The following is a 114016-nucleotide window of genomic DNA, read 5'->3' on the forward strand; positions in this document are numbered from 1 at the left end:
GGTGAGGGTGAGAATTACTTCGGCAATCGGCCATCTCCAACGCTTGAGAGGCTGCAACCATTGGCCGATCCCTTCGGCAATTTCTTCGGGGGCCGTGGTCAACAGAAACAAATGGGTAGCGTAGAGCAACGTAAAAATGAGGGTGCCCAGCCGCAGCGCCACCGATAGAGAACGGCGGGAGACCTGAAAGGTTCGTCCCAATAGGGAAAACTGAACCAGGCGGTAGCGATAAGGAGTTTGCCAGGCACGGGTTTGCGCCCGCCAGGCACGGTCTGGGGATCCCTGTTCTACGGCCAAGTCGAAGTGCCCTGCACCGCTAACGGGAACAGCGGGGATCCCGGTCAGCCCATAGCCCACCACCTGCATATCCTGCCGTTGCGGTTGGGGAAAAACCCCCAATCCATCCGGCGCCAAGCTGGTGATCCCAAAGGTGAGCAGGCTCAGGGCCAGCACCAGGGAGAGTTGGCCCGACCAAACCCGGCGCGGCAGACGGGCCGCCACAGTTAGCAGCAGAAGAGCCACCACCACGGCCAAGCGCCAACCATTGCCGGCCAAAATGGGGCTGAGGAGAAAGCTGAGCAGCCAGGCCAGCTTGACTCGCGGATCCAGGCAATGTAGCCAGGTGCGAGGCTCTTCCAGATAAATCCCCAGCGGGGCATTGCGCAGAATATCCACAACAGTTGAGAAGGAAGCAGACTATACCCCTTAAAAGGGCGGGACCGAGAACTCCGTCCCCGTAGCGCGGTCGCAGCAGCGTTGCGGAGCAATAACAGCTGGCAGCAAGGGAGAGCTAGAGCCGTTCCACCAGACGGGTGGAGCCCGACTGGGCGGCGACCCATCCCCCGGGCGCGCCATCTCGCTCAATGCGCAGCCAGACGGGCACCTGTCCCTCCCCAGCCTGCACCTCCACCACCCGCAGCAGGGCTTGGCGTGGGGCTGTCCCGACAATGGCTCCCGTCAGGCTGGGTTGCTGGCGAATGTTGAGGCCATCGTTGGAGATCACCCGCACCTGTTGTACTCCTTGCCACTCCGCCAGAGGGCCAGTTAGCTCAGGCGGGGGAGTGAGTTCCGTCTGGCCGGGATTGTTGTTCGCGAAAGCGTCGCGTAGCGATATGTCAACCGGCGGCTGCTCAATTTGCACCTGGGGTTGCTCCAGCGGTGGTGCCGGCGGCGGCGTGAACAGGCCCCGCAACATTTGCCAGATGACCAATAGGGAGAGGATGCCCACACCGACCACCCCGGCCATTCGCGCCAGCGGTGCGAAGCCCACGGCGGGAAGGGCAGGACGCTTACGGGATCCCAAGCGGCTGCGGCGGTAACGTTCCACTTCCTGCATTCCGCTCACGCCAGCTCCCTCCCGCTGAAGGGAACGGTCTTGGGCGCGTTCGCGACAGCGGTGCGGAGCACTAGAACTCTCATCCGCAAGAGCAGAGACGCCCGCCTTGGGGGTGCTGCGGTAAGAGGGCAAATCCGAGAGGCGCGGGGGTTCTCGCACCCCCTGTTGCCAAGGGGCGGGTGGGCGATACAATTCCTGGGTTGGCTCAGGACCCACCACGGCAGGCAAATGAGGTGGGGGATGGGGGGCTTGTTCGCGACAGCGGTGCGGAGCACTGGGAGAAAGCATCCCTGCCGGCGGGTCTTCGCGGCTGGGCATTTCGTCCAGGTAAGCTTGTACTTGGGGGTTGTCGAAGTAGGCTTGCAACGTCACTTGGGCGGCTTCCAGACCGCGGAACTCCGGGAACACCTCCTCCTGAAACCATTTTTCTGTGAAGCGGCACAGACCCGGCAGATGGTCGGGAGAACCGGCGGAGTGTTCTTCGATAAACTGCAAGGCCTCTACTTCTTGGGTGGAGCGCAGATGGGCGAGCGCGTCTTCGGTCTGCCCCAGCAACAGACTACAGATGGCCTGCTCCAGATGCACATCCTGCCGCTGCGCCAGACGAGCCAGGTAGCCGCGAGCACGCCGCACCAGAGCCGGGCGGTTTTCCAGATAACCTGCCGCCAGCAACACCTGCACGGCCAAGTAGGCGGCCACCATCGAGGGACGCTCAGCCTCCCGCTCGAACAACTCCTGCTGTTCTTTGAGGGTGAGGTGGCGACGTACCCGTTGGATAAAGCGCAGGAAATCTTCGGTGCTGAGGCCAGAGCCATCTTGCCCCATCCCCTCGATGCCGCCCCGTTCGTCCAGCATGGCTTTGAGGAGAGCCAGTCCCTGCTGTCGCTCCCCGTTCCCATCAGCGGTGTGTCTTCCAGCTTGGGCGGGAGCACTTTGGCTGAGGAGTTGCAAAATGCGATAGGGACGCAGCTTGCCCAAATCGATACGGATCTCCGCTTGCATCTGCGGAAAGGCCTGATACTCCTCCAGCTCCGCCAAGCCCGCCTGTAGGGAACGCGCCGCCTCTTCATAGGATCCCTGTTGCCAGGCTTCTCGACCCAGTTCCAGACGAGCGATGGCCCGCGCCAAAATGGCATCGGAACGAGCAGGGTGGCCCTGCTCCAACAGGTGTTGAGCCAAGTCCAACGCAGCCTGGTACTCTCCGGCTTCGCAATACAAGCACAGCACTCCCGGTAGGTGCGCCTCCTCCACCGTCAAGGTGGGATCCGTTGGCATGAGGTGTTCGTCGTAGTTTCGTCGTGCCTCAGGGTTCAGCAGCACAGAAGCCGCCTCTTGGATCATCTGGGCGCGAGCTTCCACAGCCTGTGGCGAGAACCCCGACAGCCAGGAGCGCTCGCCCGGCTTGAGATCGATCCGCTCCCGGTATGCCTGTTCAATCTGATGCTCATCTGCCCGTGCCGACAGCATCAAAACCCGATAATAGTCGAGGGGCACCCGCACCGTCATGGTTTTTGTCCGCGCTCTCCTGTTCGTGCCAGCGGGACGGAGTCCTTGGACAACTTACCCGCATCGACTTAACTGTAGTCCTTTTCGTGGGTAAAAGGGATCCCCCCTCGGGAATCGCTGCTCCGCCCCTACCAGTTCCAGCTACCCGGCTCTCCTTTGAAAGGGCCTACGACCTTTGAGGTGATCCAACCGCCGTAGAAATCTCCGGGTTGAGGCCGGACTCGTTCTCCACCTACCCGGCACTCCTGCACACGGCCTGGATAAAAGGCAAGGTAGTCGCGGATGGGCAAAAACGCCGGGCTGGGATCCGGATAGCTCCAGGCGGCATCTACGGCTGTTTGGGATCCGACCTGAACTGTCCAGTAGCAGGCAGCCCCTTTGAACTCACAGAAAGAGGTGCGAGAGCTGGGGCGGAGATACTGCAGTCGAACGTCGGTGGGGGGAATGTAGTAGGTGGGCGGGTGGCTGGTTTCCAGGACGCGGTAGCAACGGCGGCTTTGGGCAATGAGCTCGCCATTGAAGAGAACTTCCACCAGTTCTGTGGTGGGCTCCAGACGAGGTGGGCGCGGATAGTCCCAGACAGATTCTTGTCCTGGATGGGGAGAAATCGGTTGGGGAGACATGGGTCAATATCTTCAATATCTAAAGCAGACGGGTGGCCTCCAGCAGTTTGGCGTACTGGATCAGCAGCAAAGACTGTTGCTCCGGCAGCGGCTGAATAACCCCCTGCTGCTGCAGACGGCTCAGTACCGCCAGGGCTGTCTCCCGGCTAACTTGGCTGATATCGGCCAAATCCTGGGGGGGAGGGTAGACAATGCGCATCCCCTGGGGGGTCTTCTCGCCAAAAGCTTCCGCCAGTTGCACCAGCGTATGCACCACTCGCAGCGGGGGGCTCTGCTGGTCAAGATCCGCCTGCAAGTTGGCCAGGCGCAGGCGACGGGAGAGGCTGCAGGCCAGCTGGTAACACAGTTGCGGCTCCTGCAGCATCAGTGCTTTGAAGGTTGCCGCCGGGATCCCGGCCACCCGCAGCGGGGTTAGGGCCAGCACATCTCGCGAGCGGGGAGCTTCGTCCAGTACCGCCATTTCCCCCACCCAAGCGCCCGGCCCCAGCAAGGCAAGGGTTTTGGTGCTGTCTTGCGCCCGCAAAGCCCGCCGCACCTTAGCCCAGCCGGCGAGGATCAGATAAACTACGCTGCCCCAGGCATCTTGCATGAAGAGGGCCTGTCCCGCCGGGATATCCCGCAGCTTGACCTGGGATCCCAACCATTGCAAGGACGTCGCCGAAAGTTCGGCCAACATGGGCACCGCCTTGAGCTCGGAGAGGACGGCAACAGGAGCATCGGAAGTCATGCCGGGTCGGGGTTTTACCATACCGCAAGCCCACTGTAGCCCAGTTATCAACTCAAGAGCTATCCTGCAATCCACCACCCCGCCATGTGCGCCAAGATCTAGTGAGGAGGTGGTCTTGCTGTGGAGTCTTGCCGGTATGGCCCTCAGAGCCTCTAGAGCTACCCTGCGGTTGAGGGTGGGGGGAACCCAAACTCTGCCATTTCGTCTGGGCAACAGAGGTTCTGTCTGGGAGGGGATCCCTCCGCTGTTGTTGTTAGAACTTATGGATGCCTATGGATGCTGCCCTCAGCGACATCAGTGGCCAGCGCTGGTCGGTCTTGGTGAAGAACGTGCCTGTGCGGCCCGAAAAGCTCGCTGATGTGGATCTGGTGCTGATCTGTCAGCAGGGATCCCAGCCCCATCGGGAGGCTTTTGCCGAGTTGATGCGTCGCCATCAGGCCCATGTGGACAAGGTGCTCTATCATCTTGCCCCGGACTGGCAGGACCGGCATGACTTGGCCCAGGAAGTTTGGATCCGGGCCTACCGCCACCTGAAACGCCTACAGGAGCCGGCAAAATTTCGCAGCTGGCTGGGGCGGATCGCCACCAACCTGTTTTACGACGAGCTGCGCAAGCGCAAACGACAGCAGCAGCCCCTTTCTCTGGATGCGCCGATTCAGATGCGGGATAGCGAGATGGAATGGGAGCTGCCCAGCGAGAGCCCCAGTCCCCATGAGCACCTCGCCACCTGCGAGTTCTACGAGCGATTGCACCAAGCCGTCCGCGACCTGCCGCAGGCCTTTCGCCAGACAATCCTGCTGCGGGAAATTCAGGGGATGGCTTATGAGGAAATTGCCGAGATCACAGGGGTGTCTTTGGGCACTGTTAAGTCTCGCATTGCGCGCGCCCGCGCTCGCCTACAATCCACCCTAAAACCCTACCTTAATGGTGAATGACCATGGTTCGCGGCAACCCCAACCCCGACCCCAGGGATCCCCAGCAAGAGCTGCCGGTGGTGGATGAGCGCTTTGAACAGTTGAGCGCCTACTTGGACGGGGAATTGTCGTCCCAGGAAGCGCGGCAGGTGGAAGATTGGCTGGCCAGCGATCCTCAGGCGCGGCAACTGTACAGCCAACTGGCAGCTCTGCAGGCCGGTTTGGCCAATCTCAAGGCCCCAACCTTGAACTCCACCCAGACGGAGCTGTTGATCAGCCGTGTGTTCGCTGAGCTGGATCGGAGGCCGGTGCTCGACCTGGGCTGGCGGCAACGTAAGGGCACCCCTTGGGGACGGGTGGCAGCGGCTGTAGTGGCCTTGGCAGGGGCGGGCTGGGTGGGATGGCGTTGGTCTCATCCCCAGCCTTTGGTATCGCTGGAAGATCCGCCGGTGCGCGTGGCCATCGTGCCTGCCTCTGCTCGTGTTGCCCAACGCTATCTTTTCGAGCCGGGGCAAAAGCAAGATGCCTACTCGATTTTGTTTGAGACAATCCCCAACCGTGGATCTCGCCCCGCCAACGCGACCAGGGCCGAGGTGGGCTGGGAATGACCTGAGCAGGCTTGAGAAAGACTGAGGAGTGCAGGGTGGAAAAAGCAGTTCGCTGGGCTTGTGGGCTAGGAGTCTGCCTTTGGCTATGCAGTCTGGGATCCCTGTCGGCCCAGGCAGATCCCAGCGGTAGCCATCTGGCAACGCCGTCCGCGCCAGCGGGACGGAGTCCGAAGCAGTTGCACTCCTCTCCCAGTGGACAGGAGCCTGCCCCCCAGCCCACAAACCTGCCTTCACCCGGATCCCGTCTCACCCCTGCCCCCGATCAAAACCAATCGGCCCCTCCCAAGACGGAGCTATCGCCCTTTCCGGATTTCCCCCTCCTCAAGGAGTTGGATCCGCCCCCGCCAAGCTTGGCCGACCTGGGCATCCATTGGGATCGCTTGGCCCTGCTGCCGGATCCCGAGCTGGCAGAGGAAATGGATGTGGAGTTCAGCCGCCGTCTAGCCCGCCTAAACCGGCAAATTGCCGACCAACAAGAGCGCCTCTACCGCCTCTTGCAAACCTGGGACTCCGACGAGGCCGATATCCGCCAAATTCAGGCCCAACTGAGCCAGTTGCGGACAGAACGGGATCGCCTAGCTCTGGAACACCTGTTGATGCTGCGGCAGCTGCAAGAGAACTTCGCCCTACCTCTACCCGACCGCTCGGCTGCCAGCTCTCCCTGAGGATCCCTTGGGTTCAGGCTATGATTGAGCAAGGGCAGACGCAACCACCAACGGAGCTGAGGGATGGCCAAAGTGCCCAGCAACCCAGAAATTGAGCAATTGGCCGCTGCCATTGGTAAAGAAGTTTACATCGATGTGGCCCGCTGGCATCTTTACCTGCGCGATGCCCACCTGCATACCCTTTTGGCGGAGCGACTGGCACCCCAGGTGATGGCAGGCAAGGTGGATGAGGACGCCGTCACAGAGATCTTGCAAGGGATCCCGGTGAAAGTGGGGGGTGGGCGCAAAGAATTGCCCCTGGCCGATCTCCTGCCGATGCAAAGCCTGCTTAACCTGCTGGATGTGCTGGAGGAGTTTAGCCGCAAATGGGCTCAATAGAGAAAGGTGGAGCGGTGCATCATCAGTCTAAACCTATGCGGCCTGGCCCCTGGCTCAAGCTCGGCAGCCTTATTCCGCTGCTCTGGCTGTTGTCGGCCTGTCAGGGAACCGAGTGGGGAGAACAGCTAGAGCGCGCTGTACGCCCAGTGGGCCCGCCCACAGCCCAATCTGAGCTGCCGGCATCTCCCTCGCCTCAACCTTCGCCGGGATCCATCCCACCCTCTATCTCGATCCCCACTGCTCCCGCCCCCTCTTCACCTCTGCCCAGCCAGGACAGCAGCCGCTTTACAGACTTGGAGCCCGGATCTCTGGTGGCCCGTTCGGTGGGATACCTAGATCGGTTGGGAGTTTTTGCCGATATCTCCAGCAGCGAATTTCAGCCGCAGCGCAGCGTTCGTCGCGGAGAATTTGCCCGTTGGCTGGTGTTGGCCAACAACGCCATCCACGCCGATGAGCCCAGCCGGCAAATCCGCCTGGGATCCCCCTCGGAACGCCCCCTCTTTTTGGATGTGCCGGAAGAGGATCCCAACTTTCGCTACATTCAAGCCCTGGGAGCTGCCGGCATAATTGCCGGAGATGCCAATCGAGAGTTTCGCCCCAACAGCCTGCTGTCGCGGGCGGAGTTGATCCGCATGAAGGTGCCTCTGGACTTACCTCCCGGCCAGATCAAGGGATCCCGAGCGGAGCTGGAGGAGCGCTGGGGGTTCACCGATGCGGCGCAAATTCCTCCTGAAGCCATTCCTGCTCTGGTAGCCGATCGCAGCCTAGAGAATGCCTCCACCGTGCTGCGCACCTTTGGCCCTATCCGCACCTTCAACCCCTTCGAGCCGGTCAGCCGCGGGGAAGCCGCCATCGCCCTGTCGGCTTTTGGGGAACGAACGGCCCAAGACGCCATACCCCAGCCGCCAGCCTTGCCAGACCCAACCCCTGAGCCTCAGCCTTCTCCCCCTGCCGCAGAACCGGAGCAGACGGCTTCTCCCGAGCCGGATCCCAACCCTGCCTCTCCCTCGAATGCCGTTGATGAGCCCTCTGCGCCGGCCCGCCCCCGTTCCTCGGAAGTTGCCCCAGGGGAGGGCAGGATCGTTACCCCACGCCAAACCCAACCCTGAGGTGAGAGGGATCCCATTGGCGTATACTGTCCAGGTTTTATCAGCAGATGGAACACCTCAGAGCTCCAGCAGGGATCCCTGCTACGGCTCTTACGGAGCAAAAGGAGCCATAACAATAAAAACTATCCCTAACTCCCTTCGGGAGAGGGGCTGTACAGCGCAGAGGACTTCCGCCCCCATTCCCCAGGCGGCTCTAGCTCTTGCCAGTCCCCTGAGCGCCCCTCTGCTGGGGAAAACCCTTGCCGCCCATAGCCTATAGAATGGGGGAAGCCAGCCTTGGAAAACCTGCAGGGATCCCAACTGTGTCCGCCATTGTTCCTGAAATCCGTTCTGCCGATCTGCTGCGCTACACCGTGATTGGGTCGCGGCGGCCCAGCGTGTACTTTTGGGCGGTGGCGCTGACGGGGGGAGGGCTGGGCTTTACCTTGGCCGGCCTTTCCAGCTATCTCCACCGCAATTTGCTCCCCTTTTCCGATCCCGCCAGCCTGGTGTTTATTCCCCAAGGCATTGCCATGCTCTTTTACGGGGTGCTCGGATCCCTGGCGGGGCTATACCAGTGGCTGAGTTTGTATTGGAACTTGGGAGGCGGCTACAACGAGTTCGACCGGCGCACGCAAAAGATAACGCTGGTGCGCCAGGGCTTTCCGGGCAAAAACCGTGAAGTCCGCTTGGAGTATGACTTTGCCGATGTGCAAAGCTTACGGGTGGAGCTGAGAGAGGGGCTTAACCCCCGCCGAGCCATCTACTTGCGGGTGAAAGGACGTGGCGACATCCCCCTCACCGGCGTAGGCCAGCCACCTCCCCTGACGGAGATCGAAAACCAGGCAGCCGAGATCGCCCGCTTTCTCAACGTCAGCCTAGAGGGCATTTGATTCCCTGCGGTGCCATTGCTTTGACCCCGCCCTGCTGGTCGCTTGAGCGAGACGGAATCCCATCCTTGGGCAACAGTGAAACCATTGAGGGGGATCCAGAACTGTGGAGTCGAATAGAGAGTTGTCGAGATTGTTTTCAATGTAGCGGGATCTCTTCGAGGAATGATCTACCCTTGATGCCAGCGCAGTTGTTGCCTGGGAGAAGCCTGTGATGGCCAACCTGAACCCCTTCATTCCCCTACAGGCCAAGAAGCTGGGGTCTATTCTGTTTCGCCTCTGGCTAACTCTTCTGCTCTCATTGGGCTTGGCCTTGCTCACGTTGCTGCTGACCCCCCATTCCGCTCATGCTGCCCGTGGGCCCCTGTATCGCTTGGGTCGTCCAGAAGGGGCGGTCTCGATTGTGGCTTGGGCAGGCTACATCGAACGGGGGGAAACGGATCCCGCCTATGACTGGGTGACCGGCTTTGAGAAAGAAACCGGCTGCCAAGTCAGCGTTAAGGTGGCAGCCACCTCCGATGAGATGGTGGCCCTGATGAATGAGGGCGGCTTTGATCTGGTGACGGCCTCCGGCGATGCCACCCTGCGACTGATCAAGGGGGAACGGGTGCAGCAGATTAACCCCCGCCTGATCCCCAGTTGGGAGACCATCGACCCGCGCCTGCAGGATGCTCCCTGGCATACTGTGGATGGCAAGCATTACGGCGTGCCCTACCAATGGGGATCCAATGTGTTGATGTACAACACACAAGTCTTTCCGGAACCCCCCACCAGTTGGGATGTGGTGTTTGAAGAGAAAACCTTGGCAGATGGCAAATCCAACAAAGGCCGCATCCAAGCCTACGATGGCCCCATCTACATTGCCGATGCCGCCCTCTACCTGAAAGCCCACCGCCCAGAATTGGGCATCACGGATCCCTATGAGCTAACCCGTGAACAGTTTGATGCCGCCCTAGATCTGTTGCGACAGCAGCGGCAACTGATTGGACGCTACTGGCACGATGCGGCGGTGCAGGTGGATGATTTTGTCAACGAAGGAGTGGTGGCCTCCGGCTCTTGGCCCTTCCAGGTGAACCTGTTGCAGTACGAGGAACAGCCCATCGCCAGCGTGGTACCGGAAGAGGGAGCCACCGGCTGGTCTGATACCACCATGCTCAGCGCTACCGCCAAACACCCCAACTGTGCCTACCTGTGGATGGAACATTCCTTGAACCCGAAGGTGCAAGGGGATCTGGCGGCTTGGTTTGGGTCGGTGCCGGTGGTGCCAGCCGCTTGTCAGGCCAGTGAGCTGCTGGGGCCGGAAGGTTGCCAAACCAATGGCATCGACAATTTTGAGCGCATCTCCTTCTGGAAGACGCCGGTGGCCGATTGTGGGGATGGCCGGATGGATTGTGTGCCCTACTACGAATGGGTGACCAACTACATCGCTGTGATTGGCGGGCGCTAATGGAGCAACCTTAACGAGATCCTAGACTCTTCTTAAAAATTTATTAACTGTAATATGACATAAATACAAATGAATGAACCATCTCAATGAATTTGAGATGGTTTTTGCTTTTCAGGCAAGACTTCTAGGGCCTAGAGGAGGAATTTTTACCTCTTCTGGGTTCGTCAGATGCTCTTGTTGATTGCCATAGTTGGGAGCTTTTATTCATGATGACACTATCTTCTTTTGGAACTCGGATCCCGTTGGGAAAGCTGGTGATGGGAGCTGGATTGGCGGGAGCTGTCACCTTGGGGTTGGGCAGCAGCCTTTCTCAGGCTCGTCTAGACTGTCCCCGCCCTCCTCAAATGGATGCCCGCTACTGTGATCGGGTGGGGGATCTGGTTGCCGATTTGCCGGAGGATCCCTCGGAGTGGGTAGATCCGGAAGTGCTGTTGGTGTCTTACACCTCCTCAGAAGAGCCAGCTGTCTATGCCAATACCTGGGCTGAATTCACCGCTCACTTAGAGGAAGTCACCGGTAGACGGGTGCAATTTGTCCCTGCCGATTCTCAGGCTGCTCAGTACGAGGCAATGCGCGCTGGACGTCTACACATTATGGGTACCTGCACAGGCTGTACTCCTGTAGCCGTGAATGTTGCCGGCTTTGTGCCCTTTGCCATTTTCCAACAAGAAGATGGATCCATCGGCTACGAGATGGAAGTGATCACTCATGTGAATAGCGATATTCAAGCCCTCGATGATATTGCCGGTCGTCGTGTAGCTTTTACCCATCCTTCCTCCAACTCCGGTTATATCAGTGCTCGCATTTTGATCAAACAAGAGACAGGCTTGGATGATGAGGCAGGAGACTACATCGCCGAGTTTTCTGGCAGCCACCAAAACTCCATTTTGGGTGTGTTCAACGAAGACTACGATGCCGCCCCCATTGCCAACGATGTGCTTAATCGCATGTGCCTCAACGAGCAGGTGGATTGTAGCCAGTTCCGCAGCCTCTACAAATCGGAGACCTTCCCCAGCGGCTCTTTCGGCCATGCCCACAATCTCCACCCTGAGCTGGCAGAAAGGATCCGAGAAGCCTTCTTTACTTTTGAGTTTGAGGGCACAGCCATGCGACAAGCTTTTGACCGGGTAGCTTTTGCACCGATTACTTATCAAGAAAACTGGGAGATCATCCGTCGCATTCAGGAAGAAGAGGGCGTGGAATATACGCTTTAGGCAGTCCTCAGGGATCCCCTGCCCAGAGAGGATCCCTGATTTACATAGTTCTGAATCTAGAGCTGAATCTAGAGAAATCGCACTGGCTGGTTCCGTCCATACCCCATCTCGACAAGTATGTGATAACCCACTCTTAACTTCCTATTAAACCTGTCTTAACTCTACAGGGGTCAAACAGCGCTACTATATTATTAAGTTTCGTTAGGCGACGTGAGTTTTGCAGATCTTCTTTGGGTTCTGTAGCTTATGAATTCACATCAAGTCTCTTGATTAGCTGGATCTTCTCGCCCACTTTTGTGTTTTTTAGCTGATAACGGTTTGCTTCATCTTGCATTCGGGGGTTTTTGCAATGTTGGCGTTTTGCTCTGTGGCTCGTCTGTTATCCAAAAGCCTTGCCCTGGCTGGTTTGGTTGCTGTGCTAGTGGGTTATCAATCTGCTCAAGCTCAATCTTGCCCTCGTCCGGCAGGCATGGATGAGCGCTATTGTGATGCCGATGGGGATCTGGTGGCGGATACTCCGACGGATCCCGCTCAAATTGTCAATCCTGACACTTTGCTCATCTCCTACACTTCTTCCGAGGATCCCGCCGTTTATTCAGAAACCTGGCAGGAATTTACCGACTACCTCAAGCAAGTGACCGGTAAAGATGTGCAATTTGTGCCAGTTGATTCCGAGGCCGCCCAAACCGAGGCAATGCGGGCCGGACGTTTACACATCATGGGCACCTGCACCGGCTGTACCCCCCGCGCTGTGAACCAAGCAGGCTTTGTGCCTTTCGCCGTTTTTGCCAAGGAAGATGGTAGCTTTGGCTACGAAATGGAAGTGATCACTCGCATCGATAGTGGCTTGGAAAAACTAGAAGACATCAAAGGCCGCCGCATTGCTTTCACCCAGCCCTCCTCCAATTCCGGCTACATCAGCGCCCGTATTTTGATCGAGGCGGAAACTGGCTTTAAGGACGGTGTGGACTACGAAGCCACTTTCTCTGGGGGGCACGAAAACTCCATTTTGGGTGTGTTCAACGGAGACTACGATGCGGCCCCCATTGCCAACGATGTGCTCAACCGCATGTGCATCGCCGGACAAGTGCAGTGCGATCAGTTTCGTACCCTCTACAAATCGGCTACTTTCCCCAGCGGCCCATTTGGCTATGCTCACAATTTGGATCCACAGCTGCAGGAGAAAATCCGCGAGGCCTTCTATACCTTTGACTTTGCAGGCACTAAGTTGGCAGAAGCCTTTGACCGAGCTTCCTTTGCTCCCATCACCTACAAGGAAGATTGGGAAGTGATCCGGCTGATTCAAGAAAATGCCCCTCCCCAATAGGTGGGCTGAACAGAATCGGGATCCCTTGTTCAGGGCAAGCCATAGGGGATCCCTTCTGATTTCAAAATTCTCTCAAGATTGCAAACATCTGGTTCTAGAAGGCCCGCAATTGCAAATGTCCACTTCAAGTAGGTTATCAAGATGCTACGTATCGACTCCCTCAGCAAACGTTACCCCACAGGCGATATGGCCCTGAAAGGGGTGACCTTAGAAGTTCCCGATGGGCAGGTGATGGCCTTGATTGGTCCTTCGGGTGCTGGGAAAAGTACGCTGCTCCGTTGCATCAACCGCTTGGTGGAGCCGACCAGTGGCAGCATTTGGCTCAATGGAATCGACCTCACTCGCTTGAACACCCGGGAGTTGCGGCAAGCACGACGCAAAATCGGCATGATCTTTCAGGAATATGCCCTCGTGGAGCGCCTGACCGTGATGGAAAATGTTCTTGCGGGTCAGTTGGGCTACGTCAATTTTTGGCAAAGCTGGTTCCGCAAGTTTCCCCAAGCCACCATCGACGAAGCCTTCCGCTTACTGGATCGAGTGGGATTGTCGGACTTTCCTGATAAGCGGGCAGATGCTTTGTCTGGGGGGCAACGGCAACGGGTGGGAATCGCCCGGGCTCTCCTGCAAAACCCAGAGCTGCTATTGGTGGATGAACCGACCGCCAGTTTGGACCCGAAAACCTCCCGCCAAATTATGCGCCTGATCAACGAGCTGGCTTCAGAGCGGGGCCTATCGGTGATCATCAGCATTCACGATGTGCCTCTAGCGCAAATGTTTGCCCAGCGGATCGTCGGTTTGCGGTTTGGGGAAGTGGTGTATGATGGCCCCCCCAATCGCCTCACCCCCAGCGTCTTAAACGAAATCTACGGCGAAGAAGATTGGAATGCTTCTGGCCCAGCCCAAGACTCCGAAGAAAAACGAAGCCGTCTCGGCTGGAGTAGCCACCCACTAAGGGATCCCTTGCAGAAGTCAGTAGAAGTCAATAGAAGTCAGTAGTGCGGAGCACACCCATGGCACAGGCAACGACACTGAGCGGGCGCCAATGGTCGCCACCACCTTTGATTAAAAATCCTTGGGTTCGCTGGGGACTGATTCTTGGGGCGGTCATTTACCTGATCTTTGCGCTTTCTACTCTCAATTTCGATCCAGCCCGGGTAGCCCGCGGTATGCAGCGTAGTGGCCGTCTCTTGTTGGCCTTTTTGCATCCCGATTTCACCACCCGCGGCAACTTGATTTTCACCGGGATGCTGGAAAGTGTGACCATGGCCGCCATTTCCACCGTGGCAGGATTTATTGTCGCGGTTCCGGTGGGGTTTGGGGCCGCACGCAACTTGGTGCCAATGCCGGTCTACCTGGTTTGTCGTGGCCTGATTGCCCTGTCGCGCACCTTCCAAGAGGTGATCATCGCCATTTTGTTTGTGGTCATGTTTGGCTTTGGGCCTTTTGCTGGAGTGCTCACCCTCACCTTTGGGAGTTTGGGTTTTTTCAGCAAGCTTTTGGCAGAAGACATCGAAGAAATTGATGCAGTACAGGTGGAGGCGATTCGCTCCACGGGGGCTTCTTGGCTCCAAATGGTCAGCTACGCGGTGGTGCCGCAGGTGTTGCCCCGCATGATCGGCTTGACTCTGTATCGTTTCGACATCAACATTCGGGAGGCGGCCATTCTGGGGATTGTCGGTGCCGGTGGGATTGGCTCTACCCTGAACACCTCCTTACGTCGCTACGACTATGACACGGCCTCTGCCATCATCCTTGTGATTATCGCTCTGGTGATGGTGGTGGAATTGAGTTCTGGTTGGATTCGCAAGAGGGTGCAATAATGCCTGTTCTGGAAAGCAGTGGGATCAAGACCTGGCAGTGGCGCAATCAAAAGCAAACTTTGCTTGAGTATGCCTTCTGGTTGGCTCTGCTGTTACTGATGTTTGCCTGCGCTAAGTTCATTGCAGACCGTACCACCTGGGGCTTTGTGCTGGATGCACCGCGCCAGGGAAGAGAAATGCTCTCGCGGGGGGTACCGCCCCGTTGGGACTACATGTCACAGCTTTGGCGCCCCCTTTGGGATACCCTCACCATTGCCACATTGGGTACGGCCCTTTCCTTTGTGATTTCGGTGCCGGTGGCCTTTTTGGCAGCCCGCAACACCACTCCCAATTTGCTGGTGCGCTACATCGCCCTGTTCATCATCGTCGGCACCCGTTCGGTTAACTCCCTGATTTGGGCTTTGATCCTGGTGATTGTTCTTGGGCCAGGGGTCTTGGCCGGAACCTTAGCCATTGCCCTACGCTCTGTCGGATTTATGGGCAAGCTGATCTATGAAGGCATCGAAGAGATTAACGAAGAACCAGTAGAAGCGATCCGTTCCACGGGGGCTAGCGGTGCCCAGGTACTGAGCTATGCCATTTGGCCGCAGGTGATCACCAACATCCTCGGGGTAACAGTTTACCGTTGGGATATCAATTTGCGAGAGTCTACGGTGGTTGGATTGGTCGGTGCCGGTGGAATTGGCCTACAGCTAGATGCTTCCATCAACACCCTGCGCTGGAATCAGGTGAGCATGATCCTGCTTGTGATCTTCGTTTCTGTGTTCATCAGCGAGTGGATCTCCGCCAAGGCCCGGCAAGCCCTGACTTAGCCCAGGGATCCGGATAGGCTACGGTGAAGGGCAGTTTGCAACAGCACAACTGTATGACTCATGACGGAAGAACTGTTTCGGGCGGAGGCCTATCTCACCACCTGCCAGGCTCGGGTAATTGCCCTTGTGGATAACGGGATCCAGTTGGATCGGACGGTATTCTATCCCACCGGCGGTGGACAACCCGGCGATACGGGATCCCTGATTACATCGGACGGTCGTGTCATCCCGATTGTCGATACCCAAAAGGGGGAAACGGGCATCCTCCACATCCCGGCAGAGGGATCCCCACCCCTCAGTCTGGGGGAGTCAGTCAGCGCCAGCATCGACTGGGAACGTCGCTATCGGCACATGCGCATGCATACGGCTCTACACCTGCTCTGTGCAGTGGTAGAAGGTGGCGTTACGGGGGGTCAGGTGGGTGAAAGCAAAAGCCGATTGGACTTTAACATCCCTGGAGAAAAACCCGACAAAGAAACCCTGACGGGTGCGTCTCAATGCTTTGGTACAAGGTAACCACGCCGTGAACCCCCGCTGGGTTAGCGATGAAGAACTAAAAGCCAATCCCAGCCTGGTGCGCACCATGTCGGTCAAGCCCCCCACCGGACAGGGGCAAGTGCGCTTGCTGGAAATTGAGAATGTGGACTTGCAACCCTGCGGCGGCACTCATGTACGGGCGACAGAAGAAATTGGCAAGTTGGTGGTGAGCAAGATCGAAAGCAAAGGCAAGCAAAACCGACGCATTGTGGTCAGCTTGGTGGATCCCTGAAAAACTACAGACTACCCTTGGCTGGGCTGAGTCAATGAACCCAAAGATCCATCGACTGCCACCTGAAGACTCGCCGACTCTGGAATGGGCGCTTGTGCTGTCGGGAACCCTAAGAACGGGCTTTGCTCCACCGCCTGGATGGACAAGGTAAACAAGGGGTTGGAGAGAATCCCGGCAAAGATGGTGGCCACCAGAGTCAACACCATACCGACCCGCAGAGCAGGCATACCTTCTGCCTGCCAGTTGGTCTCGGGGTAATTCCGCACCGAAAGCGACATCTCCTGCGGCTCTTTCACCACCATGGTTTTCACCACCCGCACGTAGTAGTAGATGGAGATGACGCTGGTGACCAACCCCACCAACACCAAGGTATAGGCCCCCGCCTGCCAACCGGCCCAGAACAGATACAGCTTGCCGAAGAAGCCCGCCAGAGGGGGCAATCCACCCAACGAGAGCAGACAAATGCTCAAGCACAGGGTGAGGAAGGGATCCTTCTGGTAGAGGCCGCTGTACTCGTTGATTTCGTCGGTGCCGGTCTTCAGGCTGAACAGGGTGATGCACAAAAAGGCCCCCAAGTTCATGACCAAATAGACCATCAAGTAGAAGATCAAGCTGGCATAGCCGGCCTCAGTGCCCGCCACCAAGCCAATCAAAACGAAGCCCGCCTGTCCAATGGAAGAATAGGCCAGCAGCCGTTTGAGGCGGGTTTGGGCAATGGCCACCACATTGCCCAGCACCATGGTCAAAATGGCCAGCACCGAGAGCACCGCCCGCCACTCTTCCGTCATGGCCGGAAACACGGTGGCCAGAAAGCGCACCGCCAAGGCAAAGCCTGCTGCTTTGGATCCCACTGACAAAAAGGCCACCACCGGCGTTGGGGATCCCTCGTAGACATCAGGAGTCCACTGGTGAAAGGGCACTGCCGCCAACTTAAACCCGATACCACCAATGCAGAGCACCAAAGCGATGATCCCTGCCAAGCCGGCATCCCCCATAGAGGAGGCAATGGCTTCCAGCTTCGTTTGCCCACCCGAAAGGCCGTAGAGCAGCGACATGCCGTAGAGAAAAATGGCTGTGCTGCTGGCCCCGATCAAGAGATATTTCAGGGCTGCCTCCGAAGAACGGGGATCCCGCTTGGTATAGCCGGCCATCAGGTAGCTGGCAATGCCCAGGGTTTCCAGAGATACAAACACTAGGATCAAGTCCGTCGCCCCGGAGAGGAACATGCCCCCCAAGGTGGCCGTGAGCAGCAACACATAAAACTCGCCTGTGGGCGCTCCGGACTGAGAGATGTAGCGCTCCGCCATCATCACCGTCAGTACCGCCGTCCCCACCACCAGGCCACGGAAGAGAATGCTGACGGGATCCGCTGCAAAGCTGCCCAAGAAGCTCTCCAACTGGGGCTGCTGCCATTGCAACACCAAGGTCACCAAGGCCCCGATCAAGCCAAAGATGGAGAGGGCCGGAAGACTTTTGCGCGCCGCCGAACCACCGACCAAATCCACCACCAAGACGAGCAAGAGGGTGAGGGTAACCACCACTTCTGGCCAAATGGCACCGGCATACAGGTTTCCGGTTGGGGCAAAGACATCCATAGGGGAAGACATGAAGACAGATGAAGGGGATCCACAGCCAGCATACCGCGATTTCCGGTCTCTCTCCCCGCTTCAGGCATCTCTTCTCCCAATCGTCTCCATCAGCACTCTCAATCCACGGGCTCAGTAGAGCTTGGCGCTGGAGGTGAGCACCAGCTTCAGGCGGGCGTGGATCAGGTCCAAGTCCGCCAGCCCCAAGTCGATCTCGCCATCGACGACGATGCCGGTGTGGATCAGCCGATCCAACAGTTCCAGCAGGGATCCCTCGCGGTGGGGTTGTCCGGGGTAGTAGTCCCCCTGGCGGGGCAGGAGGCTGCCCAGATCTCCGAGCTCCAGGTTCAAATCCGCTGGGTCGATCTCCAACAGGCTGCAGATTTGTCGAATTTGCTCCCGCAAGGCTTGTAGGCTGCTGCCGGCCCGCTCAATCTGCTCTGCAGAAAGGCGCTCGGCCTCCATTTGCCGCACCACCTGCGCCTCCATCAACTGCCGCAACAGCTCCACCAAGGTCAGCACCAGAGAGGCCAAACCGGCTTCCGGGCGTTTCCGGCCAGGGGTGGGCCGAGCCTGGCTCAAGTCTTCCCAGCTGGCGGGACTGATAGAAAAGCGCGGCGGGGGAGAAGGGGCAATCCAACGGTCAAAGGGCTGGCAAAGCTGTTCCAGGCTGAGCAAATGGAGACGGGGATCCCGAGCGGCCTCTTCCCTTTCCTCCGGCAGGTTGTAGCCCCAGTCGGCCAAAAACAGGAGAACTTGCTCCAGCTCCGGCACCGTCTGCACCTGGCGCAGCGTTTGCAGGCGATCCTCCACAAACCACAGCTCCTCAGCCGGCAGTTGGGCGGCAGCCAGTAGCCGCTGTAAAGTGGTGGCCTTGGGGGCGCGCACCTCCTTGCCCAGAATGCGGTGGCGTGGCAGTTGGATCCCTGCTCGGCCCAAGAGCTGCTGGATGAACCGTCCCTCTTTGGTGCTGAGGATGGCCAAGCGCGGCTCCCCGGCAGCCTGAACCTGGCGTAGCCAAGCCGCCACCCCCGGATAAAAGCGGTGTAGCCCCAGCCACCCCTGCAGATCCTCTGCAATCCAGCGATCCCGCACCCGATCCAACGCTTGGATTAACGCTTGGATTAGAGAGAGGGCAGGGATCCCTGACTGCTGCAACAACCGCTGACGCCAGCTGGGCCAGTCTTGGCGCAAGTCCTCCTCCCGGATCCCTTCCTGTAGCCCCCACAACAACAGAGGCATCTCCCAGCCGGTCTCAATCAGCGGGCGCAGACGGTCGAAGGCAGGACGCAGCGGCTCTAGCTGAGCAGGAGCCAAGCCCCACACCTGAGCACAAACGCGGCAGGAGGAAGCAAAATACTCCGCCCGCCCATCGCAGAGCACACCATCAAAATCCAGAACCAGAATGCGGGGGGACATTCGCCGGGGCCTAGCGAACTCCATACCTGAGTCCCCCTGGGGGCAAGTTGCAAAAATGGGGCCAGAGGCCAAGTTAATTTAACCAAACTGTTCCACCCGATTGGCCCAACCTAATTGGATTCCAAGATGCGAACCGACTTGATCTCCACCGGTTTCAGGGGGCGATCCTGAGGGTCGGTGGGCGCAGTTGCAATTTTATCCAACACATCCTCTCCCTCGATCAATTGCCCAAAGATCGTGTAGTTGGGCGGCAGCGGGTAGTCGGCATGCATGATGAAGAACTGGCTGCCATTGGTGTTGGGGCCGGCGTTGGCCATAGCCAAAGTGCCACGGCTGTAGGGACGTTGCACCGGCTCATCGGGAAAGCGGTAGCCCGGCCCACCCCGCCCTGTACCCGTGGGATCCCCGCCCTGGATCATGAAGCCGCGGATCACGCGGTGAAAGATGACACCATCGTAGAAGTGGTCGTTGGCCAAAAAGACGAAATTGTTGACGGCCAGGGGAGCTTCCTGAGGAAACAGCTCCAGAACCATTGTGCCGGCGGTGGTCTCCATCGTGGCCGTGTAGGACTTGGCCGGGTCGATCACCATCGGCGGGGGACTGTTGTAGGTTTTCACGGGTTTGCCCAATTGTTGTGCCAGGAGCAAATCGCGAGAAGAATGCGGGCGGGCCAAGACAGGGAGAGCACTCAGCCCCACCCAAAGCACCACCATCAGCACAGCTAACTTCACCAGGCTGGCCAACTCAGATCGCACACGCACGTTTCTTGCAGGAAAGCTCCACCCCTATCCTACCAGGATTCTGTCCTAGCCTAATTTTCCCCGGACTTGGATGGAGACTTGGCTCGCCGCACCAGCCAATAACTTACCGAGAGGGCCAACGTCGCTGCCCCCAAGCCAATGAGCTCCAACCCCCCCAGCTTCTCGAAATCAAAAATGATGATCTTGCGGGCCACCGCAATCAAAGAGGTGACGATCACCAGCTCCACCTGCACCACCTGCTTTTGCAAGTAGGCGGTAATGTTCTCCAGAATTTCCAGCGCAATTAGAATATTTAAAAAGAGGCCGAAGATCTCGATTAAAGTGGTGGAGAAAAACCCAGTTGGCTCGGTCAACAAATCTGCCACCAAGAACCGGGCCAAGTCCACCACTGCTACTACGATTAGCCCGATCATCAAAATTGACAGTAGCTTCGAGATCAGGCTTTCCAGGCGGGTGATGGCCCGCAAAAAGGGATCCTCCTCTTCTGTCTCGTGGGGATTGTGCAACAGCCACTTGAGAAACCGCATCGCCAACCCCGACAGATCCAAACCCTTATGTCCTGATCCTGAGACAACATTATCCGTCCCAACCGTCTTGCCGGGAAGCAGGCAGGGATCCCTTGGGGCGATGATTGCGACACCGCTCAGAACAGTATTTCACCTCCGACCAACAGTCGGCCCACTTTTTGCGCCAGGTGAAGGGTCGCTGACAGGTGAGACAAATCTTGCTGGGCAAATCCGATTTCTTCCGTTGGCGTGGCATGGTGCACTGCAAAACAAGGTCAACTCTGTAGTCAGTTTAACAATCCTACCGGATGCTGACCGTTACCATCACGGAAGTGTTTAGTCTGCGCCCCACCTTAGCAAAAGCTGAAGTCTGAACCTAGAGAAATCGAGTAGCCTCTTGAAATCCGGCGAGATCTCTGCCCTGTGTCTGCAGGGATCCCTGAAGGAAGTTGGGTTTGCTGAAAGGTTAGCCGCCTCCATCCTGTACTGAGTAAAGTTCTTAACACCCGCTTGTGAACTTGAGCTTGAGTTTGTATGAAATCTCAACCAAATGGGACGAATGTAGCTGTTCAGAACTCTCCTCCTCCACTGAAGCGGGTTGAGGTACGGCTCAGCAAACCCGGCAACCGAGCGACCCAAGCCTCGCTTTCGGAAGACTCAGTGGGCGTATTTTTGCGGGAAATGGCTCGCTACCCACTCCTCAATGCCGAGCAGGAAGTGAAATTGGGACGGCTGATTGCAGAGGGGGGAGCCGCCGGGGAACGGGCGAAACGGGAATTGGTTAGGGCCAACCTGCGCCTGGTGGTCTCGATTGCCAAAAAGTATTTGAATCGCGGTGTGCCGTTTCTGGATCTGATTCAAGAAGGCACCATTGGCCTGATCCGAGCCGCAGAAAAATTTGAGTACGAACGCGGCTACAAGTTTTCCACCTACGCCTACTGGTGGATTCGCCAAGGAATCACCCGCGCCGTTGCCAATCAGGGGCGCCTGGTGCGGATCCCGGTGCACATGGTAGAAAAGCTCAACCAGGTGAAGCGGATCCGGCGGGAGCTGACCGAGACCCTAAACCGTCGCCCCACCCAAGCGGAAATTGCCGAAGCTCTGGAGATTTCCCCCGACAAGCTGGACGCTCTCTTAACCCTCTTGGAAGCCGGTCGCCAAACCCTTTCGCTACATACTCCAGTTGGCAAAGAGGAGGATAGGGAGCTGATGCAGCTTATCGAGGCCGCCAACGGCCCCACTCCCGAATCGCAAATGGACTTGTACCTGCTGTCTGCCCAACTGGAAGAGATGCTGGAGCAGCTCAGCCCCCGAGAGCAAGAGATTCTCAAGCTCCGCTATGGGCTGAAAGATGGCCACCTACACACTCTCTCCGAAATTGGTCAGCTTTTCGGCCTCTCTCGGGAGCGCGTCCGACAAATTCAAGCACGAGCCATGCGCAAACTGCGCCATCCACGCCGACAGGAAATTTTGGCAGATTGGATGACCTCGTTTTAGGCAGTAGGCCACGGCTGCTCCACAGGCGAAACCCAGGATTCCGCAGCAGTTTATGTTCAGCAAAGCTCTGCAGAACCAGGACCAGAGGCGTGCCCCCACTTTTGGACAAGGGATCTGTCAACTAGCCCATCTTCTGCAACTGCAGGGGGTGAGGCTGAGGGCGGCTGCGCAGGGCAGCTTCGATCAACCCCAAAAAGAGGGGGTGGGGGCGGTTGGGGCGGGAGCGAAACTCCGGATGGAACTGGGTGGCGATGAAAAAGGGGTGGCTGGGCAGCTCGATAATCTCCACCAAGCGGTTATCCGGCGAGACTCCGCTGATGATATAACCAGAGTCCAGAAAAAGGCTGCGGTAGGCATTGTTAAACTCATAGCGATGGCGGTGCCGCTCGTAGATGATGGCCTCACCGTAGAGCTTGGCCGCTAGGGTATTGGGCATGATGCGACAGGGATAGAGGCCCAGCCGCAGGGTTCCTCCCAGATCTTCCACATCTTTCTGCTCCGGCAAGAGGCTGATCACCGGGTGGGGGGTATCGGGGTCAAACTCGTAGCTGTTGGCCCGCTCCAGGTGGGCAATGTGACATCCCCAGTCGATCACCGCGCACTGCATGCCCAGACACAGCCCTAGGAAGGGAATGCCTTGCTCGCGCACGTAGCGGATGGTAGCCACCTTGCCCTCGATGCCGCGATTGCCAAACCCCCCTGGCACCACCACTCCATCCACGCCGGAAAGCAATGCCTCTGGTCCCCGCTCTTCGATCTCCTCAGAAGAGATCCAGCGCAGCGTGACGCCGGCATTGAGGGCCAACCCAGCATGGCGCAGGGCCTCGGCCACCGAAAGATAGGCATCCGTAAGGCGCACGTATTTGCCGACAATGGCAATCTCCACCCGCTCTTGGGGGTGGTGCAGCCGCTGCACCAGGAGCTCCCACTCCCGCAGGTCGGGCTGCTGGGGATCCAGGTTGAGGATCTCCAAAACCCGCTGCGCCAACCCCTCCTGCTCCAGCACCAGAGGCACGTCGTAGATGCTGGGGGCATCCTGCGCCTGGATGACGCATTCTACCGGCACGTCACAAAACTCGGAGATCTTCTCCTTGATCCCGCGGGGCAATGGCTGTTCGCAGCGGCACACCAACACATCTGGCTGGATACCAATAGAGCGCAGCTCCTTGACCGAGTGCTGGGTAGGCTTGGTTTTCATCTCCCCTGCCGCTTTGATCAGGGGCACCAGGGTGACATGCACATAGGCGACATTGGCGCGGCCCACATCCTTGCGAAATTGGCGGATGGCCTCCAAAAAGGGCAAAGACTCGATATCTCCCACCGTGCCCCCCACCTCCACCAGCACCACGTCGGGGTTGGTCTCGCGGGCCACCCGCCGGATGCGCTCTTTAATCTCTTGGGTAACATGGGGGATCACCTGCACCGTGCTGCCCTGATAATCCCCCCGCCGCTCTTTGTGGATCACCGCCTGGTAGATGGCGCCGGTGGTAACGTTGTTGAGCTTGGACATGTTGGTGTCGGTGAAGCGCTCGTAGTGGCCCAAGTCCAGGTCGGTCTCGGCGCCGTCGTCGGTGACGAACACTTCTCCATGCTGGTAGGGACTCATGGTGCCGGGATCCACATTGATATAGGGATCCAGCTTCAAAATCGACACCGTGTAGTTGCGGGATTTGAGGAGGCGACCCAAGCTGGCCGCCACAATGCCTTTGCCGATGCTGGAGACCACTCCGCCCGTGACGAAGACAAACTTGGTCATAGCTTGGAGCCCTTGCCCTTTTTTGATTATGCCAGGGATCCCTCAGCGCAGAGAGCGGATGGGGCCGTTGTAGAGGATGGTGGTTTGAAAGGTGCGCCTGTCCACCCGCACCTGGGTTTCAATGCTGGGCTGGACAAAGCCGGGCTCTCCCCCCCGGAAGGTGAAGATCCAAGCATCTTCAAACTCTTCAAACGGCGAGTCGATGGCTGCCCCGTGCATGGAAGCTTCGGCGCGATAGCGCTGCAGGCCCCCATTGGCGATCTCGGCAGCTTGGCGGGCCAGGTTTTTGGCGCGGTTGAGATCCCGGAAGTAGCGGCTGATCTCCTCAAAACTCCCCCTGGGCAGCGGTCGCTGGGGAGCAGGGGTTGCCGGCACAGGCCGGGGATCCGGCACGATGGGCAGGGTGGGAATATCGGGACTGGGGGGCAAGGGTTCGACGGGGATGGGAGTTCCAGAGGGGAAAAGAGGGGTGATCACCTGCGCTTGGGCAGCCCTTCCAGCCAGAAGGGATCCCCACAGGAGAGCCATACCGACGGAGCTGACAGTAGAGACAAGAAAAGTGGGCTTCATGGAGCCATTCCTCGCAAAAGTTCTGGGTTGAGAGACGCTGCAGCTCTTGAATGGGATCCTATCGATTCAGTTCCTTACAACAGCAGAGTCAAAAGCCTCTCCTCTCCTTCCAACCCCGGTCACAGGCTTGGGTCGTTCACGCAACCTCGGCTGCTGTCAGCAATGTCTGCTAGATTTTTGGAGAGGATCCCTGGCCACAGTGGGAGGATCGGGGTTCAGCAGGAGCAGCCATGGAGTTCGTCACCCTCGCAGATGCAGGGCTAAGGTTGAGCCGGGTGGGCCTGGGCACTTGGGCGATGGGCGGCGGCTGGTGGGGCCCTTCCGACCGCCAGGAATCTTACACCACGATTCGCAAAGCCATTGATTTGGGCATAACCACCTTCGACACCGCTCCCATCTACGGACTGGGTGTTTCGGAGGAAGTGCTGGGGCAAGCGATCAAAGACTCAGGTTGCCGCGATCGGGTGGTTCTCGCCACCAAAGCGGGACTGGAGTGGACAAACAACAAAGTGGTGCGCAACTCCAGCCTGCCTCGATTGGCCCAAGAACTGGAGGATTCTCTGCGCCGCTTGCAAACAGATGTGATCGATCTCTACCAAATTCATTGGCCGGATCCCTTGGAACCGATCGAAGAAACGGCGGCGTTTCTGGGGCAGTTGCTGCAGCAGGGCAAGATCCGCGCCATTGGGGTCAGCAACTTTTCCCCCGAACAGATGGATCGGTTTCGCCGGGTGGCTCCTCTGCACACCGCCCAGCCCCCCTACAACCTGTTCGAGCGGCAGATTGAAGCAGAGGTCTTGCCCTACTGTCGAGAGCATGACTCTAGTCAATAATAAGCTCAACTATACTGAAAATAATGTATAATATGTTCAGTACGGATTACTACCAGTTGATCTTTCTGTTTACTTTCGAGTCTGCCAACATGGTAGCCAAAGCAAAGCAGAAAATTGGTAGTAAGACGACACGGAAACTGCGCTTTGGGTATTCTACTCAAAGCTTTGCGGGATACCGCCATTCTGGTTGGAAACAAACAGAATGCTATCGCTGCATAGTTGAACAGTGATGTTCAGCAGTGTTCAGCGTAAATGTATCAGCACGGCATTCACACTTTGGTGTACAGTCCCCTCTGCCGAGGTCTGCTGAGCGGACGGATGACGCCACAAACCACCTTCCCTTCAGGGGATATGCGCGCCGGGATCGATCCCAAGTTTGTTGAACCGCGCTACTCCCAGTACCTAAAAGCGGCAGAGGCATTGAGCCGGTTTGCTCAGGATCGCTATGGCAAGACCTTGGCTCAGTTGGCGGTGCGCTGGCTGCTGGATCAACCAGGGGTGAGTGTGGCGCTGTGGGGGGCACGCAAGCCCTATCATCTGGAGGCAATATCCGGCCTTTGGGGCTGGTCGTTGGATGCGGAAGCGATGCAGACCATCGAGGATATTTTGCAAAGGTATGTTCCCGAGTCCATTCCCCCCAGCTTTATGTCCCCGCCTGCCCGCGCTGCCTAGTTGTTGCTTTCTGTTCCCTTGCCGTTTGCGTTAGCGGTGGGGAGCACTTTGTCGCCGGGATCCCAGTCCTACGATTGAGTTTGGCAAAAAATGGGATGTAGAGCCCTGTCCTACCGCTACATAACTGGCCAGTAGGGCGAGGGGGCTGTTAACCACGGGAGAACAAAGATGGCCATCCCAGATGCATTCGCGTCAGCAGTGCGGAGCACTTTGACCCACAAAGCAGACAGGCCAAGGGATCCGGCTGACCAGAATGGGCCCACAGCGCCTTCTCAGGCGGGATCCCTGATTCTCCACGTGGGGGGCATGAGTTGTGCCGGCTGCGTTCGCACCGTTGAGCAGGCCCTGCTGAGACAGCCGGGGGTGGTTAAGGCCAGCGTTAACCTGGTTACCGAGTCGGCCCTTGTGGAATTTGCCCCTGGACTCCGGCCCGACCCAGAGCACCTGGCCCAGATTTTGACAGAGGCAGGGTTTCCCAGCCGCTACAGTTCAGAGGGTGAGGCCCTCTCCGGCGGGAGTTCCGTTCGCGTCAGCGGTGCGGAGCACTCTCAAGATCCCTCTTCCCCTCCCGGTGGGTGGGAAGAAGCCTTGGATGTGCCTGCGGATCCCCTCTCTCGGCAGCGACAGCAGACCCGACACCACATTCGCCAAGCGCTCACTGCTGCTTTTCTGCTGCTGATTTCTGCCGCCGGACACTTGGATCTCTTCGCCCGTCTGGGCTTGCCCCTCCTTAATGATGTCTGGCTGCACTGGGGCTTGGCGACCTTGACTTTTGTCGGCCCAGCTCGCGGCATTGTCCTGGATGGTTGGAGAGGGGCGCGGCGGCTGGCCCCCAACATGAACACCTTGGTTACCTTGGGATCCGGATCGGCCTACCTGGCCAGTCTGGTGGGGTTGTTGGCCCCTCAGGTGGGCTGGGAGTGCTTTTTCGACGAGCCCGTCATGATGCTCAGCTTCATCCTGTTGGGACGGGCCTTGGAACAGCACAGCCGCCTGCGGGCGGCCAGCAGCCTGCAATCGCTGGTGAGCTTGTGTCCCAGTTTGGCTCGGCGGGTTCAGCCTGCAGAGAAGGCGGGATCTCTGGCTTCCAGCCCAGAGGGGAACCTGGATCTGGGATCCCAAACCGGAGAATGGTGCCCTGTCGAACAGGTGCGAGTGGGGGATTGGCTCCAAGTGCGGGCCGGCGAACAGATCCCGGTGGATGGAGAAGTCATTGCCGGCCAGGCCACGGTCAACGAGGGGATGCTGACAGGGGAACCCTTGCCGGTGCTGAAACAAGCGGGGGATCCCGTGGTGGCGGGGACGCTGAACCAATCGGGGTTGTTGCTGTGCCGAGCGACGCGCACCGGGAAAGACACCACCTTGGCCCAGATCATCCGCCTGGTGGAAGAGGCCCAAGCTCGCAAGGCCCCCATCCAACGGATAGCCGACCAGGTGGCGGGCTACTTCACCTATGGGGTGGTGACCCTGGCCATTCTCACCTTTGGGTTCTGGTACTGGATTGGGATCCCACTCTGGGGGAGCGACGGTGCGGAGCACTTTGTCCTGGAGGGGTTCAGCCTGCACTCCCATCTGCATCTGGGCAACCATCCCCCTCACCCCACACCCCTGCTCAGCAGCCTCAAGATGGCCATTGCCGTTTTGGTGGTGGCCTGCCCCTGTGCCTTGGGGTTGGCTACGCCGATGGCCATCCTGGTGGGTACCGGGCTGGGAGCCGAGCGGGGCTTGCTCATCCGAGGGGGAGATGTTCTGGAGAAAGCCCATCGCTTGCAAACGGTGGTCTTCGACAAAACCGGCACCCTCACCCAAGGGGATCCCCACCTGACGGACTGTCTCAGCCTTGACCCCTCCCTGGATCCCAATCGCCTACTCCAACTGGCGGCCACAGTGGAAAGCGGCACTCGCCATCCGCTGGCGCAAGCCATTTTGCAAGCCGCCCGCACCCAGGGTTTGCCGTTGCTCTCCGCCGGCGAGTTTCAAACCCAGCCGGGGATAGGGGTTGCTGCCCAAGTGGAAGGGCAGGAAGTGGTGTTGGGATCCCTGGATGGGCTGGCTGCTTTGGGGATCCCGCTGTCCCAGGAGACCCAGGCTCAGGCCGAGGCGCTATTGGCAGCCGGCAAAACAGTGGTGGGCGTGGCTCTAGGGGGATCCTTGGTGGGGCTGCTGGCAGCACAGGATCCCTTGCGGCCCGATGCGCAGGCAACGCTGCAACAGCTCCGGAAAATGGGCCTGCAGGTGGTTTTGCTAACCGGCGATCGGGCGGAGGTGGCCCACCAGGTGGCTGAGGCTCTGCAAGTGCCAGGTCTCCGCGTTATTGCGGAGGTTCACCCAGCCGACAAAGCTCAAGTCATCCGCGACCTGCAGACCCAAGGCCAGAGAGTTGCCATGGTGGGAGATGGCATTAACGACGCTCCGGCTTTGGCCCAAGCCGATGTGGGCATCGCCCTGCACTCAGCCACTGATGCGGCCTTAGAAACCGCCGATATCATCCTCATGCGCAACCGCCTCTGGGATGTGGTGGAAGCTATCCGCCTCAGCCGCGCCACCTTCCGCAAGATCCAGCAGAACCTCCTCTGGGCCTTTGGCTACAACCTGGTAGGGATCCCAGTGGCAGCAGGCGTGCTCCTACCCCCCTTTGGCATTGGGCTTAGCCCGGCAATCGCTGGGGGTCTCATGGCCTTGAGTTCCCTCAGTGTAATCCTCAATTCACTCCTTTTGAGGCGAACTCTTGTATTCAGTGGATCCCCTTACAACTCGCGCTAAGAATCATCAAAACCTGCAAATCTTCTGTCACAGTTCATTGCTATTTCAGAAGTTTCACTGAATCCCCTACATATCTTTGCCAAATCTTAAGGGGAGCTTCGTCCATTTCGATCGAGTTTGCCTGACAATGTTAACTATCCTTGAATTTTTGTAACCCCGAGTGTAGAATTGAGCCAATTTAACTCAAAGGCTCTCGCACTCAGTTACTTCCTTAGCAAAAGGAAAACCGTACAATTACTGAGAAAGTTGGTCGTCGAAGAAAGCACAGGAGAGGACAGAACTATGGCCATGGTGGGTGACCTTCAGGAGTTTTCCCTATGCGATTTGTTACATCTCATAGAAAGGGGCAGGAAAACAGGCCAACTGTCCATTTGGGCTCCCAATGGTATTTACCGGATCTGGTTTTATCAAGGTCGAGTGGTTACGGCCATACCGCCCCAACCAGAGCATAGTCTTGAGAATTTGCTGGCTGACCCCAGATTGGCGTGCGAGCAGGAAGTTGCCGCCTCAACTCGCTCAGCTTGCCCTCACCCCCTAAACGAGCCTCTGGGGCGTTATTTGCAGCGACAGGGGTTGATTACCCCAGCAGCCCTGGCCAAGCTCTTCCGCCATCAACTGCAAACCGGCCTCTACAGCCTCTTCGCCCTCGAATCCGGCCAGTTCAGCTTCCTGCCCAACGTGCCCATGCCCTACCGAGAAATGACTGGCCTCAGCAAAAGCGCCACCGCTGCCGTCCTGGAAGCCCTGCAGCAGCTCAAGCTGGAGCAGCGCCCCGAAAAAGACCTGCCCGAACCCGATAGTTGCTTTTGGCGTACCAGCACCGAACTGCCTCTGTTCAAACTTTCTGCGCTGGAGTGGGGGATCCTGGAGCAGGTGTCGCCTTCTCGCAAGCTGACAGCTTTGGCTCAAGCACTGGGGGCGGACCTGCTGGAGGTGCGCTATGCCTGTGCCCGTCTGGCCAAGCTGGGGTTGATCAGTCCTTGTGAGGGGCCAGCGGCCAGTCGCTTGGAGCTGTCCAAGTCGATTGCTGAGGAGGTGAATCCCGAGCCGGTGAGGGAGAGGCTGGGGGCAAGGGTGCCTGGTCTCCAGGATGAGGGCGGCCCCGTCAAGCCTTCTCTGGTCAGTCGATTAGCCACCCTCCTCAAGGGCATGCGCGAAAAGTGAGGCAAACCGACAGAGGGAGAACAATCCTCTGGCTTTGTAAAGAAGTTGGGAGATCCTGCTAACTTTTATCTAACTTCTGTTCAAAGAGAAAGCAAAAATAGGGGTTTTACTTTACAAAGCAACATGATCTAGGCCAAGGCCGAAACAAAGCGAACCAGAAGCCTTCTGTGAGAGGATTGAGAGTACCGCCTGATCGTATTCTGATTGTACTCCATGATAGATTTTCCCGGACGGTCAGTGTAATTGCTAGCGGGCAGAGTATCGAGCTACAAAAAACACGGTCGTAGATACACGGTTGTTGACCGAGAGTCCACGTACAAGAATAGGGATGTCTAAAAAATCACTGAAGCATTGATTTTTCGCCCATTCCATCGAAGTGGAGGTTCAAAAAATTCTTATGGCTATAGTTGGAGACCTCCAAGAATTTTCCTTGCCCGATCTGCTGCAACTGATCGAGAGAGGCAGCAAAACAGGACAGCTCTGTATCTGGGCGCCCAGAGGTATCTACAGGATCTGGTTTTACCAAGGTCGGGTCATTGCTGCCCTACCACCTCAGGAAGAACACCGCCTGGAGAGCTTGCTGGCCCATTCCGGCTTGGTGAGCGAGCGGGTGGTCGAGAAGCTGGCTTCCTTTTGCGGCTCGGAAGAGCCTCTGGGGCGTTGCTTGCAGCGGCAAGGGTTGATTACCCCAGCAGCCCTGGCCAAGCTCTTCCGCCATCAACTGCAAACCGGCCTCTACAGCCTCTTCGCCCTCGAATCCGGCCAGTTCAGCTTCCTGCCCAACGTGCCCATGCCCTACCGAGAAATGACTGGCCTCAGCAAAAGCGCCACCGCTGCCGTCCTGGAGGCCCTGCAGCAGCTCAAGCTAGAGCAGCAGCCCGAAAAAGACCTGCCAGAGCCCGATAGCTGCTTTTGGCGTACCAGCACCGAACTGCCTCTGTTCAAACTTTCTGCGCTGGAGTGGGGGATCCTGGAGCAGGTGTCGCCTTCTCGCAAGCTGACGGCTTTGGCTCAAGCACTGGGGGCAGACCTGCTGGAGGTGCGCTATGCCTGTGCCCGTCTGGCCAAGCTGGGGTTGATCAGCCCCTGTGAGGGGCCAACGGTTCTGGCTCGGTCTGGTCACTTGGAGCTGTCCAAGTCGATTGCTGAGGAGGTGAATCCCGAGCCGGTGAGGGAGAGGCTGGGGGCAAGGGTGCCTGGTCTCCAGGATGAGGGCGGCCCCGTCAAGCCTTCTCTGGTCAGTCGATTGGCCACCCTCCTCAAGGGCATGCGCGAAAAGTAAAAGCATAGGGATATTTGCAGTCATGTTTTCGGTTTTCGGGTAGAAACATTAGAAATAGTGAATCAGCAGGGAGATGTAGGATGGCTAATCTGTCCTCTTTGCAGGCGATCCTCCAGAGCTATGTTGCCAACACACCGGAAGTCCAGGGAGCAGCAGTGGTCACCCCCGACGGGCTACCTTTAGCTTCCACACTGCCTGTGGGTATGGATGAAGAGAGAACCTCTGCTATGTCGGCTGCCATGCTTTCTTTGGGCGAACGGATTGGGAGAGAGCTAGGGCGCGGAGCCATAGAGAGAGTTTTTGTACAGGGGGAAAAAGGATACGGGGTTTTAACCAGTTGTGGCCCCGATGCCGTCTTGCTGACAATTGCCAGCCATGAAGTCAAGCAAGGCTTGCTCTTTTTGGAAATTAAGCGAGTCGCGGCAAGCATTGCAGAGGCAATGAAGTAAGAAAATCAAATGTGGAGGCTAAGTTTTTGATTCTGTCCTGACGTTGAGGGAAGTATGGCCATTAAACCTTCTGAGCTGCTCCAAGTCCTGATCTCACGCACGCAATTCACAGATGATGACAAGAAAGTTTTGCAGCAAAGTGCTGACTGGGGCGGCAGTATCGCGGCGGAAATGTCAGACGCCTTTTACGGCTATCTGGATCGCGATGCCGAAATGGCGGCAGTGATAGCCAAGCACAACCGGCAGCGGCTGGGCCAAACCTTTGCCGACTGGTTCAAGGAAATGTTTACGGGCATGGATAACTGGGGGCCACAATACGCTGAGCGGCGCTGGAAGATTGGCATAGTTCATGTGCGCGTTGGGATCGGCCCTCAACATGTTGTGCCTGCTATGGCCACAGTTGTGCAGGAGGTCAGTCGGCGGTTGGTGAAAGAAGGCAAGCCTGAGCAGTTGCGCACCAGCTTGAGCAAGGTCTGTATGATTGACCTCTCTTTTATTGAGCAAGCTTACCTTGAGGTGGCCTACAATGCAGTGCAACAGGAAACAGGCATGAGCGAGGCTTTATTCAAACGGTTAATTGCCAATGGTGCCAACAGTTTAATTTGAGTTGTTTGAGTTAGAGTGGGCTCTTGCTTACTCTACTTGCTTAATTTCTCTACCTTCTTGGGCTGAGGTGCTTGAGTTTCTGGGATCCCTCTGGAGCAGAGCTGGCGTTGGTATCTTTTTTAGATTATCTTAGAAGCAACCTGGAGATAGCTTTACCTCCCGTGCGGCACATCGGTGCACTCCCCCGAGTTTTATTCAGCTTTGTCGCTAGAGCTTAGTCTGAGGCCAGTTTATGGGAAATATCTTGCGAATTGTTGTAACAGGGCCGGTGGGAGCTGGAAAGTCTACCTTTATTCGCACGATTAGCGAGATTGAGGTAGTAGACACCGATTGCAAAGCAACGGACGAGGTGGCAGAGCTGAAGAAAACCACGACGGTAAGCATGGACTTCGGCCGCTTGAGAATTGGAGAGGAGGAAGAAGAGATGTGGCTGCATCTCTACGGCACTCCCGGCCAGTCTCGCTTTAACTTTATGTGGGATATTTTAATTAAGCGCGCCCACGGCTATGTTCTTCTGGTGCCTGCGCACTTGCCGGGCCAATTTCGCAACGCCCAAGCTATTCAATCTTTTATGAAAGCCAGGACAAGTGCCCCCTGCGTGATTGGGATCACCCACGTCGATCAACCCAATGCCTGGGATCCAGAAGACATTTTGTTAATTTTGGGGAATCAGGACGGTTCAGTTCCGCACACCACTTTGAATGCCCAGGAGCCATCTTCTGTTGCCAACACGTTGCTTCTGTTGGTTGAGCAAATGATGCCCCAGGTGGTTGTTTGAACAGATCTTCAGGTATCCAGCAGGCTACAGCTTTTTTTAGCAACATCGACCCCAGCCAACACAGGCGTATCTTTTGTGGGACAGGGATCCCTCCCGTGAAGCCGAAAAACGGGAGATTGGATTCGGTGGAGATTTGCCGCATAATGAAATGTCCTGAGTGATCTTTCTTGCCAGCCATTGAACCAAGAGGATCCCCGCTGTGTTGCTTCTCGATTGCTCTCCCCTGACCCTTTCCCCAGAGGAAGCGCGGGAGAAACTGCTATATCTCCTGGCCCAACTGGCTTACCGAGAAGGCTCCTTTACCCTCACTTCTGGACAGAAGAGCCCCTACTACATCAACTGCAAACCGGTTACCCTTCACCCCCAAGGAGCTTATTGGGTGGGATCCCTGCTACACCGGCTGTTGCCTCCCGAAACCGAAGCAGTGGCTGGGATGACGCTGGGAGCGGATCCCTTGGTGACGGCGGTGAGTTTGGCCTCCCTGAGGGCTGAGCCTGCCAACCTAGCCGCCCTAATCGTGCGCAAAGAGCCCAAGGGGCACGGCACGCAAGCCTGGATCGAGGGGCCGGAGTTGCCGGCAGGCAGTCGGGTGTGGATCCTGGAAGATGTGGTGACCACCGGCAGTTCTGCTTTGAAGGCTGTCGAACGGGTGCGGGCAGCCGGCTACCGGGCAGAAGGGATCCTGGCTTTGGTGGATCGGCTGGAAGGGGCAGAAGACCGCTGCCGAGAAGCAGGGATCGCCTTTCGTCGCCTATTCACCCTTCCAGAAGTGCAGGCTTGCCATCGGGCCTTGACCTCAGGAAAATCAAAGGACTAGCCTGCCCCCTTGGTGAGCATCAAAGCTTTGGAGAGCGGACATGCTGCCCCCTGCCTACTCAGCTCTGCCCAGCCGAAATCTGCCGAGCTTACCGGATCAGGCGCGGGTGGCTGTGTACGTGGTGATGAACATCGAGCACTTCACCTTTGGCAAGCTGGGCACAGCCATTCAACCCCATCTCACCAGCTCCCCTGAGATCGCCAACTATGGCTGGCGGGACTACGGCAATCGGGTGGGCATTTGGCGCTTGTTTGAGCTGTTTGCCGAGCTGGGGATCCCGGTGACGGCGGCCTTGAATGCGGAAATGGTGGATCTTTACCCCCCCATCATCGAAGGGATCCGCCAATACGGCTGGTCGGTGCTGGCCCACGGCTGGAACAACTCCACCGGCCACAGCGGCCTGGCCCGTGACGTCGAACAGGAGCTCATTGAGCGCAGTTTGTCCCTTTTGGAGAAGGTGTCGGGATCCCGCCCTTGGGGCTGGCTGACGCCGGGGTTTTCCGTTAGCGAGAACACCTTTGACCTGCTCAAGGCTGCCGGGATCCGCTACACCACCGACTGGGTAAACGACGACCAACCCTACTGGTTCCCAACTGCCGCCGGCCCCCTCTTGGGGATCCCCTACACCCTGGAGGCCAACGACATCAGCCTTTGCCTGAGCGCCCGCCTGCCGGCAGAAGCCTTTGCCCAAGCCCTCATCGACCAGTTTGATCAACTCTGGCAAGATGGGGAACGCTCCCCCCGCGTCATGGCCATCGGCCTACATCCTTTCATTGTCGGGCAGCCCCTGCGGATGGGATCCCTGAAAAAAGCCTTGCAGCACATCCAATCTCGCCCTCAGACTTGGCTCACCACCGGCGATGGTCTCTACAACTGGTACGCCCAAGCCTGCCCTGCCCCCGAGGTGGCCTGACGGGATCCCCTGACCGGAGAGGATGGCTCGTCTTGGCCTTGGATCCTGCTCATTTTTTAACTTTGTTCTAATTTTGTCTTGTCTGGAGCTGTTCATCGTGGCTCCAGAAGTGACAGCATAGGCGGTGAAGCCACCTTCAGCAAAAGGGTTTGGCCATGCGCATGGGCAGACTCAGTGGGATCCTCCTGCACCCCACCTCGCTACCGGGGCCATTTGGCATCGGCGATCTGGGGCCATCGGCTTATCGCTTTGTGGACTTTCTGGTGGAGAGCGGCCAACGCCTCTGGCAGGTTCTTCCTCTTGGGCCGACCGGCTGGGGCAACTCCCCCTACATGAGCTTTTCCTCCATTGCCGGCAACCCGCTTCTCATCAGCCCGGAGCTGTTGGTAAAAGCCGGCTGGCTAGAGCCCGACAGTTGGCAGGACCTGCCCCAATGGCCAACGATCCAAGCCGGATCCGCCGAGCGGGTGGACTACGAAACCGTGATCCCCTTCAAGCTGGGCCTGTTGCACCGCGCCTGGGCTACCTTCAAAGAAAAAGCTTCCGGCCCCGATTGGGAAGCTTTCCAAGCCTATTGCGCTGCCGAGGCCGACTGGCTGCCGGACTATGCCCTGTTCATGGCCCTCAAGGATGTGTACGGCGAGCAAGAGTGGAACCAATGGGATCCGGCCTTGGTGCGACGGGATCCGCCGGCTTTGCAAGAGGCTCGCGATCGCTATGCCGATGCCATTACCGAGCAGATGTTTTGGCAGTATCTGTTTGCCCAGCAGTGGGGATCCCTAAGGGAGTATGCTCATCGGCATCAAGTGCGGCTCATTGGGGATGTGCCCATCTATGTTGCCCCCAACAGTGCCGACGTGTGGGCCAACCGGGAGCTGTTTCACCTGGATGAACAGGGACGGCCTTTACAAGTAGCCGGTGTGCCGCCCGACTATTTCAGCCCCACCGGGCAGCGCTGGGGCAACCCCCTCTACAACTGGGAGGTGCTCAAGGCTCGCGGCTACGACTGGTGGATCCGGCGCATCCAGGCCATCCTCAAGCAGGTGGACTGTGTGCGCATCGACCACTTTCGCGGCTTCGAGAGCTACTGGGCCATTCCAGGCGATGCAGAAACGGCTGTGGAAGGGGAGTGGCAAAAAGGGCCGGGGGCAGATTTCTTTCAGACCCTGGCCGACAAGTTGGGGGAAATCCCGGTGATTGCCGAAGATCTGGGAGACATTACGCCGGAGGTGTTGCAACTGCGGGATCAATTTGGCTTGCCCGGCATGAAGGTGTTGCTCTTTGCCTTCGGCTCTGGGCCCGATAACCCCTATTTGCCCCATGCCTATGAGCGCAACTTTGTCGTTTACACCGGCACCCACGACAACAATACGGTGGTGGGCTGGTTTCATGACCCGGAGCGCTCGGAGTGGGAAAAACAAAACCTGCTGCGCTATTTGGGCTGCCAGGGATCCGGGGGCATCCATTGGGATCTGATCCGCTTGGCCCTTTCTTCCGTAGCCGACCTGGCCATCATTCCCCTGCAGGATGTGATGGGGCTGGGGGCAGAGGCGCGCATGAACTTCCCCGGCACCACCGAGAACAACTGGGCCTGGCGCTACCGCGAGGACATGCTGCGGCAGGACATGATCCAGCGCCTGGCCGAGATGAGCGTCACCTACGGGCGCATCTCTCCTCAAGAGTTGGAACAACGGCGAGCAGCCCTAGCCCAAGAACGGGCGGCAGGATCTTCTCAAGCTGCCCCCGGCCTCGTCTAATGCTGGATCCCGCCCATCAGCAGCCCTAGCTGCTCTTCGGTGGCCTCTTCAGGCGTGAGTTCTCCCACCAGGTGGCCCTCATGGATCACCAAAATGCGATCCGACAAGCTGATCACCTCATTCAAATCCGCCGACACCAGCAGCACCCCCATGCCCTGATCCCGCGCCTGCAGGATGCGCCGATGAATGGCCTCGATGGCCCCCACATCCACCCCCCGCGTCGGCTGGGCAGCCACCAGCACCTTGGATCCACAGGAAAGCTCCCGCCCCACAACGATCTTCTGGGCATTGCCGCCAGAATAGCGGCGGGCCGTCAACACGGCCGTCGGCTGGCTTTTCTTTAGAAAGGGACATTCAGGCCCTTTCTTGAGCTCCCCGGCATCTGGGATCCTCAAGTTCTGAAAACTCCACTGCCCTCCATTGCCGCAACCGGCTAGTTGAGCGCCTGCACCTGATCCAGGAAGTCTGCCACCGTCAGGGATCCCAGCTCCTGTCCATGGCGCTGGCGCACGCTCACCGTTCCTGCCGCCTGTTCCTGTTCCCCCACGATCAGCATGAAAGGGATCCGGGCCTTCTCGGCATTGCGGATTTTCTTCGGCAAACGATCGCTGTCGGCATCGATGTGGACGCGGATCCCCTGCTCTCGCAGCTGATCCCGCACCTGGGTGGCGTAGCCCAGATACTGATCGGAAACGGGCAAAATGCGCACCTGTTCCGGGGCCAGCCAGAAGGGAAAATCCCCAGCGTATTCTTCGATGAGGATCCCAATGAGTCGCTCCAGCGAGCCAAAGGGAGCACGGTGAATCATCACCGGACGCTGCCGGGATCCATCCTCAGCTACATATTGCAGATCAAAGCGCTGTGGGTTTTGGTAGTCCACCTGAACCGTGCCCAGTTGCCACTCCCGATCCAGGGCGTCGCGGAAAATAAAATCCAGCTTTGGCCCATAGAAGGCTGCTTCGCCGATCCCTTCAAAATGGGGCATCGAGAGCTTCTCTACAGCGCGACGGATGGCATTCTCGGCCCTGTCCCAGTCCTCAGGGGATCCCAGATATTTGTCCGACTTGGGATCCCGGAAGCTGAGGCGGGCGCGAAAATCCTTGAGCTTGAGCTTATCGAAAACCACCAAAATGAGATCGACAACCTTGAGAAACTCCTCCTCCAATTGATCGGGGCGAACAAACAAATGGGCATCGTCCACCGTAAAGCCACGCACTCGCGTCAGACCTCCCAATTCCCCCGATTGCTCATAGCGATAGACGGTGCCGAATTCGGCATATCGTAGGGGCAAATCGCGGTAGGATCGCAGCTCGGATTTGTAGATTTGGATGTGAAAAGGACAGTTCATCGGCTTCATGACAAAGCCCTGTTCGGCTGCGCGATCCTGCTCATTCTCCGCCATCATGGGGAACATATCTTCCCGGTACTTTTGCCAGTGGCCGGAGATCTTGAACAAGTCCACACGGGCAATATGAGGGGTAACCACCGGCAGGTAGCCCCGCTTGAGCTGCTCCTGCTTGAGAAAATCCTCCAGCACCGAGCGCAGAATGGTGCCCTTGGGTGTCCAGAGAGGCAGCCCCGGCCCCACCTCATCCGAAAACAAAAATAGGCCCAGTTCTTTGCCCAGCTTGCGGTGATCCCGCCGTTTGGCCTCCTCCAGCCGCCGCTTGTATTCCTTCAGCTCCTCTGGAGTTTCCCAGGCGGTACCGTAGATGCGTTGGAGCTGCGGCTTGGTCTCGTCCCCCCGCCAATAGGCGCCGGCCACGCTGAGCAGATCGAAAGCTTTGGGGTTGAGCTCTTGGGTGTTTTCCACGTGGGGACCGGCACAGAGATCCCACCATTCATTCCCCAAGTGGTAAATGCTGATGACCTCCCCTTCGGGAATGCTGTCTAAGATCTCCAGCTTGTAGGGTTCTCCGAGGGCTTCGATGCGGCGCCTGGCCTCTTCACGGCTCACCTCCTCGCGGATCACCGGCAAACCTTTTTTGATGATCGCCTGCATCTCTTTTTTGATGCGATCCAGATCTTCCGGCGTGAAGGGCTCGGGATGGTCAAAATCGTAGTAGAAGCCGTAGTCGGTTGTGGGGCCGATGGTCACCTGGGCCTTGGGAAACAGCTTTTGCACCGCCATAGCCAGGACATGGGAAGTGGTGTGGCGGATGCGCTCCAGTTTGGGAGACTCGTGAGTGCGCAGCAGTTTGAGGGTGCTGTTGGCCTTCTGAGGTGATTCGGCTGGCTGAGACATCGGAACCTGCTTCGACAACAAAGAAAGAACAGTGAAGAAATGGATATCCGTGTCCCTATCTTAGGCTGGGGCGAGAACGGCAGGGATCCCCAGCTAATCAATTCCCCTGTTTGCCGAGTCAACCGCGAACCTCACCTCACGACTCGGCCCGGAACAAGGGGGGAAAGTACACAGTATCCTAAAGGGGTTGACCCCCTTACCCGAGCCATGATCTCTTCGCCCACCAACTTCACGGAACGCTCTGTCACCTCTGCTTCCCCAGTTTCCGAAACCAGCCCGGCTTCTCGTTCTGAATCTTGGGCGGCCCCCGTTCTGGCGGCCATCGATGTGGGCAGCAACTCTCTCCACATGGTGGTGGTGCGCATCAATCCCCGTATCCCTAGCTTCACCATCATCTCCCGCGAAAAAGCCACCGTCCGGCTGGGGGAGTTTTGCAGCCAGACGGGCGCCCTCACGCCTGCAGCTATGGAACGGGCCCGGACGGCTCTGGAGCGGTTTTGCCGCATTGCTGAGAGCTTTCAGGTGCAGGATATTGTTGCCGTGGCTACCAGTGCTGTGCGCGAGGCCCCCAATGGGCTGGAGTTTTTGAAGCGGATTGAACGGGAGCTGGGCCTGCGGGTGGAGTTAATCTCGGGGCAGGAAGAGGCCCGCCGCATCTACCTGGGGGTGCTCTCGGCGATGGAGTTCCACAACCGGCTGCACGCGGTGGTGGATATTGGTGGCGGCTCCACCGAGCTGATTTTGGGCAATGGCCAAGAGCCGGAGTTTCTGCGCAGCGTCAAGGTAGGGGCAGTGCGTCTGACCCAGGCTTTTTTGCACCACGATCCGCCCACTTCTGGCGAACTGCAAGCCCTGCGCCAGCACATCCGCGGCATGCTGGAATCCCCCATCGAGCAGATGAAGCGGATCCTTGCCTCTTCACAACAACAGGGATCCCTGCCTTTGGTGGGCACCTCTGGCACCGTCGAGTGCCTGGCCCAGTTGGATGCCCGCCGTCGGTTGGGCGCTCTCCCCCATCGCCTGCAGGGGTATGAGTTCAGCCTGGAAGCCCTGCGCGGCTACATCAAAGAGCTGCGCTCCCTCACGGTGGCCGAACGGCAAAAGCTGCCCGGCCTGGGGGAAAGGCGGGGGGAGATCATCCTAGCCGGGGCGGTCATCTTGGAAGAAGTGATGACCCTGCTGGGGGTGGAGCGGATCCAGTTTTGCGAACGGGCTCTGCGGGAAGGGCTGATCGTGGACTGGATGATCGGCCAAGGGCTGATTGAGGATCGGCTGCGCTACCACAGCTCGGTGCGGCGGCGCAGCGTCCTCAAGTTGGCGGAAAAATACCAGGTGGAGCTGCCCTATGCCGAGCGGGTGGCCGAATTTGCCCTCAGCCTCTTCGACCAGACCCGCGGCCTGTTGCATGGCTGGGGATCCCGGGAGCGGGCTCTTCTCTGGGCGGCGGCCATGCTGCACAACTGCGGCCACTTCATCAGCCATGCCGCCCACCACAAGCACTCCTACTACCTGATCCGCCATGGAGAACTCTTGGGCTTCAACGAAGAAGAGGTGGAGGTGATCGCCAACTTGGCCCGCTACCACCGCAAGTCGCCCCCCAAGAAGAAGCACGAGAACTTCCAGCGCCTCAGCGACGAGCGGGATCGCCAAGTGGTGCTGGAACTGAGCCCCCTGCTGCGCATAGCCTGTGCTTTGGATCGCCGCCGCCTGCAGGCCATTCAAGCCCTGCACTGCCGTTTTCAGCTCCTGGGAGAAGGCCCCCGCCGCATGGAGTTGATTTTGGATCCCAGGCATCCCAAGGACGACTGTGCCCTAGAGTTGTGGAGCTTAAACGAGAAGAAAAAAGTCTTCGAGCAACAGTTCAACCTGCAGGTAATCCCCAAGCTCTCTACCCAGATCCAGCGCAGCGCCGATCCCTTTGAGGCAGCAGTTTAGCCTTCTCGGGGATCCTAGCTAAGGGGCAATGGTAATGGGCGAGGGGCTGGTTTGGGTGGTCTTTTGGCCCCCTCTTTGCAAGATCACCTCGATGATGCCGTTGTTGACCGGCTGCATGTTGAAGGGCAACTGCTGCTGGGTTTCGTATAGGCCCGGCGCCACCTCCCGCATTTCGACTTCCGGCGTTACCCCAACAATCCGAAAAGCAGCCCGCCCCCCCGGATCCCCTCGCATGGTGACTTTGAGAATTTCTCCCATGCGCAGATTGGTGCTGTTGGTGGTGACACTGAAAATCTGGGGCAGTCCCGTGGCGACGGGTGCGGAAACCGGCTGAATGGTGGAGCGGGTTCCTCTGGAGCCATCGATGGAAAAAGGAAAAATCTCCCGATGTTCCTGGCTGAGGCCGTCCTTGGTGAGCACAATCCTCAAGGTGGGATTGTTGGCCTGGTGGGTGGGGGCTACCACGTAGGTGCCTTCGTAGTGGTTGGGTCGTACCTCCCGCATCGGCTGGTTCAGGGCCAGATTCCCCAGATCAAACTGGGCGATCCCTCCAGATTCCCCCCAAATGGCAATGGTGAGAATGTCCCCTTCCACCAAGTCGCGCTGGGGATCCAAGCGAATGGCCTCAATGCGCGGATAGCGATTGCTGGCTGCAGTCAGAGGGGCTGGCTGCGGCAGAGGAGCTGGGGGCGGAAATACTGATTCCACTGGCGGAGGAGCAACATTGCCCAAGGCCAGTTGAGGTAGCCGCCGTTGAACGCGGGTACTGACGCCATTGAGGGTCAACTGAATACTGATGTCGGGGCCAAAGACGGCATCCTGAGGACCAAGGCTATAAACTGCGCGGTAGTAGCCGGGCTGCACCTCCTGCATCGGCAGACCCTGAACCACGCCGCCGATATCAACCGTAGCCCTGCCGTTGGGAGTGGCCTGCGCTTCAATGGTCAAGGTTCCCCCTGCAGGAACACTTCCTCCCTCGGGAGTGATCCGCGTTTGGAAGATTTCGGGTTGGACAGTCTCGGCCACCCGGGCTGGGGAGGGACGCAACTGGGCCACAGGGGGTGGCAAGGGCGGAAGCTGACCGCGATACACCAGGGCCTGATGCAACAACACCGCCCCTTCTGCTCGCCTCAGCACGCGATTGGGCTGAAGACGAGCTGGATCCGGCACATTCACCAGCAGCCCCGCTTCGCCTGCCATGGCCACAAAAGCCCGCCCTACCTCTGGTACATCAGCCGCATCGGTGTACAGAGCCATCCAGCGCTCAATGTCGGCCTGGGTGGGAGCAGGCAATTGCAGAGCCCGCACCAAAATGGCCAGGGCTTCCAGGTGGGTGATATCCCCTTGCGGGCGAAACTCGTTGCCCTCGTATAGGCGCATGGCCCCCGCCTGTAGCACGGCTTGGGCAGTCCAATAGTCGGGGGTGTTGGGCTCCAGATCGCGAATCTCCTGCACCTGGTTGGGATTGGGAATGTAGCCGAAAAACTCCGTCAGCCACTGGGCCAATTCCAGACGGGTCAGGGTGGCTGACAGGGGTTCTTGGGTGATCACCACATCTGTCTGACGTTCCAGAGCCGCCACGTAGGGGTCGGTCCAGGCCAGCGAGGCTTGCTGCTCCACCCCTTGGGACCAAGCCGGCAAGCTGACACCCGACCAGCCCAGCGTCCAACACAAGCTCAGAGCTAGGGGCCACGAGCACCGCATAGCTGTCACTCCTGTTCCAACAACATCCCCTCAGGGCCAGCTTATCTCAAACTTCCGCCCCATCCTCAAGCCCTCGATGCCCCTTGGGATTGCGCCCTTTGGCAGTGAGATTCTGAAAACTCGGGTGAGGAGGTTGGTCACAGGAACCCCATAGGAGATTTTACTTATCCAAGACAAGATTGGGATCCGGCTTGGCAGCAAAGGGGCTAAGCGAATGTCTTGCAACTTGTAGTTGTGCATCCAAATCTTTATCATTGTGTTATAGACTCAGAAAGTTCAGAAAGCACTTTTGCCCCTACCCTAGGGAGGAGTTTCATGGCTGGCAGCACCGGAGAGCGACCTTTTGTCGATATCATCACCAGTGTCCGCTACTGGGTCATTCACGCCCTGACCATTCCCGCTTTGTTTTTGGCAGGCTGGCTTTTTGTGAGCACCGGCCTGGCCTATGATATTTTCGGCACCCCACGCCCCAATGAGTATTTCACGGCAGAGCGCCAGGAGTTGCCGATCGTCAGCGATCGCTTCAATGCTCTGGAGGAGTTGGAGAGGCTGACTCGTTAAGGGTGGCTGTGGGCAAGTGGTTCATGCATTGTTGCAACTTGTAAATTGATTGAGCTTTTTGCGTAGGGTGATATCTATGGCCAGTAAATCTGATGAACCCGTTTTTTACCCTGTTTTTACCGTCCGTTGGCTGGCGGTGCATACCTTGGCGATCCCAACGGTTTTCTTCTTGGGAGCCATTGCTGCAATGCAGTTTATTCAACGGTGAACCCAATGGCTGATCAACCCGAAAGGAATCCCAACTCCCAACCGGTGGAGCTAAACCGCACTTCCCTTTACCTGGGTTTGCTGCTGGTGTTTGTGGTTGGGCTGTTGTTCTCCAGCTACTTTCTCAACTGAGGCCAGGATCCCACTCTGCTCTTCTTAGAGTTGAAAGGGGCTGGCAAGGGATACAGTTGGCTTTTGGCCAGCTTTTGTTCCCTTATTACCGAAAATGTAATTGCTGCTAGTTCCGTCTTTAGTTCTTTTGGAGACCAGTTGCTATGACCAGTCAAGCAAGGATCCCTTTGTGGATAGTGGCCGTGGTTGCCGGTTTGGGTGTGCTCACGGTAGTTGGGCTTTTCTTCTATGGCTCCTATGTGGGCTTGGGCTCGAGCCTGTAAGTTTGAGGTTTTTAGTCTGTTAGTCTGGTAGTAGCCCGCAATAGGTAGGGGTACAAAGCCGCATGGTTTTTATGGCCTAGCTGAATTCAGTTAGGCTTTTCGATGCTGTTGTATCTACCACTTTTTCCGGGGCTACCCATCACGTTGAAATCCTTTTTGGTGACCAATGCAGGGGAGTCTGTTCCAGTTCCCCAGTATTATCGCCAAGCACAAAAGCGGTTACGGAGATTACAGCGGTCATTATCCCGCAAGAAGCAAGGGTCAAACCGCCGTAAGAAAGCCTTAAGGCGAGTGGCGAAGGCCCATCTCAAAGTAGCCAATCAGCGCAAGGATTTCCACTACAAGACAGCCAACTGGTTGTTAGGGTGAGTGTTGAGAGGATGTCACAAGAGCTATCTCTGTGTTAAGCGAGCATGAACTTTTTTAACGATCCGGGTGGTGGTTGCCGAGAGGGTAACTTAGGCCCCGTAGAATGAATCGCAAAATTCCAGGCAGGACATTCGGACATGGATTACATTCGCACCTTTAACGACGATCCCTGCGAGGGGCATCTTTCGACGCCCATCAGCGATTCTCCTGTCACCCGTCTGTTTATCAACAATCTTCCCATCAACCGTCCTGGCCTGTCGCCGCTATTGCGGGGGCTGGAAATTGGGCTGGCCCATGGATATTTCTTGGTGGGGCCGGAAATTGTGCTGGGGCCGCTGCGGGATTACCCTGAGGCAGCTAACTTAGGCGGGCTGGTTACGGCGATGGCGATTGTGCTGCTGGGAACCGCCTGCATGTCGGCCTATGGCAGCGTTACCTTCGGAAACAAGCCGGAAACACCGGGGGCCGCTCCTCTGGCTACAGCTCGGGGTTGGGGGGATCTGACGGCAGGATTTTTCTTGGGAGGTATGGGTGGCGTGTTCGCTGCCTACTTCCTGCTGGAGAACTTTGCCGGGATCGACGCCATCTTTCGAGGGCTGGTGAATTAGTTGTCAAGTTTGTCAAGTCACTTGAGAGGAGCAAAATCATGACCGGTTCTTACGCTGCTGCTTATCTTCCTTGGATTTTTATCCCCATTGTTGGTTGGCTGCTTCCTGCAGTGGGCATGGCAGTGCTTTTTTTGTACATTGAGCGGGACTAGTCCCGGAGTGCTTTGATACTCACTAGTGCTGATTAATTTCAATTATTTCAGGCTAGAGATCAACCCCAGATATTGAGGCAGGGATCCCAAAAAAGGGATCCCTCTCTTTTGGTCAGGATGATTTCCATCCGCGCTACCAGAGTCCCGAAAGGCGAAGGCTGTCCCCTCACCTCTTTTTTTTAGGAAGGGAGCATTTCCAAAGGACTTTAGATTGGAGCAGGATCCGGCGAGCTGATCCCAAGCCAACAAGGGGAAGGGCAGCTTCCGCAACACCCTTGCAACTTCAACGAGAAGGAGGAGTCGATGGCCAGCCTTAACTTTCCAACCCTGCGTATTGGGGATCCCATTCAAGAGGGCAGTTTCCAGGTTTTCCCTCTCTTTTCTCAGGGGGAGCAGGAAGTTGCCTATCGCCTTCCAGATCTGCAAACCCAGGAAGCAACCATCACCGAGGTGAGCGAGGCCGGAGCAGTACCTCACCTGGTTGTGGAAAACCACAGTGAGTTCCTATTGCTGCTGGGAGTACCGAGCAGAGTCCCAGCGGGGCGACCAAGGCTCAGCTCTGTTCTATGATGGGAAGGTGGTTTATCTTTCAGCAGTCTCTCGGCAGTAGTGCCAGGCTTCTCACCTAAGCTGGTTCCCCCTTTGGGGGATCCCTAGAAATTGGAAGAAAAAGAAAGAAATTGGAAAGAAAAAACATCCTGAGTTAGCTCGGTCACCGCCTGTTTGGCTTCCTGGCGGCCTCGGCAATACCGCTCTAACCGCTCGCTAACGGAGATGGGATCCCCGACGGTCACGTGAACCCCCCGCCAGCCTAGGCGAGGGCGGGCTGGGTAGGATTCCCCTCGAAGGCGGGCCAGCACATCAAATAGAATGAGGGCAGTTTCTGCCAGCCGCTCAAAAGAGGGTTTGCTCAGCAAATACTCTTCCTGGACGGCTACACAGCTTTCCACCAAGCGCATGTGCTGCAGGTAGAGCGTTGCCTGGTGGGCTTTCCAGTCGAGCAACCCCCGCTGCAGGGGAGACAGGGATCCAGGATGCCGCAATTCTTCTCGGTAAATCTGGATCCAGGCGACTTCTTCAATGCGGCGGCAACGGCTGTTCCAATCCCCCTGGGGAGATAGGCCGAAGTAGGTCTCCGCAGTTTCCAGAGCTTTGTGGAGCAGCCGCCCCAGGCGAGCGTTGAAGTGGCCAGGGGCTAGCCTCTGCTCTAGCGGTGGCTCTTTATCATCTCTTTCGGAGACAAAAGGAGGTAGGTCGTAGAAGGCTTCCAGTTGTCCCAGGAGATGCTGGGCTAGGCGGCAGATCCGCTGGGTGTAGCGAAGGTTGGGGCTCCTGGAGGATCTTGGCTCTGGCTTCGGAGGCGTCAACCCACTCAGGTGCTCAAGGCGCGCCAGCAGGCGCTCCAGCTTCGTCCAGGAGGGATCCGTGTAGTAGTACCGAATGCCAATGGGCAGCAAAATGACGGTCTCTGAGCGACCAGCTTTGGCCAGGTCCTCGGCGCACCAAAAGCACAGCTGAGCCATTCCCGGTTCCAGGGGATTGATCCGTTCGCTGTGGCCGTTGGTGGCTCCTTCTGGGGCGATTGCAAAGGGAAATTGCCCATCCAGGAGCAGTTGCCGGGCCGCCTTTAGCGCCACCCGATCCACCCTCCGACCGCGGCGTATAGGGATCCCGCCCAGGCGAGACAACAGCCACCCCAGCCATTCCCCTCCCCAGAGGGGCATGCCCCGGTCGTAGAGAAAATGGGCGTGAAGGGGTTCTCGAAGGCGGATCCCTTGTCGACGGGCGGCTTCGGGCACCAGGCGAGATAGAACGTACAGGCCCACCAGCGGGTCATCCACCTCCACATGTCGGAAAGCCAGGACTAGGCGAATTTGACCCTCCTGGAACTGGTGGTAGAGCCGCGCCAAGATCTCCGCCCCTGTGGCCTCGATTTTGGCAATGCCGGAAGGAAGCCAGCGCCGCACCCTCACCCGCAAGAGCAGGGGCAGGATCCCGTGGACGAGCCGTAGCACCCAGGCGCTATAGGCGGGCGGAATAAAGTCGAGGGGAGGACGGGCAAAATGGGGCGGTGGTGACAAGAGCAAGATTTGTTCCCAAGGTAGCTCAAGAGAAGAAGTGTAGTTAAACGCAAATCAGATTCATATCCCATCGCTCAGATTATTCATCAAGTCGCTACAGAGATCACTGGATATGCAGCCATTCTCAATCAATAATCAATATCAACAATATCAATGATTGAGATCCTTCCCCTGAGACCCCACGCCGTCGGCGCAACCGCTCTCTACTCTCCTCAAGCCCCCGACCCCTCTCTCACAAGGGGAGATGAGAGTTGGGAATCGTGGCCATGTCGTGCCCTTTACATTGCTTTCTTTGTCTTCCGTTGCAGTGAAGACGCTCTCTTCTCTCTACTTTCGTCTCTTAACTCAAGGTGGCTACAGGCTGGGCCTCTGCCAAGAGCGCCTGAGTTTGCAGGTCGGTGATGGTGACCAACAAGCGCCGCGAGCTATCAATGGCAAATTCGACGCGAAGGCGATCCTCTCCCACGCGGCCAGGGGGCTGCAAACGGGCCAGACAAACCGGTAAGGACTCCGTCTCGCTGAGGCGAATGGGCAGGGATCCAAGAGGAGCTAGGGATCGGAAATCGGTTTGCCGGGTGAGCTGCCGGCTGCTCATCCGCCCCAGCTCGTCGTAAACCACTTCCGACTGGACTACCTGGGCCACTTCTCCCACCTCTAGGCGAATCTCCGTTTGTCCGTCGTTGGCCACTTGCAGGATCAAGGGCTCAGCCCGTCGGCAGGGATAGGGGCTGCCCTGTTCGAAGAGGGGGTAGTAGATGTAGCTTTTCTGCAAGGGATCCCAGAGGCGGAGGGCATAGCTGTGGTGCAGGCGATCCTCCAGCTTCACCTGGCGGCCCACCTGCAGGGCGCCCAGGGCCACAGCATCGAAGGGGCGTTCGCAGCGCACTTTCTTTTTGCCGAAGTAGGAGCGCAGCAGCTCTTGAACTGCTGGCAGTTGGGAGCTGCCTCCTACCAAGAGCACCTGCTCAATTTGGTTTTTGCCCAATCCCCTCGCCTGGGCGGTGAGGAGAACGTCGTCCAAGCATTGGCGGATTTGATCCAAAAGCTGACGAGCTTCCAGGATCTCTTCCAGCTCCTGCCGGCTTAACTTCAACTCATGGGCAGTGAGGGCTTCGTCGTCAAACCAACTGCCCACCGCTTCCATCTGAGTGGAAAGGGCGATCTTGAGCTGTTCCGCCTGCTCCAGGAGGTTGAGCCAGCCCAGAGCTCCAATTTGCTGTCGGCTTAGCCCCAGTTGCTGCAGTAGGTAGTCGGCAATCCAAATGTCGATGTCCACCCCGCCCACATAGGCATCGGCCTTGGCGATCACCTCCGCTTTGAGGACAGGGCTACCCGCTTGGGGAGCGAGGGTGCGCACCAAGCTGAGATCCAAGGTACCGCCGCCGAAATCCACCACCAGCACTAGGGATCCCGGCTGGCCAACCGCATAGCCCAGGGCTGCTGCCGTGGCTTCATCGACAATTTGAACGGGATCCCAGCCACAGGCACTGGCCACTCCCCGCAGCCAATTCAAGTAGCGCTCAAAAGAGCCGACAGGGGCGGTGAACACCAGCTGTTGCGGCTGCAGGTGTTCTTTCGGGACAGCTTCCATCACCGTCTGCAAAAAAGCTTGGGCCACCCTCTCGGCGTCGTAGCGCTCTCCATCTAGAACTCGCGGCGGAGGGACAAACTCCGCCACCAAGTCCCGCTTAAACCCCTGAAACAGCCGTTGCGGATCCACTGCCCCCCACCGACCGGCGCGCACGGTTTCCCCCACCAGGAGCTGGCCTTTTCCCTTCACGTAGACCAAGCTGGGAATAGCCGAGTGGTCTGGGCGAGAGAGGCCGGGAAGAGTGAGGAGACGGGGCACTGCTTGGGCGGGATCCCAAACTGCCACCACCGTGTTGCTGGTGCCAAAATCAATGGCTAGGGTCGCTTTGGGGGCAGGTGCCATCAGCTCAATCCTCCAGGCAGGGAACGGCTGACTTTGGCTGGGCAGAGGATGTGGTCACCGCGGCGGTAGCCGACAAAGCGAATGTAAACGGGATCCCCCTTTTGAATATCCAGCTGATCCGGTTGATGCAGTTGCGGATCAAAGGGGACGGACTCCAGGGGGTTGCCGATGGGCTCATACCCCCAGCGCTGCAGCAGAGCGTCTAAGGAGCGAAACAGAGCTGTCACGTTTTGGGCCGGCCAATCGGGCTTGCGCTGGGCAATCTGGCGGACGGTGGGGTAGCTGGTGAGCAACGGCTGCAGCAGAGAGAAGAGGACTTCTGAGGAATCGGTGGCTCCCATTTTGTCATTCCCGTTGAGGCGCAGCAGGGATCCCAAGTCCCACTGCAGGGTGGCAGCCAGCTTTTGGAGCTGCTCCAGGCGCAGGGATCTCCACTTCCCCTGGCGCACCTGATCAAGGGCGCGGCGGCTGATCCCGGCCTGGGCCTGTAAAGCCCGCCAAGAAGACAGGCCAACAACCCGCATGCGTTCCTGCAGCCAACTATCCAGCGGTCTCTCGGCCATTGGGTTTTGCCAGGGATCCCTACGATCATGCCCCAACTTGGGTCTAGCTCAGGGATCGGCAAGGCGCAGGGAACGGGCTATAGCTTCCACATCTCGGTCATAGCGCTCGCGCCGGCTGGCCGGGTACACGAACTCAAAGCCAGCTTGCAGCGAAGGGCGGACAACTGTTTTGAGATAGAAAATCCGCTGGCCAAAGTCCTCGTAGCCGGAGACCACGAAGAAATCCCGGCCAACGGTTTGGTAAGTAACCTGGCGCTGGTTTTCCCGGCTGCGGCGAAGTTCTTCCTGCAGGGCGCTGGCAGGGGTTTCTTGAAAGATGTTGTACCCACCCCAAACCCGCAGCTCAGCCCCGTCTTGACCGAGGAACACTTGGCCGTCGCCATTGTCGGATTCCCCTTGCGGGATAAAGTCTGCCGGGTAGTCGATGCGGTAGCCGAAACGGGCATTGAGATAGGGCCGGAAACCGGCTTGGGCAACGGGAAGGGCGGGGGCGGGAGCAATGACGGGGATCCCCGCTCCTAGGATCAGTCCGGCAAGCAGACAAGCTAGGCGAGCAGCAGACTTCATGGTTTTGATTGCTCTAATCTGTAGCTATCCTAAGCTCTCTCACCTCCAGCCCCTCTCCTAGGGGGACAGAATTTGGTTTGTCCAAGCTCTTTCCCAAAAGACAAAGGGAATAGGAATCCAAGTTTCACTGCCGTTGAGAATGGGTCGGTTGCGCCGCTTGTATCTGGGTGCCACTTGAAATAGTAGGTATAGCATCTTTTTCGAGAGTTTGAAATAAAATACCGATTTTTGGGCCACTATTTTGTTTTGTCGACCAAGTTTAAGTTTGCCGATCAACATCAGGGTTTTGGCCGGAGCGCAGCCGTTCAATTTCTTCTCTTGCCCGCTGGATAGCGCCGCAGTTGTCTACTGCTGCCCAGGTGGAGGCCAGAAACAGTCCGGGTAGGGAAACCTCTCCCTCGTCGTCGCTAAACAACACGCCAAGGAAGAAACACCAGCCCAGAAAAACCATCAAAGCTTTCCACCGCCGCGTGTAGAGGTAGGCTCCGAAGGCAAGCAGAATAGACAGAAGGATCACCATCCCCTCGGACTTTTGAGAAAGGGCATAGGTGCGCCGCACCTCTTCATCTCTGCGCTTTTGATCTTCTTGCTGGAGCAACTCTTGCAGATGCTTGTCCATAAGGCCGCCTCAAAATCGGACGGCCTTATCTTAAAAATCCTGGGAAGACCCTTGTTCAAAACAACTTTTCGGGATCCCACGGCAGAAGAAGAGAGGCGAGACTGGTCATCGCCCCTTCCTTCTGTAGAATGGGAAAGCCTCTCTCTAGTTGCAGGCTACAAGGCCCGGACGGACTCTGCCATGACCTCAGCTTCTTTTGCTTTTTCCCCTCGTGTTTTGGATCCCCTTGACCCGCAGGTGCGTCCGGATCCCCAGGGGCGGTTTGGGCCGTTTGGGGGCAGGTTTGTGCCGGAAACCCTGATGAGCGCCCTAACGGAGCTGGAAGAAGCCTTTGAGCATCACTGGCGGGATCCCGACTTTCGCGCCGAGTTTCACAACCTGTTGCGGGATTTTGTTGGGCGGCCCAGCCCCCTCTACTTTGCCCAGCGGCTAACCGAATACTACGGCGGCCCGCAGATCTACCTCAAACGGGAAGATCTCAACCACACCGGCGCCCACAAGATCAACAACGCCCTTGGCCAAGTGCTGCTGGCGGTGCGCATGGGCAAGCGACGGGTGATCGCCGAGACTGGCGCCGGCCAACATGGGGTGGCCACGGCAACCGTGTGCGCCCGCTTTGGCCTAGAATGCGTCATCTACATGGGGGCGCTGGATATGGAGCGGCAGGCCCCCAATGTGCAGCGGATGCGCCTTTTGGGCGCTGAGGTGCGGGGAGTGGAATCGGGCACGCGCACCCTCAAAGACGCCCTCTCCGAGGCAATCCGCGACTGGGTAACCAACGTGGAGACCACCCACTACGTCATCGGCACGGTGGCGGGGCCCCACCCTTACCCGAAGCTGGTGCGGGCCTTTCACGATGTCATTGGCCAGGAGACGCGGCAGCAGTGCCAGGAAAAATGGGGAGGGCTGCCGGATGTGTTGCTGGCCTGTGTGGGGGGTGGATCCAACGCGCTGGGGCTGTTCAACGAGTTTGTCCGGGATCCCCAGGTGCGGCTGATCGGCATCGAAGCCGCCGGAGAAGGGCTGCACACGCCCCGCCACGCTGCCACCCTCAACCGCGGTCGCATCGGGGTCTTGCACGGGGCGATGAGCTACCTGCTGCAGGATGAAGAAGGTCAGGTGCAGGAGGCCCACTCCATCAGCGCCGGCTTGGATTATCCTGGCGTGGGGCCAGAGCACAGCTACCTAAAAGAAATCGGGCGGGCCGAGTACTACGCGGTTACTGACGACGAAGCGGTGGAAGCGCTGCTGCTGCTGTCGCGCCTGGAGGGGATCATCCCCGCGCTGGAGACGGCCCATGCGCTGGCCTACCTGAAAACTTTGGCCCCACAGCAAGGACTCCGTCCCGCTAACGCGATCGGCCCTCAGCAGCGGGTGGTGGTCAACTGTTCTGGGCGCGGCGACAAGGATTTGAACACCGTTTTCAAGTATTTGCAGCAGCGGGGACGTAGCTTTTAGAGTACGGTTGTTGTGACCACCAACGGGATTCTCTTGGGTGTTCACCTGCCGAGTTCACTTCACGGTTCGATTGCTGGGTCTTCAAGGACTCCGTCCCGCTAACGCGATCGGCCTGCTCCTGGCTGCGGGGCTGGGCTTGTGGACGGGATCCCTGCCGCAGCCTTCTGAGACAACTGCCCCTGTTCCTCCGCCGGAGTCCATGGGTGCCTCGCACCGCTTACGGGATCGCACTGGCGGGACGGAGTCCGATTCAGAAGGGATCCCCTCTCCCAGCCGGCGACAACCTCTCCCTGACACCCTGCCGGCACTGGCGCGTCAGGCCATTGCCTACTACTTCGCCACCGGCCAGGTGCTGCCACCTCCAGAGGAGATCCCGCCCCACTGGCGGCGCTCTGCGGGGGTTTTTGTAACAGTGAGTACAGAGGGTCGGCCCCGTGGCTGCTGGGGCAGCTTGGATCCCAGCGGCGAGGACCTGGTCAGGGCCACCATCCGGGCGGCGGTGGGGGCAGTCACCCGCGATTGGCGCTACGTACCTCTGCAACCCGGGGAGCTGGAGTCGGCCTCCATTCAGGTAGCCATTGTGCGGCGGGTGGTGCCCATTGCGTCGGCGGGACGGAGTCCTTTTGCCGCTGTGGAGCAGGTGGATCCCACCCGCATGGGCCTATTTGTCCGCTCTGGAACCCGGGGAGCGGTGTTGCTGCCGGGAGAGGCTTTGACGACAGAATGGCAGCTTGCTACCGCTAAGAGGTTGGCCGGGATCCCTGCCGACCAGCCGGTGGAGCTGTTTCGCGTGGAGGCAGAGCTGTTGCATGAGTTTTGAGGAGGGGGCAGATCTCAACGCTTCGCACTGTTGTCGTGAGTGGCTGGCAGCCGTGCTGGGCAACACTCACGTGCGCTGGGGTTGGTTTGTAGAGGAGACCCTGGTGAAGGTGGAGCGGTTTCCTGCTCACCAGCCCTTGTCCTGGCCGGAGCAGACAGAGCTGTGGCTGGCTCCTGTGGGCTCTGCCCCCCTGCCGCCGGAATCCCCTTGGGTGCATCGATTGGAGCTGTCGCAGGTGCCGCTGCGGGATCCCTACCCAGGGCTGGGGCTGGATCGGGCCTTGGCCTTGTGGGCTGCTGGGATCCACTACGGCTGGCCCTGTTTGGTCATCGACGCGGGTACTGCCCTGACCCTCACAGGAGCTGACTCTGAAGGATCCCTGGTGGGAGGGGCCATCTTGCCCGGCCTGGGGTTGCAGGCGCAGGCGTTGGCTGATCACACAGCCCTGCTGCCCAAAGTGCAGTGGGATCCGCAGGATCCCTTGCCCCCTCGCTGGGCCAACGACACCGTGGCTGCCATCCGCAGCGGCATCCTCCACACCCTCTTGGCTGGCTTGCGCGAGTTCATTGCCGACTGGCGTCGCCGCTTTCCCCAAGGCCCCCTGCTGCTGACCGGCGGGGATGGGAAGTGGCTCCACCCTCACTTGGGCCCGCTTGACCCAGAGCTGCGCTGGGATCCCCACCTGGTGTTGCGGGGAATTGCCGGCTGCCGCCAGCTGCACCGCACTGCCCGCCACTCCCCTAGTGCAGAATAGAAAACAGTCTCTCCCAGCCGCCTGCGAGTAACGGCTTCTTGCTTGGGGATCCCATGGCCAACGGCAACTCCTTCGGTGTCCTGTTTTGCGTGACCACCTATGGCGAGTCCCACGGGGGGGCGGTGGGGGTGGTGGTGGATGGCTGCCCGCCGCGGCTGCCCTTGAGCGAGGCCGACATTCAGGCAGAGCTGGATCGGCGGCGTCCTGGCCAGAGCCCCATCACGACGCCCCGCCAGGAAGCGGATCGCTGCCAGATCCTCTCCGGGGTTTTTCAGGGCTTTACGCTGGGCACCCCCATCCACATCCTGGTGCGCAACCAGGATGCCCGCCCCCAGGACTACCAGGAGATGGCCACCACCTTCCGCCCTTCCCATGCCGATGCCACCTACCAGGCCAAGTACGGCATCCGCAACTGGCAGGGGGGCGGACGGGCCTCAGCGCGAGAAACCATTGGCCGGGTGGCTGCCGGGGCCATTGCCAAGAAGATCCTGCGCCTAGCGGCAGGGGTGGAGATCCTGGCCTACGTGCAGCGGGTAAAAGACGTGGAAGCCCAGGTGGATCCCAGCTCGGTAACTGCAGAGCAGGTGGAGGCCAACATCGTCCGCTGCCCCGATCCCCAAGCGGCGGCGGCCATGATCCAAAAAATTGAGGAGGCGGCGCGGGAAGGGGATTCGCTGGGGGGAGTGGTGGAGTGTGTGGCCCGCAACGTGCCCCGCGGACTGGGATCCCCGGTGTTCGACAAGCTGGAGGCCGACTTGGCCAAGGCGGTGATGTCCCTGCCAGCCAGCAAGGGGTTTGAGATCGGCTCTGGGTTTGCCGGCACCTACCTGACGGGCAAGCAGCACAACGACGAGTTTTACATGACCCCCGGCGGCTGGCGCACCCGCAGCAACCGCTCCGGCGGCATCCAGGGGGGCATCAGCAACGGAGAAGATATCCTCCTAAGGGTGGCCTTTAAACCCACCGCCACCATTCGCCAGGCCCAAAACACCGTCACCCTCGATGGGCAAGAGACGGTTTTGGCGGCGCGGGGACGCCACGATCCCTGTGTGCTGCCGCGGGCGGTGCCGATGGTGGAGGCGATGGTGGCCCTGGTGCTCTGCGACCACCTGCTGCGCCACCACGCCCAGTGTGGATCCCTGGCCTTGCCGGAGCTGCCCATTCCTGCTGTTCCTGTGTCCCACACCTAGCAGCAGCCGGTCGCGATACTCGGACGGAGTCCTTGGCGGATATCCTGAGTAGGAAGAGGAGAGAGCAGAGAGAAGAGAGCAAAGAGAGTGGATCCTCACTCCTCACTTCTCACTCCTTCCTTCTCACTTCTCCCTTCTCACTCCTCAAAGAGCGGGATCCCCATTCATGGCCAAGGCCAAAACCGTCTGGGAGTGCAGCCAGTGCGGCGAGCGCTATGCCAAGTTTTTGGGCCGCTGCGACCATTGCGGCGCCTGGAACACCCTGACGGAAGTGGTCGTCGCCCCAGCGGCCAAGTCCCCACGGGCCCAAGCCCTCGCTCCTAGGTCCAACCGCGCCAATGGGATCCCCCGGTCGGCCCTCCCCCTCTCCCAGGTCTCCTCAGATCGCCACCCTCGCCTCTCCTCCGGCTATGGCGAGTTTGATCGGGTGTTGGGAGGTGGCATTGTGCCGGGATCCCTGGTGTTGATTGGCGGGGATCCGGGCATTGGCAAGAGCACCCTGCTGCTGCAGAGCGCTGCCCACCTGGCCAAGAGCGGGCCCATCTTATACGTGTCGGGGGAAGAATCAGCCCAGCAGATCAAGCTACGCGCCGATCGCGTCAGTGGGACGGAGTCCAAGCGGCTGGGGGTAGAAAGCGAGCAGCTCTACCTCTTGGCCGAGACCGAGCTGGAGGCCATTGTGGCCGAGATCCAGGCCCTACAGCCGCAGGTGGCGATCATCGACAGCATTCAGGCCATCTTCTGGGGGCAGCTCAGCTCAGCGCCGGGATCCGTTTCCCAGGTGCGGGAATGCACCGGCCTGTTAATGCGGCTGGCCAAAAAACTGGGGGTGGCTCTGCTGATTGTAGGCCATGTTACCAAAGACGGATCCCTGGCCGGGCCGAAGGTGCTGGAGCATTTGGTGGACACGGTCTTGTACTTTGAGGGGGATCGCTTCCAAAGCCACCGCCTATTGCGCGCCGTCAAAAACCGCTTTGGGGCAGCCCAGGAAATGGGTGTTTTTGAGATGACCGCCTCTGGCTTGGTGGAGGTGGAGAACCCCTCGCAGCTTTTTTTGAGTAGCCGGGATCAGGCCATGCCCGGAACAGCCACCATCGTTGCCTGCGAGGGCACCCGCCCCTTGGTGGTGGAAGTGCAGGCCCTAGTCAGCCCCACCAGCTACAGCTCCCCCCGCCGCACCTCCACCGGCATTGAAATCAACCGCTTTTTGCAGATCTTGGCTGTGCTGGAAAAACGGGTGGGGATCCCGCTTTCCAAATACGATGCTTACATCGCCTCTGCCGGCGGCATTCAGGTAGCCGAGCCAGCTGCCGACTTGGGGGTAGCAGTGGCCGTGGCCGCCAGCTTCCGGGATCGCCAAGTGGATCCTTTTACAGTCCTGATTGGCGAGGTGGGACTGGGGGGGCAGGTGCGCCCGGTGGCCCAGTTGGAGCAGCGCTTGAAAGAAGCCAGCAAACTGGGGTTTCGCCACGCCATCATCCCCAACAGCCCTGTGTTGTCGGATCACGGCCTGCGCCTGAGTCGGGTGCAGCGGGTGTTGGAAGCCCTGCTGGTGGCTGTGCCCGGTTCCCAGAGCGCAGAGTGAACATCCCCTTGCCTTCCACCCGTCGCCGGCTGCTGGGCTCTGCTGCGCCTATCTCCAAAGGCCAAGCAAGGACTCCGTCCCGCTAACGCGATTGGACTCCGTCCCGCTAACGCGATTGGCATCCGCTGCTTCGGTGGCATGTCCATCATGTTCCCGAAAACTTTTGTTACCCTCGAAAAAGGCTACGCCTGCTGGGCAAACAGCTCAGCAGCCTTAGCTGAGCCCTAGTCCGTAGTTAGCAACACCAGCAAGGGATCCCGGTGAGCATGGTTTCCGCACCCTCCAGCCCAGTCCAGCCCTCGATGCCAGAGACGGCATTTCCTCCGCCACCGGATAAAGGCTACACCCGCTGCGCGAACAGCGACCTGGTCATCGAGGACGATGAGCCTGTGGACAGCATTCACTCGGAGAAGCTGCAGCGCCTGCTCACCGGTGCCCTCTACACCTCATTCCAGCCCAAGGCCAAAGACACCGGGGAACCGATCCCCTTTTTGGCCACGGCCAATGTCGGTCTGTTCTATGCCCTCAAACTGCCTCCCCTGGTGCCCGATGTGATGCTCAGCCTGGAGGTGGCTCCCCCCGCCAGCTTTGAGCGCAAGGAAGATCGCACCTACCTGGTCTGGGAGATGGGTAAGCCGCCGGATGTGGTCATTGAGATTGTCTCCAAGCGCAAAGGGGAAGAGCTGGGCCGCAAACGCAAAGACTATGCCCGCGCCGGCGTCAGCTACTACGCGGTCTACGATCGCACAGCGGGCGTAGCCTCTCCCTTGCGGCAACTAAGGGAACTGCAGGGATCCCCACTGGTTCTTTTTCAGCGGCGGGGGGGAGAGTTGGTTCCCTTCGATTCCACCTGGCTGGAGGAGATTGGCCTGGGCTTGACCCTCTGGCAGGGATCCTTCGAGGGCGTCAACACGGAATGGCTGCGCTGGTGTGACCGAGAGGGCCAAGTTTTACCCACCGGCGACGAAAAGGCCGCCCTAGAGCAGCAGCGGGCCGAGAGAGAACGCCAACGGGCTGAAAGAGAACGCCAACGGGCCGAAAGACTTTTGGAGCTGCTGCGTTCCCACGGCAAAGGACTCCGTCCCGCTAACGCGAAAGGACTCCGTCCCGCTAACGCGATCGCACCGCCGGCAGCCTGAAAAATCCCGTCCCTAACGGGGCTTCCATTGTCCATTGCCTATCCACTGCCATGTCCACTCTCCCCAGCAGCAGCGAAGTTGCCCAACGGGCCGCCCGCCTGGAAAAAGCCCAACACCTGCGGGAACAAGGGATCCCGCCTTACGCCTATTCTTTTCCTGTTACCCATCTGGCTGCCGAGTTGCAGGCGCAATTTGCCGATCTCGAGCCCGGCGCCGAGCGGGAGGATGTGCAGGTGGCGGTGGCCGGGCGGATCCGGGCGCGGCGGGTCATGGGCAAGCTGGCTTTCTTTACCCTTCAGGATCGCTCCGGCACCATCCAGCTTTACCTGGAGAAGCAACGGCTGACGGAGCATATGGGGGAGTTGGCCTTCAAGAACTTGGACAAGCTCATCGACGTGGGCGATTGGCTGGGGGCCAAGGGCTGCCTCAAGCGCACCGAAAAAGGGGAATTGTCGGTGCGGGTGGACGAGTACCAGGTGCTAACCAAGGCGCTGTTGCCGCTGCCGGACAAGTGGCACGGCCTGCGGGATGTGGAGAAACGCTACCGCCAGCGCTACGTCGATCTCATCGTCAACCCTGAGGTCAAGCAGACCTTGCTCGACCGCGCCCAGATCATCCGCTCCCTGCGGCAGACTCTGGAAGAGCGAGGTTTTGTGGAAATTGAGACGCCCGTGTTGCAGGTGATCCCCGGCGGGGCGGAGGCGCGGCCTTTTGTTACCCACCACAACGCCCTGGATCTGGATCTCTACTTGCGCATTGCCACCGAGCTGCACCTGAAGCGGCTGGTGGTGGGCGGGATCGAGCGAGTCTATGAAATTGGGCGGGTCTTTCGCAACGAAGGCATCTCCACCCGCCACAACCCGGAGTTCACCTCTCTAGAGGCCTATCAAGCCTTCGCCGACTACCACACCATGATGGAGCTGACGGAAACCCTGGTCTGCAATGCCGCCCTGGCGGTGCGGGGATCCCTGCAGCTCACCTACCAAGGGGAAGCCATCGACCTCACCCCTCCCTGGCGACGGGTGACGATGCAGGAGCTGGTGGAGGAGGCCACTGGCATTTTCATCGATGTGGAAAAGGGATGCCCTGAAGAGCTGTTGCCCGCCTTGGCCGCCCAAGGGATCCCCGATCTCTCCCCCCAGGACTCCCCCGGCCAGTTGCTGGTCAAAGCCTTTGAGCACTGCTGCGAGAGCCGCCTGCGCCAGCCCACCTTTGTTCTGGACTACCCCCTGGATGTGTGTCCTCTTACCAAGCCTCACCGCAGCAAACCGGGGTTGGCCGAGCGCTTCGAGCTGTTCATCGTTGGGCGGGAGACGGCCAACGCCTACTCCGAGCTCACCGATCCGGTGGATCAGCGGCAGCGGCTGGAGGCCCAGGCAGCCCTGAAGGCAGCCGGAGATGAGGAGGCCCACTTTCTAGATGAAGACTTCCTCACGGCCTTGGAATATGGCCTGCCCCCCACCGGCGGCCTGGGCGTGGGGATCGACCGCTTGGTGATGCTGCTGTGCGACGCTCCCAGCATTCGCGATGTCATTGCCTTTCCGCTGCTGCGGCCCGAGACGGGAGAAGTGGCGGAGGAGGCTTGAGCCGATCCCTCTAACTGTCCATTCAAATCCCATCGATTTCTAAGAGAGGTTGGAGGTGGCCGCGGCGACGGCGCGGAGCCTTTGGGAAGTGTCTCAACCTATTTTGAAATAACTAGCGATAACGTCTTCCAAAAGCCGACCTTCGTACCCTTGCATCTGGAGGGCAGCCTGGAAATCCTGGCAGGCTCTCTGCCAATCCCCAAGGGCAGTCCGGGCCAGGGCGCGGTTGAGGTGGGCCTTGAGGTGGCAGGGATCCCTATCGCTCGCGTCAGCAGTGCAGAGTGTTATGGCTTGGTCGTAATCGCGGATGGCCGCCGAAAAATCCCCCTGTTGGGCGTAGGCCCAGCCGCGGTTGTTCAAAACCCAGACCCGCTCCTGGGGATCCAGCTCCAGTTGCAGCAGTCGGGTGTAGTCTTCTATCGCTTTGTCCGTCTGTCCCTCGCCATCCCACAGGAGAGCTCGGTGGAGCAAAGCAGAGTGCTCCTGGGGGTTCAAGGCCAGGGCCTGCGTGTAGTCGGCAATGGCCAGCTCAGGGCAATTGGCCTGCCGGTGTAGATCCCCCCGTTGACGGTAGGCCAGGGCAGCATCGGCCACCCCCCAGTTCTGGTCGAGGCTCAGAGCTTGGTTGAGATCCGCCAATGCCGCCTCTTGATCCCCCAAAGCCAGATGCACCCTTGCCCGCAAAGCAAAAGCCTGAGAAGCCTGCGGTTGCTGCTGGATCAGCGCCGTGAAATCGGCCAACGCCCCAGCCAGATCCCCCCTCTCTTGGCGACACAAGCCCCGATACAACAGGGCTTCGGTGACCAGCACTTCTGGATCCCCTGGGCTGGTCAGCTCCAAGACCCGATCCCAATCGGCTATTGCCCCCTCCAGGTTGTGGCGCAGGCGGCGGACTTGGGCCCGCTTCAGGTGGGCCTCCAGATAGAGCTGCCGGGACTGTTCCCCGTCTTGGGCCTCTTCCTGGATGACTTGGTCGAAGTCGGATTCAGCCTGCGCGTAGTACCCCAGCTCCAAGGACTCCGTCCCGCTGACGCGATCCTGCTCCGCACGGTTGGTAGGGCCATCGGTGCCGCGCACCGCCAACGCCAACAACAGAGAGCCGCGGGCCAAGCGGGCCATCCTGTGTTGGGGATCCTGCTGCAGCAAGCGGTTGAGATCTTGCAAGGCCGCTTCGGTCTGACCCAACTGCTGCAGAGCTTGTCCTCGGTGCCACAGCGCTTCCCTGTGGTCAGGATCCTGCTGCAAAACCCGGCTGAGATCCTGAATGGCGGAATCCCAGTTGCCCACCTGTCCATGGGCCATGCCCCGTCCCAGCCAAGCCGTCCAGTCCTGAGGATCCTGCCGCAACACCTCGTCGTAGTCGGCAATGGCCTCTGGCCACCGGCCCAGCTGTCGGCACAACTCAGCTCGCTCTTGGCGCAGATCCCGCCGTTCCGGCTGCAAGCGCACCGCCTCGTTCAACTGCTCCAAGGCCGCCTGCAGATCTCCCGTCTGGATTTGGGCCCGCGCCAGATCTCGGCGGATATCCGCCTCGGCCACTGCCACCCCCAGCGCCAAAGCCTGGTGGTAATCCTGGATGGCCCCCAGCCCATCTCCCAGAGCAGCCCGCACTTGGCCGCGATGGAAATAAGCCAAGCCCGACTGAGGATCCCCTTGCAGAGCTTGGTCGAAATCGGCCAGCGCTCCCTGCCAATCCCCCAACCGTTGCCGTGCCATACCGCGGCGCAGATGGGCATTAACCAGCAGCTCCGGCCCGCGTGGGATCCCAGGCCTCGCCGCCCACTGCAACACCTGCGAGAAGTCCTCACAGGCTGCCGGCCAATCTTCCCGCTCAGCATGGAGTTGGCCGCGGTTGAGGTAGAGCTGAGGGTTCTGCGGATCCCGCTCCAGGGCAGCTGTATAATCCCGCAGAGCCGCCAGGGGATCCCCCAACAGCCAATGGATTCGCCCGCGGCTGCTGTAGGCACTGGCATCTTGGGGATCCAGAGCGATGGCCTGGCTCAAGTCCGACAAAGCCGCTTCGATGTTGCCCAAGTCCAGGTGGGCAATGCCCCGGTTGAGGTAGGCTTTGGCCATTTGGGGATCCAGCTCCAGGGCGCGGTTGAAGTCTGCCAGAGCGCCGCCGGGATCCCCCAGCCCCTGGCGAGCCAAGCCCCGGCAGAGATAGGCCCGCGACAGGTTGGGATCCAGACGGAGAGCCTGTTCACAATCGGCCAGCGCCGGCTCCAGGGTGTTGCTGCTCAGGTAGGCCATGGCCCGCTGCAAGTAGAGATCCGCCTGGGCTGCCGCCTCTGCCTCAGGTAGCTCAGTGGCCTCAGCAGACCGTAGGGATAGGGCCTGAGAAAAATCTTCAACGGCCCCTTGGGGATCCCCCAACGCTTGCCGGGCCAGGCCCCGGTGGTAATAGGCTTTGCCGTGGCGAGGATCCAACTGCAGCGCTTGGGTGTAGTCCTCGACGGCCCCTTGCAAATCTGACAACTGGACCCGCGCCACTCCCCGGTTGAAGTAGGCTTCCCCGTCCTGAGGGTCCCGCTTGATCACCTCGGAAAAATCGGCTGCTGCCCCCTGCGCATCTCCCAGATGGCCGCGCACCACGCCGCGGTTGAAATAGGCCCGCACATCTTCCGGGTTGAGCTCAATGGCCCGCGAATAGTCTTCGATGGCCTGCTGCTGCTGATTGAGTTGCCGGTAAGCATTGCCACGGTTGTAGTAGGCCACCGCCCATTGTGGGTTGAGGCCGAGAGCCTGGGTGTAGTCGGCAACAGCTCCCTCGTAGTCCTCCAGCCGGTAGCGGGCAATGCCGCGGTTGAAATAGGCGCGGGCGTCCCCTGCCAGTTGAATGACTTGGGTGTAATCTGCGATGGCCCCTGCCAAGTCCCCACTTTTGTAGCGGGCGCTGCCCCGCTGGCTGTAGGCGCGGCTATTTTGGGGATCCAATTGAATGGCCAACGTACAGTCGGCAATCGCCCCCTGGAAATCCCCTTGGCGAGCTTTCTCCTGTGCGCGGGCCAACAGGCGCGTCGCCAAAACCTGATCCACCGAAACATCGCCGAGCGTCGCCTCTTGGGGAAAAGGCAACAGGGGCCGCAGCGCCTCCAACACTTCAGCAGCGGACTGGAAGCGCTCTTGCCAGTGGGGGCAGATCAGGCGATCCAAAATCTCGGCCAGCTCCTCGCTGACCTGAACCAAATCCCGCCAGAGCAGTTGGCCGGTGCGGGGATCGTCCCGGATCTTATGGGGAGGACGACCGGTGAGGGCTTGGATGGCCAGCACCCCTACGGAGTACAGGTCGCTGCAGGGCTGGGGCTTGCCGTTGAGCTGTTCGGGCGCCATGTAGCCAACCGAGCCAATCACCGTCGCCAACTGAGTTTGGCCGGGGGCATGGCTGACCAACCGCCCCACTTCCTTGACTGCCCCAAAGTCGATCAACACCAACTTGCCATCGGCATCGCGGCGCATCAGGTTGGCCGGCTTGATATCCCGATGGACGATCTGGTGGGCGTGTACATGGCGCAGGATCTCCAAAATATCCCACAACAGTTTCAAAACCTCGGCCTCGCTCAGCGGCTTGCCCGGGATCAGCTCCTGGCTGAGATCATGCCCGGCAACAAACTCTTGCACCAAGTAAAAATCCTGATCCTGCTCGAAGTGGGCCAAAAGGCGGGGCACTTGGTCGAAGTGGTTGAGCCGGTTGAGAACCTTGGCTTCCCGTTCAAAGAGCTTGCGAGCCGTGGCCAGTGTATAAGGATCCGTGGAGAGGGGGCGAAGGCGCTTGACGACGCAAGGGCTATCGAAGGTGTCTTGATCCACCGCCTTGTAGGTTATGCCAAATCCCCCTTCCCCGAGGGGATGGAGAATGCGATAGCGTCCCCTGAGCACACTTCCCGCTCTGATCTTGTCTTCCATAGCCAAGCCAGTCGCCTGAGCGGCGCAGCCTTTTGCCACTACGAGCTGGCTCGATTCTGCCACAGGCGGACGCCCTTGGGCGGAGCAATCCACAGCTCCTATCCAGGGTCTTTTTCTGCTTTTTCTTTTCGCGATCTTCAATGTCTGTAACAATTCAGTCAGAGAGAAACCGCGATCTGACCTCGCCGCTCTTCAAAATCGCTGATCAGCAGTCTCACCTCGATCTGCCATTCCCCCGCCAGGGCCAGAGGCACATTTTCCACCACAAATTGGCCAGGCCCATCCGGCGCTACAGTGCGGCGTAGAGGGGGGATCCCCTGTTCTGGCAGGGAAAACCCAAGGGTCAATTCCTGGGCCGGGACTCCCTTCACCTCAGCCCGAATTTGATTTTCCCCAGGACGACAGGGCAGAATCCTCAGGTGCAGGCTGCCTTCCGGCCAGTTCAAGCGCTCTTCACAACTGGTCTGCAAGCCCGACTCCAGGGGGGATCCCATGCCCTGCCTCCCATGACTGGGAGGAGCCTGGGCCACCAGGAAGCTGGTCAAGGCCAGCACCAGCATCAGCCCCACCAACTCCAGGCGGACGATCCGGCGCAGCGACCGGCCCACCGTCTGCCCACCCTGTTGCAATGCCGGCACCAGCCGAAACTTGTTGTGGGCGCCCAACCCCACCATCATCAGCACCAGCAGCAGCTTGGCCCAGAGATACTGCCCATACGGATGATCCCAGTCCCAGCCGCGGTGGATCCCACCCATCCCCACCCCCGCCAGGATAAGCCCCGGTACCGCCCAGGTGGCCACGTCAGAAAACCGTTGGATGATGCCCACAGAGGGGTAGGGGGCAGATTCCCTGCTCAACAGGCGCTCTAACCCCCACAGCCCCCCTAACCAAAAAGCCGAGCCGGCCAGGTGCAGCCCCAACAGCGCCATCGTCCCCGCGGGATACTCGCTGGTGAGGGCATGGCCGATGGGCAAAAAGGAGCCGAGCACCAACACCGACCCCATGCCACTGGCCCAGGCGGCACCTCCCTCGCAGGCCCAGATCAGGATCCCCAGCCCTGCCAGCCGCAGCCCCGTACCCCAACCATAGGGAGAGAGCATCACACCCAGCAGCTCTCGTCCATGAAAGTGGGGGTAAAGCTGGGCCAAGTGCAAACTGAAGGCCACCAGCGTCAAACTGAGGGTAAGCCAAGCTGCCGCAAAAGCCCAGGCCTTGGCGGAGAGCTCTATTCCATCTGCCCCCGAAACCCTGGACCGTCCCCGCAACAGCCGCCACCAGCCCAGTACGCCCACGACAAATAGGCTGCCCAGGTAGATCCCCCAGCGCACGCCCACCAGCGGCCAGTACAAGGGATCCCTTCCTTGGGCGTGAGCTGTCCTCGCCGCCTGCAATTGCCCAGGATCGGCTGCCCCCACCTGGAAGGCAAACGATCCACTCACCGGATGGGAATCGGCAGAAATGGCCCGCCAACTGACGATGTAAACTCCCTCGGGGATCCCCTGCGGCAAATCCCCCTGCGGTGCCTCACCTCTGGTCACCCGATTTTCCAAGGGCAGAGCTCGTCCGTTGCTGTCTAAAACCTGGAGCTGTGTGATCTGCACCGGCTCATTGAAAACAAGCCGCACCTGGGCCGGAGCTTCCTGCAACACTGCCCCATCCTCCGGGAAGGTGGATAGCAAGCTGGCATGGGCAAAAACGGGCTGGATCCCGGCCACCCACAGCAAGGCGCAGAGGATCCCAGACCAAATCCAAGCAAAACCCCTTTTGGGATGAAACATGCTCCTAAGCAGACCGCTTAGCGGGTACCGTGACCATGCCCATGTCCATGCCCGTGGCCGTGACCCTGTCCACTGTCTCCACCTGTCAGCTTCAGCAGCGGAGCCGGCTCCGGCAAACTGTTGGGATCCTCGCCAGGCTGAGCCACCTGAATCCAGCGGTACATGCCCTGCTCGCACTCCTGAATCACTGGGATGGGGATGACCTCACCGGGGCGATTCGGCAGCTTGAGGCTGATGCTGAACTCATCCATGAACTCATCGGGCAGCGAGCCGCCGCTCCAGATCACCTCGGCAACCGTTTCGGTAATCATCTTCCCATGCGACTCATAGGGGGTCTCCAGCGGCTTTTTGACCGTCTCGATTTTCCACAGGGGATGCACCATCGGCTTCACAGAGACGAATCCCTCCGGGATCTGCACCCGCAGGCGCACGGTCGGGGATCCATCGCAGCCATGGGGCACCCGAAAGGTGAGCTTGGCAAAGCTGCCCGCCGGGGCCTCTTTGGGATGGACGGTGACATGGGCCCAGGCAGAGGAAAGGGGTAAAAAACTCATTCCCAGGGCCAGCAGAGATTTCTTGGCCAGGGTCAAGTAACTTTGCAGACTGAACATTCGCAGATGCTCCTTACAAGCCTGTAGAGAAAGAGAAAAATGCAGTGTTTGTTGGTCAAAACCTAGGGATGGTGATGGGATCCGTGGGATTCCGTTACGCTCATGCTGTGCTGTCCCCAACTGGCTAGGCCCATCGACACCAGGCCGGCGCTGGCCAAACCCATCGACACCAGCCCGAACGAGAGCGCTCCCATAGCCACCAGGCCGATAGAGAGGATGCCGTGAGTCACCACGCCGATGGCCACCACCCCATGGGCGGAAATGCCCACCGCCACCAAGCCATGTGCTCCCACGCCAACCGACAAGATTTTGCGGCGGGATCCCTTCCCTTCACATCCCTGCTCGTGAGGCAGCTGCTCCGCCGGGCTTTCCTGCAGCAAGGCTGGATCTTGAGTCTTCTCTTTGGCCACTAGCCTTTACTCCAGTTGTGCTCAGCGCGATCCAAAACGTAGGCCGCCACTGCCTCGATCTCCTCCGGCTTGAGGATCTTGGCAAAAGCCGGCATGGCCCCTTTGCCGTTTCTCACTTGGGCCTGGATCAGCTCAGGGGTGTCTACGTGGTACTCATGAAGAGCCGCCAGAGAAAGGTTTTTCGCTGCCACCAAAGTGTTGCGCCCGTTCAAGTGACAACCCACACATTTGGCCTGAAAGACCTTGGCTCCCAAGGCCAAATCAGGCTCAGCAGAAGCCATTTGCGGGCCTAAAAAGAGGGCAAATACTGCCACCAAAAGCCCGATAAAAAGGTTGATCATTCGCATTTTCATCTCAGGGACTGACCGAAAACTAGCCTTTAAGGCCCGCCCATTATCCCAAGCCCGTTGGGCCAGGTCAAAAGACAGCCTGTCGAGTTTCCCCCGGCTACTATAAGGTCAGGATCCCCCGAAGCCATGAGCGGTCTGCCCCCCGATTTCATTCAGTTGGTGCGCCAAAAGGCCGACCTCGTGGAAGTGGTGGCCGAAAAAGTGGTGCTGCGCAAGCAGGGAAAGAACTTCGTTGGGCTTTGCCCTTTCCACAACGACCACAAACCCAGTTTTCAGGTCAGCCCCAGCAAGCAGATCTACAAGTGCTTCTCCTGCGGGGCAGGGGGAGATGTGCTGCGCTTTGTCATGCAGACCGAGCATCTCTCCTTTGCTGAGGCCGTGCGCCACTTGGCGCGGCGATACCACATACCTCTGCCCACCCGCAATCCCGAGGCGCAGCCCTTGGGATCCCTTGATGAGCGGGAGCTCTCCCACCGGGAAAAGCTGCTGGAGATTTTGGCCATGGCTGCCGATTTTTATCGGCATGCCCTCCGATCCCAGGTGGGAGCTGCCGCCCGCCAGTACCTGCGCAGCCGGCACCTGAGCGAGGAAACCTTGCAAAAATTTCAAATTGGCTTTGCTCCCCCCGGCTGGCAATCTCTCTACGAATACTTGGTCAACCACAAGCGCCAACCGGTCAAACTTTTAGAAGAGGCTGGATTGCTGGTTCCCCGCCAGCAGGGATCCGGCCACTACGACCGCTTTCGCAACCGGATCATGCTGCCCATTTTCGATGTGCAGGGGCGGGTGATCGGGTTTGCCGGCAGAGCTCTGGGGGAGTCAGGACAGCCCAAGTACCTCAACTCTCCAGAAACAGAGCTTTTCAACAAAAGCCAGGTGGTCTATGGTCTCAACTTTGCCCGCGATGCCATTGCCAAAGCCGATCAAGTCTTGGTGGTGGAAGGCTATTTCGATGTCATCGCCCTGCATCAGGCGGGAGTTGCCTATGCTGTAGCGGCCATGGGCACTGCTTTGACGCCCCACCAGGTGAAGACCCTGCTGCGCTACACCCAGTCGAAGCGGCTGATCCTCAATTTTGATGCGGATCGGGCCGGTTTGAACGCCGCCAGCCGGGCCATTGAAGCCGTTGAAGAACAAGCGCGGCGCGGAGAAATTGAGCTGCGCATTCTCACCCTTCCTGAGGGCAAAGATGCCGACGAGTTTTTGCGGGAGTACAAGAGCTCGGCCCCGCCGACGCGAGCGGTTTCTGAACTGCAAACCCTGATCGAGCAAGCTCCCCTGTGGCTGGATTGGCGAATTGAACAGGTGCTGGCCGGTCGGGATCTGAGCCGGGCCACCGATTTTCAGCAGGCCCGTCAAGCCCTTGTGCAACTGCTGGCCGGTTTGGGTGGACAGTGGCGCTCTTTGTATTTGCACAAAGTGGCAGAATTGCTCAGCCGCGGCAACGGTCGCCTCAGTCGAGATTTGGAAGAAGACCTGCGCCGAGCCGTGCGGCAGTACCGCTGGGCCAAACCCCAGCAACCTTCCCTCAATAAGGGATCCAAACTCTTGCAATCTGAGTCCCATCTTTTGCAGATCTTTCTGCATTTTGGCGAGTATCGCCGCGAAATTCGGCAAACTTTGCTGGAGCGAGAGCTGCAATTTAGTTTTCGCCCCCACCGGGAGCTGTGGCAGCGGATCTTGGAGCTGATCTCGGCTCAGCCGGAGCTGGAAGAGCAAGAAGAGACGTTGCTGACGGCTTTGCGCACCCTCTGTGCCCAAGATGAGCAGCTCAACGAGCGCCTCAGCCATCTGCTTTGGCTGGACGAAAACACCCGCGTAGCCCTGATGCGTCCACGGATGGTGGTGCGGGCCGCCATTGCCAACATGGAGCTGGAAATTCGCCAGAAGCGCTACCGCTACTGGACCCAACTGTGGGATCAAGCCTTTTCCGAGGGCAACACCGCCCTGGCTGCCCAGTACCAGGCCAGCATCCAGCAGGAATACCAAGCGATTCAGGCGCTGCAGCGGCAGGTGCAACTGAGCTTGGAAGACATGTCGGAAACCCCACTGGCCGAAGATTTATAGTCATTTCGATTCAAACTAGGACACTAAACCCATAACCCCATACGTGGCCAGAAGGCTTCTCTCTATAGCCCGAGTGTCTCACCCTAAACTGAACAGACTGTAGTGGCTGATGGACGGCCTGTTGGTGCTCAAAAGGGCTTCGCTCCCCTAGCGCGAGATCAGCTCCGCTTGCAACCGCTCCCGGGCCACCTGCAAAGCCTCTGCCAATTTCTCCGGCTGTTTGCCCCCAGCTTGGGCCAAGTTGGGCCGTCCGCCGCCGCCCCCTCCGGTGAGTTTGGCAATCTCGCCGATGAAGGATCCCGCCTTCAGGCCAAGTTGCTGCACAGCAGGGCTAAAGGCAGCCACCAGGCTGACCTTGCCGGCTTCCGGCACCGATCCCAGCACCACTGCCCCTTCCCCCAGCTTGTGGAGCAGATGCTCGGCAGCGGTTTTGAGGGCCTCAGGGGTGGTGGATCCCAGTTCTGCCACCAACACCTTGAGATCTGCGACGGCAACCGCCTGGGCCAGCAGACCTTCGGCCTGTAGCAAGGCCAACTGGCTGCGCACCTCTTCCAGTTCCTTCTGGGCAGCTTTCAGCTCCGCCTGTAGGGCGGCAACCCGCTCCGGCAGTTCCTGGGGCTTGGCTTTAAATTGAGCGCTCAGCTCCCGCACCACCCTGTCCCGTTCGTTCAGGTATTCCAGCACAGCCGGCCCGGCCACGGCCTCGATGCGGCGGATCCCGGCAGCCACCCCGGTCTCGGCGATGATCTTGAACAGGCCGATCTCGGCGGTGTTGTTGACGTGGGTGCCGCCACACAGCTCCATCGACACCCCCGGAAAGTCGATCACCCGCACCTCAGCGCCGTATTTTTCCCCGAACATGGCCACAGCACCTCTGGCTTTGGCCTCGGCCAGGGGCATGATCGCCACTTGAGCAGCATGGGCCTCGGCGATCCAGGTGTTCACCAAGTTCTCGATCTGTTCCAGCTCCTCAGGGGTGACTGGCCGGGATAGGGTGAAATCAAAGCGCAGCCGGTCAAAAGCCACCAGGGATCCCGCCTGACCAATCGAGGGATCGACAATTCTTTTCAGGGCTGCCTGCAGCAGGTGGGTGGCGGTGTGGTGGGCTTGGGCGCGCCGCCGACAGGCCAGGTCGATTTGGGCTTGGACGGGATCCCCCACCCGCAGGATCCCGCGTTCCACACGGCCAAAGTGAACGAACAGATCCCCTTGCTTTTGCACATCTTCAATCCGCACCAGCAGGCCGTCCCCAGAAAGGTAGCCCCGGTCGCCAATTTGCCCGCCGGACTCGGCGTAGAAGGGCGTGCGATCCAAAACGACCTGCACTGCCTGCCCTGCCTCCACTTGGGGCACCGATTTTCCCCCGACCAGCAGGGCCTCGACCACGCCGCGGGCAGAAGATTGGCTGTACCCCAAAAACTCCGTTTGGCTGAGGAAATCCGCCAGCTCGTCCAGGGATCCCTGGGCCGTGAGATCGATGGTTTGGTGGGCGGCGCGGGCCCGCTGCCGCTGTTTCTCCATTTCTTGTTCAAAGCCCTCCAGATCCACACTGAAGCCGTGTTCTTGGGCGATTTCTTGGGTCAGCTCCAGCGGAAAACCGTAGGTATCGAAGAGCTTGAAGGCGTCGGCGCCGGAGATCTGCTTTTGGGAGCCGGTGGAGTGCTCCGCACCGCTGTCGCGACGGGAAGATTCGACGGCAGTAAACAAATCCAGCAGTAGCCGTTCCCCCCGCTCCAGGGTTTTGAGAAATTGCTCTTCCTCCCGTTGCAGCTCGGTCTTGATCAGGGTTTCTCGCTCCCGCACCTGAGGATAGGCAGCCTCGGCCAACTGAATCGCGGTCTCGATTACCGGGATGGTGAAGGGCTCGCCAATCCCCAGCAATCGCCCGTGGCGCACCATTCGCCGGATCAGCCGCCGCAGCACATAGCCCCGATCCACATTGGAAGGAAGCACCCCATCGGCAATCAAATGCATCACTGCCCGCGCGTGATCCCCGATCACCTTCAGGGAGATTTGCTGCTCCGGGTCGGCCTTGGAGTAGTTCAGCCCGGCGATCCCAGCCGCCGTCTGAATGATGGGAAAGATCAAGTCCGTCTCGTAGTTGTTGGGCACCCCCTGCAACACCTGGGCCAACCGCTCCAACCCCAGGCCGGTGTCGATGTTTTGCTTGGCCAGCGGCATCAGGTGACCTTCGCTATCCCGGTTCAGCTCCATGAACACCAGGTTGTAGATCTCCAGAAAGCGGGAGTCATCCTCCAAATCGATCCGCTCATCCCCCAGCTCCGGCTTGAAGTCGTAGTAAATCTCAGAACAAGGGCCACAGGGGCCGGTGGGGCCGGCAGCCCAGAAATTATCCGCCTCTCCCATGCGCTGGATGCGGTGGGCCGGGATCCCTACCTCATCTCGCCAGAGGGCAAAAGCCTCCTCATCTTCGCGAAAGACGCTCACCACCAGCCGTTCCGGGGGCAGGCCGAACACCTCCGTCACCAGCTCCCAGGCCCAGGCAATGGCCTCTTTTTTGAAGTAGTCGCCAAAGCTGAAGTTGCCCAGCATCTCGAAGAAGGTGTGGTGGCGCGCCGTTCGGCCCACGTTCTCGATGTCGTTGGTGCGCACACATTTCTGGGCCGTTGTAACCCGTGGGTACTCCGGATCCCGTTGCCCCAGGAAAATGGGCTTAAAGGGCAACATGCCGGCAATGGTCAGCAGCACCGTCGGATCTTCCGGCACCAAGGAGGCGCTGGGCAACACCTGGTGGCCCCGCTGAGCGTAGAAGTCCAGAAAAGTTTGCCGAATGGCGGCACCGGAAAGCGCTGGAAACATGACAGGCGAAGATGGCTGTATTCATCAATTCTAAGTTTTCCCTCTGCAGGGCAGTCCAGCCCTTGTTGTTCTCCTCTGTTCCACCAAACCCCATCCGCCGAAAACCTAAGCGATTTGTCCGATTAACCTCAGGGCGGGCAGACGCTAAGATCAGCCTATCTGAGGCAGTTGTGCAAGATTTGTTTCTTCTTGGTCTAACCTGTATGTATCTCTCACAACTCGCCTGCCGACTTCTTGGCTCCGTCTCGGTTGTCCGGATTGCCAGCCGGTAACCCCAAACTGGTATGCCCACTTGCTACTGCCTTAACCCTGCCTGTTTGCACCCGGAAAACCCGGCGGATGCCTCTACCTGTGCCTCTTGTGGCCATCCCCTGCTGCTGCGCAATCGCTACCGGGCCTTCAAGCGCATCGGCCAGGGGGGATTTGGCTCTACCTTTTTGGCGCGGGATGAGGACATGCCCTCCAAACCTTGGCGGGTGATCAAGCAGTTGCGCCCGGTCGAGGGATCCCCGCAACTGGCCAAGCTGGCGGAGGAGCTCTTCAATCGCGAGGCCCAAGTGTTGGAGCGCCTGGGCGAACATTCGCAGATCCCCAAGCTCTACGCCCACTTTCAGGAAGGCGGCAAGTTCTACTTGGTGCAGGAATTTATCCAGGGCACCACCCTCTCCCAAGAAATGCGTCGCAATGGGCCCTTTTCCGAAGAACAAACCCGGCAGGTGATGCAGGAGGTGCTGCTGATCCTCAGCTATGTCCACAGCCAAAACACGGTTCACCGAGACATTAAACCTGCCAACCTCATTCGCCGCAAAGAGGATCAGCGGCTGGTGCTGATCGACTTTGGGGCCGTAAAGGAACTGGGGCCAGCCCAGGAGCAGGCGGCAGAAGTGACAGCAATCCGCTCCCTTGGCTTTTCTCCCCCGGAGCAAGTAGCCGGCCAGGCGGTCGGTCCCTCTAGCGATCTCTATGCTTTGGCGGCTACCTGCATCAACTTGATGACGTTGGAATCTCCGGCCAAGTTTTATAACCATGAAACGGGACAGTGGGATTGGTCGGATTGCCTGCAGCTCAGCCCGGAATTCGACGCCATTCTGCACCGCATGTTGCAGCCGGCCATCAATCAGCGCTTTGCCACCGCCACCGAGGTCTTGCGGGCGTTGCAAGGGATCCCGGTGGAAGAAGCACCGATTGTGTTGCCCAACTCCCCCCTGTCTGCCAATCCCAGCACATCGGTGATCTCCGGCTACTGGGCCAAGCGCCGCTCGGGTGGTTTCGTGCCCACACCCCTCCCTCCGTCCACCGCAGGGGGAATGACAGCCAGCAGCCCGGTATCCATCCCCTCTGAGTGGGGGAGCACCACCGGTTTCACCCAACTGGGCCGAGCCAGCAGCATCACAGGCAGCGGACGGATCAAGCCGGCTACCCCACCGCGGATCCCTTCCATGGCGGGAGCGGATCTGCGGGGAAAGTCCTTTGCCAACCAAAACCTAGCCGGCTATGATTTGCGCCAGGCCGATCTGCGGGGGGCCGATTTCTCAGGGGCCAACTTGCAGGGGGCGGATCTGCGCGGGATCCTCTTCAACACCCCTCAACCCCATTGGCTACGGGTTTTGAGCCAACTGTCTGGATCGGCCAAAACATTGGGAGGGATCCTGACAGGCTTGGGGGGGCTGCTGGGCTCAGGGATCCTGGCCTTTTTGCTTGTCCGCCTGATCACGGGCAATTTGGTTTATGCGTTAGGAGCGGCTGGGATCGCCTTGGTGGTGGCCAGCTCGGTGATCTGGTCGATGGCCGGTGGGGTTCGTTTGGCTCGATACCCAGAAGAAAAGAGCAAGCGCTTTACCAACTTTTGCAAAGCGGATCTACGGGGGGCGCGGATGGACGAGAAGCTACGGAAGTTTGCCCGTCGGCAGGGAGCCATTTTGAGCTGACGCAGGGCGGATTGCGGATCTGGCGGATCTGGAATTTTGCGTTGCGATCTTTAAACTTTCTTTAATAGTTTTATAGTTGTTTCAGGTTAGGATGAGACGTCTGGGCTACTGATCGCGCCGGCGGGACGGAGTCCTTAGAAAAGCCTTCTGGCCCTCCGCATTCAACGCTTTGTCCTAGTTTGAATCGAAATGACCACAAAACCATAAAAGAGAAAAGTTCAAGAGATCAAGCCATCGAAGGGGGTGGGGAAGCCCATCTGCGAAGCGATTGATTGACCTGTTCCGTCAGAGCTCGGCAGGCTACAGTTTTGCCCTGTTGCCGATCCCCAGCTTGGTCGTAAAAGACGATGCCATCGGCCCGAGAAAGGCCCAACGCCAAGAACAACAGCTCCAAGACCCCAAAAGAAGCGGTCTCCAGCTCCGGCGCTCGATCCTTAAGCTCTGCCAGCGTGGTGTGGGCATCTTCCAGGTGGCCGAAGGCCGGGATCCACAGATGGGTCGTCGGCTGGGATCCCTCTGAGGATGAGTCGCCAGCAGTAGGATCCTCGACCACCCGCACCGTCAGCCAGCCGCCATCGGGGTAGCGCAAGGTGGTGTATTGCAGGTGATCCAGGTGTTGAGCCACCTGGGTGAGCACATCCGCCACCTGTTGCATCGCCGCCGTTGGGATCCCATTTTGCGGAGCAGTATCCACAAGGGTTGCGGCCTGTGCTGCCAGACTAACCACCATGATTGACAACAATCCTCATCCACATCCAGAATAGATATTCGCAGCGATTGGGGCTGTAGTTCAATTGGTTAGAGCACCGCCCTGTCACGGCGGAAGTTGCGGGTTCGAGCCCCGTCAGCCCCGTACTCCTAAAACACTCTAGCTTAGTCGCTCCCCTGCAGCCCTCACATTTCCAGACTGATCTGATTTCTTGATTTCTGACGGTGACTGCTGCACAATGCGGCCGGCTCAGGGTTCAAGTTTCGGCGGTGGGGTATGGAAAGCCCGCCCTAAAATGGGGCTTAGTCCAGGGGAAAAACCATGCAGTATCGCAGATTTGGGCGTACCGAGCTGTCTATGCCCGTGCTGAGCTGTGGTGGCATGCGCTATCAACACAGTTGGCAAGATACTCCTTGGTCAGGGATCCCAGCGGCAAGCCAGCAGAACCTGGAGGCGACGATTCGCCGGGCCTTGGAGGTGGGCATCAACCACATCGAAACTGCCCGCGGCTATGGCACTTCTGAAATGCAGTTGGGCCGCACTTTGCCGCTCTTTCCCCGGCAAGATCTGATTGTGCAGACGAAAATTGGCCCCAGCGCCGACCCGCAGCAGTTCCTGGCCAAGTTCGAGCAATCGATGAGCTACTTGAACCTCGATTATGTGGATCTGCTGGCCATCCACGGGTTGAATACCTGGGAAGACTTGGAGCACAGCCTGCGTCCAGGGGGGTGTCTGGAGGTGTGTCAGCGCCTGGTACGGCAGGGGCGGGTGCGTTTTGTCGGCTTCTCCACCCATGGGCCGACGGAGTTGATCGTGGAAGCCATACGGTCAGGGGGCTTCGATTACGTCAACCTGCACTGGTATTTTGTCAACCAGACCAACTGGCCTGCCATTGAGGCCGCCGCTCAGCAGGATATGGGGGTATTCATCATCAGTCCCTCGGATAAGGGGGGCAAGCTTTACGATCCGCCCGCCAAGCTGGTGCAGTTGTGCCAACCCCTCAGCCCGATGGTCTTCAACGACCTGTTCTGTCTGTCCCATCCCCAGGTTCACACCCTCAGCATTGGGGCGGCCCGACCCAGCGATTTTGATGAGCACCTGCAGGCGGTGGAGTTATTGGATCGGGCTGATGAGCTGTTGCCGCCGATCCTGGCCCGCCTAGAGCAAGCTTTGATCGAGCAGGTGGGGGAACACTACGCCAAAACTTGGCACCAGGGCCTGCCTCGCTACGACCAAACCCCCGGACAAGTGAATATCCCGTTCATTCTGCTGCTGCGCAATTTGGTCTTGGCCTATGACTTGGTGGACTATGCCAAGAGCCGTTACAACCTGTTGGGCAATGCCGGCAGTTGGCTCCCCGGCCAGCGGGCAGACAAAGTGGATGCCGAAGCCCTGCGACCTTATCTTATCCACAGCCCCCACCGCGACCGGATCCCGGCTTTGTTGCAAGAAGCCCATCGCCTGCTCTCTGGAGCTGAGGTGAAGCGCCTATCTCAGAGCTAGCTTGCTCAGGGATCCCCCCGTTTGACGGTCGAGATCCGGTGGAGAAGATGATATGGCAAGGTTTACTCTTTAACCGCAGGAAAAAAAGAGTTGTCAGCTCCCGCCAGCGGCTCCTTATCTCATTTGGGTAGCTCGTGTTAGAGTCTGAGCACTTTCGGCTATCTAAGCATGCGTTGAGACGGCTGCAGCAGCGACAAGAGATCGCAAGCCAGTGGATCGAGAGAGTTCTGAGCTGCCCTGACTACGTACAAGTGGATCCCAAAGATCCTCAGCTCAAGCAAGCCTATGGTCGAATTCCGGAGTACGGCAATCGCCTCCTGAAGATTGTTTACGATGAATCAACGGATCCTTGGACAGTGGTGACTATCTTTTTTGATCGAACAATGGGGAAAAAGCTGCCATGAGACCTTTCATCGAGTTTGATCCTGATGTGGATGCCGGATATATTCGTTTGACAACAGCTCAAGTCCAAAGCTCAGAGGAGATTGCCCCTGGGGTTGTTTTGGATTTCGACAAGGAAAATCAACTGGTTGGAGTTGAGGTTCTCTCTGTTCATCGACAAATGGATAGCGACATTAAAATGCTTCCGCAAGAGATTCAAGACTACATCGTTTTATTGAGAAACTCCGTGTTGCAAGAACAGTTACTGAGTTAGATGAGAGTCTGGCAACACTAGCCCCACCGCATCTGTAGACGCAAGAGGAGTACCATTGCGATGGCCAGCCTTTTACTGTGGCCTGTTTGGCATGGTTGTAGGTGATTGAGATAACAGTCGCCGACCTTTCGGATTGCCAACGGATGTGCCGTCACTTTTATCCCGTCACTTTTATCGGATAGGCCGCACTCTCTTGGATCTGGACGCTGCCAAAACCGTTCGGGATCAACCCACCTGGTTTGAGGCTCCATCTTAAGGTCAGGGGCAGGAACCTGTTTGCCAGCAGCCTCAATCCCCTTGGACAGAATGCTCTCAGCCACCCAACCCCATCGCTTCAATTTGATGAATGTAGTCGGGGGGAAGCCCATGCTCTCGTGCCCCCTTCAAGATTCCTTGAAGATATCCCTCGCTTGGGATCAATGAATCATCAATGAATGAATCTCCCGCCACGTAAGTCATTGCTTCGATCACTTCACCCTCATCGCTTCGAACCTGAACCTGCTGGCGACGGTAATGACCTCCCGGAATTCCTTCATACCGATCCATCCTCTCCAGCCTGTCCGAGCTGCACAGATAGGCAACTCCCCACACAACCCCAGAGGGATCCCGGACAATGTTGGCCTTGCCGGTTCCATCGTTGCCGCGCTTGTTGAACGTCAGGCGGTATCCCTGCAAACGAGCACGCCTAGCTTCCTTGAAATCAACAGCACGGTGTCCCATCTGCTGGGCATCTAGGTTACTTCCGTATGCAAAATACCACTGCTCACTCATCTCTAGTTCCCTTGGTGTCGGGTGAACCCGCCTACCCAGAGTTACACTGAGATATTGAGCACATTAGCATCACGGGATCCCGCCCTTCCATGAGCTACTTGGTTATCGACACCGAGGGCAACCCCAACCTGGGAGAGATCGCCCTTATCGACAGCAGCGGCGAGCTTATTTACCATGCCTACACCCAAGAATACTCGCCCCACCACCCCCAGCCCAAACCTTTGGCCCAAATCGTTGCTGACCTGCGGCGCTTGGCACAAGGCAAGACTCTTGTTTTCCACCATGCAGATCACGACCTAAAAATCCTTAAACAAGCCTTTGACCAAGTTAACCAAGATTGGCTTCCTAACCCCATCTTCTGTACTTGGTCAGCCGCCAAGCAATGTTTTCCCAACCTCGCCGGTTACAGCCTAGAGTATCTCAGCAAACATCTCGGGATCCAACTGGAGAGCGGTTACTTCAACTCCAAACTGGCCCACGACGCCAGCTACGATGCCCTCTTTACCTACCACCTCTATCGCCACCTCACCCACGCTCAGCTCAAAGCCCAGAATGTTCCCAATCCTTTCGCCAACAGCAGAGTTGACAATCCCTTTCAGCATTATCCCGACGAGACCACCATCTATCAGCCTCAGTACCAGCAGCTCACTGCCACCCTACAGGACATCCAACGGGATCCCAACCACCAGAGCCGAGGGGTTGTCTTACTGGGTGAACCTGGATCCGGCAAGACCCACCTGATCATGCGGGTGGCCCAAAACCTCCTGCGCCACAACCGTCTCCTGTTTATCCCTCAGCCCACCCATCCCGACAACATCTACCACCACATCTACAGCCACACCCTGGAATCCCTGCGCGAACGGGTAGATGCCCATCACCACACCCAGCTCGACTACTTGATTGCCAAGAGCTTTGTGGAAATCTTGAAAACCTTCCCCCAAACCTCAAAAACTGAAGAGCTTCTCTCCCTTCTCACGGCGGATCCCCTCAACCTCTTTCATTGCCTGGGAGCAGAAGGCACCGAGCGTCGTCGTCAACAATGGCAAGCCATTGAAAAACTGGTTCTGCGCTGGTGGGCAGAGCAAAACTTCCTTACCGGTTCCACCGAAAACATTCTCAAGGGCATCATCAAATACTGCAGCTACAGGGATCCCAACCGCCGTCACCAGATCATCCGCTGGCTCAGCGGTACCGACCTGGATCCTGAAGAAACCAACTTGATTGGGTTGCCCCCTTGGAGTGCAGATCTGGATCGCAACACCTTTGCCCTAGAAGGAATGAAAGTCATCGGTAGGCTCTCGCTGCTTGACCGACCTCTCATTATTGTCTTTGACCAATTGGAGGCTCTGGGCCGAGAGGAAAATCGAGATATCCTTCTCAACTTTGGCGATGCCCTGAAAGAGCTTTTTACCCGTATCCCCAACAGTCTGTTTGTCCTTAATTTGTTTCCTGATCGTTGGCAACATTTCCAAACCCAATTTGACCGGGCTACCGTCGATCGCCTCTCCCAAACCGTCCTCTCCCTAGATCTCCCCTCTCTTCCCCAGCTTCAAGCCCTTCTCCAGAGCCGCCTGCCCTCAGGGATCCACCTCCAAGCTCTCTTTACCGCCGATGACCTAAGCGATATCCTCAGCCAACCCTCCATCCGCGCCATTCTCAACCGAGCCTCAGCCTACTACCGCCACTACATCAACGGGATCCCTCTCCCCCCACGGGTACAAGCTCTGCCCACTGCCAGCGACCTGCCCGCCCGCGTCCAGCGCCTCGAGACTGAGCTGCAAACCCTCAAACAACTGCTCATCCCCCTTCTTCCTGCCCAGAGTCTCCTTGCTGTAGCTCCGCCTCTCCAGCCACCCAGCCTCTCTGAGGATCCTGCCGAAGTCTTGGAACCCTACCTCCGTGATACCGAGGCCCAGCTTCGTGCCAGCTACCCCCAAGAGGCGATCATCGACAGCACAGCCGATATCGGCAAATTGCGCACCATCGGCAATGCCCTACAAGGGATCCATCCCCTCCCCATGAGCACCCTGAGACTGGGCCAATGCAAACTTCCAGATCACCTCTATTTCTCCGACCAGAAGCGGGTGATCGCCTTTATCCAAGTGGGTCCCAGCAGCATGTATGGACAGCTCAATAACTTCAACCAATTGGTGATTGCTCACCCCGAGCTTCAGTTTCTTTTGCTACGGGATGCCCGCCTTAAGCCTCCTTCCAAAAAGGCTACCGCCACCCAAGCGGCCTTGGCCGCCCTCAACAACAGCCCCAATGGCAAGTATGCTCTGCTCACCCAAGACGACCGCATCCATCTGGAGCTTATGCACAGGATGATCACCGACATCCAAAACCGCGACCTGGAAATCGACCTGACCCAAGCCGTTCGGTATTATCTTGACCACAGGGATCCCCCCCTTATTGCCTGGATCCTGGGCCGTGATTAAGCGCTCCAGATCCGTCGAAACCCCATGTTGTTCAAGGTCGGCTCCGCATCGGGATCCAGCACCGTAAAACCGGGATCCCATATTGTCCGGCCAAGCTTGTGACCTGATTCTTAAGGCTGCCGATCAACGGAGCCAAGGGCAAGGGATTGACAGCGGAGCCAAAGTACCTCAAAGTTTCCGGCATAGTGGGCTTTGTCCGGCCCAAGCCCTCCCCTGATTACTCAGTATCGGAGCGGCGGGATTTGAACCCACGACCCCCACTACCCCAAAGTGGTGCGCTACCAAGCTGCGCTACGCCCCGACGCACTTACGGGTAGAAGCCCATGAAGTGCCTAGCTAGTCTAGCATCGGATCGCGGCCAGAGTTAACCCCAAGCTGCGGGATCCCGTGGAAAACATGCTAGCTTAGTTAAACCGTTAAGAAATCGCACGCCTGAACCACCGGGTGTCCTTACAGCCCTTTCGCGGTTTGCTGCAACAGCTCCTGAGTTCCTTGCCAATGGGGGTAGAGCGCTCTGTGCAGGTAACCGGCGGGAAGGCCGTAACTGGGATCCGTTCGGGCGGAGGCTAACCCGTAGGAGAGGAAAAACTCATGAGCGTAGTCAGTTTGCCTCAACTGTTGGAGGCAGGGGTTCACTTCGGCCACAAGGCCAGCCGCTGGAACCCGAAAATGCGGCCCTACATTTTTACCGAGCGGAACGGCATCCACATCATCGATTTGGTGCAGACGGCCCGCTATCTGAACGAAGCCTACGAGTATGTGCGGGATGCTGCTGACAGGGGTTGGCGCTTCCTGTTTGTGGGCACCAAACGGCAAGCTGCCGGGATCATTGCTCAAGAGGCTCGTCGCTGTGGCAGCTACTACGTCAACCAGCGCTGGTTGGGGGGCATGCTCACCAACTGGGCCACCATCAAAACCCGCATCGACCGCCTCAAAGAAATTGAGGAGATGGAGAGCAGCGGTCTTCTGGATCGCCTGCCCAAACAAGAGGCCAGCCGTCTGCGGCGAGAGTTGGCCAGGCTGGAAAAGTACTTGGGCGGCATTAAAACGATGCGCAAGCTCCCCGATGCGGTGATCATCGTCGATCAGCGGCGGGAGGCCAACGCCGTTCAAGAATGTATCAGGCTTAACATCCCGATCATCTCACTCCTGGACACCAACTGCGACCCCGATCTCAGCGATATCTTTATCCCCTCTAACGACGATGCCATCCGAGCGATTAAGCTGATTGTAGGCAAGCTGGCGGATGCCATCTACGAAGGGCGGCATGGGCAGCTCGACACCGTTGAAGAGGATGAGTACGACTACGAAGGGGCCATGGATCTGGACGACGACATGCTGGAGGATATGGAGGACGAAGAAGAAGGAGAAGCCGAGGAAGGCTAGACCGAGGGCAGGGATCCCGTGCAATCCGGGCACTTCCCTGCCTGTTCCCTATCCAGAGGCGTGTATTCTTGAAATCTAGGTTTACAATTCTACCGAAGCCCGCTCATTCTCACTCATATCCCGCCACATTCTTCCCGTTCTTTCATTCGAGGAGCCCTCATGAGCATTGATGCCAAACTGGTCAAAGAGCTGCGCGAAAAGACGGGCGCAGGCATGATGGACTGCAAAAAAGCCCTGGAAGATTCCGGTGGCGATATGGAGAAAGCCATCACCTGGCTGCGACAGAAAGGGTTGGCAGGGGCAGCCAAAAAGGCCAGTCGCGTCGCGGCAGAGGGGGCAGTTGACAGCTACATCCACTTCGGCAATCGAATTGGGGTGTTGGTGGAAGTGAACTGCGAGACGGACTTCGTGGCCCGCAACGAAGATTTCAAGAAATTGGTGCAAGACATCGCCAAGCAGATTGCCGCCTGCCAAAACGTAGAATACGTCAGCGTTGACCAGATCCCTGCTGAAGTGGTGGAGCGGGAAAAAGCCATTGAAATGGGCAAAGAAGATCTGGCCAATAAGCCGGAGAACATACGCGAGAAGATCGTGCAAGGTCGCATCGAAAAGCGCCTGAAAGAGTTATCCCTGTTGGATCAACCCTTTATTAAAGATTCCTCGATCACGGTGGAGGAATTGGTGAAGCAGCACATTGCCAAACTGGGGGAAAACATTCGGGTGCGGCGGTTTGTGCGCTTTGTCCTGGGAGAGGGGATCGAGAAAGAAGAAGTGGATTTTGCTGCTGAGGTTGCCGCTCAAGCCGGTCTCAAGCCGGCAGAGGCCCCCAAAGTGGAAGAGACTCCACCCGCTCCTCCTGAAGAACCTGCCCCAGAACCGGCCCCTGCTGCCGAGAGCAAGCCGGCCAAAAAAGGCTCCGCCAAGAAAAAGAAATAGCCGGTCAAGGCTGAGCTGTAGGGCCATGTCGGCGGTGCAGAGGCGTTGAAACTGCGTTATGGAGAGTGTGGGCACCTCTATGTCGGCAGTTCTATAACCACTACGCTTGGGTATCCCTTGGGGGAAAGGCTAGGTTATGCATGCAAATGTTCTGATCCTCCCGCCTTGGCAGGGTTAACTCCAGCACGCTAAGGTAGCAGACGGCCTTTTTGGATCCCGGGCATGAGTTTTATCTTGCGCAATGCGTTAATTCCCACCGCCACCGGCTACGAAACCGCAGATGTGCGAATCGAGGGGGAACGGATTGCTGCCATAGGCAGAGGGTTACCCGCAACGGGCGCAGACAGCCTGGAACTGGATGCCAGTAACCAACTCTTGCTGCCGGGCTTTGTCAATGCCCACACCCATTCTCCCGAAATGTGGCAACGAGGGATCATACCGCCCTATCCGCTGGAGCTGTGGCTGGCACAACTGCACGAGTATGCGCCGCCGGATCCGGAAAAAATCTATCTCAGCGCGCTGGGGACGGCGGTGGAAACCCTGCTGACGGGGGGCACCTCGGTGGTGGATCATCTGGTGTTGATCCCAGGCCAAGAGTTGGCCACCATTGAGGCGGCGGTACGGGCCTACCGAGAAGTCGGGATCCGCGCCTTCGTGGGCCCCTTGATCCAGGATCAGGCTCTCTCTCGGGGGTTGCCCAGCAGCTCCTCTTGGGATCGGGAGCCGGAAACCTATCCCCTCTCCACAGCAGAGGTGCTGGCCATTGTGGAAGAGGCGGTGCAGCGCTTTCACCGGCCAGAAGAGGGCATTACCCTCATGGTGGCTCCCACAGGGATCCAACTGTGCTCAGACGAGCTGTTCAAGGGCTGCGCGGAGTTGAGCCAGAAGTATGACCTACCCCGCCACGCCCACCTGTTGGAAACCCGCGCCCAGCAGATGTTGGCCCAGGAAAAGTACGGCTGTAGTGCTGTGGAGCATCTGGAGCGCTTGGGCTACCTAGACCGGAAAACTTCCTTGGCCCACTGCGTCTGGCTCAGCGATGCCGATATTGAAATCCTGGCCCGTACCGGCTCTACGGTTGTTCACAACCCCTTGAGCAACCTGCGCCTAGGCAGCGGCATTGCCCCCATCTTGAAATACCGCCGGGCAGGGGTGAACGTGGCCTTTGGCTGCGATGGGGCTGCCAGCAACGATTCCCAGGATCTCCTGGAGGCCATCAAAATCGGCACCATCCTGCACAACATCACCGATCCCGACTACCGCCACTGGATTTCTCCCCGCGAGAGCATCGAGATGGCAGCCCGAGGTGGGGCAATCGGCTTGGGCCTGGGAGATCAGATGGGATCCCTGGAAGTGGGCAAGCAAGCGGATCTGGTGCTGTACGATCTCACCCAACTGTCGCTGTTGCCCCGTACCGATCCCATTGGGCTGCTGGTGTTGGGTCGGCCCACCCAGGCAGTGCATAGCGTTTGGGTGCGAGGAAAACAGGTGGTGTCCGGCGGAGCCGTGACGACGGTGGATGTGGCCAAGCTGCGGCAGGAGTTGTTTGCTTGTAGCTCCTGGGATCCCTTCCGCCGATCCCAGCAGGCAGAGCATCTGGAAGCTCGTTATCGTCGGGTGATGGGCTTGCCAAAGTAGCGTTGGATGTCCCTGTGTGGCCAGAAGAAGCAGACCGGGCCAGCATCACAGAGCAGGTGAAACGACAGGCCCTGGCCCTGGGTTTTGACAAAGTCGGCATTGCCAGCATAGAGGATCCCCCCGACTTGCGGGGTCTGCAAGCTTGGCTGGCTGCGGGCATGGCCGCCGACATGGCCTGGATGGCGGATCCTAGGCGAATGGATCCAAAGCAGGTGCTGCCGGGGGTGCAGTCGTTGGTCTGTGTGGCTTTGAATTACTACACCCCCATCCGCCACAGCCAGGATCCCGGCAAGGGCAAGATCTCCCGCTACGCCTGGGGGCGAGATTATCACCGTGTGTTGGGGCGGCGGCTGAAGCAGCTCCACCTCTGGATGCAAGCGCAATTTCCGAACTACCGCGGTCGATGCTATGTCGATACCGGCCCGGTTGCGGAAAAGCCCTGGGCCATGCAGGCGGGCTTGGGTTGGATCGGCAAAAACAGCCTGTTGCTCACCCGCGAGTACGGCTCCTGGATTTTTCTGGGGGTCATCCTGACCACCCTTAAGCTGGTTCCTGACCGGCCCCACGCCACCCACTGCGGCACCTGTACCCGCTGCCTAGAGGCTTGCCCCACTCAGGCCATCGTCAGTCCGGGGGTGGTGGATTCCCGCCGCTGCGTTGCTTACCACACTCTAGAAAGCCACGCTGAGCGGATCCCTGCCAAGATTGCCCAGAACCTGCACAACTGGGTGGCCGGCTGTGACATCTGCCAGGAGGTCTGCCCTTGGAACCAACGCTTTGCCCAACCCAGCCGGATCCCGGATTTTCAGCCTTACCCTTGGAACGTTGCCCCCGATCTCCAAGAACTGGCCCAGATGGAAGATGGGGAATTCGACCAGAAGTTTCCCGCCTCTGCCTTGCGCCGGCTCAAGGCCCACCGCCTGCGCCGCAACGCCCAAGCAGCCCTGGAAGGCAATTCCAGCTCTGCAGCTGGCAGCAACGATTTGGAAGCCCCCTCTACTTAACTTGGATACGCTTTCCTAGCAGGATCTTGCGGCCTCGAGGCCGGCGCCAGAAAATGGTGGGGCTATTGTCGCTGGGCCAGGGACGCAAGCTAACATACATGCCCTACCCTCTTTCTGAGGCCACAGTGCTGGGCCGCCATGGTCTTGCTCTCGTGGGAGCGGTTTTGCGCAAAGGACGTGTGGACTTGGTGCAGGAGTTTACCCACCGCTTTGTTTGAGCTGGATCGACTCAAACACAGTAGCCCCACCTAAAACACGGTCATTTCAAGCTAGATTAGGACACTCCCTGAACGCTCGGCGCCGCTTCCGCGACCATCCCTGGCTCCTTTCCCTCTGGGAGAGGGGGCAATGCAAACAACTGTAGATTTGTACTGAGATGACCTTGAGAGTTTTGGACTAGAGCTGGGTGGAGCTCTCCTAAAACTAGGTAGCCCGTAGCTGCACCGGCATAACCAAATAACAGAGCCGCATTGCCCCAAGGGGCTTCCAGATGGCCGGCTGCGTGGCGCCGTTTAGCTCCAGGCTCACCTGCTGCGTATGAAACACCCTGAGGGCATCCAGCAGGTAACGCACATTGAAGGCCAGCTCCAGGTCAGGACCAGACATCTGCACTGGCAACGATTCCTCGCCACTGCCCACATCGGGCGCCTCTGTGCTGATGCGCAGGGTTTGGGTTGCGGCAGAAAGATTGAACTTGACGATGTCGTTTCTTTGGGCAGCGAGTACTCCCACCCGCTCCAGCGACTCCATCAAGGGCCGACGCTCCAGGGTTACCTGCCGCTCAAATTGCCTGGGAATCAGGCGGTTGTAGTCGGGATATTGGCCCTCCAAAAGGCGGCTGGTGATCCGCTGTTGGCACTGCGTTTTGCTGGCGCGAGGAGGCAGCACAAACTGCACCTGGGATCGGTCAAACCGCAATTCCACCGTAGAGGCCGCGGTCTGGGTGCCGAGGATGCGCTCCACCTCTCGCAAAGTGCGAGCGGGAATGGTGAAATCCAACCCTATTTCCCCATGGGCCGAGGCAACCGGGATCCCTTCGGCCTCCACCTGCACCATCGCCAGACGGTGCCCATCGGTGGCCGCAAACTCCAGGCAAGGGGGATCCCCCGCCAAGAGCTTGACATGCACCCCTGTGAGCACCTGCTTGGTCTCATCTCCAGAGGCCGCAAAAAGGGTTTGGCCGATCCCTTGCAACAGGCTCTCGATGGGCAGCTCCAGGGCCTGAGCTGTTGGGCTTTCCTCCCCCACAAAATCGCCATCTGCGTCGGTGGTGCGGAGCGATATTTCCGGTAGGGTGGGGTACTCTTCAGCCGACAGGCTGCGCACTTGGTACTGGCCGGCTGCCGACATGAGAATCACAGGGGCACTCTCCTTGGCTTGGCTGCTCGCGTCAAGAGTCACTGGGCCGCTGGGCAGACGGCTGACGATGTCGCTGAGCAGCTTGGCCGGCAGGGTGGTGCGACCGGATCCCCTGACCTGAGCCTCGAACTCGCTGCGAATGCACAAGTTCAAGTCAAAGGCGGTCAAAGCAACCCGCTGAGTTTCCGCGTCGGCCTCCACCAACACATTGGCCAAAACGGGCAGGGCGGGGCGGCTGGCCACAGCCCGTCCAACGGAAGTGAGGTGGTGGCTGAGATCGGCTTGCTCGCAGGTGAAGCTGAAACCCTCCAGCGGCGCGTCAACAGCTTCGTTAAAGCGGCTCTCCCCACGATAGGGAGCTGCAGTCTTGCTGCTGCGCAACACCGGCGCGAACGACTCGGTTTCCGATTCTCGATCCACAGGACGCTGAGCTTGCACCATCAGGGGCACTTGAGGGCTGAACATGCACATCCTACACCGGCTGCCCCGGTTGGATCCCTGCCCTTGCAGACAAGTTTTGGAAAATTTGCCTCGCGCGTAGGACAGATCTGAAATTTCGATCCCTGCCTAATTTAATTTTTTGATCTAGTAGTAGTAGGGGCTGTGGAAACTGTGGAAAGTGATCGTCAACACCTTGTGCCATGAGCTTTTGAGCCTATTCCCCACCTGTGGAAAAACTGTGGATAACTTGGCCACTTTTCCACAGGGTATTTATACCTGTTAATAACTTGGGGGGTTTTTCCACAGGTTTTCCACAAATTTTTCAGGTTTTTCCACAGGTTTTCCACAGGCTAATGTTATGGTTTTCTGACAAATTCATAAAAATTAACGCACAGTCAGTGTGAGATCCCCTAAGGTGGTGAGTCCTTCCCCCTAGATATGGCTGGGGATTCCACCGGAGCTGGGGCGGGCTTCGCTGGATTTCCCCAGGTTTTCCACAGGCTGTCGAAGAAAGCCTGGGATATTGCTCTGGGCTTGTCGGCCTTGCCTGGCCACCTGTGAGCTGACACGGGATTTTTGGCAAGACCCCAGAGGAGCGGGAAAGCGCTCTGCGCACCAGAAGCGGCAAAGGAGGTCAGGATGAGGATGGGACAGCGCCTGACCCAAAATTGGGCTGCTGCAGGAGCGAGTCGCAATAGGGATGCGGTCTAGAGTCCGTACCCGCGAAGGGCCAGGCGTAGGTCAACGGGATCCGTTTTGGTGATGGCGGGAGCGCAGCACGATCACGTCAGAAAGCTGGCGCAGTTGACTTTGAACCTGGGTGAGCTGTTTCTTATCACGTACATCGATACAGAGATCGATCAGGGCGGTGCGGTTGGCAAAAGTTTGTACCTTAGCATTGCGAACATTAATGCCTTGATCCGATAGACGGGAAAGAATGTCCCGCAGCACCCCAACGCGGTCGATAACCTCCAGATGCAGTTCTACCGGGTAGATCTGGGCGCTCTGCCGCAGTTGCTCTTCGTTCCATCGTACCGGCACCAGCCGTTCCCCCGAAACCTGGGCCACCCTTGGGCAATCCCGGTGATGGATGCTGATCCCCTTAAAGCGGGTGACCACGCCCAAGATCGGATCCCCCGGCAGCGGATTACAACACTTGGCCAACTGGTGTTTCAGACCCTCCACCCCCAGAATGGGAGATTGGGATTTGATGGAACTGGGAGCCGCAGAAGCCCGTGGCAACAACAGCTTGGATCCCTCAAGCGATTCCTCCTCTGTGGGAGCAGATACTGCCGGCCTGCTGACCTCCTGCAGCCGATGGATCACCAGCGTGGGGGTTGTCTCACCATAACCCAGAGCGGCTAACAAATCCTCTACACTGGCGTAGTTGAGCTTTTCGGCTACCTTCTGCATCCGCTCTGATTTGAGCAGGGCATCAAAGCCCGTTTTGCCCAGCTCCCGCTCCAGCAAATGCCGGCCCCGCGCGATGTTTTGCTCGCGATTGGAGCGCTTAAACCATTGGCGAATGCGATTGCGGGCAGAGCTGGTGGCAACGAAATTGATCCAGTCCAGGCTGGGATGGGCATTTTTGTGCGTGATGATCTGCACAATGTCGCCGTTGCGCAGGCGGGTATCCAGGGGCACGATCTTGTTGTTTACCCGCGCTCCTGCACAGTGATCCCCAATTTCGGAGTGGATGCGATAGGCGAAGTCCACCGGACAGGATCCCTGGGGCAGAGCCAGCAAGTCCCCCTTGGGCGTAAAGACGTAAACCTCGCTCTCAAACAGGTTCTCGCGAAGGGTGTCCAGATACTCCTTGTCATCTTTGAGGTCGTTTTGCCACTCCAACAGCTGTCGCAGCCAGGTGAAGCGCTCCTCGTCGGGCTTGACAGTGGTGCTGCCGGCCTCCTTGTACTTCCAGTGGGCGGCGATCCCGTACTCAGCCACGCGGTGCATCTCTTCGGTGCGGATCTGCACCTCCACCGGTCTTCCCTGCGGGCCAATCACCGCCGTATGCAAAGATTGGTAACGATTGGCCTTGGGCAGACCAATGTAGTCTTTGAAACGCCCGGGGATGGGGCGAAAGCAGTTGTGAACGACTGCCAGCACCCGATAGCACTCGCTGTTGGTATGCACGATCACCCGCACTGCCGAGAGATCGTAAATCTCGTGAAATTCTTTGTGCTGCTGCTGCATCTTGCGATAGATGCTGTACAAATGTTTGGGCCGTCCGCTGATCTCAAAGCGTTCCAGTCCCGCTTGAAGAAGGTTCTGCCGCAGTTCTTCGATAAAAGCTTGGATCTCGGCCTCTCGCTCGGCGCGCTTGGCGTTGACCAATTCCTGAATCTTCCGGTAAGCCTCGTAGTCCAGATACTTAAAAGCCAAGTCTTCCAGTTCCCATTTGAAATGCCAGATCCCCAGCCGGTTGGCCAAAGGGGCGAAAATTTCCATGGTTTCGGCTGCAATTTGCCGTTGCTTACTGGGGGAGAGATACTGCAGCGTGCGCATGTTGTGTAAGCGATCCGCCAGCTTGACCACGATGACTCGAATATCTTTGGCCATGGCCACAAACATGCGGCGGAAATTTTCCGCTTGCTGCTCGGTTTTGCTGGAGAAATTGAACTTAGAGAGTTTGGTAACTCCTTCTACCAGTAGGCGAACTTCAGAGCCGAATTCAGCTTCCAGGGCTTCTGGGGTAACTTCTGTATCCTCAATAACATCGTGCAAAAGGCCCGCTGCCACCGTCACCGCATCTCCCCCCAGCTCCCGCAGGAGAGTAGCCACGGCTACCGGATGGGCAATGTAGGGATCCCCTGATTTGCGTTTTTGGCCCTGATGCAAACAGTAAGAAAACTCAAAGGCACGGCGCAGCAGATCGGCTTCTTCAGCCGTGTAGGGCCGCAACCCATCGCCGGGATCCTCGGCACCGGAAAGCAGAGCACGCAGCCACCCTGGCACCTCAAAACCGAGGCTATTCAGGTCGAGACCTCCATCTGAGGTGGTAATGACAGCCGTCTGACCCATGCGAACCCGGCGAAAAGGGATGTTTGATTACTGACTATAGTTCATCCAGCTTAACCGCCGACAGATCAAGAGGGAAAAAACGGGTGGAATAGAAAGAAGCATTGGCTGTCTGCCAACGCCGACCGCTTGCCATCCTCGGCAGATCGAGGCTTAGTCTTCGCCCCACTCCTCGCAGTCGCCGATTAAATCGCAGAGGGGATCCGAGGGGCAGTAGTCTTGCAGCTCCAGCTCTTGGGCAATCGCCTGCCACTCCCGCTGCGGGAAAAAGGGTTGCAGGTGGGCAATGGCTGCAGAGCGGCGTAAGACGCCCTGCTGAATGAGGCGACGAGCTTCCTCCTGGATGGCCTCAACCGCATAGTGGGTGGCTTGTAAAGTGGGCATAGCTTAACCTACACGTGGAATGGATGGGACGCACCGAAGGGTCAGGGAAAATCTTGCCTCGCTACCCCCATCATAGAACTTGGTCTCGTTTCGTAGCAAGAGATACAAGTTTGTATTGCAGGCAACCTTAAGGCCCGCTTAAAAGCCCAAGCCATCGGCTCCTGCGGTCACTATGCCTTTTTCTGGGTTCAGAGTGACGATAGATCCATCCCGGATTAAGCGGGTAGCATCCTTGACCCCCACCAGCACCGGCACCCCCAGCCGCAGGCCAATGACTGCTGCATGAGAGGAGGCTCCCTCTTCTTCGGTAATCACGCCGGCTGCCTGTTTGATGGCCTCCACATAGTTGGCGTCGGTGGATTGGGCAACCAAAATGTCCCCGGCGGTGATTTTGCTGGCATCGAGGCTGGATCTCAAGATGCGGGCCGGGCCGCTGACAATGCCCTTGCCAAACCCTTTGCCTTGAGCCACCACCGCTTTCACCACATCCACCTTGATCAGATCGGTGGATCCCGCAACGCCTGGCAGGGTTCCTGCACTGAGCACCACCAAGTCGCCATCCTTGAGCAAGCCATCTTCCTGAGCCAAGCTGATGGCCGCTTGAAAGGTCTGGCGGGTGGTGGCCAAATCCATAACCAACAGCGGATGTACCCCCCAAACCAACTGCAGCCGCCGTGCCACCTCCACATGGGGGGTTACGGCCAGGATGGGAGTGCGGGGACGAAACTTGGAGACATTGCGAGCGGTAGCCCCCGTTTTGGTCAGGGTCATCACGGCTACGGCATCCAACTCCTGGGCGATCTCCCCCACGGCGCGGCTAATCGAGTCGGTGATCAGGGTTTTGGGCCGCATTCCAGCAGGACTGTTGCCGTTGTTTTGGCTCAGCTCCTGCATGGCAAGGGTGCGAAGGCGTTGTCGTCGGTCGGCGGAGGTCAGGTCAAAGTAATCGCGCTCGGTGCGCACGGCAATGCGGGCCATGGTGGCAACGGCCTCGACAGGGTATTTGCCCACAGCCGTCTCGTTGGAGAGCATAACGGCATCGGTGCCATCCAAAATGGCGTTGGCCACATCGGAGATCTCGGCACGGGTGGGTCGGGGGCTGTGCACCATGCTGTCCAGCATTTGGGTGGCCGTAATTACCGGGATCCCCAGGGAGTTGGCCAGGGCGATCACCCGCTTCTGCAGGATCGGCACCTCTTCCGCAGGCAGCTCTACCCCCAGATCTCCCCGCGCCACCATCACACCGTCGCTGAGGGCCAAAATCTGGGGCAGCTGTTCAATGGCCTCGTGTTTCTCGATCTTGACGATGATGGGTACCCGCTTGTCGGCTGAGCCCGAAGAAGGCCGTTTGGCTGAGGCAATGAGCTCCCGCAGCTCCAGCACATCAGAGGGATCCCGCACAAAGCTGAGGGCCACCCAATCCACCCCTTGGTTGAGGCCGAAGTAGAGATCTTCTTTATCCTTTGGGGTCACGGCGCGGATGCTCAGGCGCACACCGGGGAAATTGACCCCCTTGTTGTTGGAGAGGGTACCCCCGACAATGGTGCGGCAGAAGAGTTCGCCCGCTTCCGGATCCACGGCTTCCACCCGCATCTCCACTCGACCATCGTCGATGAGGATCGTCGCTCCTTCGGGCACTTCTTGGGCCAGCTTGTCGTAGGTGACCCAGCTGCGCTCTTGGGATCCCAAGACAGGTTTGCTGGTCAACACAAAGGGATCCCCTGCCTTGAGGGTGATCGAGCCTTCGGCGAACTTGCCCAGGCGGATTTTGGGCCCCTGCAGGTCTTGCAAAATGGCGACCTGGATGCCCAGATCCATCGCGGTTTGGCGGATCAGGCGAATGCTGCGGCGGTGTAGCTCGTGATCCCCATGGGAGAAGTTCAGGCGAAGGGTGGTTGCCCCTTGCAGGATCATCTCCCTGAGAATGGCTGGATTTGAGCTGGCAGGGCCGATGGTGGCAACAATTTTGGTGCGTCGAAAAGAATCCCTCAAATGCATGTCCACTGTTCCCAAGGGAGAGCAGCCCAGATCCTTCCCCCACATAGGGATCTCTCTGATTACGATAACCCGTTATGTCTTTTTTGAGGCACCGCTTTTTTAAAATCCCCAGCGAGAGAGGATGGGAAAATAGGCAAAGCAGAGTGTAGAGATCCATCTGGAGTCGAGCGATGCCGGTTGCCCCCGAATACGCCTTCCCCTTCGAGCACCATCAGAAGTTCTCTCTGGATAACCCCACTATCTCCAGCCCAGGGGTTTCCAAGCGGGAATACATAGCCAGCAGAGTACTGCAGGGTATCGTGAGCAATCCCCAGACTCCCGTCGGCGATTTGTCTCCTGAGCAACGACAGGCTTTGGTCTATACGGCGGTGTTGTTGGCAGATGATTTGTTGGCGGCCCTCGGCGCTCAGTAGAGAGGTTCTTGAGATTGCAGCGCACCCTCTTGGGGTGAGGTTTAGGCCGAGGTTGACCGTTCGCGGCGGGGGGCCGTAGGCTCTGCTACTACATACGCCGCAGCCGTTGAGTCAACTCTTCCCCCAAGCGCATCCATTCTGCCATCCCTTCGGGATTCACCTGTCGGTCATCCTGCCAGAGAATGAGGTGGGCGCCGGCCCCTTCGGCACAATAGTTGGGATGCTGCTCCCAAAAACCAAGGACGCCAGGATGGAACCGCAGCCGAACTTGGGCTTCATTCTCTCCTCGCAAGAGATAGCTCCGGGAGAACTTAGGGTGGCTCTCGAAATTGATATCTTGCATGCCAAAAGCTTTGGCGATGCCATGGAAAAAGGCATTTTCGGGGTGCAGCCGAAAACGCGGCAGATGAAGATCCTCGTGATAGGCGTAGAAGACGGACTGGCGATAAGTGCTGGAACTCTTGCCACTGCCGCGGGTGTATTGGTAATCAAAAACGGTAATCTCAGTGCCATCGATCAGCCGCTTGGACATCGAATTATAGAAACGCCGCCCATGGCTTCGTTCAAACAGTCCAAAGCCTGCTTGCAACAAGCGAGATCGAATCTCTTCAGGCAACTGGGCAGAAAAGCGCATTCCTAGCTGTGCAGCTACCCGCTCCAGAGCTTCTCGACGTTTCTTTTCGTGGTAAAGGGCTAGAGCCAAGATCCCGGCAGCCAGAGCTAAAAACAAGATAAAAATAAGCAACCCCATACCGTCTCCCTCGGCTTACAGACTGCAGCGCCCATCCCCACAATACCTGAGCAGATTTCCAAAAGGATCCCTGCCTTCGACCATTCAGCCGAGCGGTCTCCTCTTGTCTTTTGTAGAGAAGTGACCCAATACAGCTGAGTGTGTCAAAGTTTGACGAAATTGTAGGGAGCGGTGAAGTTGTTGTAGCGAATGCGCAGCCGCCCCTGGAAGGTCTGGTCTAGCTCCTCTACTTTTTGGGCAAAAACCGGCTCATCTTCCCAATTGATCAAAAACGAGCCGTTGTAGGCCATGTTTTCGGTGAGCAGATCTCCTTCTACGCGGTCGCTGGCCAAGGGGCTGAGGGCTGCTGTAAAGGTCTGGGCAATGCGCTGACGTCGCTGCTCTAAGAGCTGCTCCAGAGCCCGTCCGATCTCGACTACCGCGTCCAGCCCCAGAGGAGCGCCGGCCATTTCGTCTCGCCGAGCTTTGAGGGCAGGGTTTTCCTCTAGCCCCAGCTTGAGCTCCTGCTCGGGATCCCAGAAGACTTTGACTCCCACCTCCCGCTTGCCCTCCAGGCGCTCCAGCAGAGCCAGCAGATCCGCCAAGCGGGGCTGCACCAAGTCCCGTTCCACCTGCTCCCAGCCGCTCACCACCAGGCCAAATTGCAGAGGCAGCAGAGCCCGGTGTCCCTCGTTCATCACTTTTTCCAGCACGGCCTCATGGGCGAGCAAGTTGGCCCGGCTGGCCAGGTAGCGCTCCTGTCGAGCCTGGGAGTACAAGAAGGCCAGGGATCCCAGCCCATGAACCTGCACCGGCTGCTTGTCCAGCCCCACCACACTCAGATGACGCGGGCCGGGGGCAGCGACGATCCCGTAGAGGTAGAGGGAGCTATGGGGATTTGCCGTTGGCATTGCTGCGGGCATCTCCGATCAGCCACGTGAGGTTGGACTCTTCGGTGTCGATGGCATTGCCATCCGAGGAAATGCAGTAGCGACCCATCACCATCTGGTGGCGTAGGGTCACGCCTGCCGCAATCTGGGTGTAGTTAAAAATCAAGCTGCCATCCAGCGTACACCCTTCATTCAACACACATCCGTAGCCAATTGCCGTGGGGCCGATGAGTTTGACCCCGTCCGCCAAATAGCTGCTGGCCCCGATGTAGACCGGTGGCTCGATGTGGATGCGATCCCAGTTGGCGCGGATGTTGATCCCCGTCCATACGCCGGGTTGAATCTGGATCCCGGGCACCTTGACTCCCTTGATCTCGCCGCGCAGCACTTTTTGCACCGCCAGCCAGTAGTCGTGGGTGCGGCCAATGTCCACCCACTGAAAGTCAGCCGTGATCCCATAAAAGGGGGCACCCGCTTTCACCAAGGCCGGGAAGAGATCGCTGCCGATGTCGTAGGGGCAGCCAGGGGGAATGTAGTCGAACACTTCCGGCTCGAAAACATAGATGCCGGTGTTGATGGTGTGGCCGAGGGCCTCTTCCCGCCTAGGCTTTTCTTGGAAAGCAGTGATGCGACCCGTCTCGTCGGTGACTACCACCCCATAGCTGGAGACCTGGCTGGGATCCACCTGCCGCAGGACCACAGTGGCCAGCGCTCCCTTGGATTTGTGGAAGTTGACGATCTGCGTGAGGTTCAGGTCGATCAGGGCATCCCCACAGAGCACCACAAAGGTACTGTCGAAAAATCCGGAGAAATCCTGGATCTTGCGCATACCGCCAGCGGAGCCCAGAGGTTCGGCCACCGGCTGGCCGTTCTCAAAATGGCCTTCGAAGGAAAAGCCGATGTGAACCCCCCATTGCTGCCCATCTCGAAAGTAGTCTTCGATTTGGTGGGCCAAGTGGCTGGTGTTGACCATGATCTGGTCGAAGCCGTGTTCCCGCAGCAGCTCCACCAAAAATTCCATGACAGGCTTGTGCAAAATGGGGATCATCGGCTTCGGCATCATGTAGGTGATGGGCCGTACCCGCGTGCCTTTGCCTGCTGCCAGGATCATGGCTTTCATGCCGTCGTCACTCCTCCGGGCTAACCGTGCTCTGACTTTATCATCCCAGGATCGGCATTCCAGAGAACCGGCGGGGCTTTCAAGAGGCTGGGGAATCGCTGCTGGGATTCCGATCCCCTACAATCAAGGGGGCTTGCTCTTCTGGGCATTTCGCCAAGGGTTTCCCCTGAGCCCCTCGTTTTGCCCCGTCTCTCCTGAGAGTTCCACCCGGCAGACGGGGATCCCAGCATTCTTACATTGATTGCTCCTGGCCCAAGATTCAGACGGATGTATCAGACAAATGTAGTAGATCCTGAAAAAGATGCTGGATGGCCGTCCCGACAGCCCACCCATCACGATTGCCCTGGCCAAGGGAGCCTTGCTGCCTGAGGCCATTCAATGCCTGCAGCAGGTGGGGATCGATTTCAGCCGTTTTTTAGATCCCGGCAATCGCCTGCTGCGGATTGAATCCCCCACCCGGCTGAACGGACAACGCTACGAAGCGCTGCTGGTGCGCACTCACGATGTGCCGGTGTACGTGGAGTACGGGCAGGCGCAGTTGGGCATTGTCGGCTACGACGTCTTGCGGGAGCGCTATGCCGGCACCGAAGCGCGGGTGGCCCACCTGTTGGATCTCCAATTTGGCCACTGTCGTATGTCGGTGGCCCTTCCCCAAGATAGCCCCTACCACTCGGCAGCTCAGTTGCCTGCTCATGCCCGCGTGGCTTCCAAGTTTGTCGGCTGCGCCCGCGAGTATTTTGACCGCCTGGATTTGCCGGTGGAGCTTATCTCTCTCTATGGTTCGGTGGAGTTGGCCCCCCTCACCGGCATGGCCGATGCCATCGTCGACTTGGTAGCCACAGGGCGCACCCTGAGGGAAAACGGCCTGATTGAGCGAGACTGCCTATTCGAGAGTACAGCTCGCCTGATTGCCCATCCCATCAGCTACCGTGTCAACCAACAGCCTATCCGCGAGTTGATCACCCAGATTCGGGAACGCTGGCTGGGATCCCTGTTGGTGGGTGGCTAATTTTGAGGCACTTCCTCTGAGGGGGATCACGATTGCGTACAATGGGGGCATTCGGGCTTATTTCCCCCAGCAGCGTTCAGATTCAAAAAAGGTTTTTCGAGGTTGATTATGCGGTACCGTCCACTGCTCGCCATCCTGTTGGCGCTTTGTTTGAGCGTCTTTGCTGTTCCGGCTAAGGCTGCCAAGGCGCCGCTGACCTATGACCAGATCCGCAACACCGGCAAGGCCGCCATTTGCCCTTCGGTCTCGGACAACGCCCGGGGCCGTATCGAAGTGCCTAGGGGGGGATCCCTGAAGCTGACGGATGTCTGCTTCCAGCCGGTGCAAATTGAGGTGGAAGAGGAAAAGCGGAACGGCGAGAAAGAGTTCATCAAGGCCAAAAACATCATGATCTCAGCGGCCACTCTGGGGCCGATTAAAGCTGAGGTGACTCCCAAAGACGGTGCGCTGGAGCTCAAAGTGGTGGATGGGATCACCTTTCAGCCGACCACCGGCCAAATGCCCCGCCGCGAGCTGGTGCCGTTTCTGTTTAGCGTGAAAGACTTGGTCGCCACTGCCCAGGGCTCCGCCATTGACCCTTCGACGGATTTTGAAGGGGAGTTCTTGGTGCCCGGCTATCACAGCAGCACCTTCCTCGACCCGCGCGGGCGGGGATCCAACACCGGCTACGACACTGCGGTAGGTCTACAGGCTGCCAAAGATGATTTTGCCACCAACCGCAAGGTGGACGAGGTTTCCCAGGGGAAAATGTCGCTGCGGATCGCTCGCGTGGATCCCAGCACTGGCGAAATGGCGGGATCCTTTGTTAGCATTCAGCCTTCCAGCACCGAGCAAGGGGCGATGGAACCCCACACTGTTCGCATTCAAGGCCTGTTTTACGCCCGCCTGGCGGGAGAGTCTTGAAAGCGCCTGAGGGCAGAGAATAACCCGCCTCAAACCAGGATGGGCAGGGATCCCGGAGATCTCCGCCCGTTTCTGTTGGCTATGTTCTCTGTCCAGGTTGGCCCCTTTTGCCTGTTGGGGAAGTGTGCAGCGATAAAGTCTGGGCCAGATGCCGCCACAGGTTCATTTGCAGATGGTCGATGCCACTAACCTGCCTTTTATGTTGACTCTGGACCCAAGGGGACTCTCAATCTGGACTCAAGGAAGCCCTTTGTGAGTTCCGCTTCAGCCAGTACCGCCACCAGTGCGGATCCGAGTTCTGCTGCGCTCGCTACCCCAAACTGAGCCTCTTTGCCGCAAGATGAGGTTCAGGGCAAAGAGGGAAGTGATGGCCAACTACGACTGGATCGTGATCGGTGGCGGGATTACCGGGGCAGCTCTGAGCTATGAGCTGGCCCGCCAGGGAGGATCCGTTCTCCTCGTGGAGAAAGAAGCGGTGCTGAAGGGGGCAACCCGCTACAGCTACGGGGGCTTGGCCCATTGGGCGGGCAAAACGCCGCTGCTCAAAGCTCTGGGGGAAGAAGGGATCCAACGCTACCGCACCCTGTCAGAAGAGCTGGAGGCAGATATTCAATTTCGCGAGCTGGATCTGCTCATGCCCATTGCCCCCGGCTACGATGCAGAGGCCGTTGAGGCGGATCTGGCCGACTGTCGCATCCCACCCCGGCGGATTTCGGTGGCGGCAGCCTGCGAGCTGGAGCCGCTGCTGGATCCGGCCGCTCTGGAAGTAGTCCTCTGGGCTCGGCATGGCCACATCAACCCCTTGTTGACGGCGCTGGCCTTTCAAAAAGCCTTTCAACGATTGGGGGGATCCCTCTTGATCGCAACAGCAACGGCCCTGCGGCGGCAGGGAGCGCGCATCACGGGCGTAGAGTCCGGAGCCGACTGCTACGGAGCAGGCCAGGTGGTGGTGTGCGCCGGCGGCTGGACACGGGCTCTGTTGCGCCAAGCGGGAATCCGGGTGCCCATCTACTACACCCATGCCGAATCCCTGGAGCTGGAGCCCTCGGATTTGCAATTGAAAGCGTTGGTGATGAGCGTGCCCGTGCAACGCTTGGAACTGGAACGACAAGCCGCCCATCCCGATCGGGATCCCCTTTGGGACGAGCCAGGGCACGAGCTTTGCCCGCCGATTCTGGATGCCGGGATCCTGCAATTTGTAGATGGCAGCATTCGCATGGGCCAGATCAGCCGGGTATTGACGGATCCCCATGCCGAGGTGGATGCAGCCGCCAGCGAAGCCCAGATCCGGGCACAAGCCGGTCGCTACCTGCCCAAGTTGGCCCACCTGCCCGGACGGTGGTATCACTGCTTGGTGGCCTTCAGCGCCGATCACCAGCCTCTGGTGGGATCCCTGCCCGGTTGGGAAGGCTTGCAACTGTTTTCCGGCTTCAGCAATCCCCTGCCCATCCTGCCCGCTTTGGCCCGTCGCTTCGCCCAACAAGCCTATGGACAAGCGGATGAATGGATCCCTGCTCTGTCGCCGGCGCGGTTTGCCCAGGTTTTGAGTTGATGCCTTGCTTATTCTCGATGACCATCGCCAACAAGTCTGGAATACGGCTATCCCGTCTGCAGCATAATGAAAGCCGGAAGTTCTCTGCGTCGGATCTATGCCCAACAGCTTGCCCAGCTCCGTCGATCTCAGCCAGAAGCGCATTTTGCTCACAGGGGGCAGCGGCTTTTTGGGCAAACATGTGCTGCAACAGTTGCAGGTGCTGGGGGTAAAGCCGGAGCAGGTGCGCATCCCGCGCTCCCGCACCCAGGATCTGCGCCGTTGGGAAGTCTGCCAAGAGGTGGTGCAAGGGCAAGATATCGTCATCCATTTGGCCGCCCACGTGGGTGGCATCGGCCTCAACCAAGCCAAGCCGGCAGAACTCTTCTACGACAACCTCATCATGGGATCCCAGCTCATCCACGCCGCCTACCTGGCCGGGGTGGAGAAGTTTGTCTGCGTGGGCACCATCTGCGCCTACCCCAAGTTTACCCCCGTCCCCTTCAAGGAAGAGGATCTCTGGAACGGCTACCCGGAAGAGACCAACGCCCCCTACGGCATCGCCAAGAAAGCCCTGCTGGTGCAGCTGCAGGCCTACCGGCAGCAGTACGGCTTCAACGGCATCTACCTCCTGCCGGTGAACCTCTACGGCCCCATGGACAACTTCGACCCCGAAAGCTCCCACGTCATCCCAGCCTTGATCCGCAAAGTGCACGAAGCGCAGCAACGGGGCCAAAACTATGTCGAAGTGTGGGGGGATGGCAGCCCCACCCGCGAGTTTTTCTACGCTGAAGATGCGGCCCGCGGCATTGTCATGGCCACCCAGCTTTACGACGGGGCGGATCCCTTGAACCTGGGCACCGGCGAAGAGATCTCCATCCGGGATCTGATTGCCCTCATCTGCGAGCTGATGGAGTTCCGGGGAGAGATCCGCTGGCAAACGGACAAGCCCAATGGCCAACCCCGCCGCTGTCTGGATGTCTCCAAAGCCCGAGAGAGGATGGGTTTTGTGGCCAAAGTCGGCCTGCGAGAAGGTCTGCAGCGCACCATCGACTGGTACCGCCGCCACGCCTGCTCTGGGCAAAGCTAGGCAACCCCTTGGCTCTCCAGCCGGCCATCCTCCATGTGCAGCACCCGATCCGCGATGTCCAGGATGCGGTTGTCGTGGGTCACCATGAGGATGGTGCAGCCCTGCTCCCGCGCCAGCTTCTCCATCAGGGTCACCACCTCGCGGCCCGACTTACTATCTAGGGCTGCCGTGGGCTCGTCCGCCAGCACCAGCTTGGGATGGCTAACCAAGGCGCGGGCAATGGCCACCCGCTGCTTTTGTCCGCCAGAAAGCTGTTCCGGGTAGTAGTGGACGCGATCCCCCAGGCCCACCGCCGCCAGCATTGCTTCCGCTCGCTGCTGGGCTTCCTGAGGAGAGAGGCCGTTGTGCAGCTCCAGGGCCATGCGCACGTTTTGGGCTGCCGTCAGGGATCGCAGCAGGTTATGGGCCTGGAAAATGTACCCGACCTGGCGGCGGATTTGAATGAGAGTACTGGGCTGAGCTCCCCGCAGCTCCTGTCCCAACGCCCGCAAGCTGCCCTCCTGCACCGAGCGCAAGGCCCCCAGCAGCGTCAGCAGGGTGGTTTTGCCGGAGCCGGAAGGGCCAGTCAGCAGCACGATCTCCCCTGGCTGCAGGGCAAAGCTAATGTCGAAGAGAATCTGCTTGCGCAGGGATCCCTCGCCGAAATAGTGGTTTACACCTTCGGCTTTCACCACTGGCTCAACGGCATTCTGGGCAGAAGCAAGGGCAGCTTGATCGAAAAGAGAAGTCAGCATAGGAAACTCAAAATCTCAAAACTTTGCGTTGACAACTCATTGACCACTTAGGCCGTCATTTGGAGCGTTGAGATGAGACCATTTAGAAACCTTTGGCCGGAGAGCGTTGATGAGGATCCCAGAAGTTTTTAGACAGCCTAGCTCAAACCCTTCACCATCCATCCGATCCCCTTTGGCAGACTATTGACTTACCAACGCCCCGGCGCCCTGCCCACAGCCAAAACTCTAGAAAATGTCGGCAGGATCGGCTGCCCGCAGCCGTCGCACGGCAATCGCTCCTGAGATGAAACACATGCTCACCGCCAGCCCCAGCACCAGCACTGCCCGGTTGAAGGTCATGGCAATAGGCAGCAACGTGGCATTGGCCGTCAAATCGTAGAGCAAAACCGACAGGGCAAAGGCAGGAATGTACCCCAAGCCGGCCAGCAGGAGCGCCTCCTGAAATACCACCCCCAGCAGGTAGGTATCGGTATAGCCCATGGCTTTGAGAGTGGCATATTCTGCCAGGTGATCCGACACATCGGTGTAGAGAATTTGATAGACAATCACAATGCCGACAATAAAGCCCATGCCCACCCCCAGGCCGAAAATAAAGCCGATGGCTGTGCCCTCTTCCCAGTAGGTTTGCTCCATATCGATAAACTCCGCCCGTGAGAGCACCCGCACATCTTCCGGCAGCAAAGCCCGCATCTGCCGCACCAAGGGATCCGGATCCACCCCCGGCTGAAGCTGCACCACGCCGATATCCACCAGGCCGCGCCCCCGCTGCGGAAAAATGCGCAGGAAATTGAGATCGCTGGTGAGGATGGTGCCGTCGGCTCCGAAGGTGGCCCCCATCTCAAACAGGCCCCCCACCCGGACGCGGCGGTTTCCCACCTCAGTAACCACCTCTCGCCCGGACTCAAACCACTCTGGGATGGGGCCAAACTCGCTGCGGGAGCGGCGGTCAAAAAGCACCACGTCCGCCTTTTTGATCTCTTCCAGCTCGTCCGGCGTCAGTTCCGGCAAGTCCAACAGATCAGCCGAGGGATCCACTCCTACCACAAAAATGCTGCGGGTACGGCGGGTCTCTGGGTTTTTCCAGAGGGCAAAGCCCACATAGACAGGCGAGATGGCCCGCACCCCCTCAAAGCCCAAAGCCTGATAGAGTCGCCGCTGGGAGAAGGTGTTCATGGCAATCAGGGCGTTGGACTGAGGGCTGACCAGGAAGATCTCTCCCTTCAGGGCCACGTGGAAGCGGATGGCACTTTCCAGCAAGCTATCCTGGAAGCCCAACTGCATGAACATCAAGATGCAAGCAAAGGCAATGCCCGCCAGGGCCACCAGCAGGCGGATCTTCTCCCGCGTCAACTGCAGCCAGGCCAACGGGATCCGGCGCGCGATAAAAGCCACACTGAACAGGCTGTACATGGGCTGAGCCTACCCCTCGACATCGATGGCCACATTCACCTGCAGGTTGGTCAGGCCAGCCACGCGGGCGCTGCTCTCCGGATCCAGGCGGATATACACTTCCACCACGCGGGCATCCACATCGGCAGCTGGGTCGGTGTTGAGCACATCTTTCTTGCCAATCTGCAGGCCCACCCGCTCCACTCGGCCCTGCAGGGTTTCTGGCAGAGCGCGGTTGCTAATGGTGGCCTGCTGGCCTGGCCGAACCCGCAAGATGTCTGTTTCGTAGACCTCGGCCACCACCATCATTTGGTCAGTGTTGCCCAGCTCGAGAATGCCCTCGCCGGCGGGGATGACCTCTCCAGGGCGGGTGTGGATCTTGAGCACCTGTCCAGCACGGGGAGCGCGGATGAGGGTGCGCTCTAGGCGAGCTTCTGCCAGTTCCAGGTTGCGGACCAGGGATCCCAGTTGGACTTGGGCTTGGGCCAAACTCAGCCCCGCCTCGGCAGCTTGGACTTGGGCTTGGGCATTGAGCAGATCCCGCTCACGGGCCAGGCGCAGTTGGCTCAGGGTGGCTTCGGCAGCCCGCAAGTCCTCCTGTCGTTGCCGCACCAGCAGCCGGCGTTGATCCAGCTCTTGTTGCGAGATTGCTCCTTCCTGCCAGAGCTCCTGAAAGCGGGCCAGATTGGCCTCGGCATCGGCCAGTTCTGCCCGGATACGTTCCACCACCGCTTCCTGGGAGCGGATTTGCATCTGTTGCGGCTCGTCCAGACGGCTGAGGCGGGTGCGTGCCTCTTGGATTTGGGCCTGACTGAAACGGGTCTCGGCCTGCAACCGGGCGCGGGCCTCTTGAAGTTGGGCGGCAGCGTACTCTCGCTCCGCCAACCGCTCGGCGTAGCTTTCCAAGCGGGCCAGCACTTGGCCTGCCACCACGCGATCCCCCTCGGCCACCAGCAGCTCTCCCAGCCGTTCTCCGGGGGAACCGGCAATGCGCAGCACTTCCCCCTCCGGCTCCAGGCGACCCAAAGCACCAACTTGCGGAGGCAGCCGCATTTCCACCGTTGCCTCTGCACTTCCCGATACCGACTGTGTGGCTCCCTGTTGGCTCAATCCCAGCCATACCAGACCGGCACAACCAAGCAGCCCGACTCCTGCCAGCGACCAAAGCGCTCGTGGGTTCATGGCCTTTTACCCGCTGTGGCTTTGCAGACGACAAACGCCGCCTCTTTTTCTTAAATAAGTGTAAAGTTTTTGGGATGAAAATGTCCAGCTGTATTCTGTGTTGCTTGTGCTCATCGTATTTTCACCCCCTGTGGGTTCCCCAAGGTGCCGGCAGATCACGGCAACCGGTGGGGCGCAGCCTACCTAGCTCTGGGGATTCCTGATATGATGTGGCCTGTTCGAACCTGTTTGTAGTCAGCAGAACGCAGTCCTTTTTTTGGAGTGTGGCGGTTTTAGGAGTGGGGTGGAGTTGCGATGGTGGAAACAGTTGGAGGAGGGGATCCCATCCCGCCGTTGCCGGTTCGGTCTCAGCCTCCGCCCCTGCATTTGGATCCCCTAGATCCCTTGCTGTCCACCTATCACTTTGTGGGCATTGGTGGAGTGGGGATGTCGGCCCTGGCCTATATCCTGGCTAAACAAGGGTTTCGCGTTTCCGGATCCGACATTGTCGCCAATGGCCGTACCCGCCGCCTGGAAGCTTTGGGGGTGCGCTTCTTTCAGGGCCACAGCTTGGAGGGGTTGGTCGGGGATCCCCAGGTGGTCTATTCCAGCGCCATTCGCCCCACCAATCCAGAATTGGCTGCTGCCCTGGGCAAGGGATTGACGGTTTGGCACCGGGCAGACTTGTTGGCGGCTCTGTTTAACCGTCGCTCTGGCATTGGGGTGGCCGGCACTCACGGCAAAACCACCACCAGCAGCATGATCGGCTATGTATTGCTCTCGGCGGGCTGGGATCCCACCTTGATTATCGGCGGGGAAGTGGATGCCTGGGATGGCAATGCCCGTCTGGGCAAGGGGGAGTATTGGGTGGCCGAGGTGGATGAGTCGGATGGATCCCTGGTGCGGCTCTATCCCAAGATTGGGGTGATCACCAACATTGAGCTGGATCACCCCGATCACTACGCCGATTTGGGGCAGGTGATCCGGGCTTTTCAACAGTATGGGCAGCAAAGCCAAACCCTGGTGGCCTGTCTGGACTGTCCCAACGTGGCGGCTCACCTGAGGGTGGATGTGGGCTACAGCCTGACCGGTCATCCCCAAGCCCAGTACCAAGCCCGTCAGATCCTCTACACTGCCAATTCCACCTGCGCTGAGATCTGGGAAAAGGGATCCCTCCTCGGACAGCTTCGCCTACAGGTGTTGGGATCCCACAACCTCAGCAATGCCCTGGCGGCGGTTGCCGTGGGGCGACAGTTGGGCTTGGAGTTTGCGGTGATTGCCTCAGCTTTGGCGCAATTTCGGGGGGCGCATCGCCGCTTTGAGCACAAGGGGGAAGTGGGTGGAGTCACCTTTATCGACGACTATGCCCATCATCCCAGCGAGATTCGAGCCACCCTGCAGGCAGCACGGCTACAGCAGCGGCGGGTGGTGGCCGTGTTTCAGCCTCATCGCCACAGCCGTTTGGCTGCCTTGTTCCAGGATTTTGCCCGCTGCTTTGGGGAGGCGGACGTGGTGGTGATCGTGCCTACGTATGGAGCGGGAGAGCCGGCGCCTGAGGGTTCCGACAACAGCTTGCGCTTGGCCGTGGCGGTGGCGGAGCACCATCCCCATGTGCGCTATGTGTTGTCTTTGCCGCGATTGCCGGAGGTGTTGCCGTCCGTCCTGCAGCCTGGAGATCTCGCCGTTTTTTTGGGCGCAGGCGATCTGAATCAGCAGATAATCGCTACGATGCGGGCATATGCGGCTCAGGTGAGGGAACAGCCTGGGCAAGCCAAAAATCCAAACTTCAGCTGAAAAGATAGCTGCTTCTGAGGTATTGAATCATGACGACGGCTCCGGTGGTGCCTCAGCGGGACGGTTCCTGTGAGTCTGAGGCGGCAAGTCTTACCGCTGAAGACAGGCTTCTCCCCCGCGGGCCGGCGGCTCTGCTATCTGGGCGGATTCAATCGGGGATCCCGTTGGCTCCTCTGACCACCTTTCGCGTGGGCGGCAAAGCGGAGTGGTATTGTGAGCCCCGTAGCCACCTGGAGCTGCAGCAGTGTTTGGCTTGGGCGCGAGCAGAAGGGATCCCCACGACGCTGCTGGGGGCAGGCAGCAATCTGCTCATCAGCGATGCCGGGTTGAAGGGGCTGGTGATCGGCACTCGCCGTTTGCGCGGGATCCAACTGCTAGAAGGGGGGAGAATTTGGGCCGCTGCCGGAGAGCCTTTGGTCAATCTGGCGCGGGCAGCCGCCAAGCAAGGCTGGAGCGGTTTGGAGTGGGCCATCGGGATCCCGGGCACCCTGGGGGGAGCCGTGGTGATGAATGCGGGTGCCCACGGACGCGCCATGGCGGATGTGCTGGTGGAAGTGCAGATTTTGGACGAGGAACAAGAGCCCTGCCGCCTAGAACCTGCCGATCTGCAATTTGGCTATCGCCGCTCTCGCCTACAGGACTCCCCCTGGACGGTGACAGGAGCGACGCTGCAGTTGATCCCAAGCAGGGATCCGTCCCAGGTGCAGTGGGAAACCCAGCGCTACCTCAACCAACGCCTAAGCTCTCAGCCCTATCATTTGCCCAGTTGTGGCAGCGTCTTTCGCAACCCAGAGTCTCACCCTGCCGGCTGGCTAATCGAGCAGGTCGGCTTGAAGGGGTACCGCATGGGTGGGGCCCAAATTTCAGAGCGCCATGCCAACTTCATCCTCAATTGCCATCAGGCGAGTGCCAAGGACATTTACCGCTTGATTCGCTTGGCGCAGGAAAAGGTCTATCAGCAATGGTCGGTGCTTTTGGAGCCAGAAGTGCGCATTCTGGGATCCTTTGAGGATTAGAAGAGCATCGGCTGGGCAATTTGGCCTGCTTTCTTTTGATGACTTTGATAATTTCGATGATTCTGCTCTTAAACTGTTCTTACCAGCTTAGATGCTCGTCGATTCTTTCCTATCGGCTTATGAGTCAAGATGTAGCCACCTTACGTCGTTTAATTCGACGGCTCAATCAGTCCCACACCACTGCGGAAGAACGCCGCTATTTGGTGGAGATCGGCAGCCTGGCTGCTTTGCTCACCCCAGAAGAGGCTGCCGCTTTGGCCCAAGATCCCAAGCAACTCACCGCCGAGCAGCACTATCGCATTTGGGACTGGGTGCATCGCTGGGAACGGGAGCACCGCCACGAAGATCTGGACTGGGATCCCTCTCTAGACCGACACAACGACTAGAACTCGAAAGAATCCCGTCCCGCTATCACGAACAAATCCCGGCCAGAGTCTAAGACAAAAGCCATCTCCAAGTCTCATTTTTGAACAGGATCCACACCCCCAAACCCACCAGAATCCAGGGCACCCAGTGTTCTGTCCGTTCCGTTAAAACCTTCGCCACTGCAGGCTGCATCGTCAGTTTTTGAGCCACTGCAAACCACAATCCCTTCATCAGAAAAAAGATCGTGGAAAAAAGGGCCAACTGAGGAGGGGTGCTGCCGGCAAACAGAGGAACGTACAGGCTGACATTATCTCCGCCGTTGGCAAAGGTGAAGAGCATGGACATCAGAACTGGCGGGGACAAAAGGATCGGCCAAGCCTTTTGGGTTGGGCGCTCTCGCAACTCTTCCAACTCTTTTTCCAAGGTTTCTTCAGGTTCAGGTCGCCACAATTTCCAACCACCCACAGCAATCGGGATCAACCCCAGCAGCCCAATCGCAGGTGGCGGCAACAGCAGGCCCCCCAGGTATCCCAGAGAGCTGAGCAGGATCAACCCTGCCAAGCCCAAGTAGCCCCCCAGCCAAATGTGCCAGCCCTTCCACAGGGGTTGCAGCTGCGCCTGGGCAAACAACAGAACCAGCAAGAAAAAGTCGTCGATATGGGTGGCAACAAAAGCGAGGATCCCTTCGACTAAAGTTGCCCAGAAAATTGCCAGCGGCATAGGGTTAAGAAATGGGGAAGATGGCGCTGATATCGACGAGGTGAAACTGAAGCAGCCCAACAATTGCCGAAGTATAGGCGGTAGAAGAAGCCAGCCCAATCATGAGATCACGTTTCACATTGCGAGGTTTTTCGCTTTTCTCGACGACATCCGTAGCGCCAAACTGCATCATGAGAATGCCCATCAAGTTGGAGAGCCAGTACCCCACGAGGGTTCCGCCCAAAAACCACTGTGGCTACCACAGGCTACACAGGTAGCCCAACCCATAGGCAATCGGCAGGTTGAAAAACAAGTCATTCCACCAGGAAAGGGGAGACAGCATAAACCCCAAAATCAGTAAAATGCCACCTCGGAGCTTCTTCCCCATAGGTCTTGCTCTCCAGCGTTACGTCCTCACAATCTTAGCTTCACATTGCTTCATGAAAACCCAAAAACAATGTCTGGCTCTCCACCTGGGAGTGTGGCACGGCCTCTTCTCCAACTATCGACCCACCGCCGGCGGCTGGGAGCTGGGGGGCCAAAAGCGCAGCCTCATCACCTTTGAGGCCTTGGCTCCATCCTCTTCTTCAGGAAGTCCGGCGGCAGGGATCGCGATCCGCCAAACCAACGCCTACTACCCCCTGGAGGGATCCCCTAACCCAACAAGCCGCCAGAGCTGGGTTTACCGAGATTTCTCGCCCGGACTGCGCTTTTTCCCCGATGGCTCCTTTTCTAACGGGCGGCTGCAGCTGGCGCCGTTTAGTGATTTTGCCGTCGAGCAGGGCTTTCTCTGGGGGGATCGCAAGGCGCGGCTGGTGCAACAGTGGGATGCCCAAGGTCGTCTGGTAGAGGTAACCGCGATCCTGGAGCGGCGCGGCCAAGCTTTGGATCCCGTTGCAGACTGTGCACCCCTGAGCAGAGAGCAGCTGAGAGCCTGCCTCCAGGGGAGATGGCGGGGGATCGCCCAGAGCTTTGCGGTTGCCGAGGGCCGGTTTGCCGAAACCGAGATGGACTGCTCGGGGGCAGAGTGGTTGAGCAACTGGGATCCCTTGCCTGGGGGGCTGTGGATTGGCGGGCCGGATCCCTTGCCCATCCCCACTGCCCAGCGGGATCGCAGCTTTTCGGTAAGCCTGAGCTGGTTTCCGCAGCCGGAAGACTGCCATTGTCTCTTGTGTTTGATCCGGGACTACGATGCCCGCGGTGCTTGGCAGCGGGTTACGCTGATCCGGGCGCAGAAGGATCCTGGTTGAGGAAGGCGCAAACCTGGGCAAACACCGTTTCCCGCTCGCAGTCCAAAGTGAGGATGTGGTCGGAGTGCTCCAGCCAATGCAAGATCTTCTCCTCGGATCCCAGCTCTTGATAGAGCCACGCTGCCTGTTCAGGATCCACTACTGTATCTTGGCGAGATTGCAGGATCAGAGTGGGAACCCGGATGCCGGCCACCTCTCCCTTGACCCGCTCGATCAGCTCGAGGGCGCTGCGCACCGCCGACAGATTGAAGCTGCGAAAATAGGCTACCTTTTCCGCCAAAGCGCGGACATCCCCGTCCCGAATGGGCAGATGGAAGCGGGGGACATCCTCCAACAACCACCCCAGGCTGTTCAGGTACTGCTCTGGGCGAAAAAGATAGTACCAGTGGTGGCGAATGGCGAAAAACGGCGCCAGCAGCACCAATTTGTAAACAGGATGGGCAAAAGCCAGGTGCAAAGCCAGCAGACAGCCGGTGGAAAAGCCCACCAAGGAAACGCGCGGGTACTCCTGCCGCAAAGCCAGGTAATGCTCCAAAGCCCGCCCGTACCACTCCGTCCAGCGGGAAGGGGGCATGCGATGGGCCGGGCGGTCATGGCCAGGATAGTTAAATCCCTGCACCGTCAAGCCAGCCGCCAACAGCCGCTCTGCCAGCCACTGCAACTCGTAAACACCGCCCCCCAATCCATGTAGCAGCAGACAGGCGTGTTCCCCTGCTCCTCGCCACAAAAAGGGTTCGTTACTCAACATAAAAAAATAAAACTCCGTTCCACTTCGCGACGGGATCCCTTGCTAGCCCAAGGTGATATCCAGCAACATCATCACCACAAACCCACTGATGACCCCAAAGGTGCCCTCCTGCTCTAACCCCTGCCGGTGGGACTCAGGGATGATCTCATCTGAGATGACAAACAACATCGCCCCTGCCGCAAAAGCCATGCCCCAGGGCAACAAGGGCTGCGCCAGAGAAACCACCGTTGCTCCCAGGATGCCGCCGATGGGCTCCACCAGCCCGGTCACCAGGGCAATGGCAAAAGCAAACCGCCGCGAATACCCCTGGCTTGCCAGCGACAAAGCCACCACCAGCCCCTCTGGAATGTTCTGCAAGCCGATCCCCAGCGCCAGCGCCAACCCATCGCTAACTTGGCCGGTGGCAAATCCCACCCCCACCGCCAAGCCTTCCGGGAAATTGTGCAGGGCAATGGCAATGATAAAAAGCCAAATCCGCTTCAAATGGGCGCGGTTCTCCCCTTCAACCCCTTTGAAAAAGTGCTCGTGGGGAAAAAAGCGGTGGGCACTCTCCAGGAAGATTGCCCCTAGCAGCAGGCCCGCCGCCATCGCCACCGCCGCTCCAAACTGGGAATACCCCAGCGCCATGGCTGCCTCGGTGCCCGGCACCAGCAGGGAAAAAGAGGTGGCCGCCAACATCACCCCACCCCCAAACCCCAGCAGGATCCCTTGTACCCTTTCGGAGAGCGAGGGAAGAAAAAGGGCCGGCAAAGCCCCCAGCCCCGTCGCCAAGCCGGCGATAAAGCTGGCCAGGGATCCCATCCCAATTGGATGCACAAGCCAATCTCCACAAAGGCCGAATGCTTTTCAATTCTCCTCCCTTTCCAACGTTGTGTGAACATTGCTAGCCCAAGCGGCATACGCGAGGTTCTAAAAATTAGCTTCTGTTGCCAGATTTTGTGTTTATGAGCAAGGTACACAAGAGCAAGTCTGAAGGCTCTATTCCCCAGTTGGAGCTTGCCATTTGAGGCAAGGTTTATTCCCAACAGTGGTAGATTGCGTGGGCGCAGAAGCATCCTAAGCAGCAATTTGACCAGGCTATACTTTAGTAAGGCGGGTCGACAAAAACTAAAGAAAACTAAAGTCAAGTCTGATGATGAGGAGTGAAAAAGCGATGCAGAAAAAAGCAGTTACAAACCTTTTGGCTTTGAGTCTAGGGGCGGCCTGTCTGGGGCTGACCGGCTGCGGTGGCGGCGGAAGCAGCGGGACGATATTGCCCACGCCGACACCTACACCGACCCCAACTCCAACACCCACCCCAACCCCGACGCCCACCCCCACCCCAACCCCGACACCTACGCCCACACCGGGTGCCCCGACTTTTACCAAGGCATTTAGCCCCACCTCGGTAGCTGCCGGCCCTACTGCCAAAACAACTCTGACCTACACGATCACCAACACAGCCGCTCTGCCGCTGACGGGTCTAGCCTTTTCCGATCCCCTGCCTGCCGGCTTGATCGTTGCCACTCCCAACAACCTCAACAACGGCTGTGGCGGGACGCTGGCAGCTGCACCAGGAGCAACTTCCATCTTGCTGGTCAACGGCTCATTGGCAGCCAACGCTAGCTGCACCATCAGCCTGGATCTTCAGGTTACAGCCACGACAGCGGGATCCCTGACCAGCCCCGCGGTAACCCTGAGCAGCAACCAAGCGCCTAATGCCACCGCTGCTGCTATCAACTTAACGGTAACGGTGCCAGCTCCCACCTTTACCATGGCCTTTGCTCCCAACCCGCTTGGCCCAATCGGCCCAGCTCCCGTTACCGGGAATGGAACTCTGACGTTTACAATAACCAACAACGCTGCCATTCCATTGACGGGCTTGGCCTTTAACCACACCTTGCCGGGAGCGCCGCCTTTAACCGTAGGGCCTGGTGCACCTCCTCCCTTACCTGCTTCCTGTGGTGCTGGAGCTACCCTCACAGCGTCGGTGGGTGGGAACACCATTCAATTCACCGGAGGACAAGTGGCTGTCGGCGCAACCTGCACAGTGACCATCCCTGTCCAAACGGGACCTCTGACCTCACCCGGCACCTACACCTACCCCAACTCCCCAGTAACATTGACCAACGCTCAGGCCGCCCCTGCCACAGCAGGACCGGTAACCTGGACGGTTGTGGTGAATTAGTCCTTCAAAAGCAGCTCGGCAATTTGAACGGCGTTGAGGGCTGCTCCTTTGCGGATCTGATCCCCGCACAGCCACAGCTCCAGGGCCTTGGGCTCGGAGATGTCCTGGCGGATGCGGCCCACCGCCACTTCATCCCTGCCGGCCACGTCGATGGGCATGGGGAAACGGTTTTGCTGCCAATCTTCAATGAGCACCACCCCAGGGGCCTGGGCCAGGATTTGCCGGGCTTTTTCCACAGGGAAGGGCTGTTCAAACTCTAGATTGAGGGCCTCGGCGTGGGTACGCAGCACCGGCACCCGCACACAGGTAGCTGTCAGCCGCAGGTTGGGGGATCCCATAATCTTGCGGGATTCGTTCACCATCTTCATCTCTTCCTGGCAGTAGCCGTTCTCTTGCAGGGGACTGTTGTGGAGGAAGAGGTTAAAGGCAATGGGGTAAGGGAACACCTGGGGCGGAAACGGCTGCCCCTGCAGGTAGGCGCGGGTTTGTTCTTGAAGTTCCTGCATGGCTCTGGCCCCAGCCCCGCTGGCGGATTGATAGGTAGCGGCCACCACTCGGCGCAGGGGGATGTGGCGATGCAGGGGGTAGATGGCCACGCACATTAGGATGGTGGTGCAGTTGGGATTGGCAATGATCCCTTGGTGACGGAAGGCTTCCTGGGGGTTGACCTCCGGCACCACTAGCGGAACATTGGGATCCAGGCGAAAGGCGCTGGAGTTGTCAATCAGCACCGCCCCCGCCTCGACGATGGGCTTGGCCCAGGCTTTGGAAACACTTGCTCCGGCAGAGGCCAGCACCAGATCCAGGCCCCGGAAGGCCGCTTCTGAAACTGGTTCCACCGGGATCCGCTCCCCCTTGAAGGTCAAATAAGTGCCCGCTGAACGGGGCGAGGCCAAAAGCTTGAGGTCGGCTACAGGAAAGTGGCGCTCTTCCAATAGCGTCAGCAGCTCCGTCCCTACTGCTCCTGTGGCCCCCAAGATGGCTACCCGTTGTTGCCGTGCCATGCTTTCTTGTCCTTAGGTTTTCCTAATTCTAGGGTTCCAGAGGTGGCTGTAATCGAGGCCAAAGCAGCCTGCACCTCTGCCAGCTCGACTTGATCGGTCAGCTCGGCCTGGCCGATGCGGCGGGGCAGAACGAAGCGAATCCGCCCCTGTTTGACTTTCTTGTCGGCCTGCATCGCCTGCAGCACTGCCTCCCAAGGGATCCCGGCCGGCCACCGGCTGGGCAGTCCTGCTTTTTCAATGAGGCGTCGTTGCCGCTCCGCCTCAGCAGCGCTCCACCACCCCAGGCGGCGGGCGATCTCCCCGGCAGCTACCATGCCGATGGCGACGGCTTCTCCGTGCAGGTAGCGGCGGTAGTGGGTGGCCGTTTCCAGGGCATGGCCGAGGGTATGGCCGTAGTTCAAGATGGCCCGCAGGCCCGCTTCTTTTTCGTCCTGCTGCACTACCCAGGCTTTGCACTCGGCAGAGCGCCGCAACAGATAGTGCAGATCGTCAGGGGCAAAGTCGGTGTAGCGGCTCAGTTGGGGTCGATCTTCCAAAAACTCAAATAGGTCGGCAGCCTGAATCACGCCGTATTTGATCACCTCTGCCAAAGCCGAGGTAAACTCCCGCTGGGGCAGAGTCTGCAATAGCGTTGGATCAATCCACACCAGGCGCGGCTGATAAAACGCCCCAATGAGGTTTTTCCCGCCAGGATGGTTGACACCGGTCTTGCCGCCGATGGCCGCATCCACCATGGCCAAAAGTGAGGTGGGCACCTGCACAAAAGGGATCCCGCGCAGCCAAGTGGCGGCGGCAAACCCCACCATGTCGCCAATGACCCCCCCTCCTAGAGCCACCAAGGTGGAGGAGCGCTCCAGGCCAAAGGCTAGGGCGGCGTCGTAGATCTTGGCCACCGAGCGCAGGGTTTTGTAGCGTTCGCCGGCAGGCAATAGGCAGAGGTGGGCGGCAAACCCCGCTTGTTGCAGCCCCTGCAGCAACTTCTCGGCAAAGTGTTTGGCAATGCCGGGATGGCTCACCACCAGAGCCTTGCCGGAAAGCCCTCTAGCTCGCATTTGGGATCCCAGCTGGATGAGGCTGTGGCCAGGGGGGCCTTCGGCAGACTGGAGGAGAATATCGTAGGAGCTGTGGGGAAGCTTGACAGGGATCAGATAGGGATCCATGCGTGTCGGTCCTGGGGGGCGGGATCCAGTGTGGCATGTTCTGCTCCCGTCTGCCTGCTGCAGGCATTGTCCTTGGGGTCTGAAAGCCCAGGGGATCCTGCTAGGGGTTGGGGTCAACTGGCTGCGGCTCCGACTGGGGAGTGAGGGTTTCCAAATCCGGCAGAGCTGTTCCCGCCGGCGAGGCCGAGTCTTCCTGGGCCAAGTCCTGCAGGGCGGCTTGGGCCGGCTGAAATTGCGGATCCAGCTCCAGACAGCGCTGCAAGCTGGCTTGGGCGGCTGCTCGCTGGCCGGCCCGCAGTTGAATCAGCCCCAGGGTATGCCAAAAGGCGGGCCGCTGGGGATCCAGGTGCGTGGCCTGTTGGGCGTCTGCCAGGGCAGGTTCCAGCTTCCCCAATTTCAAGGCTTCCCAGGCGCGGTTGTTGAGGGCCACAGCATCTTCTGGGGTGAGCTGCAAAACCCGCGAGTAGGCTTGCACAGCTTGTTCGGGATCCCTCAGCTCGCTGTAGATCAACCCCAGGGCAAACCAGCCCCAGGGATCCCGTTCGTTGAGGTGGATCATCTGCTGGCAGGCGGCACGGGCTTCTTCCAGCCGGCCCAGGCGCCGCAGGCCGGTGATCTGGCCAAACCAGCAGGCAGAACTGCCGGGACGCTGCTGCACCAAGCGCTGGAAATGCCGTAGGCTGGCCTCATATTGCCCCAGCTCCTGCTGAGCTACCGCCAAGGCATAGCGGGCTGGAAAGTGCTCCGGCTTGATCTTGAGGGCTTCCTCGAAGTGGATACAGGCTTCTTTCAGGTAGCCCAATTTCTGGAAGGCCACACCGCGGGCGTACCAGCTTTTGTAGTTGTCGGCATCGTAGCGCAGAGCGCGTTCTAGGGCCTTGCTGGCCAGCCGATACTGCCCCAAGCGCAGCAGGGCCACCCCCAAGTTGTGCAGGGTTATGGGATCCCGGCGACGCAGCCGCAGCGAGCGCTTGTAACACTCGACAGCCGAGCGCAGCCGGTGGCAGTGGAAGAGGGCATTGCCTTGGTAGCGCCAAACCCGCGCACTTCTGGGGTTGAGCTTCAAAACCCGCGCAAAACTAGCCGCTGCCGAGCTGGGCCGCCGCAGCCGTCGCAACACGATCCCACGGGCCAGCCAGGTGCGGGGCTGCTTGGGGTTGTGGCGCAGCGCTTTGTTCAGGCTGTTCAGGGCCAGCTTCGACCGCTTCAGTTGCAGCAGGCGGATGCCGCGGTTATGCCAGGCCAGAGCATCTTCCGGGTTGCTCTCCAGCACCTTGTCGTAGTTAACCACCGCCGACTTGTACTGCCCCAGGCGCCCCAGAATCAGGGCCAGGCGCAGCCGGGTTTCTTCGTCGTAGGGGTTGATGCTCAGGGATCCATTGTAGCTGTCCACCGCCTCGCGGTAGCGGGCCAGCTGCACCAGCACATCCCCACGGCGGCTCCAAGCCAGGGCGAAGTTGGGATCCATGTTCAGAGCCCGGTCGTAGGCGGCCAGGGCTTCCGTCAGGTTGCCGCGGCGACGCCAGTCTTCCCCCCGCTCGAATTGGATGTCGGCACTGTTCCACTGAAACAGCCGCTGAATGAACTGCAAAATGGCGATCTGACGCGCTCCTTCTTCTGGCGTGGCGGAGGGGGTTTCGCCTGTGGCAATGCGCAGGATGGCCATCTGGATGGCCCGCAAAAAGGCCTGAAATCCCCGCACCTCTTCATCTTCCAGGGACTCTTTCCCCTCACGGCGGCGGTATTGCAGCCGGAACCGCTGCAGATCCCCGGGGGCAGGGAAGCTGGGATCCAAAAAGTGCATTAGCTCCAAGGCGCGGTACTCAAACAGCACCGGATCCTCTTCTGAGCCAGTAAAATCCAGCAGGGGCGCCTCTTCCAGGGGGCGGGGTAGCTCAGTGGGGGTGTGCAGCAGCGTCAGCAGGCGCTGGTTTTGTCGTGCCGGGGCATGGGGAAACCCGCTGTACAGCTCATCCCTTGGCCAGGGATCGGCAACAAACTCTGG

The 114016-nt window shown here is 58.8% G+C and carries 102 protein-coding genes, 2 tRNA genes and 5 pseudogenes (2 of these 109 only partly in view); 63 read left to right on the forward strand and 46 right to left on the reverse strand.

All coding sequences use genetic code 11. From position 1 onward, the window contains the following. From ACVWY9_RS00275 to ACVWY9_RS00290, 4 genes are all read right to left on the reverse strand, one after another. Positions 1-675, reverse strand: partial view of an energy-coupling factor transporter transmembrane component T family protein gene (locus ACVWY9_RS00275; protein ID WP_414357909.1) — the 5' portion only. Its footprint begins 309 nt before the window's first position; the window shows 675 of its 984 coding nt (coding positions 1-675); it begins with the start codon at positions 673-675; its stop codon lies off the left edge, out of view. Positions 676-790: 115 nt separating this feature from the next. Continuing rightward, positions 791-2842, reverse strand: a complete 2052-nt coding sequence (locus ACVWY9_RS00280; protein WP_457387116.1) for an SH3 domain-containing protein — start codon at positions 2840-2842, stop codon at positions 791-793. A gap of 128 nt (positions 2843-2970) precedes the next feature. After that, on the reverse strand, positions 2971-3465 hold the full coding sequence (locus tag ACVWY9_RS00285; RefSeq protein WP_011433071.1) for a DUF427 domain-containing protein: 495 nt from the start codon (positions 3463-3465) through the stop codon (positions 2971-2973). Positions 3466-3484: 19 nt separating this feature from the next. Beyond that, positions 3485-4213, reverse strand: a complete 729-nt coding sequence (locus ACVWY9_RS00290; protein WP_457387118.1) for a Crp/Fnr family transcriptional regulator — start codon at positions 4211-4213, stop codon at positions 3485-3487. 251 nt (positions 4214-4464) lie between these two features. On the opposite strand from ACVWY9_RS00290, the gene ACVWY9_RS00295 reads away from it, so the two are divergent. The 13 genes and pseudogenes from ACVWY9_RS00295 (at position 4465) to ACVWY9_RS00355 (ending at position 16124) form a co-directional block, all read left to right on the forward strand. Next, a complete protein-coding gene (locus ACVWY9_RS00295) occupies positions 4465-5127 on the forward strand; it encodes a sigma-70 family RNA polymerase sigma factor (protein ID WP_414343224.1) in 663 nt (220 codons plus the stop codon). Next, positions 5124-5714, forward strand: coding sequence for an anti-sigma factor family protein (locus tag ACVWY9_RS00300; protein ID WP_457387120.1), 591 nt, complete (start codon positions 5124-5126; stop codon positions 5712-5714). Before ACVWY9_RS00295 ends, ACVWY9_RS00300 begins: the two co-directional genes overlap by 4 nt. A gap of 35 nt (positions 5715-5749) precedes the next feature. Then, complete coding sequence (locus tag ACVWY9_RS00305) at positions 5750-6379, forward strand: hypothetical protein (RefSeq protein WP_457387121.1); 630 nt, start codon at positions 5750-5752, stop codon at positions 6377-6379. Positions 6380-6442: 63 nt separating this feature from the next. Beyond that, positions 6443-6757 (forward strand): DUF3181 family protein, encoded by a 315-nt coding sequence (locus ACVWY9_RS00310; RefSeq protein ID WP_414357902.1) that lies wholly within the window; start codon positions 6443-6445, stop codon positions 6755-6757. 35 nt (positions 6758-6792) lie between these two features. Beyond that, a complete protein-coding gene (locus ACVWY9_RS00315) occupies positions 6793-7866 on the forward strand; it encodes an S-layer homology domain-containing protein (RefSeq protein WP_457387123.1) in 1074 nt (357 codons plus the stop codon). 302 nt (positions 7867-8168) lie between these two features. Beyond that, entirely contained in the window at positions 8169-8738 is a 570-nt protein-coding gene (locus ACVWY9_RS00320; RefSeq protein ID WP_011433078.1) for a photosystem I assembly protein Ycf4, read from the forward strand. A gap of 211 nt (positions 8739-8949) precedes the next feature. Beyond that, positions 8950-10182 carry an ABC transporter substrate-binding protein gene (locus tag ACVWY9_RS00325; RefSeq protein WP_457387125.1) on the forward strand — a complete coding sequence of 411 codons (1233 nt, stop codon included), beginning with the start codon at positions 8950-8952 and terminating at the stop codon, positions 10180-10182. 257 nt (positions 10183-10439) lie between these two features. Continuing rightward, positions 10440-11396: a phosphate/phosphite/phosphonate ABC transporter substrate-binding protein gene (phnD, locus tag ACVWY9_RS00330; RefSeq protein ID WP_049749639.1), complete on the forward strand. Its 957-nt coding sequence runs from the start codon at positions 10440-10442 to the stop codon at positions 11394-11396. A 349-nt stretch (positions 11397-11745) separates the two neighbouring features. Beyond that, positions 11746-12723: a phosphate/phosphite/phosphonate ABC transporter substrate-binding protein gene (gene phnD / locus ACVWY9_RS00335; RefSeq protein ID WP_457387127.1), complete on the forward strand. Its 978-nt coding sequence runs from the start codon at positions 11746-11748 to the stop codon at positions 12721-12723. Positions 12724-12864: 141 nt separating this feature from the next. Continuing rightward, positions 12865-13719, forward strand: coding sequence for a phosphonate ABC transporter ATP-binding protein (gene phnC, locus ACVWY9_RS00340; RefSeq protein WP_457387128.1), 855 nt, complete (start codon positions 12865-12867; stop codon positions 13717-13719). Positions 13720-13733: 14 nt separating this feature from the next. Further along, complete coding sequence (gene phnE / locus ACVWY9_RS00345; protein WP_457387130.1) at positions 13734-14543, forward strand: phosphonate ABC transporter, permease protein PhnE; 810 nt, start codon at positions 13734-13736, stop codon at positions 14541-14543. Continuing rightward, positions 14543-15355 (forward strand): phosphonate ABC transporter, permease protein PhnE, encoded by an 813-nt coding sequence (gene phnE / locus ACVWY9_RS00350; RefSeq protein ID WP_457387132.1) that lies wholly within the window; start codon positions 14543-14545, stop codon positions 15353-15355. The genes phnE (ACVWY9_RS00345) and phnE (ACVWY9_RS00350) overlap by 1 nt, the downstream gene beginning before the upstream one ends. Positions 15356-15415: 60 nt before the next feature. Continuing rightward, positions 15416-16124: pseudogene (locus tag ACVWY9_RS00355) on the forward strand (alanyl-tRNA editing protein). 11 nt (positions 16125-16135) lie between these two features. Here the strand turns inward: ACVWY9_RS00355 and ACVWY9_RS00360 are convergent. From ACVWY9_RS00360 to ACVWY9_RS00380, 5 genes are all read right to left on the reverse strand, one after another. Next, positions 16136-17719, reverse strand: coding sequence for an NAD(P)H-quinone oxidoreductase subunit N (locus ACVWY9_RS00360; RefSeq protein ID WP_457387296.1), 1584 nt, complete (start codon positions 17717-17719; stop codon positions 16136-16138). Positions 17720-17842: 123 nt separating this feature from the next. Then, positions 17843-19153, reverse strand: a complete 1311-nt coding sequence (gene gvpJ, locus ACVWY9_RS00365; protein WP_457387133.1) for a gas vesicle protein GvpJ — start codon at positions 19151-19153, stop codon at positions 17843-17845. An 86-nt stretch (positions 19154-19239) separates the two neighbouring features. Continuing rightward, positions 19240-19719: a peptidylprolyl isomerase gene (locus ACVWY9_RS00370; RefSeq protein WP_414382189.1), complete on the reverse strand. Its 480-nt coding sequence runs from the start codon at positions 19717-19719 to the stop codon at positions 19240-19242. A 221-nt stretch (positions 19720-19940) separates the two neighbouring features. Further along, complete coding sequence (locus tag ACVWY9_RS00375; RefSeq protein ID WP_457387134.1) at positions 19941-20417, reverse strand: phosphate-starvation-inducible PsiE family protein; 477 nt, start codon at positions 20415-20417, stop codon at positions 19941-19943. A 49-nt stretch (positions 20418-20466) separates the two neighbouring features. Beyond that, a complete protein-coding gene (locus ACVWY9_RS00380; protein ID WP_041437321.1) occupies positions 20467-20652 on the reverse strand; it encodes a DUF2256 domain-containing protein in 186 nt (61 codons plus the stop codon). Positions 20653-20930: 278 nt separating this feature from the next. On the opposite strand from ACVWY9_RS00380, the gene ACVWY9_RS00385 reads away from it, so the two are divergent. Then, entirely contained in the window at positions 20931-21893 is a 963-nt protein-coding gene (locus ACVWY9_RS00385) for a sigma-70 family RNA polymerase sigma factor (protein ID WP_457387136.1), read from the forward strand. A gap of 121 nt (positions 21894-22014) precedes the next feature. Here the strand turns inward: ACVWY9_RS00385 and ACVWY9_RS00390 are convergent, their stop codons facing one another. Beyond that, a complete protein-coding gene (locus tag ACVWY9_RS00390) occupies positions 22015-23649 on the reverse strand; it encodes a CTP synthase (RefSeq protein ID WP_457387137.1) in 1635 nt (544 codons plus the stop codon). A 42-nt stretch (positions 23650-23691) separates the two neighbouring features. Further along, a complete protein-coding gene (locus tag ACVWY9_RS00395; RefSeq protein ID WP_414329187.1) occupies positions 23692-24219 on the reverse strand; it encodes a hypothetical protein in 528 nt (175 codons plus the stop codon). Positions 24220-24449: 230 nt separating this feature from the next. Here ACVWY9_RS00395 and ACVWY9_RS00400 point away from each other — a divergent pair. From ACVWY9_RS00400 to malQ, 12 genes and pseudogenes are all read left to right on the forward strand, one after another. Continuing rightward, positions 24450-25037 (forward strand): annotated as a pseudogene (locus ACVWY9_RS00400) (aldo/keto reductase); the annotation flags it as partial. Positions 25038-25087: 50 nt separating this feature from the next. Continuing rightward, positions 25088-25271 (forward strand): annotated as a pseudogene (locus tag ACVWY9_RS00405) (hypothetical protein); the annotation flags it as partial. A 33-nt stretch (positions 25272-25304) separates the two neighbouring features. Beyond that, complete coding sequence (locus tag ACVWY9_RS00410) at positions 25305-25724, forward strand: aldo/keto reductase (RefSeq protein ID WP_414374476.1); 420 nt, start codon at positions 25305-25307, stop codon at positions 25722-25724. Positions 25725-25892: 168 nt separating this feature from the next. Beyond that, positions 25893-28487 (forward strand): heavy metal translocating P-type ATPase, encoded by a 2595-nt coding sequence (locus tag ACVWY9_RS00415; RefSeq protein ID WP_457387139.1) that lies wholly within the window; start codon positions 25893-25895, stop codon positions 28485-28487. Between the two features lie 288 nt (positions 28488-28775). Beyond that, positions 28776-29651 carry a DUF4388 domain-containing protein gene (locus ACVWY9_RS00420; RefSeq protein WP_457387297.1) on the forward strand — a complete coding sequence of 292 codons (876 nt, stop codon included), beginning with the start codon at positions 28776-28778 and terminating at the stop codon, positions 29649-29651. A gap of 397 nt (positions 29652-30048) precedes the next feature. Then, positions 30049-30933 carry a DUF4388 domain-containing protein gene (locus ACVWY9_RS00425; RefSeq protein ID WP_011433097.1) on the forward strand — a complete coding sequence of 295 codons (885 nt, stop codon included), beginning with the start codon at positions 30049-30051 and terminating at the stop codon, positions 30931-30933. An 80-nt stretch (positions 30934-31013) separates the two neighbouring features. After that, positions 31014-31382 carry a roadblock/LC7 domain-containing protein gene (locus tag ACVWY9_RS00430; protein ID WP_011433098.1) on the forward strand — a complete coding sequence of 123 codons (369 nt, stop codon included), beginning with the start codon at positions 31014-31016 and terminating at the stop codon, positions 31380-31382. A 54-nt stretch (positions 31383-31436) separates the two neighbouring features. Next, complete coding sequence (locus ACVWY9_RS00435; RefSeq protein WP_011433099.1) at positions 31437-31988, forward strand: protoglobin domain-containing protein; 552 nt, start codon at positions 31437-31439, stop codon at positions 31986-31988. 232 nt (positions 31989-32220) lie between these two features. Further along, positions 32221-32766 carry a GTP-binding protein gene (locus tag ACVWY9_RS00440; protein WP_457387141.1) on the forward strand — a complete coding sequence of 182 codons (546 nt, stop codon included), beginning with the start codon at positions 32221-32223 and terminating at the stop codon, positions 32764-32766. A 199-nt stretch (positions 32767-32965) separates the two neighbouring features. After that, positions 32966-33583, forward strand: coding sequence for an orotate phosphoribosyltransferase (pyrE, locus tag ACVWY9_RS00445; protein WP_414408097.1), 618 nt, complete (start codon positions 32966-32968; stop codon positions 33581-33583). Between the two features lie 40 nt (positions 33584-33623). Next, complete coding sequence (locus tag ACVWY9_RS00450) at positions 33624-34496, forward strand: polysaccharide deacetylase family protein (protein ID WP_457387143.1); 873 nt, start codon at positions 33624-33626, stop codon at positions 34494-34496. A gap of 155 nt (positions 34497-34651) precedes the next feature. Continuing rightward, positions 34652-36253: a 4-alpha-glucanotransferase gene (malQ, locus tag ACVWY9_RS00455; protein WP_457387145.1), complete on the forward strand. Its 1602-nt coding sequence runs from the start codon at positions 34652-34654 to the stop codon at positions 36251-36253. Here the strand turns inward: malQ and ACVWY9_RS00460 are convergent. Next, positions 36250-36579: pseudogene (locus ACVWY9_RS00460) on the reverse strand (heme ABC transporter ATP-binding protein); the annotation flags it as partial. The gene malQ and the pseudogene ACVWY9_RS00460 sit on opposite strands and share 4 nt — an antisense overlap. Before the next feature lie 107 nt (positions 36580-36686). Beyond that, positions 36687-38498, reverse strand: a complete 1812-nt coding sequence (gene thrS, locus ACVWY9_RS00465) for a threonine--tRNA ligase (protein WP_457387147.1) — start codon at positions 38496-38498, stop codon at positions 36687-36689. Between the two features lie 207 nt (positions 38499-38705). Here thrS and ACVWY9_RS00470 point away from each other — a divergent pair, with 207 nt between their 5' ends. Continuing rightward, positions 38706-40433, forward strand: a complete 1728-nt coding sequence (locus ACVWY9_RS00470) for a Ppx/GppA phosphatase family protein (protein ID WP_457387148.1) — start codon at positions 38706-38708, stop codon at positions 40431-40433. 18 nt (positions 40434-40451) lie between these two features. Here ACVWY9_RS00470 and ACVWY9_RS00475 read toward each other — a convergent pair whose 3' ends face one another. After that, a complete protein-coding gene (locus ACVWY9_RS00475; protein ID WP_414408682.1) occupies positions 40452-42137 on the reverse strand; it encodes an S-layer homology domain-containing protein in 1686 nt (561 codons plus the stop codon). Between the two features lie 315 nt (positions 42138-42452). Here ACVWY9_RS00475 and psbE point away from each other — a divergent pair, with 315 nt between their 5' ends. From psbE to ACVWY9_RS00515, 8 genes and pseudogenes are all read left to right on the forward strand, one after another. Next, complete coding sequence (gene psbE / locus ACVWY9_RS00480) at positions 42453-42698, forward strand: cytochrome b559 subunit alpha (RefSeq protein WP_011433109.1); 246 nt, start codon at positions 42453-42455, stop codon at positions 42696-42698. Positions 42699-42774: 76 nt separating this feature from the next. Further along, entirely contained in the window at positions 42775-42906 is a 132-nt protein-coding gene (gene psbF / locus ACVWY9_RS00485) for a cytochrome b559 subunit beta (RefSeq protein WP_414356645.1), read from the forward strand. 5 nt (positions 42907-42911) lie between these two features. Continuing rightward, positions 42912-43037, forward strand: coding sequence for a photosystem II reaction center protein L (locus ACVWY9_RS00490; RefSeq protein ID WP_011433111.1), 126 nt, complete (start codon positions 42912-42914; stop codon positions 43035-43037). A 143-nt stretch (positions 43038-43180) separates the two neighbouring features. Continuing rightward, on the forward strand, positions 43181-43300 hold the full coding sequence (locus ACVWY9_RS00495; protein WP_414356643.1) for a photosystem II reaction center protein J: 120 nt from the start codon (positions 43181-43183) through the stop codon (positions 43298-43300). 129 nt (positions 43301-43429) lie between these two features. Next, positions 43430-43663: pseudogene (locus tag ACVWY9_RS00500) on the forward strand (transposase); the annotation flags it as partial. A gap of 143 nt (positions 43664-43806) precedes the next feature. Further along, the gene (locus tag ACVWY9_RS00505; RefSeq protein ID WP_011433113.1) at positions 43807-44277 is read left to right on the forward strand and encodes a photosystem I reaction center protein subunit XI; all 471 of its coding nucleotides are present in this window, start codon (positions 43807-43809) and stop codon (positions 44275-44277) included. A 38-nt stretch (positions 44278-44315) separates the two neighbouring features. Further along, positions 44316-44429: a photosystem I reaction center subunit VIII gene (locus ACVWY9_RS00510; protein ID WP_011433114.1), complete on the forward strand. Its 114-nt coding sequence runs from the start codon at positions 44316-44318 to the stop codon at positions 44427-44429. A 303-nt stretch (positions 44430-44732) separates the two neighbouring features. Continuing rightward, positions 44733-44999: an ARPP-1 family domain-containing protein gene (locus tag ACVWY9_RS00515; protein ID WP_011433115.1), complete on the forward strand. Its 267-nt coding sequence runs from the start codon at positions 44733-44735 to the stop codon at positions 44997-44999. A gap of 83 nt (positions 45000-45082) precedes the next feature. On the opposite strand, the gene ACVWY9_RS00520 is transcribed toward ACVWY9_RS00515, so the two are convergent. The 5 genes from ACVWY9_RS00520 to ACVWY9_RS00540 all read right to left on the reverse strand — a co-directional run bounded on the left by ACVWY9_RS00520 (position 45083) and on the right by ACVWY9_RS00540 (position 50192). After that, positions 45083-46516 (reverse strand): 1-acyl-sn-glycerol-3-phosphate acyltransferase, encoded by a 1434-nt coding sequence (locus tag ACVWY9_RS00520; protein WP_414399588.1) that lies wholly within the window; start codon positions 46514-46516, stop codon positions 45083-45085. A 334-nt stretch (positions 46517-46850) separates the two neighbouring features. Continuing rightward, on the reverse strand, positions 46851-48443 hold the full coding sequence (locus tag ACVWY9_RS00525) for an Hsp70 family protein (RefSeq protein WP_414344370.1): 1593 nt from the start codon (positions 48441-48443) through the stop codon (positions 46851-46853). Further along, the gene (locus ACVWY9_RS00530; RefSeq protein WP_457387152.1) at positions 48443-49006 is read right to left on the reverse strand and encodes a helix-turn-helix domain-containing protein; all 564 of its coding nucleotides are present in this window, start codon (positions 49004-49006) and stop codon (positions 48443-48445) included. Before ACVWY9_RS00530 ends, ACVWY9_RS00525 begins: the two co-directional genes overlap by 1 nt. A 48-nt stretch (positions 49007-49054) precedes the next feature. Beyond that, entirely contained in the window at positions 49055-49573 is a 519-nt protein-coding gene (locus ACVWY9_RS00535) for a hypothetical protein (protein WP_457387154.1), read from the reverse strand. Between the two features lie 259 nt (positions 49574-49832). Beyond that, positions 49833-50192 carry a hypothetical protein gene (locus ACVWY9_RS00540; protein WP_414375464.1) on the reverse strand — a complete coding sequence of 120 codons (360 nt, stop codon included), beginning with the start codon at positions 50190-50192 and terminating at the stop codon, positions 49833-49835. A gap of 180 nt (positions 50193-50372) precedes the next feature. On the opposite strand from ACVWY9_RS00540, the gene trpB reads away from it, so the two are divergent. The 7 genes from trpB to lysS all read left to right on the forward strand — a co-directional run bounded on the left by trpB (position 50373) and on the right by lysS (position 58724). Beyond that, on the forward strand, positions 50373-51650 hold the full coding sequence (gene trpB, locus ACVWY9_RS00545) for a tryptophan synthase subunit beta (RefSeq protein WP_457387298.1): 1278 nt from the start codon (positions 50373-50375) through the stop codon (positions 51648-51650). Positions 51651-51687: 37 nt separating this feature from the next. Continuing rightward, positions 51688-52470 carry an AMMECR1 domain-containing protein gene (locus ACVWY9_RS00550; RefSeq protein WP_414351904.1) on the forward strand — a complete coding sequence of 261 codons (783 nt, stop codon included), beginning with the start codon at positions 51688-51690 and terminating at the stop codon, positions 52468-52470. Next, positions 52460-53224, forward strand: coding sequence for a pantothenate kinase (locus ACVWY9_RS00555; protein WP_457387156.1), 765 nt, complete (start codon positions 52460-52462; stop codon positions 53222-53224). The genes ACVWY9_RS00550 and ACVWY9_RS00555 overlap by 11 nt, the downstream gene beginning before the upstream one ends. A gap of 53 nt (positions 53225-53277) precedes the next feature. After that, positions 53278-54414: a chorismate synthase gene (gene aroC, locus ACVWY9_RS00560; protein WP_457387157.1), complete on the forward strand. Its 1137-nt coding sequence runs from the start codon at positions 53278-53280 to the stop codon at positions 54412-54414. A 166-nt stretch (positions 54415-54580) separates the two neighbouring features. After that, entirely contained in the window at positions 54581-55999 is a 1419-nt protein-coding gene (gene radA / locus ACVWY9_RS00565) for a DNA repair protein RadA (RefSeq protein ID WP_457387159.1), read from the forward strand. Positions 56000-56265: 266 nt separating this feature from the next. Next, a complete protein-coding gene (locus tag ACVWY9_RS00570; RefSeq protein ID WP_457387160.1) occupies positions 56266-57138 on the forward strand; it encodes a Uma2 family endonuclease in 873 nt (290 codons plus the stop codon). A 50-nt stretch (positions 57139-57188) separates the two neighbouring features. Continuing rightward, entirely contained in the window at positions 57189-58724 is a 1536-nt protein-coding gene (lysS, locus tag ACVWY9_RS00575; RefSeq protein WP_457387162.1) for a lysine--tRNA ligase, read from the forward strand. Between the two features lie 93 nt (positions 58725-58817). Here lysS and ACVWY9_RS00580 read toward each other — a convergent pair whose 3' ends face one another. From ACVWY9_RS00580 to ACVWY9_RS00600, 5 genes are all read right to left on the reverse strand, one after another. Further along, positions 58818-62693 (reverse strand): tetratricopeptide repeat protein, encoded by a 3876-nt coding sequence (locus ACVWY9_RS00580; RefSeq protein ID WP_457387163.1) that lies wholly within the window; start codon positions 62691-62693, stop codon positions 58818-58820. Between the two features lie 95 nt (positions 62694-62788). Continuing rightward, the gene (locus ACVWY9_RS00585; RefSeq protein WP_457387164.1) at positions 62789-64408 is read right to left on the reverse strand and encodes a copper resistance CopC/CopD family protein; all 1620 of its coding nucleotides are present in this window, start codon (positions 64406-64408) and stop codon (positions 62789-62791) included. 17 nt (positions 64409-64425) lie between these two features. Further along, complete coding sequence (locus ACVWY9_RS00590; RefSeq protein WP_457387166.1) at positions 64426-65019, reverse strand: YcnI family protein; 594 nt, start codon at positions 65017-65019, stop codon at positions 64426-64428. A 62-nt stretch (positions 65020-65081) separates the two neighbouring features. Then, positions 65082-65429: a hypothetical protein gene (locus tag ACVWY9_RS00595; protein WP_457387168.1), complete on the reverse strand. Its 348-nt coding sequence runs from the start codon at positions 65427-65429 to the stop codon at positions 65082-65084. Continuing rightward, complete coding sequence (locus ACVWY9_RS00600) at positions 65429-65770, reverse strand: c-type cytochrome (RefSeq protein ID WP_414342269.1); 342 nt, start codon at positions 65768-65770, stop codon at positions 65429-65431. Before ACVWY9_RS00600 ends, ACVWY9_RS00595 begins: the two co-directional genes overlap by 1 nt. A 135-nt stretch (positions 65771-65905) precedes the next feature. Here ACVWY9_RS00600 and dnaG point away from each other — a divergent pair, with 135 nt between their 5' ends. Continuing rightward, positions 65906-67846, forward strand: coding sequence for a DNA primase (dnaG, locus tag ACVWY9_RS00605; protein ID WP_457387170.1), 1941 nt, complete (start codon positions 65906-65908; stop codon positions 67844-67846). 147 nt (positions 67847-67993) lie between these two features. Here dnaG and alaS read toward each other — a convergent pair whose 3' ends face one another. Continuing rightward, positions 67994-70666, reverse strand: coding sequence for an alanine--tRNA ligase (gene alaS / locus ACVWY9_RS00610; RefSeq protein ID WP_457387171.1), 2673 nt, complete (start codon positions 70664-70666; stop codon positions 67994-67996). A gap of 284 nt (positions 70667-70950) precedes the next feature. Here alaS and ACVWY9_RS00615 point away from each other — a divergent pair, with 284 nt between their 5' ends. Next, a complete protein-coding gene (locus tag ACVWY9_RS00615) occupies positions 70951-72594 on the forward strand; it encodes a protein kinase domain-containing protein (protein WP_457387173.1) in 1644 nt (547 codons plus the stop codon). A 226-nt stretch (positions 72595-72820) separates the two neighbouring features. On the opposite strand, the gene ACVWY9_RS00620 is transcribed toward ACVWY9_RS00615, so the two are convergent. After that, positions 72821-73324 (reverse strand): hypothetical protein, encoded by a 504-nt coding sequence (locus ACVWY9_RS00620; RefSeq protein WP_457387175.1) that lies wholly within the window; start codon positions 73322-73324, stop codon positions 72821-72823. Between the two features lie 49 nt (positions 73325-73373). Between ACVWY9_RS00620 and ACVWY9_RS00625 the strand changes: the two genes are divergently transcribed. The 4 genes from ACVWY9_RS00625 to ACVWY9_RS00640 all read left to right on the forward strand — a co-directional run bounded on the left by ACVWY9_RS00625 (position 73374) and on the right by ACVWY9_RS00640 (position 75461). After that, positions 73374-73447 (forward strand) — tRNA-Asp (locus tag ACVWY9_RS00625). A gap of 177 nt (positions 73448-73624) precedes the next feature. Next, positions 73625-74806 carry an aldo/keto reductase gene (locus ACVWY9_RS00630; RefSeq protein WP_457387177.1) on the forward strand — a complete coding sequence of 394 codons (1182 nt, stop codon included), beginning with the start codon at positions 73625-73627 and terminating at the stop codon, positions 74804-74806. A 134-nt stretch (positions 74807-74940) separates the two neighbouring features. After that, on the forward strand, positions 74941-75210 hold the full coding sequence (locus tag ACVWY9_RS00635) for a DUF4258 domain-containing protein (protein ID WP_457387179.1): 270 nt from the start codon (positions 74941-74943) through the stop codon (positions 75208-75210). Continuing rightward, positions 75207-75461 (forward strand): DUF2283 domain-containing protein, encoded by a 255-nt coding sequence (locus ACVWY9_RS00640; protein ID WP_011433140.1) that lies wholly within the window; start codon positions 75207-75209, stop codon positions 75459-75461. Before ACVWY9_RS00635 ends, ACVWY9_RS00640 begins: the two co-directional genes overlap by 4 nt. 312 nt (positions 75462-75773) lie before the next feature. On the opposite strand, the gene ACVWY9_RS00645 is transcribed toward ACVWY9_RS00640, so the two are convergent. After that, positions 75774-76232 carry a gamma-glutamylcyclotransferase family protein gene (locus tag ACVWY9_RS00645; protein ID WP_414342279.1) on the reverse strand — a complete coding sequence of 153 codons (459 nt, stop codon included), beginning with the start codon at positions 76230-76232 and terminating at the stop codon, positions 75774-75776. Between the two features lie 89 nt (positions 76233-76321). On the opposite strand from ACVWY9_RS00645, the gene ACVWY9_RS00650 reads away from it, so the two are divergent. Further along, complete coding sequence (locus ACVWY9_RS00650; RefSeq protein ID WP_457387181.1) at positions 76322-78670, forward strand: AAA family ATPase; 2349 nt, start codon at positions 76322-76324, stop codon at positions 78668-78670. Positions 78671-78897: 227 nt separating this feature from the next. Here the strand turns inward: ACVWY9_RS00650 and ACVWY9_RS00655 are convergent. Further along, positions 78898-78971 (reverse strand) — tRNA-Pro (locus ACVWY9_RS00655). Between the two features lie 290 nt (positions 78972-79261). On the opposite strand from ACVWY9_RS00655, the gene rpsB reads away from it, so the two are divergent. From rpsB to queG, 4 genes are all read left to right on the forward strand, one after another. Continuing rightward, entirely contained in the window at positions 79262-80056 is a 795-nt protein-coding gene (rpsB, locus tag ACVWY9_RS00660) for a 30S ribosomal protein S2 (protein ID WP_414358039.1), read from the forward strand. A gap of 144 nt (positions 80057-80200) precedes the next feature. Then, entirely contained in the window at positions 80201-80992 is a 792-nt protein-coding gene (gene tsf / locus ACVWY9_RS00665) for a translation elongation factor Ts (protein ID WP_457387299.1), read from the forward strand. A gap of 222 nt (positions 80993-81214) precedes the next feature. Further along, positions 81215-82630: an amidohydrolase gene (locus ACVWY9_RS00670; protein ID WP_457387183.1), complete on the forward strand. Its 1416-nt coding sequence runs from the start codon at positions 81215-81217 to the stop codon at positions 82628-82630. Positions 82631-82632: 2 nt separating this feature from the next. Further along, the gene (queG, locus tag ACVWY9_RS00675) at positions 82633-83634 is read left to right on the forward strand and encodes a tRNA epoxyqueuosine(34) reductase QueG (protein ID WP_457387185.1); all 1002 of its coding nucleotides are present in this window, start codon (positions 82633-82635) and stop codon (positions 83632-83634) included. A gap of 423 nt (positions 83635-84057) precedes the next feature. Here the strand turns inward: queG and dnaN are convergent, their stop codons facing one another. From dnaN to pyk, 4 genes are all read right to left on the reverse strand, one after another. Continuing rightward, positions 84058-85434, reverse strand: coding sequence for a DNA polymerase III subunit beta (gene dnaN, locus ACVWY9_RS00680; protein WP_457387300.1), 1377 nt, complete (start codon positions 85432-85434; stop codon positions 84058-84060). 741 nt (positions 85435-86175) lie between these two features. Continuing rightward, on the reverse strand, positions 86176-88458 hold the full coding sequence (locus ACVWY9_RS00685; RefSeq protein ID WP_457387187.1) for a RelA/SpoT family protein: 2283 nt from the start codon (positions 88456-88458) through the stop codon (positions 86176-86178). Between the two features lie 150 nt (positions 88459-88608). Beyond that, positions 88609-88839, reverse strand: coding sequence for a DUF4327 family protein (locus tag ACVWY9_RS00690; protein ID WP_011433156.1), 231 nt, complete (start codon positions 88837-88839; stop codon positions 88609-88611). A gap of 138 nt (positions 88840-88977) precedes the next feature. After that, positions 88978-90837: a pyruvate kinase gene (gene pyk, locus ACVWY9_RS00695; protein WP_457384308.1), complete on the reverse strand. Its 1860-nt coding sequence runs from the start codon at positions 90835-90837 to the stop codon at positions 88978-88980. 170 nt (positions 90838-91007) lie between these two features. Here pyk and ACVWY9_RS00700 point away from each other — a divergent pair, with 170 nt between their 5' ends. Further along, positions 91008-91250, forward strand: coding sequence for a hypothetical protein (locus ACVWY9_RS00700; RefSeq protein WP_414351871.1), 243 nt, complete (start codon positions 91008-91010; stop codon positions 91248-91250). Between the two features lie 88 nt (positions 91251-91338). Here the strand turns inward: ACVWY9_RS00700 and ACVWY9_RS00705 are convergent, their stop codons facing one another. From ACVWY9_RS00705 to ACVWY9_RS00715, 3 genes are all read right to left on the reverse strand, one after another. Further along, positions 91339-92001, reverse strand: coding sequence for a hypothetical protein (locus ACVWY9_RS00705; protein WP_457384307.1), 663 nt, complete (start codon positions 91999-92001; stop codon positions 91339-91341). Between the two features lie 143 nt (positions 92002-92144). Then, positions 92145-92891: a GvpL/GvpF family gas vesicle protein gene (locus tag ACVWY9_RS00710; RefSeq protein WP_414408714.1), complete on the reverse strand. Its 747-nt coding sequence runs from the start codon at positions 92889-92891 to the stop codon at positions 92145-92147. After that, the gene (locus ACVWY9_RS00715; protein ID WP_414329069.1) at positions 92869-93990 is read right to left on the reverse strand and encodes a nucleotidyltransferase family protein; all 1122 of its coding nucleotides are present in this window, start codon (positions 93988-93990) and stop codon (positions 92869-92871) included. Before ACVWY9_RS00715 ends, ACVWY9_RS00710 begins: the two co-directional genes overlap by 23 nt. Before the next feature lie 301 nt (positions 93991-94291). Here ACVWY9_RS00715 and hisG point away from each other — a divergent pair, with 301 nt between their 5' ends. From hisG to ACVWY9_RS00735, 4 genes are all read left to right on the forward strand, one after another. Then, entirely contained in the window at positions 94292-94999 is a 708-nt protein-coding gene (gene hisG, locus ACVWY9_RS00720) for an ATP phosphoribosyltransferase (protein ID WP_011433162.1), read from the forward strand. 108 nt (positions 95000-95107) lie between these two features. Further along, positions 95108-95902, forward strand: a complete 795-nt coding sequence (locus ACVWY9_RS00725) for a photosystem II manganese-stabilizing polypeptide (protein WP_414329070.1) — start codon at positions 95108-95110, stop codon at positions 95900-95902. 367 nt (positions 95903-96269) lie between these two features. Continuing rightward, on the forward strand, positions 96270-97454 hold the full coding sequence (locus ACVWY9_RS00730) for an NAD(P)/FAD-dependent oxidoreductase (RefSeq protein ID WP_414412896.1): 1185 nt from the start codon (positions 96270-96272) through the stop codon (positions 97452-97454). 97 nt (positions 97455-97551) lie between these two features. Further along, the gene (locus ACVWY9_RS00735; RefSeq protein ID WP_041436472.1) at positions 97552-98523 is read left to right on the forward strand and encodes a GDP-L-fucose synthase family protein; all 972 of its coding nucleotides are present in this window, start codon (positions 97552-97554) and stop codon (positions 98521-98523) included. Here the strand turns inward: ACVWY9_RS00735 and ACVWY9_RS00740 are convergent. The 3 genes from ACVWY9_RS00740 to ACVWY9_RS00750 all read right to left on the reverse strand — a co-directional run bounded on the left by ACVWY9_RS00740 (position 98520) and on the right by ACVWY9_RS00750 (position 101828). Then, positions 98520-99257, reverse strand: a complete 738-nt coding sequence (locus ACVWY9_RS00740) for a DevA family ABC transporter ATP-binding protein (RefSeq protein WP_457387192.1) — start codon at positions 99255-99257, stop codon at positions 98520-98522. The genes ACVWY9_RS00735 and ACVWY9_RS00740 overlap by 4 nt on opposite strands. 225 nt (positions 99258-99482) lie before the next feature. Then, positions 99483-100667, reverse strand: coding sequence for an ABC transporter permease DevC (gene devC / locus ACVWY9_RS00745; protein WP_457387194.1), 1185 nt, complete (start codon positions 100665-100667; stop codon positions 99483-99485). A gap of 9 nt (positions 100668-100676) precedes the next feature. Next, a complete protein-coding gene (locus tag ACVWY9_RS00750; protein ID WP_457387196.1) occupies positions 100677-101828 on the reverse strand; it encodes an ABC exporter membrane fusion protein in 1152 nt (383 codons plus the stop codon). A 294-nt stretch (positions 101829-102122) separates the two neighbouring features. Between ACVWY9_RS00750 and murC the strand changes: the two genes are divergently transcribed. The 3 genes from murC to ACVWY9_RS00765 all read left to right on the forward strand — a co-directional run bounded on the left by murC (position 102123) and on the right by ACVWY9_RS00765 (position 105003). Then, a complete protein-coding gene (gene murC / locus ACVWY9_RS00755) occupies positions 102123-103601 on the forward strand; it encodes a UDP-N-acetylmuramate--L-alanine ligase (protein WP_457387198.1) in 1479 nt (492 codons plus the stop codon). A gap of 29 nt (positions 103602-103630) precedes the next feature. Next, on the forward strand, positions 103631-104617 hold the full coding sequence (murB, locus tag ACVWY9_RS00760; RefSeq protein WP_457387200.1) for a UDP-N-acetylmuramate dehydrogenase: 987 nt from the start codon (positions 103631-103633) through the stop codon (positions 104615-104617). 119 nt (positions 104618-104736) lie between these two features. Beyond that, on the forward strand, positions 104737-105003 hold the full coding sequence (locus ACVWY9_RS00765) for a hypothetical protein (protein ID WP_041436475.1): 267 nt from the start codon (positions 104737-104739) through the stop codon (positions 105001-105003). Between the two features lie 49 nt (positions 105004-105052). Here ACVWY9_RS00765 and ACVWY9_RS00770 read toward each other — a convergent pair whose 3' ends face one another. Genes ACVWY9_RS00770 through ACVWY9_RS00780 form a run of 3 tightly spaced genes read right to left on the reverse strand, consistent with a single transcriptional unit; the run spans position 105053 to position 106070 of the window. Then, a complete protein-coding gene (locus ACVWY9_RS00770; RefSeq protein ID WP_457387202.1) occupies positions 105053-105703 on the reverse strand; it encodes a cadmium resistance transporter in 651 nt (216 codons plus the stop codon). 4 nt (positions 105704-105707) lie between these two features. After that, the gene (locus tag ACVWY9_RS00775) at positions 105708-105926 is read right to left on the reverse strand and encodes a hypothetical protein (RefSeq protein WP_414424002.1); all 219 of its coding nucleotides are present in this window, start codon (positions 105924-105926) and stop codon (positions 105708-105710) included. 12 nt (positions 105927-105938) lie between these two features. Then, positions 105939-106070: a hypothetical protein gene (locus ACVWY9_RS00780; protein ID WP_414413428.1), complete on the reverse strand. Its 132-nt coding sequence runs from the start codon at positions 106068-106070 to the stop codon at positions 105939-105941. 52 nt (positions 106071-106122) lie between these two features. Here ACVWY9_RS00780 and ACVWY9_RS00785 point away from each other — a divergent pair, with 52 nt between their 5' ends. Continuing rightward, positions 106123-106932: a DUF3598 family protein gene (locus tag ACVWY9_RS00785; RefSeq protein WP_457387204.1), complete on the forward strand. Its 810-nt coding sequence runs from the start codon at positions 106123-106125 to the stop codon at positions 106930-106932. Here ACVWY9_RS00785 and ACVWY9_RS00790 read toward each other — a convergent pair. Then, positions 106898-107680, reverse strand: coding sequence for an alpha/beta hydrolase (locus tag ACVWY9_RS00790; RefSeq protein WP_457387206.1), 783 nt, complete (start codon positions 107678-107680; stop codon positions 106898-106900). The genes ACVWY9_RS00785 and ACVWY9_RS00790 overlap by 35 nt on opposite strands. A gap of 42 nt (positions 107681-107722) precedes the next feature. Next, positions 107723-108496 carry a ZIP family metal transporter gene (locus ACVWY9_RS00795; protein WP_457387208.1) on the reverse strand — a complete coding sequence of 258 codons (774 nt, stop codon included), beginning with the start codon at positions 108494-108496 and terminating at the stop codon, positions 107723-107725. A gap of 337 nt (positions 108497-108833) precedes the next feature. On the opposite strand from ACVWY9_RS00795, the gene ACVWY9_RS00800 reads away from it, so the two are divergent. Beyond that, positions 108834-109847 (forward strand): DUF7933 domain-containing protein, encoded by a 1014-nt coding sequence (locus ACVWY9_RS00800; protein WP_457387210.1) that lies wholly within the window; start codon positions 108834-108836, stop codon positions 109845-109847. Here the strand turns inward: ACVWY9_RS00800 and ACVWY9_RS00805 are convergent. The 3 genes from ACVWY9_RS00805 to ACVWY9_RS00815 form a co-directional block, all read right to left on the reverse strand. Beyond that, positions 109844-110851 carry an aspartate-semialdehyde dehydrogenase gene (locus ACVWY9_RS00805; protein ID WP_457387212.1) on the reverse strand — a complete coding sequence of 336 codons (1008 nt, stop codon included), beginning with the start codon at positions 110849-110851 and terminating at the stop codon, positions 109844-109846. The two genes, ACVWY9_RS00800 and ACVWY9_RS00805, sit on opposite strands and share 4 nt — an antisense overlap. Next, on the reverse strand, positions 110830-112011 hold the full coding sequence (gene aroB, locus ACVWY9_RS00810; protein WP_457387214.1) for a 3-dehydroquinate synthase: 1182 nt from the start codon (positions 112009-112011) through the stop codon (positions 110830-110832). The genes ACVWY9_RS00805 and aroB overlap by 22 nt, the downstream gene beginning before the upstream one ends. A 100-nt stretch (positions 112012-112111) precedes the next feature. After that, positions 112112-114016, reverse strand: partial view of a toll/interleukin-1 receptor domain-containing protein gene (locus ACVWY9_RS00815; RefSeq protein ID WP_414421690.1) — the 3' portion only. It continues 204 nt past the right edge of the window; the window shows 1905 of its 2109 coding nt (coding positions 205-2109); the start codon falls outside the window, past its right edge — the gene reads right to left on this strand; the stop codon is at positions 112112-112114.

The sequence above is a fragment of the Thermostichus sp. OS-CIW-31 genome, assembly GCF_054060305.1.

Excerpts from the sequence above, each read along its gene's own strand:
- ACVWY9_RS00360 (WP_457387296.1), bottom strand. The coding sequence starts at position 17,719 with ATGGATGTCTTTGCCCCAACCGGAAACCTGTATGCCGGTGCCATTTGG.
- ACVWY9_RS00490 (WP_011433111.1), top strand. The coding sequence starts at position 42,912 with ATGGCTGATCAACCCGAAAGGAATCCCAACTCCCAACCGGTGGAGCTA.
- ACVWY9_RS00385 (WP_457387136.1), top strand. The coding sequence starts at position 20,931 with ATGAAATCTCAACCAAATGGGACGAATGTAGCTGTTCAGAACTCTCCT.
- ACVWY9_RS00590 (WP_457387166.1), bottom strand. The coding sequence starts at position 65,019 with ATGTTCAGTCTGCAAAGTTACTTGACCCTGGCCAAGAAATCTCTGCTG.
- ACVWY9_RS00410 (WP_414374476.1), top strand. The coding sequence starts at position 25,305 with ATGTATCAGCACGGCATTCACACTTTGGTGTACAGTCCCCTCTGCCGA.
- ACVWY9_RS00395 (WP_414329187.1), bottom strand. The coding sequence starts at position 24,219 with ATGAAGCCCACTTTTCTTGTCTCTACTGTCAGCTCCGTCGGTATGGCT.
- ACVWY9_RS00685 (WP_457387187.1), bottom strand. The coding sequence starts at position 88,458 with ATGGGTCAGACGGCTGTCATTACCACCTCAGATGGAGGTCTCGACCTG.
- murB (WP_457387200.1), top strand. The coding sequence starts at position 103,631 with ATGACGACGGCTCCGGTGGTGCCTCAGCGGGACGGTTCCTGTGAGTCT.
- rpsB (WP_414358039.1), top strand. The coding sequence starts at position 79,262 with ATGAGCGTAGTCAGTTTGCCTCAACTGTTGGAGGCAGGGGTTCACTTC.
- ACVWY9_RS00705 (WP_457384307.1), bottom strand. The coding sequence starts at position 92,001 with ATGGGGTTGCTTATTTTTATCTTGTTTTTAGCTCTGGCTGCCGGGATC.
- ACVWY9_RS00670 (WP_457387183.1), top strand. The coding sequence starts at position 81,215 with ATGAGTTTTATCTTGCGCAATGCGTTAATTCCCACCGCCACCGGCTAC.
- ACVWY9_RS00510 (WP_011433114.1), top strand. The coding sequence starts at position 44,316 with ATGACCGGTTCTTACGCTGCTGCTTATCTTCCTTGGATTTTTATCCCC.
- ACVWY9_RS00290 (WP_457387118.1), bottom strand. The coding sequence starts at position 4,213 with ATGGTAAAACCCCGACCCGGCATGACTTCCGATGCTCCTGTTGCCGTC.
- ACVWY9_RS00430 (WP_011433098.1), top strand. The coding sequence starts at position 31,014 with ATGGCTAATCTGTCCTCTTTGCAGGCGATCCTCCAGAGCTATGTTGCC.
- ACVWY9_RS00770 (WP_457387202.1), bottom strand. The coding sequence starts at position 105,703 with ATGCCGCTGGCAATTTTCTGGGCAACTTTAGTCGAAGGGATCCTCGCT.
- malQ (WP_457387145.1), top strand. The coding sequence starts at position 34,652 with ATGCGCATGGGCAGACTCAGTGGGATCCTCCTGCACCCCACCTCGCTA.
- ACVWY9_RS00805 (WP_457387212.1), bottom strand. The coding sequence starts at position 110,851 with ATGGCACGGCAACAACGGGTAGCCATCTTGGGGGCCACAGGAGCAGTA.
- phnD (WP_049749639.1), top strand. The coding sequence starts at position 10,440 with ATGGGAGCTGGATTGGCGGGAGCTGTCACCTTGGGGTTGGGCAGCAGC.
- hisG (WP_011433162.1), top strand. The coding sequence starts at position 94,292 with ATGCTGGATGGCCGTCCCGACAGCCCACCCATCACGATTGCCCTGGCC.
- ACVWY9_RS00715 (WP_414329069.1), bottom strand. The coding sequence starts at position 93,990 with ATGAAAGCCATGATCCTGGCAGCAGGCAAAGGCACGCGGGTACGGCCC.
- ACVWY9_RS00280 (WP_457387116.1), bottom strand. The coding sequence starts at position 2,842 with ATGACGGTGCGGGTGCCCCTCGACTATTATCGGGTTTTGATGCTGTCG.
- ACVWY9_RS00300 (WP_457387120.1), top strand. The coding sequence starts at position 5,124 with ATGACCATGGTTCGCGGCAACCCCAACCCCGACCCCAGGGATCCCCAG.
- ACVWY9_RS00700 (WP_414351871.1), top strand. The coding sequence starts at position 91,008 with ATGCCGGTTGCCCCCGAATACGCCTTCCCCTTCGAGCACCATCAGAAG.
- dnaN (WP_457387300.1), bottom strand. The coding sequence starts at position 85,434 with ATGGTGCAAGCTCAGCGTCCTGTGGATCGAGAATCGGAAACCGAGTCG.
- ACVWY9_RS00620 (WP_457387175.1), bottom strand. The coding sequence starts at position 73,324 with ATGGTGGTTAGTCTGGCAGCACAGGCCGCAACCCTTGTGGATACTGCT.
- phnE (WP_457387130.1), top strand. The coding sequence starts at position 13,734 with ATGGCACAGGCAACGACACTGAGCGGGCGCCAATGGTCGCCACCACCT.
- ACVWY9_RS00450 (WP_457387143.1), top strand. The coding sequence starts at position 33,624 with ATGCTGCCCCCTGCCTACTCAGCTCTGCCCAGCCGAAATCTGCCGAGC.
- trpB (WP_457387298.1), top strand. The coding sequence starts at position 50,373 with ATGACCTCAGCTTCTTTTGCTTTTTCCCCTCGTGTTTTGGATCCCCTT.
- psbE (WP_011433109.1), top strand. The coding sequence starts at position 42,453 with ATGGCTGGCAGCACCGGAGAGCGACCTTTTGTCGATATCATCACCAGT.
- gvpJ (WP_457387133.1), bottom strand. The coding sequence starts at position 19,153 with ATGGAGTTCGCTAGGCCCCGGCGAATGTCCCCCCGCATTCTGGTTCTG.
- devC (WP_457387194.1), bottom strand. The coding sequence starts at position 100,667 with ATGTACAGCCTGTTCAGTGTGGCTTTTATCGCGCGCCGGATCCCGTTG.
- ACVWY9_RS00525 (WP_414344370.1), bottom strand. The coding sequence starts at position 48,443 with ATGGCACCTGCCCCCAAAGCGACCCTAGCCATTGATTTTGGCACCAGC.
- ACVWY9_RS00780 (WP_414413428.1), bottom strand. The coding sequence starts at position 106,070 with ATGGGGAAGAAGCTCCGAGGTGGCATTTTACTGATTTTGGGGTTTATG.
- ACVWY9_RS00540 (WP_414375464.1), bottom strand. The coding sequence starts at position 50,192 with ATGGACAAGCATCTGCAAGAGTTGCTCCAGCAAGAAGATCAAAAGCGC.
- phnD (WP_457387127.1), top strand. The coding sequence starts at position 11,746 with ATGTTGGCGTTTTGCTCTGTGGCTCGTCTGTTATCCAAAAGCCTTGCC.
- ACVWY9_RS00555 (WP_457387156.1), top strand. The coding sequence starts at position 52,460 with ATGAGTTTTGAGGAGGGGGCAGATCTCAACGCTTCGCACTGTTGTCGT.
- ACVWY9_RS00515 (WP_011433115.1), top strand. The coding sequence starts at position 44,733 with ATGGCCAGCCTTAACTTTCCAACCCTGCGTATTGGGGATCCCATTCAA.
- ACVWY9_RS00725 (WP_414329070.1), top strand. The coding sequence starts at position 95,108 with ATGCGGTACCGTCCACTGCTCGCCATCCTGTTGGCGCTTTGTTTGAGC.
- phnC (WP_457387128.1), top strand. The coding sequence starts at position 12,865 with ATGCTACGTATCGACTCCCTCAGCAAACGTTACCCCACAGGCGATATG.
- aroC (WP_457387157.1), top strand. The coding sequence starts at position 53,278 with ATGGCCAACGGCAACTCCTTCGGTGTCCTGTTTTGCGTGACCACCTAT.
- ACVWY9_RS00735 (WP_041436472.1), top strand. The coding sequence starts at position 97,552 with ATGCCCAACAGCTTGCCCAGCTCCGTCGATCTCAGCCAGAAGCGCATT.
- ACVWY9_RS00425 (WP_011433097.1), top strand. The coding sequence starts at position 30,049 with ATGGCTATAGTTGGAGACCTCCAAGAATTTTCCTTGCCCGATCTGCTG.
- ACVWY9_RS00495 (WP_414356643.1), top strand. The coding sequence starts at position 43,181 with ATGACCAGTCAAGCAAGGATCCCTTTGTGGATAGTGGCCGTGGTTGCC.
- ACVWY9_RS00790 (WP_457387206.1), bottom strand. The coding sequence starts at position 107,680 with ATGTTGAGTAACGAACCCTTTTTGTGGCGAGGAGCAGGGGAACACGCC.
- ACVWY9_RS00785 (WP_457387204.1), top strand. The coding sequence starts at position 106,123 with ATGAAAACCCAAAAACAATGTCTGGCTCTCCACCTGGGAGTGTGGCAC.
- ACVWY9_RS00690 (WP_011433156.1), bottom strand. The coding sequence starts at position 88,839 with ATGCCCACTTTACAAGCCACCCACTATGCGGTTGAGGCCATCCAGGAG.
- ACVWY9_RS00375 (WP_457387134.1), bottom strand. The coding sequence starts at position 20,417 with ATGCGGTTTCTCAAGTGGCTGTTGCACAATCCCCACGAGACAGAAGAG.
- ACVWY9_RS00750 (WP_457387196.1), bottom strand. The coding sequence starts at position 101,828 with ATGAACCCACGAGCGCTTTGGTCGCTGGCAGGAGTCGGGCTGCTTGGT.
- ACVWY9_RS00295 (WP_414343224.1), top strand. The coding sequence starts at position 4,465 with ATGGATGCTGCCCTCAGCGACATCAGTGGCCAGCGCTGGTCGGTCTTG.
- ACVWY9_RS00585 (WP_457387164.1), bottom strand. The coding sequence starts at position 64,408 with ATGTTTCATCCCAAAAGGGGTTTTGCTTGGATTTGGTCTGGGATCCTC.
- ACVWY9_RS00285 (WP_011433071.1), bottom strand. The coding sequence starts at position 3,465 with ATGTCTCCCCAACCGATTTCTCCCCATCCAGGACAAGAATCTGTCTGG.
- ACVWY9_RS00310 (WP_414357902.1), top strand. The coding sequence starts at position 6,443 with ATGGCCAAAGTGCCCAGCAACCCAGAAATTGAGCAATTGGCCGCTGCC.
- dnaG (WP_457387170.1), top strand. The coding sequence starts at position 65,906 with ATGAGCGGTCTGCCCCCCGATTTCATTCAGTTGGTGCGCCAAAAGGCC.
- ACVWY9_RS00470 (WP_457387148.1), top strand. The coding sequence starts at position 38,706 with ATGATCTCTTCGCCCACCAACTTCACGGAACGCTCTGTCACCTCTGCT.
- ACVWY9_RS00630 (WP_457387177.1), top strand. The coding sequence starts at position 73,625 with ATGCAGTATCGCAGATTTGGGCGTACCGAGCTGTCTATGCCCGTGCTG.
- lysS (WP_457387162.1), top strand. The coding sequence starts at position 57,189 with ATGTCCACTCTCCCCAGCAGCAGCGAAGTTGCCCAACGGGCCGCCCGC.
- ACVWY9_RS00325 (WP_457387125.1), top strand. The coding sequence starts at position 8,950 with ATGGCCAACCTGAACCCCTTCATTCCCCTACAGGCCAAGAAGCTGGGG.
- radA (WP_457387159.1), top strand. The coding sequence starts at position 54,581 with ATGGCCAAGGCCAAAACCGTCTGGGAGTGCAGCCAGTGCGGCGAGCGC.
- phnE (WP_457387132.1), top strand. The coding sequence starts at position 14,543 with ATGCCTGTTCTGGAAAGCAGTGGGATCAAGACCTGGCAGTGGCGCAAT.
- ACVWY9_RS00740 (WP_457387192.1), bottom strand. The coding sequence starts at position 99,257 with ATGCTGACTTCTCTTTTCGATCAAGCTGCCCTTGCTTCTGCCCAGAAT.
- ACVWY9_RS00800 (WP_457387210.1), top strand. The coding sequence starts at position 108,834 with ATGCAGAAAAAAGCAGTTACAAACCTTTTGGCTTTGAGTCTAGGGGCG.
- ACVWY9_RS00600 (WP_414342269.1), bottom strand. The coding sequence starts at position 65,770 with ATGATCAACCTTTTTATCGGGCTTTTGGTGGCAGTATTTGCCCTCTTT.
- psbF (WP_414356645.1), top strand. The coding sequence starts at position 42,775 with ATGGCCAGTAAATCTGATGAACCCGTTTTTTACCCTGTTTTTACCGTC.
- ACVWY9_RS00730 (WP_414412896.1), top strand. The coding sequence starts at position 96,270 with ATGGCCAACTACGACTGGATCGTGATCGGTGGCGGGATTACCGGGGCA.
- pyk (WP_457384308.1), bottom strand. The coding sequence starts at position 90,837 with ATGCATTTGAGGGATTCTTTTCGACGCACCAAAATTGTTGCCACCATC.
- ACVWY9_RS00380 (WP_041437321.1), bottom strand. The coding sequence starts at position 20,652 with ATGCCACGCCAACGGAAGAAATCGGATTTGCCCAGCAAGATTTGTCTC.
- ACVWY9_RS00570 (WP_457387160.1), top strand. The coding sequence starts at position 56,266 with ATGGTTTCCGCACCCTCCAGCCCAGTCCAGCCCTCGATGCCAGAGACG.
- aroB (WP_457387214.1), bottom strand. The coding sequence starts at position 112,011 with ATGGATCCCTATCTGATCCCTGTCAAGCTTCCCCACAGCTCCTACGAT.
- ACVWY9_RS00475 (WP_414408682.1), bottom strand. The coding sequence starts at position 42,137 with ATGCGGTGCTCGTGGCCCCTAGCTCTGAGCTTGTGTTGGACGCTGGGC.
- thrS (WP_457387147.1), bottom strand. The coding sequence starts at position 38,498 with ATGTCTCAGCCAGCCGAATCACCTCAGAAGGCCAACAGCACCCTCAAA.
- ACVWY9_RS00505 (WP_011433113.1), top strand. The coding sequence starts at position 43,807 with ATGGATTACATTCGCACCTTTAACGACGATCCCTGCGAGGGGCATCTT.
- ACVWY9_RS00435 (WP_011433099.1), top strand. The coding sequence starts at position 31,437 with ATGGCCATTAAACCTTCTGAGCTGCTCCAAGTCCTGATCTCACGCACG.
- ACVWY9_RS00765 (WP_041436475.1), top strand. The coding sequence starts at position 104,737 with ATGAGTCAAGATGTAGCCACCTTACGTCGTTTAATTCGACGGCTCAAT.
- ACVWY9_RS00640 (WP_011433140.1), top strand. The coding sequence starts at position 75,207 with ATGAGACCTTTCATCGAGTTTGATCCTGATGTGGATGCCGGATATATT.
- ACVWY9_RS00420 (WP_457387297.1), top strand. The coding sequence starts at position 28,776 with ATGGTGGGTGACCTTCAGGAGTTTTCCCTATGCGATTTGTTACATCTC.
- ACVWY9_RS00710 (WP_414408714.1), bottom strand. The coding sequence starts at position 92,891 with ATGCCAACGGCAAATCCCCATAGCTCCCTCTACCTCTACGGGATCGTC.
- ACVWY9_RS00370 (WP_414382189.1), bottom strand. The coding sequence starts at position 19,719 with ATGGTGATCGACCCGGCCAAGTCCTACACGGCCACGATGGAGACCACC.
- ACVWY9_RS00650 (WP_457387181.1), top strand. The coding sequence starts at position 76,322 with ATGAGCTACTTGGTTATCGACACCGAGGGCAACCCCAACCTGGGAGAG.
- murC (WP_457387198.1), top strand. The coding sequence starts at position 102,123 with ATGGTGGAAACAGTTGGAGGAGGGGATCCCATCCCGCCGTTGCCGGTT.
- ACVWY9_RS00615 (WP_457387173.1), top strand. The coding sequence starts at position 70,951 with ATGCCCACTTGCTACTGCCTTAACCCTGCCTGTTTGCACCCGGAAAAC.
- ACVWY9_RS00645 (WP_414342279.1), bottom strand. The coding sequence starts at position 76,232 with ATGAGTGAGCAGTGGTATTTTGCATACGGAAGTAACCTAGATGCCCAG.
- ACVWY9_RS00530 (WP_457387152.1), bottom strand. The coding sequence starts at position 49,006 with ATGGCCGAGAGACCGCTGGATAGTTGGCTGCAGGAACGCATGCGGGTT.
- ACVWY9_RS00315 (WP_457387123.1), top strand. The coding sequence starts at position 6,793 with ATGCGGCCTGGCCCCTGGCTCAAGCTCGGCAGCCTTATTCCGCTGCTC.
- ACVWY9_RS00390 (WP_457387137.1), bottom strand. The coding sequence starts at position 23,649 with ATGACCAAGTTTGTCTTCGTCACGGGCGGAGTGGTCTCCAGCATCGGC.
- ACVWY9_RS00440 (WP_457387141.1), top strand. The coding sequence starts at position 32,221 with ATGGGAAATATCTTGCGAATTGTTGTAACAGGGCCGGTGGGAGCTGGA.
- alaS (WP_457387171.1), bottom strand. The coding sequence starts at position 70,666 with ATGTTTCCAGCGCTTTCCGGTGCCGCCATTCGGCAAACTTTTCTGGAC.
- ACVWY9_RS00535 (WP_457387154.1), bottom strand. The coding sequence starts at position 49,573 with ATGAAGTCTGCTGCTCGCCTAGCTTGTCTGCTTGCCGGACTGATCCTA.
- ACVWY9_RS00415 (WP_457387139.1), top strand. The coding sequence starts at position 25,893 with ATGGCCATCCCAGATGCATTCGCGTCAGCAGTGCGGAGCACTTTGACC.